Source organism: Flavobacterium selenitireducens (assembly GCF_014748335.1).
GTDB classification, from domain to species: domain Bacteria; phylum Bacteroidota; class Bacteroidia; order Flavobacteriales; family Flavobacteriaceae; genus Flavobacterium; species Flavobacterium selenitireducens.
In genome coordinates this window covers 1-115343 of sequence record NZ_JAAVIY010000003.1, presented here as the reverse complement: position 1 = coordinate 115343, position 115343 = coordinate 1, and the positions used below count along the sequence as shown (strand labels likewise).

The following is a 115343-nucleotide window of genomic DNA, read 5'->3' as shown; positions in this document are numbered from 1 at the left end:
GCAAAGTTTGCAGGACAATAACGAAGGAAATCCGTATTCGCAGTTCCGATACGTATTTTCGACGGGAGATTATATCGATTCACTTCAGGTTGGCGGTCGCATACGCGATGCCATTGCCAAAAAGCCGGACAATTTCGTCTCGGTCATGCTTTATCCGATAGACAGTACTTTCACGGATTCCATCATCTACAAGCAGCCGCCGCGCTATATCACCAATACGCTCGACAGCCTGACACTCTGGAAAATCGAAAACATCAAGGCTGGCAAATACCTGTTGATTGCATTAAAAGACAACAACAATAATAAATACGATCCAAAGTCCGACAAAATAGCGTTTCACAAGGAATTCATTACCGTTCCGACGAACACGCTTTTCGAACTTGAGCTTTTTAAAGAAGCGGTTCCGTTTAAGGCGTTGCGCCCCAGTCTGGATGCCGGTCACAAATTTCTTGTCGGTTACGAAGGCGATCCGAAAGACCTGAAAGCGACGGTAAAAAATGGGAGCGAAATCCTTAAAACGGCCATAACCAGCGTTCCCGACAAAGATTCCGTCAACATTTGGTTCCCGCGTATCAAAGCCGATTCCCTACAGGTAATGCTTGAAAAAGACAATTTTAGATCAGAAAACTGGATCAAGATAAAGGCGCAGAAAAAAGACACGCTGAGCTTTTCGCCAAAACAGACCGGAACATTGCCATTGAGGGGAAGTTTCGGGCTCGAGCCTAGCATTCCCTTGTCTAAAATAGACGAATCAAAAATCTCGGTGACCACAAAGGATTCCGCGGTAAGATTTACGACGAGATACGACGAATTCAAACGGTTGCTCGAGGTCGACTTCCAAAAAAATCCCGTCGAAAAATACACAATACAAATGCTTCCCGGGGCGCTAACGGACTTTTACGACTCCGAAAATGACACGCTGACCTACAAGTTGTCAACCAAGAACGTTTCCGATTACGGCAACCTGAGGATCACGCTCGAGAATGCCAAAAAATTTCCTGTCATCGTAGAACTCGCCGATGCAAAAGGCGCCGTCAAATACACGGAATACACAGAATCGGCAACGACGATAGACTTCAATGCGATCGATCCCGCCAAGTACACGTTGCGCATCATTTACGACGACAACAGAAACAAACAGTGGGACGCCGGAAACTATCTCGAAAAGCGACAAGCTGAAGAGGTGATTTATTTTGCAAAAGAGATAGAGGTACGCGCCAATTGGGATGTCGACCAGCCGTTCAGCTTACCGTAACGACATCGCGATCGCGCAAAAAACCTAATTTATCGCGCGTTTCGGTCAAGCTTTCCTTATCGATAGTAAGTACGAATATGCCTTCATTTTCCCAAGAGGAAACGAGCATTTCGCCAAGAAAATCCAATCCTTGGGAATGTCCGGGATAGAAATGACCGTTTTGATCTTCGCCTATTCTATTGACAGCCGCGACGTAACACATATTTTCAATCGCCCTCGCCTTCAACAACGCGTCCCAGGCTACAATACGGGTTTTCGGCCAGTTTGCAACGTAAATCATGAGATCGAAGTCTTCGTTGTTTCGCGAAAATGCCGGAAAGCGCAGGTCGTAGCAGATCAGCGGGCAAATCCGGAATCCCCTGAACGTCAATATTAATTTAGCATTTCCAGCGGTATAAATCTCGTCTTCGCCGGCGAGTGAAAATAAATGGCGCTTGTCGTAAATCGAAATTTCCCCGTCGGGCTGCACGAAAAGCAAGCGATTGAAATAAAGTCCCTCGTCCTCAATGGCGAGACTGCCTACTACCGCACTGTTTTTCTTCGCTGCCAAATCCTTCATCCACGTTATCGTAGGCCCGTTCATGGTTTCGGCACATTCCGACGGCGACATCGTGAATCCGGTCGCAAACATCTCGGGAAGTACGATGATGTCCAGGTCATCTGCAATTGGATCGATTTTATCGTATAGCAACGCCCGGTTCGAGTCGGGATCCTGCCAGACAATCTCGGTCTGGACAAGTGCAATTTTTAACGTGTTCTGCATTATTCGATTGTGATTTCGTCCGTAAAAATATATGCATCTCCGCCGACGCCTTGATGCCATTCGGGCAATTTACCGAAATTGTATGCTTTGACTTTTACATATTTCGCGGATATCGGGGCGAACTCCGAAGCGAAATTCCCAATTTTTACGTCCGTATTTTTCGCATCCATTTCGTTCGTTACCGTTTTGACCAATTTAAAATTGACGTTGTCGTCCGAAACGAAATATTCCACTTTTGTCGGCATTACGATCCAGGCACGCGAATCCTGAAGAAAACGCGCACTGATCCTCGATATTTTCTTTGGCTTTTTCATATCGATCGTGGCTTCGAAATCCTGACCTTGATAACCTTGCCAATCGCCTTTGCGCCAGTTTTCGGAACCAAAAATGCCGTCTATCAGCCCTTCATTCCCGCCGGCGTGGTATTGCGGATTGTATTTTGATTTCGTATCAATTGTAAAATCGTTTGGCTTTTTAAAAAATGAAGCGGAAACCGTGTCGCTTGACTTCCCGTTTGCAATCGCAAAAAACTCGACAAAGGACGACTGTTTTATTGCGAAATCGGACTTGAATGCCTTGAAATCCGGCTTTTTCCCGTTTCGGTTTTGCGCCCAGACGCGATAGAATATTTGCGAACCGTTTTCCGAAAAGGAAATCGTCATCGCTGTTTTGAACGATTTTCCACTGGCCTCGACGCTTGGAACGACGGTTATTAAATTCTCCTTTGGCACGCCGAACGTATATTCCAAACCTTGAGCGGCGATTTTCGGTGTGACTCCCAAAGCCGTCCGGTTTATATTAGGATCTTTCCTGTCGATCACGATTTCGCTCTCACCTTCCTGGGCCACGACGGCACGCTCGAAAAACGGAGTCGCCGTCGACCACAAATAGCCGGAGCCGGGCGTTACCGAATATATTCCGAGCGAACTCAACACATACCAAGCGCTCATTTGGCCGCAGTCTTCGTTTCCGATAAGTCCGTCCGGAGCATTTTTATAGAAATTTTCGAGTATGAAATGAACCTTTTCATTTGTCTTTTCCGGCTTCCCGACGTAATTGTACAGATAAACCATGTGATGGCTCGGCTCGTTTCCTTGTGCATATTGCCCGATCAATCCAGTAATATCAGCCTGGTCACGCCCGGTGGTTTCAGCCGGGGCAGCGAACATTTCGTCCAGTTTTGCCGCGAACGATTCCTTTCCGCCGAAAGCGTTGATCATACCCGGAATATCCTGTGGAGCGAAGAATGTATAATGCCACGAATTGCCTTCGGTGAAATTGTTGTTGACTTCGCGCGCGTCAAACGGCTTGTCCCATCCGCCGTTCTTCTTGGGACGCATGTGTTTCGTTTCCGGATCGAACACGTTTTTCCAATTTTGGGAACGCTTCATGAAATACGCGTAATCTTCTTGTTTTCCAAGCATTTTCGCCATTTGCGCGATGCACCAGTCGTCGTACGAATATTCTACGGTTTTGGAAACACTTTCATGTTCGTCATCCATCGAGATAAACCCGTTCTTTTTATAAGCCGACAAGCCCAAATGATCGAGCATAGCGCTGTGTTTTGCCGCCTCGAACGCTTTTTCGTAGTCGAAGCCTTTTATGCGTTTGGACATGGCGTCGGCCATAACCGAAACCGAATGGTAACCGATCATGCAATCGGTCTCGTTCGATGCGAATTCCCAAACCGGCAAACGGCCGCCTTGCTCGTATTGCTTGAGGAACGTGTTGATAAAATCAGCGGTGCGCTTCTTGTCGATAAGCGTGTACAACGGATGAGCGGCGCGAAAAGTATCCCAAAGTGAAAAAACCGTGTAATAGTCGAAGCCGTCGGCGGTATGGATCTGATCGTCCCGGCCACGGTATTTGCGATCGACATCCTGGGCAATGTTAGGTTGGATCATCGTGTGATACAAAGCCGTGTAGAAAACCGCCAATTTATCGTTATCCTTCTGGGAAATCACGATTTTGGAAAGTTCCTTGTCCCAAAGAAGCTCGACATCAGATTTTGCTTTATCGAAGTCCCAACCCGGAATTTCGGACATATTTTTCTGGGCGCCATCATAACCGGTGGGCGAAAGCGCGACTTTGACTTTGATGGTTTCCCCTGTTTTTACATTTGCCGAGAACGCAAGCTTGAGCAAGCTTCCCGCGAACGTCTTGTCGCTGGGTTTGGCCGGCGCAAACGCATTGTTTTCGATTTTCGTGATGTTCATCGCGCGATCGAAAGAGATGCGTGCCCAAATTTTCTGGTCTGTTGCCCAAGCGGAACTATTGCGAAAAACCTCAATTGTCTTTTCATTGATGATACGGACTTCGCCCGTGAGCAGCAAGTCGCGATGGTTAAGGTCGAGGATGATGTTCGCCTGACCCGCTTTCGGGAATTTGTATTGATGGAAACCGACGCGTGTGGACGTTGTCAGTTTTGCCTCAATCCCGAATTTGTCCAGTTTTACGGCATAATAGCCTGCAGAAACCGACTCGTTTTGGTGGGAAAACGCCGAAGAATACGATTCGTGTCGCAACGACGGTTCGCCCATAGTTGGCATTAGCATGATGTCGCCATAGTCTGAAACGCCGGTGCCGCTTAAATGTGTGTGCGAAAACCCGTAAATGACGGAGTCTGAATAATGATAACCGCCGCAACCGTCCCAACTGCCGTCAATTCGCGTATCGGGCGACAATTGCACCATGCCGAACGGAGCCGTAGCACCGGGAAAAGTGTGGCCATGGCCGCCGGTTCCTATTAGTGGATTGACGTGTTTGTGGAGATTCTGGGAAAGGGAAGCGGTTGATACGGACAGTAAAAGAAGGGAAATCCAAAAGTTCATGATGGCGTTGTTTGGTCAAAGATAGAAATTCGAAAACGATTGCGTTAGGGATAGCAGCGGAAATCCTTTTGATAAACCTCAAAGGTTTGACGAACCTTTGAGGTTCCAAAAGATTGCAGCGGATAGCCCGGCGCCGGCGCAAAACGAGATCGAAAACGAATGTCGACTCCGGCGCAACGCCCAAAAGACCCAAACGAAAAACGCACCCGTAAAGAGTGCGTTTCATATTAAAATAAATGATGTTAGCTCATTGAAGCCGTCAGATATTCGCGGTTCATCCTGGCGATATTTTCAAGCGAAATTCCCTTTGGACATTCGATTTCGCAAGCGCCCGTATTCGTACAGTTTCCGAACCCTTCCTCATCCATTTGGCGCACCATGTTCAAAACACGGTCGTGCGCTTCGATCTTGCCTTGGGGAAGCAACGCATACTGGGAAACTTTCGCACCGACGAACAACATGGCCGAACCGTTCTTACAACTCGCCACGCAGGCGCCGCAACCGATACAGGCCGCTGCCTCGAACGAACGATCTGCGTCTGCCTTGTTGATTGGCGTAGCGTTGGCATCGATCGTGTTTCCGGATGTGTTTACCGAAACAAAACCACCGGCTTGCTGAATCCTGTCGAACGACGATCTGTCGACGACCAAATCCTTGATTACCGGGAACGCCTTGGAACGCCATGGTTCAATAAAAATCGTTTCTCCGTCCTTGAACGAGCGCATGTGCAGCTGACAGGTCGTGATGAAACGATCTGGCCCGTGAGCGCGTCCGTTGATGTAAAGCGAGCATGCTCCGCAAATTCCTTCGCGACAATCGTGATCGAAAGCGATGGGCTCTTTGCGCTCGTTGATCAACTGTTCGTTCAATTGGTCGAGCATTTCCAGGAAAGAGCTGTCGGTCGACACTTTGTCGAGCTTGTAGGTTTCCATTTGTCCTTTCGCCTTGGCATCTTTCTGACGCCAAACCTTTAGGTTTATATTGATGAATTTAGTTGCCATTTCGCAGATTTTATTTGTAGTTACGTGCGGCTATCTTGATGAATTCGTAATTCAGGTCTTCTTTGTTGAGAATTTCCTGATTGATGTCTGGGCCATTGTATTCCCAGGCTCCGACGAACTTGAAGTTTTCGTCATCGCGCAGGGTTTCCCCTTCTGAATCCTGGTATTCTTCGCGGAAATGCCCGCCACAGGATTCATTGCGTTGTAGCGCGTCCATTGCCATGAGCTGGCCAAGTTCCATGAAGTCAGCTACGCGAAGCGCCTTCTCCAATTCGGTGTTCATTTCGTTCGCGCTTCCCGGAACATAGACGTCGCGGTGGAATTCCGCTCTCAAGGCGTCAATTTCCTTTACCGCTTCGGATAGGCCTTGGGCGTTGCGTCCCATTCCGACCTTGTTCCACATGATATTCCCAAGTTGCTTGTGGAAATAATCTACTGATTTTGTCCCGTTATTGTTGAGGAACTTGTCGATTTGAGCACGTACTTCCCGTTCGGCTTCGTCAAATTCCGCAGATTGAGTCGAAATTTTCCCGGTTCGGATCTCGTTCGCCAGATAATCAGACACCGTGTAAGGCAATACGAAATATCCGTCAGCCAGACCTTGCATCAAAGCCGATGCTCCGAGTCGGTTCGCTCCGTGATCGGAGAAATTCGCTTCTCCGGCAACGAAACATCCCGGAATCGTTGATTGCAGATTATAATCAACCCAAACGCCACCCATCGTATAGTGAACGGCCGGATAGATTTTCATTGGCGTTTCGTATGGGTTTTCGTCGGTGATTTTTTGGTACATCTGGAAAAGGTTGCCGTATTTTTCCTCTATCCATTTCTTGCCAAGTTCCTGGATTTTAGCCTCGGATGGATTGTGGTCTCCGGCGACCAATGCCGCTTGTCTACCTTTGCTCGTGATTTCGGACGCGAAGTCGAGGTAAACGCCTTCGTTGGTGTCGTTGGCTTCGATTCCGTAACCTTCATCGCAACGCTCTTTGGCAGCGCGGGACGCTACGTCGCGAGGAACGAGGTTTCCAAACGCAGGATAGCGTCTTTCGAGGTAGTAATCTCTATCTTCTTCCGCGATTTGTGTCGGCTTCAGTTTCCCGGCGCGAATCGCTTCGGCATCTTCTTTTTTCTTCGGAACCCAGATTCGGCCTGAGTTACGCAATGATTCCGACATCAACGTCAGTTTCGATTGGTTCGTCCCGTGGACCGGAATACACGTCGGGTGGATCTGGACATAGCAAGGATTTGCGAACGCAGCGCCTTTCTTGTGGATTTTCCAACCCGCGGAAACATTCGATCCCATCGCATTCGTCGAAAGGAAATAGACATTTCCGTATCCGCCGGAAGCGATAATGACAGCGTGGGCAGAATGTCTCTCGATTTCGCCGGTAACAAGGTTGCGAGCGATGATACCGCGCGCTTTACCATCGACCTTTACGATGTCGAGCATTTCGTGTCGGTTGAACTGCTGCACGTTTCCTTGACCGATTTGGCGCGAAAGTGCAGAATATGCGCCAAGCAACAATTGTTGCCCGGTTTGACCTGCGGCATAAAATGTTCTTTGGACCTGCGTTCCTCCAAAAGAACGGTTGTCGAGCATCCCGCCGTAATCGCGTGCAAACGGAACACCTTGAGCGACGCATTGGTCGATGATGTTTCCGGAAACTTCCGCCAGGCGGTGAACGTTCGCTTCACGCGCACGGTAGTCGCCTCCTTTGATGGTATCGTAAAACAAGCGGTAAATACTGTCGCCGTCGTTTTGGTAGTTCTTCGCGGCGTTGATTCCGCCTTGTGCTGCAATCGAGTGAGCGCGACGAGGTGAATCCTGGAAACAGAACGATTTTACGTTGTAACCCATTTCGCCAAGCGATGCGGCTGCCGAAGCGCCTGCCAATCCCGTTCCTACGACGATGACGTCGATCTTCGGGCGGTTGTTCGGCGCGACGAGCTTAAGGTGATTTTTGTGGTTGGTCCACTTTTCAGAAATGTGGCCTTCCGGTATTTTGGAATCTAACTTCATAATGATTATGAGTATTGATTATTAAAGGACGAAATAAACGTAAACTGGGATGATCGCAAACAACAGGCACGTCACGATCGAGAAAACAAGTCCGAACTTATCGATGAAAGGACTGTATTTCGGATGGCTCCATCCCATACTCTGGAACGAGCTTGCAAAGCCGTGGCTTAGGTGGAAAGCCAAAACTGCCATCGAAATCACATACAGGATAACGTACAACAGGCCATAAGTCGGCTGCTTGAAAAAATCGACTGTGATCTTATAGAGATCTTTGTAAAGCTCAGCGATCTTGATCTGGGCGTTCGCGTCGTAAAGCTCCGTGCGGTTTTTGATGTATTTGCCTTTACCTGTCTTATGGGCTTCTTCCAAACTAGGTGCGACCTGGTCGACCGGAATGAATTGCTGGGTCGTCGTTCTGTAAAACGATTGCTTTTGTCCCATCGCACTGAGTTCAACCTTGTAAAGCGGCATGTTGGCGTCGTAATGCATACGGCCCCAAAACGTAGCCATGTGGCTGACGATGAAAATCAAAACCAATGATCCGAGCAGTGCCATGTTGCGCGATGCCCAGGTTGTGTTCGCCGATCGATTGTTCTTCACATATCCGATAGGGCGCGCCTTGCGGTTCTGAACGGTAAGCCAGATTCCGTCGATGGCGTGAAAAAGGATGGAAAGATAAGTCACGTACGACAGCGCCTTTACCGCCGGATTAGAGGTCATGAACAACGCATATTGGTTGAACCTCATAGCCGCCTCGTATTTTTCGGTACTTAAAAGCTGGAGGTTTCCAATCAAGTGCCCGATGAGAAACAGACATAAAAATAAACCCGTAAGCGCCATCCAATACTTTTTCGCAAGGGACGACTTCAGGATTGCAGAATTAGCCATAGATTTTGAGTAATTTATTAAAAAATCACACAAAAATACGGCTAAATGCGTTATAGCACAATGTTTTCCGGTTTATTTATAATCGTTTTTAATTGAGTTGAAACACTTTGAAAACGTGAAAGTTGTATGTCTAATTTCCAACGGAAAACGAAGGAATAAGCCCTCTCAATCCCATATCTACCACGTTTTCGCCAGCAGAAGGTTCGAATTTGCCGTCCTGATTGACCTCCTGCCACTCAAAACTTTTGTTTATCGATAGCGAAAGGGTTACCACGACGTCCTTGGTTTCGTTGCCGCTAATTTGAAGTTCGTTGCCGAATTTCCCTGTCACCACACAGGATCCTGAAGGAACCGGCGAGGTTGACGCCAACGGGTTCGGAACCGTCGTGGCGCCTGCAGGAGCCTGGCCTTCGGAACTATACGGATAGCCGTCGAGAGCAAATGCCCAATAGCCCTGGCTTTTGTTGGCATTTACATCAAAAAAGTTGTTGCCTATCGAATGCGATCCGATAAAAGTGTCGAAACCGAGAAAACTCGCCAAAGTGCCATCGTATTCAACGCCCGATTGCAAAAACCGAATGCCGTAATTCTGGTACGAAAGCGAAACCCTTACCCAATTGTAATTGCCCGAGGCGACCTGCCGCAACGGAATTTTCAGGAAAACATCTCCTTCGGCAACGATTTTGGCCTTGCTGAAATCAATCGCATTTGTTCCGCCCTGAGTAGTTTCGGGAGCATGATATAACACCGCCCCGTCCCCAAGTTGCGTGTACATATCAGGCGCCAACTCGAAATAGTGAGCCGATATGGAATGGAAAACAGGTGTCTGTGTAGCGTGTCCGGATGGAATCCCGGCGGGTTGCCCAAAATTGTTAAGCCGCTGTTGTTCAGGGTCGAATTTGAATTTAACGATCAACATCGGTTCGTCGCGCTCGCTTTCATCGTTGGAACACGAAGCGAAAAATGTCGTAAGCGAAAAAATAAGCAGGACGGGAATAAAATACGCATAATTCGCCTTCATGACATTGGCTTTTGTTTAACAGTAACGTGCTCCCCTTTCTTTTATTGCTGATTTGGGAATTATCACGCGCAAAAATTTTCAGATTTTAGACTTTTTCGAAATGCGCGGAATTAACCGCAAAAATGCAGGCAAATGCTCAAATCAATAGGCCGGACGTTAACCGAATCGTACTTTTACAAATCCAAATTCCCGCAAAATGAAAATCGGAATTGACGCGATCGCCTTTGATGTCGCCAACTTGCACCTTCCCATAAAAACGCTTGCCGAAGCGCGCCATATCGAGCCCGAAAAACTTGAAAAAGGTTTGGGTCTTCTCAAAATGACCTTGCCGGATGCGCATCAGGACACTGTGGTTTTTGGTGCGAATGCGCTCACGAAGCTGATCGCGGATAATGCCATCGACCTTTCCGGAATCGCCCGGCTCTATGTGGGAACTGAAAGTGGTATCGACAACTCAAAACCAGTCGCCTCTTACCTTTCCCAATTAATGGAACAGAAATTTGGCGAAAATACACTATTGGAATGCGACGCGGTAGATTTCACGTTCGCGTGTATCGGAGCGGTTGACGCTTTGCACAACTGTTTCGACTTCATTCGCCTCAATCCTACAAAAAAAGCCATTGTCGTGGCTACCGATATCGCCAAGTACGATTTGGGCTCGTCCGGAGAATATACTCAAGGCGCCGGTGCCGTTGCGTTGTTGGTATGCGCCGATCCCAGAATCATCGCCCTCGACAAGGAATGGACAGTAAGCAATAAGGGCGTTTTCGATTTTTTTAAGCCTTATCGGAAGCTTTCTAAATTCCGTATAATGGGTAGTGATGACAACCCGGAATGGTTCGGGAATCTCGAATCTGAAGTGGAAATACACAAGGATCAACCGGTTTTCGACGGCCAATATTCCAACCAATGCTACACCGACCGCACACGGGAAGCTTATTTTTCATTGAAGAAAGTCACGAATTTCAGTGGAACGCTTTACGATTCGTGGTCGGATATCATCATGCATTTGCCCTACGCGTTTCAGGGAAGACGCATGCTCACGGAGATTTTCGCAATGGATGACGAGAACAATACGATCGATCCCGACAATCCGGACTATTCCGCAAAATTGAAAGATCTCGCCAAATCAGATGCTTATCGCGACTTTGTAACCCGGAAATTGCAGCCTGCCGAACTGGCTTCCTCGTTAATTGGCAACCTTTACACCGGTTCGATTTTCATGGGATTGTTATCGGCTTTGTGCGATGCTTACCGCAACGAACGCAACATTTCGGGAACCAAATTCGGGTTTTTGGCTTACGGAAGCGGTTCCAAATCGAAAGTGTTCCAAGGCGAAATCCAACCCAATTGGGTCGCCGCCATCGCTGATGTAAAACTGTTCGAGCGATTGGCCGATTCTGAAGAAATCGATTTTCAAACCTATGAGCAATTGCATAAAAAGGAGCTACGTTCCAGTGTCCGAAGCCCGAAAAACGAGTGGGTGCTGGATCGTATCGAACAGGATCATCCGAATCTCATTGGCGCGCGATATTACAAATGGATCGACTAGATCGAAACAGTTGCCGAAAACGATCACTTATATGTAAATTTGGCAATGGAATTTTTCGATACCCTTTACGGATTTTCACCTGGCGAAAGCCGAAAACTACAGGATCTGATCGAGTTGCCCAACTCCGGTTTCCGGGACTTGAGGCTGAAGAAGAATGAATTCCTGGTTCCGGAAGGTGAAATCTGCCGTTATTTTTGCCTGATAAAAACCGGCATCCTCCAACATGCGATAACAGTTTCGGGAGAGGAAAAAACTACATATATCGGGATGGCGAACTCCATTACGTCTTCCCTGGGAAGTTTCCTGTTCCAAAAGCCGTCGAGAAAAAGCGTCAAAGCGTTGTCAGACACACATTTGCTGGTAATCGACCGCGAAAATTTCGGAAAATTGCTAGCGGAAAATCCTGAATTCCATAAATGTTACTATGAGTTGCTCGAACGCCAACTTTGCCTGATTGACGACTACCGCATCGATCTGCTGACGCTTTCTCCGGAAGACCGTTACGCGAAATTGCTCGAAACCGAGCCCGATCTCATAAAAGAAGTGCCACTACATCACCTCGCATCTTTCCTGGGTATTTCGACGCGCCATATGAGCCGCATCAGGAAAAGTGTTTTGAAATGAAGGTTTGGTACGCTTAAATTCCAAACCTAAAACGATTTGGAAACCTTTGAGCTTTATAAACTGAAGCTTTTTACGCCATTTGGCCACTTATCAAATGGTCTCGAATCCCTAATTTTGAACAAATCAAATTTCCGATCATGAAATACGAACAAATCGACAGCAACCTGTTTGTCAAGAACCGCAAGAAGTTTATGGCCGAAATGAAGCCCAATTCAATCGCGGTTTTCAACTCGAACGATATTTATCCGATTTCCGCAGACAGCACCATGCCTTTCCAACAACACCGCGACATATTGTATCTCAGCGGCGTCGACCAAGAGGAAAGTATTTTGGTATTGTTTCCGGACGCGCCTTACGAACACCAACGCGAAATCTTGTTTTTGACCGAAACCAGCGAACACATTGCTGTTTGGCACGGCGCAAAACTCGACAAAAATCAGGCGTTCGAGGTTTCAGGGATCAAATCGGTATATTGGCTGCAGGACTTCCACAAGATCTTCTACGAATTGATGACGTATGCCGATACGATGTACATCAACACAAACGAGCATTATCGCGCTTCGGTTGAAACCGAAACCCGCGAAGATCGCTTCATCAAATGGTGGAAGGAGAAATATCCGGCTCATGCGGTCGCGAAGTCGAACCCGATTTTGCAACGCCTGCGTTCGGTGAAAGAAAAGGAAGAAATCGCATTGATCCAAAAGGCGTGCGACATTACCGAAAAAGGTTTCCGACGCCTGCTCGGATTTGTGAAACCTGGCGTGTTTGAATACGAAGTCGAAGCCGAACTCGTACATGAATTTGTCCGAAACCGCTCCAAAGGGTTCGCTTACGGCCCGATCATCGCCAGTGGAAACAGCGCAAATGTTCTTCACTATGTCGAAAACAATAAAGAATGTAAGCCCGGAGATTTGCTTCTGCTCGACGTCGCGGCCGAATATGCCAATTACTCTTCGGATTTGACGCGAACGATTCCCGTCTCCGGAAAATATACCAAACGCCAGGCAGATGTCTACAATGCCGTGTTGCGCGTGAAGAACGAAGCCACGAAAATGCTCACTCCGGGGACATTATGGAAGCAATATCACCTGGAAGTCGGAAAAATTATGACTTCGGAATTGCTGGGGCTCGGCCTGCTCGACAAAGCCGACGTCCAGAATGAAGATGCGGCCTGGCCTGCGTACAAAAAGTATTTCATGCACGGAACGTCCCATCATTTGGGTCTCGACACACACGATTACGGATTGTTGCACGAGCCGATGCAGGCCAATATGGTATTTACCGTCGAGCCTGGCATCTACATTCCAGAAGAAGGCTTCGGAATTCGAATCGAGGACGATGTCGTGATCCAGGAATCCGGTGAGCCGTTCAACCTGATGCGCAATATCCCAATCGAAATCGACGAGATTGAAACGCTGATGAATGCCAAATAAGAGAAAAAAGATTGTCGCACTGTTGCTGCTGCTTTCCGGAATTGCGAGTTCCCAAAAGCAGGGATTTGCCCGAAGCGGCGACGGTACGCCGATTTTCTATCGCACTTTCGGAAGCGGGAAACCGTTGCTTATCATAAATGGCGGACCGGGAATGAACTCCAACGGATTCGAGGAGCTAGCCCAAAATCTCGGGAAGAACAATCTGGTGATTCTTTACGACCAACGCGGAACCGGAAAATCAACACTCAAAAATCCGACGGCAAAAAACATGACGATGGATTTGCTCGTGGACGACATCGATCGGTTGCGCAAAAAACTTGGTTTTGACAGTTGGATCGTGCTCGGACATTCATTTGGCGGAATGTTAGGATCGTATTACACAAGTTTGCATCCGACCCGTGTTGACAAGCTTATTCTCTCTTCATCTGGCGGAATCGACCTTGAACTGCTCAACCATCGCGACCTCATCCGAAGCAAACTCGATAAGACGCAACGCGATTCACTTGCGTATTGGGAATCAAAGATTGACAATGGCGATACTACTTATACGACGAGTCTCGGTCGCGGACGCGCTTTGGCTCCGGCATATGTGGTCCAGCCGAAATTCCACGCAGTTTTGGCCAAGCGACTCACACAGGGAAATCGCCGAATCAATACGCTTATTTGGCAGGACCTGAACCGTATGCATTTCGACTGCGCGCCAAAGCTCAGGAATTTCGAGAAACCGGTTTTGATCATTCAGGGAAAACAGGACATCGTTCCGCACGAAATTGCAGAAAAAGCACATCGAGTCCTAAAAAATTCCAGGGTCGTGCTGCTCGAAAACTGTTCGCACTACGGTTGGCTTGACGCTGAAAATGCGTATTTTTCCGAAGTCGGAAATTTCCTGAAATCATGATGCCCTCCAAAAAAATAACCTTCAAGAATACTTCGGTCAACTATTCGGACCACGGGAAAGGAACTGCGGTTGTCTTTCTTCACGGATTCCTCGAAAACAGCTCGATGTGGGATGCTTTTATTCCAGATTTGTCCCGGAAAAACCGCGTGATTACGATCGATTTGCTCGGACACGGCAAAACCGACCCTGTCGGCTACGTCCAAACCATGGAAGACAACGCCGATTTGGTACATGCGGTACTTTCTGAACTCCATATCCGCAAAGTCGTGCTCGCCGGTCATTCGATGGGCGGTTATGTCGCGCTGGCTTTCGCCGAATTGTATCCCGACATGGTAAAAGGCATCGCGTTGATCAACTCGACTTCGCGAGCCGATAGCGAAGAGCGCAAAACGAACCGGGACCGTGCGATAAAAGCCGTTAAGAACGATTATACCTCGTTCGTTCGTTTGTCGGTTGGGAACTTGTTCAGTGAAAACAACCGCGACCGTTTGTCATCTGAAATCGAAAACGTCAAACAGGAGGCGCTCAAAACGCCTTTACAGGGAATCGTCGCTTCGTTGGAAGGAATGAAAATACGAAAAGACCGCGAGGTGTTGCTTCATTTTGCGCCCTATCCGATATTACTCGTGCTAGGAAAGGCCGATCCCGTCCTGAATTACGCCGAAAGCATCGAGCAAGTCGAGAATACGTCCGTGAAACTCATAACCTTCGACGACGGACACATGTCGACAATCGAAAATCGCGAAGAACTTCTTAGCGAATTATTGTCGTTTCTCAAGGAAATTTAAAGCATCCCTTCGTTGAGATAGCCTTTTTCGACCAACCCGGATTTGTTCGAGAGATGATGCGTTGTTCCTTCCTTCATCAAAACCAAACGAGTGCTGACGTCGATAATGTTGCGGTAATTGTGGTCGGTCACGATAATGGCTTTCGACTTGGATCGCGACCGAATAAGCGCATTTACTTCTTCGATCAATGTCGGCGAAAGGCCGTTGTAAGGTTCGTCCAACAATACGAAATCTGCAGGATGGAAGAGCAACAACCGAATCTCGAAATAACGCCTCTGCCCGGTCGACAATTCGCTAATTTTACGATCGAGGATCGAACGCGTCATCTCGTCATCGCAAAACGCTTCGACCTGATCATCTCCCAGCGAAAGTAACATTGCCTTTTTTACTGAAAATTGCTTCGGCACGAAATTGTCCTGGTTCAGGTATGCGATTCGATTTTTAGCATCGGAAGTCAGTTTACCATCGATCCTGAGATGCTGTTGCTCGCCCCGAAGATTACCGGAAATGATCTTGAGCAACGTCGATTTTCCGGATCCGTTGCGCCCCAGAAGCCCGACGATTTCGCCGGTTTCGATTTTGAGCCAAACGTCGGAAACGACAAGCTTTCCGCTGAACGACTTCCTGACGCTGTCGATTTCTAGGACATGCGTCTGCATCCGATGAAAATTGCGGTTAGTACCAAAAATGTGGCGTCGTTAAGGACATAGCTAAAAATCCAAAGTTGGGTGCGGCTCAGGCCGTTGTTGCGGTAAAAGATGTATTCCGGCTTGGCGTTGGCTTCTTTGATGACGATCGCCAAGACGAATCCGAACGCCAAAAAACTCATCGCGAAACTTCCCAACCCGCCCAAAACGCCCGCCCCGGTTGAAATCGCAAGGTTGACCGGAAGCGTGCTTTGGAAAAACGCCCAAATGTTTCGGAATTTTTGCATCAGCTTACTTTTTCGACGAAATCAATTTCCGGATCGAGTATTTCAGCCAGCAAACCCGCGAGTTGATTCGTGTATTCCGAAAAAATCTGCTCGGTTATTACTGAAATCCTCTCTTTGTCTTCACCTTCGAACTCAAACCGCAAAAAGCCTGATTTGAGATTCTTGAACGAAACGATTCCAACCTCGATTTCACGCCCTTGTGATCTCTCGGCAAACATGAACGCATAGGCCAAAACCTGTATGATTTTGTCGGTTTTAATTTCAGTGGTCAACCCATTCCAATCCTTGAGTTTTACGTCTCTTGCCTCGACCTTCCCGGTTTTGTAATCGACGATCCTGACCTTCCCGTTGCGTATTTCGACGCGGTCGACATTTCCTTTGATCAATACCGGTTGGGGCAGTTTAGGATGCTCGAGCCAGCGCTGATACGTTTCTTCGAGCGCGATGATCGAAATTTCGTCCCCGTCGCGGATACTTTCACGTTCCATTTTCAGGAAGTTCGCCACATTTCGCTTGGCGACTTCGAACGCAAGTAAGTTGCGTCCCTTTTTGATTTCGCCTTCCTTGTACACTTCCTTGAATTGCTTCATGACCTCGGCGTCAAGCAATTTGAAACAATTGTCTATGTCGCGTTCGATGATGATTTTTCCGATCAGCGGTCGATATAGATTCTCCAGCGTCGCGTGAATGATGGTTCCGAGGGTATTCAACGCTATCGTCTCTTCGACCTCGTCAATCTCGCTGATGCGAAGGATGCGTTTGAAATAAAAATCGGCTGGATTGCGGATGTAGCTCGTTAGGGAAGAAGGCGAAAATCCGTTGTTGGCGATTTCGCTGAGCCTCGCCATGACAAGTTCGGACTTCGGAATCTTGATGGGCTCGTACGCGATCAACGGAACAAATGCGTTCCTTGTTTCAAAACGGATGTCGTGATTGGGTTGCTTCTCTACTTCCAATTGTGTGATGAAGCGGCTTCTTTCTCCGGCGTCCAGACCTTCGCTTTCTGTATTGTAAAGCAGGTAAACATTCTTGGCGCGTTGCAACAGATGGTAAAAGTGATAAGTATAAATGGCGTCTTTTTCCTTGAATGTCGGAAGTCCGAATTCGCGCTTTACATCATACGGAATAAACGAGTTTGAGGACTTTCCGGCAGGGAAATTACCTTCGTTCATGCTCGTCACGATCACGGTGTCGAAATCGAGCACACGACTTTCGAGGACGCCCATGATCTGGAGCCCTTCGAGCGGTTCGCCTTCGAACGATACTTCGGCAAGTTCGATGACCTGTTTGTAGATCGCATGAAGCGTTTCAAGTGAATCCGTGACGGAATTCTTTGTGTAATACGATATCAGCTGGTTAACGACTTTAAAAACCGAATACAAAAACGCTTTTGCCACTTTCTCCTCCTGGTTGTCGCGCCCGAGACGGGATTTGATCGATAGCAAAATCTCCGAGATGTTCGATAGCGCTGCAAGTGGCCCACCGTCCCATTTCTCGAACAACAACTCAAAAAGTTTGGAAGTTTCTCCGGCTCTATCGGACAAACGCGCGTGGGTGATAAACGAATAATTATTGCGGTTGATGAAAGCAACTGTCGCCTGTCCATTCGCGTATGGCTCGACGAGCGGGTGCATGAGCACATCGAGTACATCTTTGTAATAAAAAACGTAATTGGCGGCGTTTCGCGACATGGCGTTGACGTGCATCCGGAACAATTTGGCGACCAAGATTTGCGCCGGATTGTTCTTAGCCGAATATCCCATCGTAATATTCAGCGCGCCAACCGTAGCGGGCAATGCGTATAGCAAAGGCACAAGCAGATTTTCTTCCCCGAGCACAACGGCAGTGCGGTCAAGTCTTCCATTCGGGTCGTTCGCTATGCGTTCTTCGAGAATCTTACCGGCGATTTTGGCCTGTCCGATAGATTTCGGCGTGCCGATCACCTGGATGTTCTTGTGTTGGGCAAAGTCCTGGGCTATCCATTCGAACGGGTGGCTGTTGTAATATTTCCAATCGCTTTTGAACCTCCTGATGAACAACCCGGCATCTTGCTGTTCATCTTTGAGGAAAACCGTGTCGATATCCCAATAGACTTTTGCCATCCCAAGCGACAACAGGTGTTGGATGATCACTTCCTCTGCCGCATTGAGGGCGTTGAATCCCGCAAAGATATAGAACGCATCGGGCGAGGACGAGGTAAAATGCTCAAGATTCTTTACGGCTTCCCGGTAAATAAATCCTTGGTAGCCAACGCCTTTCGTGCTGAGATATTCGGTTAGGGCCGCGTAATATTCCGGAAGCTTATTCCAGAACTTAAGATAGTTCTCGATCAGGACGGTTCGCTTTTCAAGGTCGAGTGACCAGTGCTTTATATCTTCAATTGCCTTGAGGTAATTGAGCACTTTGTAGGGATCGAGCAAATAGCGGTCGATCTCGTTGAAATCCTGCAGCAATACTTTGGCCCAATTAGCGAATAGTTCGAAGTTCTGCTGCTCGTCTTTATCGGTAACGGAAAGGTAAATCTCGTAGAACGCAAACAGCAGTTCGACATTGTCGATTGAGCGTACCGATGCGACATCCTGTATGAAATCCTCGATACTGATTATCGAAGGCGCAAATGCGGTCGCCCCTATTTGTTTGCGGAGCGCCTCAATTAGAAACACCTTGGCGCGCCTGTTTGGAAGTATTACTGTTGCGTTGGTAAGGTTGCCCTGTGTGACTTCCAGTATTTTTTGTGCGAGTTTGTCGAGAAAATCTAAATTACCCATGGTATAAAAATAGAAAAACGCCCCGATTTCTCGAGGCGTTCTTTGTATTAGTGTTGGTGCAAATTATTCTTTGATCAATTTCACCTCAACACGTCTGTTTTGAGCTTTACCTTTTGCAGTCTTGTTAGATGCGATAGGCTTAGTTTCACCGAAACCTACAGAGTTCAATCTGCTTGCTTCGATTCCGTTCTCTTGCAAATAAGTTCTTACTGCAGCAGCGCGGTTTTCAGACAATGTTTGGTTCAAAGCGTTGCTACCATCGCTATCAGTGTGACCTTCGATCATAAATTTAGATCCTGGGTACTCTTTCAAGATAGTTACCATGTTGTTCAAAACTGGGAACGTTTGTTCTTTGAAAGTAGCTTTTCCACTGTTGAACAAGATAGTTCTAGCGTAGTCGTTCAATTTTTTGATTTGCTCTTCAGAAATTTCTGGACATCCGAAGTTAGCAGCAGTTCCTTTAACGGTAGGACATTTGTCATCTTTGTCAAGAACTCCGTCTCCGTCAGTGTCTGGCCAAGGGCATCCGTTGTTTTCTTTCGGACCTTTAACATCCGGACATTTGTCTTGTTTGTCAGTAACTCCGTCACCGTCAGTATCAGGACATCCTTGGAACTCTTTCAAGCCAGGAACATCTGGACAAGCATCGTCTTTGTCAGCAATTCCGTCTCCGTCAGTATCAGGACATCCGTTGAATTCTTTCGGACCTGCTTGATCTGGACATGCGTCGTCTTTGTCAGGAATTCCGTCTCCGTCAGTATCAGGACAACCTTGGAATTCTTTCAAACCTGGTACGTCCGGACAAGCGTCGTCTTTGTCGTAGATTCCGTCTCCGTCTGTATCTTTACCTCCGAATTTGAAAGTAAGACCTGCGAAGTGTTGCATGTGTGAAGGGAAAACGTTTCTGTCGTCTTCGAAAGAATGCTTGTAAGTAGACTGGAATGTCAAACCAACTTGCTCAACGATCCAGAAAGTAACACCCAAACCTCCGTTTACGGTTCCTTTGTTTTCGTCACCCAACCAAGTGTAACCTCCACCAACGTGAGCAAATGGATCGAACCATTTAGTTCCGATCAATTGACCCAAACGGTAAGACAACTGACCGTCAACAGCGTAATATTTAAGATCTCCAGGGTTGCTTACTTCATAGTCATCCATCATTGACGGACCTTGACCACGCTTGCTGACGAACTTGTCGATTTTGTTGATCGATCCTGTTACACCGAACGTGAAGCCGGCACCTACGTGTCTTGTGACGTTAAGGTAAGATACGGATGGAAGGATGTTCCAGTTGTCTTTGGCATTGAAGTACTCTGAAAACTGATCCTCCAATTTAGAGGCAGCACTAAAACGCGTATCCACCGCGTTGGCTCCGAACGATATCGCCCACGGATTGTCACTGTCCTGAGCCGAAGCGCTCAATCCCAGCAACATAGCTACCGCAGCGAAAGCTTTGTTAAGATGTTTCATACTAGATTTCATTTTTAGTTACAAAAGTTATTAGAACAAATGTAATCCGTCTTTTTTTAACAGCAAAGACAAATGTTAAAAAAATAACATAACGTTAAGATTCATCAAGCGATCACATTTAACATTTTACCGACCTCCGTAAAGGCAGCAATGGCGCGGTCTAAGTGCTCTTTTTCATGCGCTGCCGAAAGCTGGACACGTATCCTCGCTTTGTCTTTCGGAACCACCGGAAAAAAGAATCCGATCACGTAAATTCCCTTCTTCAAAAGTTCCTCTGCCATGTTTTGGGAAAGCTTGGCATCGTATAGCATGACTGGCACGATAGCCGAATCCCCTTCGACGATATCAAAGCCCGCAGCTTTCATTCCCGCTTTGAAGTAATTGGTGTTCCATTCGAGTTTGTCGCGCAGTTTCGTATCCTTTTTAAGCAGTTCGAACACCTTTATCGACGCACCGACGATTGACGGCGCTAACGAGTTGGAAAACAGGTAAGGACGGGAGCGTTGTCTTAACAGTTCGATGATTTCTTTTTTGCCCGTAGTGTAACCGCCCATCGCTCCGCCGAGTGCTTTTCCAAGTGTTCCGGTGATGATGTCGACACGGCCCATGACACCTTTCGCCTCAGGTGTTCCTTTGCCCGTTTCACCAATAAATCCAGCCGCATGGCATTCGTCTATCATGACCATTGCGTCGTATTTATCTGCGAGGTCACAGATTTTATCGAGTGGCGCCACGACTCCATCCATAGAAAAAACTCCGTCGGTGACGATGAGTTTGAAACGCGCACCAGCCTCGGTGGCTTTGATGAGTTGTTGTTCAAGATCAGCCATGTCGCTGTTTTCGTAACGGTAGCGCATCGCTTTACAAAGGCGCACTCCATCTATGATCGAAGCATGGTTCAGGCTATCGGAAATGATTGCGTCCTGCTCGTTCAGAAGCGGTTCGAAAACACCGCCGTTAGCATCGAAAGCCGCGGCGTATAAAATCGTGTCCTCGGTTCCGTAGAAATCGGCGATGGCCGCTTCCAACGTCTTGTGGATGTCCTGGGTTCCGCAGATGAAGCGCACCGACGACATTCCGAAACCATGGCTGTCCAAGGCGTCTTTTGCAGCCTGTATGACCTCCGGATGGGACGAAAGCCCCAAGTAATTGTTCGCGCAGAAATTCAATACCGATTCCCCTGTTGAAATCGTGATCTCGGCGCCTTGAGGAGACGTGATGACGCGTTCTTTTTTGAACAGGCCGTTTTCCTCTATCGTTCTTAGTTCGTTTTGAAGGTGTTCCTTGATTTTTCCGTACATGATTGCGTTGTATTTTACTTACAAATGTATCACATTTAGCTGCTCGCCGGTGTACACGAGCGCCTTTTTGCTCACGCGAAAACCCATGCTTTCGATCGCCTCGGAATAGGTCTCGATTTGACGGACATATTTCGGATCGTGGCTTCCCGTCTTGTAGTCAAGCAGATACACTTCGTTGTTCGGAGCCAGCACCATACGGTCGGGCTTTACAAGTCCTGCGCTTTTGCGGATGATCGTCTGTTCGTTCAGCACCACATTTCCCGATTCGAAAAAAGCCGTGAGTTCCGGATGGGACACGATCGCGTTTAACGTTCGTTCAACCTCGGCGCGCTGCAATTGGGTGATCAGGCCGTTTTCGATCGCTTTCGTAAGCGCCAGGTCGGTATCTGAAGCGTGTTTGACCATCGACATGATTTCGTGGACCGTATTGCCGTATTCAATCGCCTCCAATTGCTTCGATCCCCACATTACGGATTCCCGTTGCGCAATCTTGATATTCGATTTGTCCAATGGATTTTGAACCGGCTCAATAGACTCAGGTTCGGGCGCAAGCGGCTTTTCTTTGGACGTCTTTTGCGGATTTCCGAATCCGTACTCAAAAATTTGAGGGTCAAACCTGTTTTGCGACCTGAGGAACTTCACGAAAAATGCCGACATGCTATTTGATTTCGGCTCCTGTGTCTTGGCGTTCAATCCCATAGACGAAATCACGTAAAGCTGCTCTTCGGCCCTCGTCAGGGCGACGTAAAGCACATTGATGTTGTCCAGCAACTCCTCTTGTTTTTTGTGGCGGAAAACCGTTGCGGCCGCCTCGCCGAACGTCTCCACCGAAGCATTGGCGTCCACGAGCACTTTTGGCAGTTCGAATGCCTCGTCTTCGCCCGGAATCCACATTTTCTCTCGTGGCTTTCGGTTGTAATCTTCCTCGGCGAACGGCATGATCACAACCGGAAACTCCAATCCTTTCGACTTGTGGATCGTCATGATTTTGACCGCGTCTTTTCCGTCAGGTGCAGGAATGCTGAACTTAGCCGAATTCGCGTCCCAAAACACTAGAAAATCGGCAATTCCCGCCTGGCTGCGTACGTCCTTTTCCAATACGATATCGAGAAAATACTGGACGTAGGCATTGTGAGCCGGGATAAATGTCGAGGCAATGATTTCGACGGCTTCGTATAGCGATTTCTTCCTGATGTCCGAAAAGGAAATCCTGAAATCGAAAGCTTCGAGCCAGCTGGAAAACGAACTTTCGTCGCGCAGGATCATCCCGGATGCAATAAAATCGTGAAGCGGCAAATTGCTTTGGAGATGGCTCCCGATATATTGCAGGAACAACGCTTTGGCCTCGTCGTCGTTGCCGTTCTTGAGATAGCGCAGTAAATAGATGATGAAGCGCACTTCTGTCGCCGTTGCGATTTGAAGCGTTTCTGAAGAAAGCAACGGAATTTCATTTTCGGTGAGATAATTCGCTACCAAAATTCCTTTGTCGCGTTTGCGTGTCAGGATTGCAATTTCGCTGTAGCGGAAGCCGAGTGCCTTCACTTTTTGAATCGTCGCGAGTGTCGCCCGAAGGTGAAGGTCGTCCTTTTCTGCAGCCTCGTCTTCTTCGTCCGAACCGATTTCGGGCACGAACGAAATATTGACATAGCCGCCTTGTTTATGGGTGGTTTCCTGTTTGCTTTGGTTTTCGTAAAGCTCGCGGTAATCTTCATGCGCAAATTCAGATGATACGAACCGGAAAAAATCGTTGTTGAAATGGATCACTTCCGAATAGCTGCGCCAGTTCGTACCCAACTTGAACATTTTTTTGCCGACGTTCGGGAAAGGCTCGCGATTGTCCTCTTTTCCCAGCGTGATGAACTGTTCGGCCTTTCCGCCTCTCCATCGGTAAATGGATTGCTTAGGATCACCGACGATCATCAGCGTCCCGATCTGTCCCAATTCGTCTTGTCCCGAAATCGCGTTCCCGATAAGCGGCACCAGGTTTTGCCACTGCATTTCGCTCGTGTCCTGGAACTCATCTATGAAATAATTGCGGTAGCGCTCGCCCAGCCGTTCGTAAATAAACGGAGCCGGCTGGTTTTGGATTTCCTTGTGGATGATCGCGTTGAATTCCGAAATAGATAGGACGTTCTGCTCTTTTTGGATGCGTTCGAGCTCGTTGTTGACCGTGTTGAGCAGCGATAAGGGCGTGATGTTTTTCAAGAACGCCAGATACATATTGCGCTTGCCGAAGTTTCCGTAAATCCTGCCCAACGTGCGCAAAACATCGGGAATCAGATTTTCGATGATCGCCCGGTCTTTCGCCGACTTGTTGATCGCCACATCGTCGAATTCGAAAAAGTGCTTGTTTTTAGGATTGTAAGCGCCTTGGTGAATGCTTTTGACGTGGTTCGGAAACGTGCCCCGCGAAAAGGATGCGAGATCGACGCCATGGTTTTCAAATAATTCGAGGACGGTTTGCGCGAGCAATTTATTTTCTGACTCGATCTCGTCGCTAAGCTTGCCCAGTTTTTCCTTGAGCATCATAAATTCCGGAATCGACTTTTGGCTAAGGTTCGAAATCTCCGCCCGATGATTTTCGTTGAGCGCCAAGCGTCCGGTGTCCATGATTTCGCGCGAAATATCCCACGATTTGTCGTCATCGGTTTTTTCCATGGCGAAATCGACGAGCAGCTTGGTAAGCGTTTCGTCTTCGCCGGCTTGGGCGATCAGTGCGTCGACGGCTTCCTGCAACAGGCTTTCGGTATCGAGGGAAACCTCGAATGTCATCGGCAGGTTCAGGTCTCTTGCAAAGGCCCGGATGACGCGATGTGTAAATTTGTCGATCGTCGAAATATCAAAAGCCGCATAATTGTGTATGATGTGCTTGATGATTTGTTTGGCCTTTTGCCTGATTTCGGGCAATGACATTGCGATTTCTGCGGAAAGATCGCGCATGAGGCTTTCAGCTTTTTCAGATGGTTGATCTGATGCGAAATCCGAAAGGCTCGACACGATGCGGCTCTTCATTTCGTGCACGGCCTTATTGGTAAAGGTGATCGCGAGGATGTTTCGGTAGGCGTCAGGCTTTGGCGAACGCAACACGATTTTGAGATATTCTTTTACGAGTGTGTAGGTTTTGCCCGAACCGGCGGAGGCGTCGTATATGGAAAAGGATATGGATTCGGACATGGTTTTTGGGTTTGAGGTTTAAAGTTTGAAGTTTAAGGTTTAAAGTTTAAGGTTTGAAGTTTGAGGTTAGTGGCACGAACGCCAGCTTTAAACTTTAAACCTCCCAGCCCGGATGCGAGCGGTTAGCCTTTCGAAAAAAAAAGTGCGTTTTGGCCCGCGGTGAGGGCGACCAAAGGAAGCCCGAAAGCGCGGAATGCCAAAACCACATTTTTTGCGAAAGCTAAAAGCGGGCAGCCGGAATTGCTGCAAAAAACCTTACTCATCTGATAATCAAGCATCGGTTTTTACAAAAATTATAACGGGTTCAAGGTTTCATTTCACAAGTTAAATCTATAAATTTGAATTGAATTTTTTACAAACCACTTAACAACTCAGAAATTATGGCATTCGAATTACCAAAATTACCTTATGCCTATGATGCGCTTGAGCCTCATATCGACGCGCGCACCATGGAAATTCACCATACCAAACACCACCAAGCTTATACGACAAACCTCAACGCGGCCATCCAGGGAACCGATATGGAAGGCAAGACGATCGAGAACATTTTGATCAACCTCGACAAGAAAAATGCGGCTGTTCGCAACAACGGAGGCGGGTTTTACAACCATAACCTGTTTTGGGCGGTAATGGCTCCAAACGGCGGCGGAAAACCGACGGGTGATCTTGCAGCGGCCATCGATCGCGATTTTGGCTCGTTTGACGAATTCAAGGCGAAGTTCGCAAAGGCCGGGGCTACACAATTCGGGTCAGGATGGGCATGGCTTTGCGTACAATCGGGAGGGAAACTCGACGTTTGTGGCACGCCTAACCAGGACAACCCGTTGATGCCGGATGTCGGTTGTGGCGGAACGCCAATCCTGGGAATGGATGTTTGGGAACACGCATATTACCTGAATTATCAAAACCGTCGCCCGGATTACATAGAGGCGTTCTTCAACGTGATCAACTGGACGGAAGTCGCAAGGCGATTCGCAACCGAGAAATAAGCAAAAACTTATAAAACGAAAAAACGGCTGAATTACTCTTCAGCCGTTTTTTTATATTGTGATGTGACGTTTACAAAATAAAAAAGGTGAAATTTCTTTCACCCTTTTTGCCCCAAATCTACCATAAACTTAACCTACTAATGCTATGGTGATTCAAATGTATAGGGTGATGAAACTGTCAACAAAAAAATTAGTTGAACTACCATAAAAATCGATGAAGTGCATGTTTTACATCGATTTAGTACGCCCTGGCATCCTTTCCTTCGTAAAAATTCATGAAGGCCTTGTTAACCACGCGGTTACCTCCCGGCGTCGGATAGTCGCCCGTAAAATACCAATCGCCCAGATTTTTCGGACAGGCTTTGTGAAGGTTTTCCACGGTTTGGAAAATAATCTTTACTTCGGCCTGAATGCCGTCAGAATGAAGCATTTCCGCAATTTTGTCTGATATCTCCTGATCTTTGAACGGCTTGTAAATATCGACGACGTGGTTTACTATTTCGGTATCGTCCAAATGTTCCTGCGCTTTACATTTTTGATAGACTTCTTCGACGATATGGTAAAGATTTCGCTCCTTTAGCAGTTCGAGCGCGGCTTTGAACGCCACGAGACCTTCCAGTTTCGCCATATCGATACCGTAACAATCAGGGTAACGGATTTGAGGGGCCGACGACACGATCACGATGCGTTTCGGCTTAAGCCTATCCATCATCTTTATGATACTCATTTTGAGCGTTGTGCCTCTTACGATGGAATCATCGATGATCACGAGGTTATCGGTTGGCTTCACCACGCCGTACGTGACATCGTAAACGTGGGCGACAAGATCATCCCGGCTGCTGTCTTCTGTGATGAACGTGCGCAGCTTGGCATCTTTGATCGCAATTTTCTCCATTCGGATCTTTACCGAAAGCAATTTCGCAAGAGTTTCCTCTGTAAGTGTATGGCGGTGATCGAGAATGTGCTGGTTTTTGCGTTTGTTCAAAAAGTCCCGTGCCGCTTCGGTCAAGCCGAAAAACGACGTCTCGGCCGTGTTCGGGATATAACTGAAAACGGTGTTGTCGGTGTCTTTGTCGATCGCTTCCAGAACTTGTGGCAAAACGAGGCGCCCCAATTCCTTGCGCTCCTTGTAAATTTCAAAATCCGAGCCGCGGGAAAAATAAATGCGCTCGAACGAACATGCTTTATAAGGAAGACGCGGCAGAATTTCCTGTTCGGAAACCGTTCCGTTCTTTTTGACGATAAGCGCGTGGCCAGGCGTCAACTCCTTGACTTGTTCGTGATCGAGGTTGAAAACGGTTTGGATGACCGGCCTTTCGGACGCGACGACCACGACCTCATCGTCTTCATAAAAAAACGCCGGACGGATTCCTGCGGGATCGCGAAAAACGAACGCATCGCCGTGCCCAAACAAACCGGCCATCGCGTAACCACCGTCCCAACCTTTGGAGGCGCGTTTTAGGATTCGCGCCACGTTGAGTCGCTCGGCGATCACTGCTGAGGCTTCTCTTTTGGAAAACCCTTCTTCTTTGCATTCCTGGTACAAGTCGGTAACCTCATCGTCAAGGAAGTGCCCGATTTTTTCCATCACGGTAACGGTATCGGCCATTTCTTTCGGATGTTGCCCGAGCTCGATCAAACTGTTGAACAATTGGGTGACGTTGGTAAGGTTGAAATTTCCGGCCACGATCAGGTTGCGGTGCATCCAGTTGTTTTGACGCAAAAATGGATGTACGCTTTCGATGCTGTTTTTACCGAAAGTCCCGTATCGTACATGCCCTAGGAAAACTTCACCAACATAAGGCACGTTGCGTTTCAGCGCCTCGACGTCATCGTTCCATTCCGGATGCAGTTTCATCTCATCACTGATCCTGCCGTTGATTTGGGCGAAAATATCCGCTATAGGCTGCTGGTCGTTCGAACGCAGCCTGCTGATGTAGCGTTCACCGGGTTGCATATCGAGTTTGATGCTGGCGAAACCGGCTCCGTCCTGGCCGCGGTTGTGCTGCTTTTCCATGAGCAGGTACATTTTCTGTATCCCGTAAAATGCAGATCCGTATTTTTCCTTATAAAATTCAAGCGGCTTCTTCAATCGGAGAAAAGCAATGCCGCATTCGTGGTTGAGTTTATCGCTCATGTTGTGTGTTTGAAAAGTTTAAGGCTTAAAGTTTAAAGTTGTCGGTAGTAACGTTAAACTTCAAACAGATAAATTAAAAACGCCCCGTTTCCGAGGCGTAATTATTCTTTATTGCAAAGCGATGTCGAACTGCGTAAGCGCCCTGAATTGCTTGAGGCGCGTTATGACCTCGTCTCTTTCAAGCGTTTGCATGCGCTCGGTTCCGAATTTCTCCACGCAGAACGAAGCGAGGTTGGAACCGTAAATGATCGCATTTTTCATGTTGTCGAACGAAATGTTCTCGCTTTGGGTGAGATATCCTGAGAAACCTCCGGCAAACGTGTCGCCGGCCCCGGTCGGATCGAAAACTTCTTCAAGTGGCAAAGCCGGAGCGAAGAAAACTTCTTTCCCGTGGAAGATCAAAGCGCCGTGTTCCCCTTTTTTGATGACGACGTATTTTGGCCCCATCTGATGGATTTTGGCGGCGGCCTTGACAAGAGAATATTCTCCGGACAATTGCCGTGCTTCCTCATCGTTAATCGTGATGACGTCTACGCGTTTGATCACATCGAGCAATTCCGGCAAGGCACAGTCCATCCAAAAATTCATGGTATCGAGAACGACGAGTTTCGGATTGGCCTCCATTTGATCCAAAACGCTGGTTTGGACAAGCGGATGCAGGTTGCCGAGCATGACAACTTCGGCATTTTTGAATTCCTCCGGAACTTTAGGCTGGAAATCGGCAAGTACATTGAGTTCCGTGACCAATGTGTCGCGAGAATTCAGGTCGTTGTGGTATTTTCCTGCCCAAAAGAACGTCTTGCCTCCTTTTACAATTTCAATCGCGGAAATGTCGATGTTACGCTCAGTAAGCAAATCGAGGTAATCCTGTGGAAAATCTTCCCCTACGACTGATACGATAGCAGATTTTACATTGAAATGCGATGCGGACAGGCCGATGAAAGTGGCGGCTCCACCGAGAATTTTATCGGTTTTCCCGAACGGCGTCTCGATAGCGTCGAAGGCTACGGTACCGACAATGAGTAGTTTGTTCATCCAGTGGTTATTGAAAGGCGCAAAGATACTTTATAATGTAGAAAGTTGCAATGTGGATTGCTGGTAAAGTTTTGTGAAAAGAATCGGTTGATTATTAGGGGATTGGGACACTTGGCTGAACGGATGAGAGTTCGTTTGGGCGATTTCGCCAGACCTAACAAATCTCTAAGATTTGTTAGGTCTCCAAAAATAACGGTTTCCAAAACCCAACCGATACAGTTTTTCTATCGAAATTGTTAAAGCAACTTCCCTTCTTCCCTCTCGTAAAATGCATCGACCGACAACTTCGGCATTTGGCTCGCCATTACGGCCAATTGATCGCACCGTTCGTTCTGCGGATGGTTGTTGTGCCCCTTCACCCATTGGAACGCCACCTGGTGTTGTCTGTAAATCTTGAGGAAACGCATCCAGAGATCGGGATTTTTCTTTCCTGCGAAACCTTTTTTCTCCCATCCGAAAACCCAGCCTTTGACAACCGAGTCGATCACATATTTGGAATCGGACACAACAAGAACCTTCGTCATCGGTTTTTTGAGCTTTTCCAATCCGACGATCACCGCCAACAGTTCCATCCTATTATTGGTGGTAAGGCGAAATCCTTCGTAGAATTCTTTGCGATACGGTTGGCCGACGAGCTCCAGCACGACTCCGTATCCGCCCGGGCCCGGATTGCCTTTGGCGGCACCGTCTGTATAAAGATGGACGTCCGCAGCCATTATTTCAGGAGTTGCGCTATGATCAACGGAAAATGTTCGTGCTCGAGTTTCTGGACGCGGGCGGCTATCTGTTCGGGAGAATCGCAATCGGAAACTCCTACTCTCTCCTGGAAGATGATTCCTCCTTCGTCATAATGTTCGTTGACGTAATGTATCGAGATTCCCGTTTCGATATCCCTATTTTCAAGGATGGCACGGTGCACGTTTATTCCATACATGCCTTTGCCTCCATATTTAGGAAGAAGCGCCGGGTGAATGTTGATTACTTTATTCGGATAAGCATTGATGATATCGGTAGGGAATTTCAGGAGAAATCCGGCCAGGACAATGAGATCGGGCTTGAATTGGTTCACATGGGCAAGGACGTTCCCGTTTTCGAGATCGGATTTTGTAGCGATCACGACCGGAATTCCGTATCCCCGGGCCTTTTGGACGACGCCGGCTTCGGGTTTGTTGGTGAAAACGGCGGCCACTTCCGCGAAAGCGTTTTCCTTGAAATAACGGATGATCGCATCGGCATTCGAACCCGCTCCAGAAGCAAAAAGGACGAGCTTTTTCATGTGTTTTGTTTTGGGCTTGCAAAAAAAAGCATAATTGCCGAGATACTACAAAATTACGGTTTCTTTATGAAATTAATTTTTTAAATTAGTCTTCACATTTCCGAACCAAAAGGTTGTTTTAAAATAAAAGTTTTTATTTTTGCCAACAAATTAAAATTTAAAAAGAAAGATTATGTCAGACATTGCATCAAGAGTTAAAGCGATTATCGTAGACAAACTAGGCGTTGACGAAAACGAAGTCGTAGCGGAAGCAAGCTTCACCAACGATTTGGGAGCAGACTCCTTAGATACAGTTGAGCTTATCATGGAATTCGAAAAAGAATTTGATATCCAGATTCCGGACGACCAGGCTGAAAACATTGCTACTGTAGGTCAGGCGATTTCTTACATCGAAGAAGCAAAAAAATAATTTTCCCCAGCACCCGTATTCCGTTAAGTATGCGGGTGTTATTATTTTTTAAAAATTGAATTTTAGATTGTTCGTTCAATCATTTGAATACTAGATAATACCTGTGACTTTAATGATCCTCAAGGCATAAAGCATAGGTATTATTTGTTTAAACAATAAAACCAATGTCTGATTTCGACGGGAACCGTCCGTTTTGACGTTCGCCTTTCGATTTTCGACTAAAAAGAATTATCAAATATGGCATTACGTCGCGTAGTTGTTACAGGTTTAGGTGCGTTAACTCCTATTGGAAACAATATTCAGGAGTATTGGGATGCATTGATCGCCGGTAAGTCCGGAGCGGCTCCGATTACCTATTTCGACACGACGCACTTCAAGACGAAATTTGCTTGTGAGGTCAAGAACTTCAACGTAGAGCATTTCATCGAACGCAAGGAAGCGCGAAAAATGGACCGTTATGCGCAATACGCTATCGTGTCTTCGGAAGAAGCGGTCAAAGATGCCAAATTCGACTTTGAAACTCTTGATAAAGACCGTGTCGGCGTTATTTGGGGATCCGGAATCGGAGGTTTGGAAACGTTCCAGCAGGAAGTCATGGAATTTTCCGCAGGAAACGGCGTCCCAAAATTCAATCCGTTCTTTATCCCGAAAATGATCGCCGATATCGCCGGCGGCCACATTTCGATCAAATATGGCTTCCGCGGCCCTAATTTTACGACCGTCTCGGCTTGTGCTTCCTCTACGAATGCGCTCATCGATGCTTTCAACTACATTCGGTTAGGTCATGCTGACGTCATGGTTACCGGAGGTTCCGAAGCGGCCGTTACGATTGCCGGAATGGGTGGATTCAACGCCATGCATGCACTTTCAACGCGAAACGACGATCCTGCGACCGCGTCCCGTCCGATGGATAAAGAGCGCGACGGATTCGTTCTAGGCGAAGGTGCCGGCTCCTTGATTTTAGAAGAATACGAACATGCGAAGGCGCGTGGGGCAAGGATATACTGTGAAGTCGGAGGCGGCGGAATGTCTGCCGATGCGCACCACATCACGGCTCCGCATCCTGAAGGGTTTGGGGCGAGAAACGTCATGATTGCCTGTTTGCGCGACGCCGGTCTGAAACCGGAAGATGTAGATGGCGTCAACATGCACGGCACTTCGACACCGCTTGGCGACATTGCCGAATCCAAAGCGATCGAAGCCGTTTTTGGCGAACATGCCTACAAGATGAACCTCAATTCCACCAAATCGATGACAGGCCACTTGCTTGGAGCGGCCGGGGCAATTGAGACGATCGCGTCGATCCTGTCGATCGTGCACGGCATTGTTCCTCCTACGATCAACCATTTTACAGATGATGAAAACATCAACCCAAAACTGAATTTTACCTTCAACAAGGCGCAAAAACGCGATATGAACGTCGTGATGAGCAATACTTTCGGATTCGGAGGTCACAATGCTTGCGTGCTTGTAAAAAGGCTAGAGGAATAATTTTTGAAAAAGATTTTTAAAAATATTTTTGCCAAAAAAGATTCCCGTTCTCCACAAGACGGGATTTTTTTTGATACGCTCAAGGCGATCCTGGGTTTTGACCCGATTTCGCTTGAGCCATACCGACGCGCTTTTACGCACCGCTCTTCGAACAAGATGGACGAAAAGGGAAATCCTGTCAATTACGAGCGGCTGGAATTCCTAGGTGACGCGATGTTGAGTTCGGTTATTGCGGCTCATTTGTTCAACGAAGTTCCATCTGGTGACGAAGGCTATCTTACGAAAATGCGATCCAAAATCGTCAGCCGGGAGCATTTGAACGAACTCGGACGCGACCTCGACCTGGTGAGCTTCATCGACAGCAAAATTGCGCCTGTACACTTCGGGGAGAATGTACACGGCAACATCTTTGAGGCTTTGGTTGGCGCGATCTATCTCGACCGAGGCTATCCGTATTGCGAAATTTTCATCCAAAAATGCGTCATTGAGCCGTATGTCGATATTCCGCGACTCGAGGGTAAAGTCATCAGCTACAAAAGTCTGCTTATCGAATGGTGCCAAAAGGAAAAACTGCCGTTTCACTACGACGTATTTGAAGACAACGGGATCGACGGCCAACGCTTGTACGGCGTGCGTCTGAGCATTGGCGGCAAGGTCATTTCAAAGGCAAGGGCGACATCGAAGAAGAAGGCGGAAGAAAAAGCGTCCCAACGGGCGTATTTTGCATTTCAGGAAAAAATTAACAAAAAATAAATCACATTCTCTAAAACTACATCGATTTCGTTGACAATTTAACGTTAACTTGAATCAATAGCTTTTTGATACTGCTTTATAAATGTTATCTTTACGGCTTATTTGAAGCACAATGGCCGTTTACAAACTGAATATCGATGAGTTTGACGAAATCGATTATCAACTGATCGCGATCCACACTTCTCTAGAGGATTATCGACTGGCCTACTTCATCAATCAGAATTTTCCAGTGTTGCTCAGCAAATGCAAAAAAGACATCCCGATCACCTCTAAATCAGGCAATGCCGGCATGTCCCGTTTTTCGTTTGAGGATGAATACAATGGCTCGACCTGGAACCTGATCCAGAATCGCAACGAATTCTTGACGGTACAACCTAACGCCTCCGATGACCTGTTCTCCGGAACGACCGTAAAAGTGGCGTCAAAAGCCTATTTGCTACCGGAATTCAAAAAAGTGGATTACTTGCTGAAGGTGCATAACCTCGACGAATCCGCAGCGCGCATATCCGAAAAGATGCAGAAGATCGAACAGGTCAACACGTCTTATATTTTGGATACGAGCCGTATAAAATCGATAAACAATTTAATCTTTTAATACCAATGCCAACGAACAAGAAAACGAAAATTGTCGCCACCCTTGGGCCTGCGTGTAGTACGCGTGAAGTCCTCAAAGAAATGATCGACGCCGGGGTGAACGTATTTCGCGTCAATTTTTCGCATGCAGATTATGATGATGTAAAGTTTAAGATTGATACGATCCGTTCCCTCAATGAGGAATTCGGATACACAACCGCAATCCTCGCCGACCTTCAGGGTCCGAAGTTGCGCGTCGGGGTCATGAAGGACGATGTCGTTGTCAACCCTGGCGACATGATTACCTTCCAGACCGCCGAAGACGTGCCGGGAACAGCCGAGCGCGTCTATATGAATTACAAGGCGTTCCCTGCGGATGTCAATCCCGGCGAACGCATTCTTTTGGACGATGGGAAGTTGATGTTCGAAGCCGTCTCTACCAATGGAACTTCGGAAGTTTTGTGCCGCGTCATCCAAGGCGGACCACTCAAATCCAAAAAAGGTGTCAACCTTCCGAATACGAAAGTGTCGCTTCCGGCTCTGACCCAAAAAGATATCAAAGATGCCATTTTCGCCATAAAATGCGAAGTGGACTGGATTGCGCTTTCGTTCGTGCGTACGCCTAAAGATCTTGAAGAATTGCAGGACCTGATCGCCGAACATTCGTCCTATAAAATTCCGATCATCGCCAAAATCGAGAAACCGGAAGCCGTCGAAAACATCGACAAGATCGTGGCGTTCTGCGACGGATTAATGGTGGCCCGAGGCGATTTGGGTGTCGAGGTTCCGGCGCACGAAGTTCCGCTTATCCAGAAAAAATTGGTCAACAGAGCCAAAACAGCCCGGATTCCTGTAATCATCGCCACCCAAATGATGGAAACGATGATCACAAGCCTCACGCCGACGCGCGCCGAGGTAAATGACGTTGCGAATTCTGTTATGGACGGTGCCGATGCGGTAATGCTTTCAGGGGAAACGTCCGTAGGAAATTATCCTGTGCAGGTAATTGAGAAGATGAGCCAGATCATTGACGCCGTTGAAGATTCTCCGCTGATCCAGGTCCCACAAAACACGCCTCAGGTGCGCACAAAACGCTTCATTACAAAAACGATTTGTTACCACGCGGCTTCGATGGCCAACGTGATTCGTGCAAAGGCGATTTGTACGTTGACCAACAGCGGCTATACGGCTTTCCAGATTTCGGCATGGAGACCATCGTCCCACATTTTGGTGTTTACGTCCAACCATCGCATACTGACGCAATTGAACCTGCTTTGGGGCGTCAAGTCGTACTTTTACGACAAGTCCGTCAGCACAGACGAAACCGTAACCGACATTAACGAAATCGCACGCGTTAAAGGATATGTCGAAAAAGGTGATTTCCTGATCAACCTTGCGGCGATGCCCGTGACGGACAAAGGAATGGTCAACACCTTGCGCGTTTCCGAGATCGAGTAACTTGCATATCTCCCCGGAAATCCTATTTTTGGGGAACTAAAACACGATAACATGTTCAACAGTTCAAACAATCCGTTTTTCAAGAACAAGTCGTTCAAAGGTGAAAACACAGCCGAAGAAGGCCTGATTCACGAATCGACGTTTATTGACTACAATGAAACGATGACCATTTCTGGCACGATCAACAAAAGTGTCTTCATGCTTTTGGGCCTTGTCGCCACGGCCATGGTTACGTTCTTTTTGGTTGCGACGGGCGTCCTTAACCCTTATCTGCCGTTGATTGGCGGCGGGATCATCGGATTCATCCTTGTACTCGTCGTGTCGTTCAAACCGCAATATTCGGCTTGGATTGCTCCGGGTTACGCCATTTTTGAAGGACTTTTCCTGGGTGCCGTTACGATCATTTTCGAGCTGATGTATCCCGGAATCGCACTTCAGGCGGTTGGCGCGACCATGGTAACGTTCCTGGTTTGTTTCGGATTGTACCGGTTCAAGGTCATAAAAGTCACTGAAAAATTCAAATCGGTTGTCATTGCGGCAACGTTCGGCATCTTTATTTACTATATGCTGAGTTGGGTCCTCACGTTTTTTATCGATTTCCAACCTGTTCACCGAGGCAATTCGTTGATGAGCATCGGAATCAGCGTATTCGTGATCGTCATCGCTGCATTGAATTTGTTCCTTGACTTCGACATGATCGAAAAGGGCGCTGAGCAAAGACATCCGAAATATATGGAATGGTTTGGTGCGATGGGCTTGATGATCACACTCGTTTGGCTGTACGTCGAATTTTTGAGACTGTTCTCAAAACTCGCGAGTCGGGATTAATCCCAACATATAAAATAAACAAAAGCCGTCTTGATCCGACGGCTTTTTTTATTCCAGATACGCAGTGCCTCCACCTATTGTATAACGCAACTTTGGGTAATAATCCCTTTTGTCAATCGGAACTTCGCTACTGATTACGCCGAAGAATTCCAATCGCTGTGCGTTTTCGACAACCATTTCTTTCGTGGTCGTATCGAATGTAATTTTGTCGGCTTGGCAGATCGTTATTTTTTCGTCGGAATAATCTGCCTTGAGCATAACCATGACCTTAGTGTCTTCGTTATACGTCATACCGTCCCGGCTCTCAAAAGTGCCGGGCTGTCCGCACACGAGGCGTTTCGGACACTCTTGCGCAATTGACGCGAACCCGACGCACAACACGGCTAATGTGAAGATTTTTTTCATGAGAACAATTGTTTAGATGCTGAAAAATACGGAATTCACTTCACGCAAGCGCCACGTTAACAACAATTTAGAACTCAAACTTCAACTGGACGGCGACAGTTTTCTTTTCTTCTGTATTCAAATTGCTCAACGAAATCCCGAGCAGCCTTACCGATTCCTTCATTTTTTCCTGGTATAAAAGTTCACGCGCCGTGTCGAATAACAGCGATTTATCCGAGATAAAATACGGAAGGGTCTTGCTTCTCGTCTGCAACGTAAAATCGCTATACTTGATCTTGAGCGTCACCGTCTTGCCCGCCGTATCATAGCGCTTGAGCCGACGTTCGAGTTCACCGGCTATCATCTCGAGCTTTTCGGACATGAAAATTTCGCTCGTCAGATTCTCGCTGAACGTATGCTCCGTCGCCACCGATTTCGCCACGCGCTCGCTTTTGACCTCACTGTTGTGAATGCCTCTCACGATATGATAGTAGTAGCCTCCGGATTTCCCGAAGTGATTCACCAAAAAATCAAGTTCTTTCTCTTTGAGTTCCTTTCCCGTAAAAATCCCGAGTTGGTACATTTTTTCGGCCGTTACTTTTCCGATTCCGTGAAATTTCTTGATCGGAAGGTTTTCGAGAAAATCGAGGATTTCGTCAGGATTGACCGTTTTCTGTCCGTTAGGCTTGTTGTAATCCGACGCTACTTTCGCAATGAATTTATTGACCGATATCCCGGCCGAAGCCGTGAGACCGGTTTCTTCAAATATCCGCCGACGGATTTCCTGAGCCAGAAGCGTGGCACTCGGATTTCCCTTTTTGTTGACCGTAACGTCCAAATACGCCTCGTCCAGCGAAAGCGGCTCGACGAGATCGGTAAACTCGTGGAATATCTTACGGATGCGCTGCGAAATCTCTTTGTAACGGTCAAACCTCGGACGCACGAAAATAATGTCTGGACAATACCGCTTAGCCAAAACGCCGCTCAGCGCACTCCGGACACCAAATTTGCGCGCTTCGTAACTCGCCGCCGAAACCACGCCGCGTCTCTCGCTCCCACCAACTGCGATCGGTTTCCCGCGAAGTTCGGAATTGTCGAGTTGCTCCACCGACGCATAGAAAGCGTCCATGTCGACGTGAATAATCTTGCGCTGTAAATTCGGTTCCATGCTAATGCGAAACGGCCTGAGTGTCGTCAATTCGCTTTTCTGTAGGAAAAAAGAAACTCAGTGGCTTTTTGAGGAAATGTCGGAAAACCGCCGTTGCCACGAACCTCAGTTCAAAAAACGAAATGTTGCGCGACCGCAGCGCCAAAGTTACCGAAAGTGTGAAACTTACCAAAAAGTTCACCAAGCCGATGACGACAATTCCGATGAGGCACCACGTCAACAGCGAAGAACGGATGTCGAATCCCGAACCGAAAAGCCCAAGGGCGAGATTTCCGCTGACAAACGTGATGTGGCGCACGTCGAGATCGAGCCCCAAAAAGAAACCGATCGGGGCCGTGCTTCCCATAAAAACGCCAAACCAAAAATTCGACACGATGCCCGCCCATCGCTTCTCGTACCATTTGGCGAGGTTGTGTGTCCGCTCCCGCCCGAGTACATCCTTTAACACGGGATGGTGCTGGATGCGGTAATAAATATGATTGTGTTTGTCGCGATTGGCAACAGTTCCTGAAATGATCCCGGAAAGGAACAGGAAAACACCCGCAATGGCCGCATGAAAAATGGCCGGCGAATGAACCGGGCTGATATCGTGCAACAACGTCGGATACTTGAACTGGGCGATATTGTAATCAAACGAATAATCGATAAGCCAAATCAGCAAAAGCGAAACAGGGAATGCCATGGCAACATTCCCTACGAATGCGATGAATTGCGATCGGAAAACCCTTGCGAACAACGACGCGAAAGCGGCATAACGGTCTGACCGTTTTCCTTTCCCGCGACCCTCTTCAAGCGCCCGGGCAAGAGCCGAAGCCGTCATCGCGGGTTGTTTCGTCGCCAAAGTCGCACCGGTGAGATAAATCAGGATAAACCCGAACGCGTAGTTCATGCTGTACAAAAAGGCGTGACCGAACGTGCTCGTTTCTACTTTCGACAGCAGCACCTTGGAAACACAGAGAAATCCTACGATGAGTCCGCCGCCTAACGCAGATCGCAGCATTTTGAAGTAGCCACCGGAGGTCTCCGTAATGTAATGTTCGCCGGTTTTTGCGGTGTGCTGCGTAATTTCGTAGGAAATGAGTTGGGTGCTCTCCGACACGAATTTCCTTACATTGTTTTTAAAACCATTGTATCGGATAAGCTGCAAACCTAACGCAATGCTGTTTTGTTTGCGATTGCGCTGATCGTCTACCGCGAGCAAAGGCATCATCACTTTCAGGCGTTCCAGTTGCTGCCTGATTTTAAGCAAATTCTGGTTCACCTTGATCGAAATTCCGTACTTGGAACTGTTGGCGAACGCCCTGTCTACAAATTCGACGCACTGTTGGTGCAAAACCCGGAGTTGGCGATAGGTCAAATCCTGTGTCCGGATGTAATGGATATCGGTCTTCCGGATACGGTCGTCGATTTGCAGCAACTCTTTTTCAAATGCTATAAACGGGCTTTCGAGATCGTCGAATTCGGGAACCATCTTGATCACGTCCGACTCCATCGCCCGTCCGCTGATGCGCTGCGCAATGAGATGCATCGCCAGCAATACTTCAGAGAGCGGAGAATCAGGTTCCACGTCGTTGTAAATCGGCTTAAATCCAAGTAAGTCGAACAATTGTTCAAGCTGCTCGATCGGGATCTTCTCTATCCAAATCCTGTCGCTGGACAAGTAAAAAACCTGGATCAGTATGTACTCCAGCTGATTTTGCTGCGGTTGCCTGGGCAAGAACTTGGCTACGATGCGTCGTTTGATCTCGTAGAAAAAATCGGCATCGCTGAGAATCCCGGCGTCCGAAAGAAACCGGTTGAACTTTTTGTGCCAAAGCAAACTGCGAACATAATTCCCCAATTTTTCCCTGCAAAGCGGGTTCGCATCGAGAAACGCAATAAATTCCGACAGATCGACCATTGCGACTTTCTTCGGATGCTTCGGACGGATGAGTTGGATCAAACGCACCAAAACATCGAGATCGTCCGGCGTTTGCTGCCACGGCAAACCCGATTTGCATTGTTGCGCGATAAACTCCTTAGGTGTAATTTTTTTCTTCCGATTTCCGAATTTCATAGGTTGGCTTTGAGTAAAAATACCAATAAAACCGCGGAATTTACTTAACTTGCTGCTAAAATCCACAACTTCCCAATGATCGAAATCGAAAGGAAATTCCTCGTCTTATCGGATGCCTTCAAGGCGGAAGCACAACACAAGTTCCACATTGCGCAAGGTTATCTCAATTCCAATCCCGAGCGAACCGTCCGAGTGCGCATCAAAGGAGAAAGTGGGTTTATTACCGTGAAGGGAAAGGGCAATGACTCGGGTACGACGCGTTTTGAATGGGAAACCGAAATTCCGCTGATCGAAGCCAAACCGCTGTTGAAACTTTGCGAAGCGGGAACGATAGACAAGATCCGCTATGAAGTTGCGTTCGGCAACCATATCTTTGAAGTCGACGAATTTTTTGGTGACAACCAAGGGCTTGTTTTAGCAGAACTGGAACTCTCGGACGAGAACGAATCGTACGAAAAACCAAGCTGGCTCGGCCCCGAAGTCACAAATGATGCGCGGTATTACAATTCATACCTGAGCAAAAACCCGTTCTCAAAATGGCCGAGGTGACGCACGATTTATTGATCGTCGGCGGAGGCCCGATCGGAATGGCCTGTGCGATCTCCGCCCAAAAAGCCGGCCTCAACGCGATTGTTCTCGAAAAAGGAGCGCTTGTAAACAGTTTGTTCAATTATCCGCTATACATGACGTTTTTTTCGACGGCCGAACGCCTCGAAATCGGCGGGATTCCGTTCAATTGCCTCGCTCCGAAACCGGGTCGTCAGGAAGCATTGGACTATTATCGCAACATTCAGCGCTATTTTAAATTGGACATTAGGTTGTTCGAAAAAGTAGCATCGATTTCAAAGTCCGAAATGGGCTTTGACGTTAAATCCGAAAAGGCAAACTACACGGCCAAAAACGTCGTGATCGCCACTGGCTTTTACGACATTCCGCTCTACATGGGCATTCCCGGGGAAAGTCTGCCGCACGTAAGCCATTATTTCCGGGAAGCGCACGAGTTTGCGTTTCGAAAGGTCGTGGTCGTGGGCGCAAATAATTCGTCGGTTGACGCCGCTCTCGAATGTTGGCGAAAAGGCGCCGATGTCACGATGGTCATCCGCAAAGGCGAAATTAACGACCGCGTGAAATATTGGGTCAAGCCCGATATGGAAAACCGAATTTCGGAAGGCAGCATAAAAGCCTATTTCAATTCGTGCGTGACCGAAATTAGAGAAGGAGAGGTGGACATCGAAAACGCCGACGGAACAACGACAATACAAACAGATTTCGTGCTCGCACTGACAGGCTATCAACCCGATTTCAAATTTCTGGACGACGCTGGAGTAACGCTATCGGCGGATGTATCGCGTGCGCCGACCCACGATCCCGAAACCATGGAAACCAACATTCCCGGACTCTATTTGGCCGGAGTGGTTTGCGGCGGCATGGAAACCCATAAATGGTTCATAGAAAATTCGCGTATCCACGCCGACCTTATCGTTCAAGACATCCTAAAAAAATCCTGATATGAAACGACTTGCCTTAGCATTACTCGCCATTTTAGCCACCTCGTGCACGAGCGAGGCCGTATTTTCAAAAACCGACACCGCATTTGCCGCGAACCGTTGGCAAAAATCCGACATCAAAACCTATGAATTTGAAATCGACCAAGCTGCCACGCCTTACGAGATGCAGGTTTTCTTTAGTCACGTTTACGGTTACCAGTTTGAGAAAGTGCCGTTGATTGCAGAAGTTACCTATCCTGACGGACAATTGTCGAGCCTGAAATTCGACTTGATAGTCAAAGATGCTTCAGGCGAACTCGGCGACTGCGTTGGCGACTATTGCGATATGACGCAAAAAATCGAGCTTGCGAGGCCTCTCGACAAAGGAAAACATAAAGTGCGGCTAATGCATGACTTCAATGGGGAATACTTGCCGAACGTATTGGCACTGGGTTTACGGGTTGAAAAACTGATGGACTGATATGAAAAAAATACTCCTGCTCCTTTTGTTTTCGAGTGTGTTGAGTGCACAGAAAATGCAGACGCTCACGTATTTCAGGAACGACACGCTTCAGCTCGATCTTGATTTGTATCTGCCGAATAAAAAAACGTTTGAAAAATTACCGCTGATGATTTTCGTCCACGGAGGCGGATTTTCAGGAGGCGAGCGACAAAACAACGCCGCTTTCTGCAAATTCCTCTCGGAACGAGGGTTCGCGGCGGCGACGATTACCTACACGCTTTATATGAAAGGCAAAAATTTCAGCTGCGACGGCGTGTTATCCGAAAAAATAAAAGCGATCCGTTTCGGTGTCAACGATTTGTGGCTCGCGACCTCATATTTCCTGAAAAACAAGGAAAAGTTCAACATCGATTCAAACCATATTTTCATTTCCGGATCAAGCGCCGGTGGAGAAGCTGTTTTGCACGCCGCTTATTGGGATCGCGTCGTCATGAAAATGTACGAGCACGACCTCCCGCCCGATTTCAAGTATGCGGGTCTGGTTTCCGGAGCCGGCGCCATCATGGATCTCAACCTGATTACGGAAAAAAACAGCATTCCGATGTTCCTTTTTCACGGGAACGGAGATCGCACCGTGCCTTATGGAACCGCGGCTCACCATTATTGCAAAACCGACGCTTCCGGTTGGCTTATGCTGTTCGGGTCACATTCGATTTACGACCATGCTATTGCCAAAAATGCGAGCGCGGAATTGCACACCTATTGCGGAGGCGGTCACGAATACAGCGGCTGGCTTTTCGAGAAAGAGCAGCAAACGATAGTCGATTTTATCCGCAAGGTCATGGCCGGGCAAAAAATCCAGTCGCATTCCATTGTAAAGACGGGGAAAAAGAACGAACTTTCCTCTTCATACGGATTTTGCGACTAAATGAAACAACTTCAGCTACTTATCGCCTGCTTATTGCTTGTATTTTCGGTCGAAGCCAAGGCAGATTCGTGGATCGACCCGACGTGGCGCGCCATGCTCGACAAATCCGAACTGATAGCCCTTATCGAATACACGACATCAGGGGAATTTCAAGCCGAGGCAAAGATCGTCAAGATATACAAAGGCAAGCTGAAGGAGAACGACCTGATCTGGATTTCGGGTTTCAGCAATCGTTACGGCCCGATCGACAAGGTTGAAAAAGGACAGCGTTTCGTAGTTTTTCTGCACGCCATCCCGATTGATGAAAACCGCACTCGGTCGTATGAGGAAAATCTTGTGGAAAACCCATCATCGAATGTACTTTTCGAGGCTTATAAAAACCAACGCGCATTCTGGATGCAATCGCCAACTTCGGGCGATCTCAAGGTCAAGGGCAAAACGGTTCAATACGATTTGACGCAAACGACGTTTCACCAAAACCAGCGCTTTTACAGCCTCAAACAGTTTGAGCAATTCCTTCAGGCGTATTTTGACCGAAAAAAAGCACCCAAAGTAATCGCCGAGTTAAAGAATCGTTTGATTGCCGACGCAAAACCGGATCAACTAAGCCAACACCTGATGCAATTGTTTTTCTTGGATCACGACGATTACGAAGAGGTTTACGACGAGTTTGCCGACTACGCCCCGTCGCAAACCAAATATGCGCTTGCACAAATTTTGGGAAATGTCCGTACGCAACAGTCGCGCAACGTGCTCATAAAATTACTCAACGACGACGACAGCCTCGTGCAGAGCGAAGCTGTCCGACAGTTGAAAAATGAGTCGATCGACATCATTGCGCCGCTGTTCCTCGATCATCTCAAAATCGCCGATGCGGGCCGTCGCGGGCCATCGAATCTTATGGACCCGGTACAAAATGTAATTGATGGGCCCAAAATGGAAATCATACGCGCGTTCAGCCAACTCAAATACGAGCCCGCAGTTCCACATCTGCTCGCGTTGCTGAGCGCGTCGACAAGCGACGAATTCCGACTGATCATGGAGGCCCTGAAAAAGATAGGCACGACCGACTACATCGCGCATTTCAATGCCATACTGTTACAGAAAAATGAGAAACTGGCCTATTCGATCTCGTCTGAGATCGCCGAAAACCAACTCAGGGATTGTTTGCCGAGCCTCAAGTATTTTATCGCCAACAGCAATCGGAACAGCCAAAAGAACAGCACGTACACACTGAAAAACCTCGCACAGTTCAAGGATAAGGAAACCACGAATTTTATCTTATTCGATTACGAGCGGTTCCACACCTACGCCGATACGCTGGAGAGCGACCGGCAACTGGACTGGACCAATGCCTATATCGACGTCCTGGCCGATGCAAAGTCCCGCGAGGCAAGAAGGTTGATTTACGAATCGCTTTACGATTGGATGGGAATCGGAACAGGGTTTGACGAAGATCCGTCGCTGTTCGAGAAAAAGAAATTGGCCGAAGCGACGTTTGCCGATGCGTTTGCCAAGAATCCGATGTCGGAACACTACAAACTCTCGCACATCATTGCCTTTGTCGCGAAGGAGCCTCAGACGGTTATGGTCGAGATCGTAATCCCTTCCGAAGAAAATCCCAAGACCGTCCGTCACAACATTGCCCAGGCATTTGGTCTTGAAACAGAAAACGTGTTCATCCGATTGGATTCCGGAATCTATTACCAGGAAATCCAGCAGCGTTTCGATGCGCTAAAAACACCGCTCGACGCCTTCCTGGGCTATGCCGAAGCGGTACCAAACCCAAAGGACGTCGCCTTCCTGCAAGCGCTGCTCGATCACGGCATTTTTAAAAGGGAATACCAAATCGAAAACATCAGCAACGCCATCGCGTCGATCCGATCCTCGCTACAATAAAAAAGCCACCGGCCCGAGAAGGACCGATGGCTCAAACAAATTAAAATTATCTTATTGCCATCCGCCGCCGAGCGCCCTGTAAAGCGTAATGACGGCATTGTATTTTTGGTATTGGTTGTCGATGTAGTTGAGCTCTGTGTTCAACGCCTGGTCTTTTGCTGTCAAGACCTCGAGGTAATTTACCATTCCGTATTGCAACAATTCGTCCGAGTAGTTCGCCGCGTTGCGCAACGATTCGAGCTGCTTGAAGCGAATGTCGAGTTTCGTCGACTCGTTCTGGTATTCCTGCAACGCATCGGAAACTTCGCGCCCGGCAGTCAGCAACGTCTGCTGAAACTGCAAAAAAGCCGTCTCCTGATTGGCTTTCGCTATCTCGTGTTGCGTACGAATCCTGCGCTGGTTGAATATCGGCTGGGTCAAACCCGTCACCACATTCGCAAAAATCGCATTCGCACTGAACCAATCCTTTAGATCGATACTTTGAAAACCTCCAGAAGCTGTAACGCGAAAGGTTGGATAAAAATTGCTTCTTGCCACATTCACGAGCTCAAAATTGTTGACCAACTCGTACTCCGCGGCAATCACATCCGGTCGTTTGCTGAGCAATTGGGCCGGAACGCCAAGTTTGATGTCGGCTTCGACTTTCTGATCTTCAAAGCGCGCGCGTTCGATCTTGCGAGGCGATTCCCCAAGCAAAATACTGATGCTGTTCTCGAGAAGCACAATGCTGTTTTTGAGGTCCTCGGCGATGATTTGGGTTTGATACAATTGCGCTTCGGTCTGCTTTACGCCGACTTCGTTGGTTTCTCCTGCATCTTTGAGCGATCGGATCACGTCGACGCTTTTGTTGCGGTTTCCAAGTGTGGAATCTACGACGCGAAGTTGCGCATCCAAAGCCATCAGCTGGAAATACATCGAGGCGATATCGGAAACCAAACGTGTCTGTATCGCTTGACGTGCCGCAATAGATTGCAGATATTGTGCTCCGGCCGCGCGTTTCGTACTCCTGATCTTGCCCCAAATGTCGGCTTCCCAGGAAAGATTGCCCGTAAATTGATATTGGTCAACCTGACGATCTGGCAAAAACGCGCCCAATTGGGAATTTTTCGAGAGCATTTGATGCGTCCAATCGGCACCGAGGCTAAATGTAGGAAAATAGCCAGCCTTGCCTTGTTTTAAGTTTGCTTCGGATGCGGCGATCGTTTGCAGCGCGATACGCATGTCGAGATTGTTCTGGATGCCTTTGTTGATGTGTCCTTGCAGGATCGGATCGGTAAAAAGCTGGTTCCACGTCAAGTTGGCAATGGTCGTGCTGTCCTTTGCGACGACTTCCGTGCGGTATAAATCCTCGGTCCTGACATCGGGCCGTTTGTAATCCTTGGCGACGAAACACCCTTGCATGACAACGGAAATCCCGGTTATTGTGATTATTCTGATGATGGTCGATTTCATTCTGCTGCGGTTTTTGGTTGAGGGTTTTGGGCGTCTTCGTCAAAATCGGCACCGTGAGGCTGACCCGAAATTTTCTCTTGGAGCGTTTCGAAAATCACGTACAATACCGGGATCGCGAACACGCCGAATATGGTTCCGATGAGCATTCCGCCAACGGCTCCCATACCGATCGAGCGGTTTCCGACGGCTCCTACACCGCTGGCCAACGCCAATGGCAAGAGCCCGAATATGAACGCGAACGACGTCATCAGGATCGGACGCAAACGCGCCTTCGCTCCGTCAATGGCCGCTTTCCAGATTTCCATGCCCTGTTTTCGCCTCTGCATCGCAAATTCGACGATGAGGATGGCATTTTTAGCCAACAATCCGATGAGCATGATAAGCGCAACCTGGAAATAGATGTTATTTTCCAGTCCGGCGAGTTTGACAAATCCGATGGCGCCCGCGATACCAACCGGAAGCGAGAGGATAACGGCAAGCGGGATCAGGTAACTTTCATACTGCGCACTCAACAGGAAATAAACGAAGATCAAGCTGAGAAGGAATACACCTGCGGCCTGGTTTCCGGCGATGATTTCCTCACGCGTCATTCCTGAGAATTCATAACCGTAGGATTTCGGCAAGTGTTGCGCAGCTACTTCCTGCACGGCTTTGATCGCATCCCCGGAACTGAATCCAGGCTTGGCTTTTCCGTTGATGTTGACCGCCTTTAGCATGTTAAAGCGTGCAACGGCTTCCGGGCCGTAAATCCTGGTAAGGGAAATAAACTGGCTGATCGCAATTTGCTCACCCGAGGCGTTCTTGACGTAAATGCGATTGATGGAATTTTCATCGGCTCTTTCCTCGGGCTTGGCTTGGATCATTACGCGGAACTGCTTCCCGAAACGGTTGAAATCGGTAGTATACAAACCGCCGTAATAGCCTTGCATCGTGTTGAAGATATCCGATATCGAAACGCCTGCGTCTTTCGCTTTTTCGACGTTGATGTCCATGCGATATTGCGGGAAGTTAGGATTGAAGTTCGTCATGGCGTACGCGATTTCAGGACGTTGGTTCAACGCGCCGAGAAATTCCCCGGTAACCTGGCTTACCTTCTGCCAGTCGTCGTCACCTTTGTCCTGGAGTTTCAGTTCGAAACCGTCGGCCGTTCCGAAACCTTGAACGCTCGGCGGTGTAAAGAACAGCATTTTGGCATCGTTGAAACCCGCCGTTCGTCCGAAGAGCTCGCCCACGACGGCATCGACGCTTTGATTGTCTTCTTTTCGCTCTTTCCAGTCTTTTAGCTTGATGACGGTAAATCCGTAAGAACCTCCGTTTACGCCGTTCAAAAGCGAGAACCCGACAACGCTCATGCGCGCGTCGACGATAGGCATCGACGTCAAAACCGAATCGAGCTTGGCCATCGTTTTCTCTGTTTGCTCCAGCGTCGTTCCCGGTGGCAAGGTCACGTCGGCCATAATGATACCGCGGTCCTCGTTAGGGATGAATCCTGAAGGCGTCGTCTGGAATAGAAGCACTATAATCCCGATAAATACGGCAAGACCCAAAACAGTGATCCATTTTTTGCGGAACAGGAAACCGAGTGATCTCACGTAACGATCGTTCATGCGGTCAAAACCGGTGTTGAACGCGGTAAAAAAACGCTGTTTGAAATTCTTTTTCTTGTGTTCTCCTTCGTGTCCGTCATGCGATTTGAGGAACAACGCACAAAGTGCAGGCGAAAGCGTCAGGGCGTTCACGGCAGAGATTAAGATCGCAACGGCAAGCGTGATCGCGAACTGCGTGTAAAAAACACCCGACGGCCCTTTCAGGAACGACACCGGAATGAACACCGCAGCCATGACAAGCGTAATGGAAATGATCGCGCCCGTAATTTCGCTCATCGCGGAAATCGTCGCTTTTTTGGCATCCTTCTCCCCTTCATCCATCTTGGCGTGGACGGCCTCGACGACGACAATGGCATCATCGACGACAATTCCGATCGCCAACACCAATGCGAACAACGTCAACAAGTTGATCGAAAATCCGAAAATGTTGAGGAAGAAAAACGTACCGACGATCGCAACGGGAACCGCGATGGCCGGGATAAGCGTGGACCTGAAATCCTGTAGGAAAATAAACACCACGATAAACACCAGGATAAAGGCTTCGATCAAGGTCGAGATTACTTTTTCGATCGAAGCATCGAGGAACGTTTTGGTGTTGAATGGGATCACGTAGTCGATTCCGTCAGGGAAGTTCGACTTGGCTTCGGTCATGATCGTTTCCACCTCTTCGATGATGTCGTTGGCGTTCGATCCCGAGGTTTGAAAAACGCCGATCGCGACACCATTTTTCCCCATGCCGTAGTTCTTCGCCCCGTAATTGAATGCGCCGAGTTCGATCGTGGCCACATCTTTGAGGCGAACGAAATTCCCGTTGCCCGTCGATTTGATCACGATATTTTCATATTCTTCGGTTTTGGAAAGCCGGCCTTTGTATTTGATCACGTATTCGTAAACGCCTTGAGCATTTTCACCGAATTTCCCGGGAGCCGCCTCGACGTTTTGCTCGTTCAACGCTGCCTGGACGTCTTTTGGCGAAATCTTGTAAGCCGCCATTTTCTCGGGATCGATCCAGATACGCATCGAATAATCCTTGCTTCCAAAAACGTTGACTTGTCCGACGCCTTTGACGCGTTGCAACTGGGGCACGAGATTGATCTTGGCGTAATTCTGTACGTAGGTGCCGTCAAATTCAGGATTCTTGGAAAAAAGTGCAAGGAACATCAACGCGCTCGTCTGGCTTTTGAACGTCGTTACGCCGGTTTGCACGACGGCCTGAGGCAATTTGCTCGTAGCACGCGATACACGGTTTTGCACGTTTACCGCGGCAATGTCCGGGTTGATTCCGAGCTCGAAAAAAACGGTGATTTTAGCCGAACCGTCGTTCGCTGCAGACGAGGTCATGTACGTCATGCCTTCCACACCGTTGATTTCTTCCTCAAGCGGAATGACAACGGAATTCAGGACGGTTTCAGCATTCGCACCCGTATAAGTGGCCGAGACCTGAACCGTTGGAGGTGCGATCTCGGGATATTGCTCGATTGGGAGCGACAGCAATCCGAGAACGCCGAGAATGGTAATGATTATCGAAATAACGGTCGAGAGAACGGGCCGTTGTATAAATGTCTTTAGCATGGAATCGGATTATTTAACGGTTGCTTTGGCAGAGTCGGATTTGGCGGAAGCCTGGGCTGTCGCAGGTTTTTGAGTTCCTCTTGGCTGAGGCGTGATCGGCATGTCGTCTTTCATTTTCGACGCGCCTTCCACTACGATGGTTTCGCCTTCGTTCAATCCGTCGGACACGATGAAGTTAAGTCCGGACGTCCCGCTGGTCGTGATGATGCGCGACTTTACCTTGTTGTCTTGTCCTACCACGTAGACGATTTGCTTGCCCTGCATGTCGATGACCGCGTTTTGCGGAACCAGTATGGCGTTTTTATTTTCTATCGGAATGCGGACGATTCCTGTTCCGCCGCTTCTCAAAATGGCTTCAGGGTTGTTGAATTCCGCACGAAATTGCGTTGTTCCGGTTTCAGGATCGGCTTGGCCGTTTATGGTTTCGATTTTTCCTTTTACCTCGTATTCCGAGTTATCGGCTAGCAAAAGCGAAACTGGCGGAATGTTTTTGATCTTGGCAGCAAGCGATTCTCCTTTGAACGTCTTGGCAAAATCGATCATTTGCTTTTCATTCAACGAGAAATAGGCACGCATCACGCGCGTATCGGAAACCGTCGTAAGCGGCTGCTCGCTCGTCATGCTAACCAAAGCGCCCTCTTTGAACGGCAAGCTTCCGACGAAACCGTCAACGGGTGAAACGATCGTTCCGTATCCGATGCTGGCGGCCACGCTCCCGTATGCGCTTTTTGCCTGAGCAAGTTTCGCCTTCGCCGTCTCCAATTGTACCGGGCTGATAATGTTTCGCTCCACGAGTGGCTTTAAGCGATCCACTTCGACCTGGGCGGCATTCACGGCGGCTTTGGCTGCGGCGGCGTCCTGATTCAATGTGTTGGTTTCCAGTTTGAACAGCAACTGGCCTTTTCTCACTTGTTGGCCCTCATCTACATAAATCTTCTGGATGAATCCGTTGACTTTCGGACGGATTTCCACGTTTTGCCGGCCTTCAAGGTTTGCCGTATATTCCTGGAAGACCACAGCGTCCTGACGCGTGACCTTTTCAACCGGAAACGGCATAGGGCCTTGTGGCTGCTGGGCTTGCTCCTCTTTCTTTCCGCAAGAAGCGACAAAAATCGAAGCTATGATAAAACTAAATAGCGAAGTGGTTTTCATATGTGTGTGAGGTTATTTTTTCTTGTTGTTCTGTTCGATTTGCTTAAAGCGGTCCACGGTTTTGTGAAGCAATTCCTCCACTTTTAATACGTGGCTTTGGTACGCTTTTATGTTTTCGATATCATTCCATTCGTCCTGGCAACGCGTCTTCTCGCAATATTGCAACATGCGTTCGATGAGTTTTTTCTCAAATTCGAGAAGGCGCTTGTAGTTGTCGAGGCGTTCGCTGAACGGGGCGGGTCGGTAATATTTCTTGCGATCGCCCGCCAAGGTGATGTAATTGACCTTACCCAGTTTTAGCAAGAGGTTAATCGCTGTAGAAACGGAACTTTTGCTGGCGTTTGTCAGTTCGACGAGGTTTTCGAACGTAAATCCGGGATTCTGGCTGTCTACGATCAGCATACCGAGTATTCGCGAAGCCAACGGAGGCAAGTGATACAACGTTTCAAAGTGAACGCCGAACATTTCAATCAGTTCTTCCTTTTCCCGTTGTAAATCCATTTTTATAAAATTGGACACAAAGGTACATTCGGTTCGCTTCTGACCGAACCAACCGAACTTAAATTTGTGTTAAGATTGCGAAATCGTTTTCTGAAAGTAAGAAAGGAAAACAGAGCGAAGGGAATCGAAGCGATGTCTAGTCCACGCTAAATCAGGAAGCGCAAGTTCGTGTCAATTTTTCGCAAGAAATTCTTTTGTCACAGATCTTGTGACAATTTGTTTTGACGCGCGATTTTGTCACAACTTTTCACGAAATGACATTCGATAAAACGCCGTATCAGTTCAAAACCTCGATGTTGACCCGAATCACGCCGTGGTTTTTGTTATCGGAAATCGACATGAACGCCCGCTTGGAAAGATCGAGTTCGCGTCCTCGCTTATGCGGACCTCTGTCATTGACTTTTACCACCACAGATTCGCCGTTGGCAACATTCGTCACGCGCAGCCGTGTGCCGAACGCTAATTTCCTGTGAGCAGCCGTGAGGTCGCTGTTGCGGAACTTTTCTCCACTGGCTGTGCGGCGCCCGTTGAACTTATCGTGGTAATAGGACGCTTCGACGTTTCGTTTATAGGTCGAGCCGCTTCCTCCTCCTTTAGAAGAGGAGCAGGAAACAACGGCAATGGAAAGTGTGAGGAAGGCGATCAGGGCAAGAATCCGCTTCATAAATTATGCTATTCAATTATTTCGATGGTGACTTTAAGGGCGCCTCCCCATCCGGAACCGGCGATATCCATAAAGGCGCGTTTGGTAAGGTCGATATCGCGTCCTCGCGTGAACGGCCCGCGGTCTGTGACTTCCACGATGATCGACTTCCCGTTTCTTTCGTTGGTTACCTTGACTTTGGTTCCAAACGGCAATTTGCGATGTGCCGCAGTCAGGCCGTTATTGCTGAATTTTTTCCCGCTCGCCGTGCGTCTTCCGTTGAATTTGTCGTGGTAGTAGGAAGCGTGAGCATTCTTTTTTAGAAGTTTTAGTTTGAGGTTGGAAACCAATTTGAGGCTGTCGGCAACCGAAGCGTTTTTTGCGATGGTGTCCTGCGGCGTTTTGCCTTGTTGAGGCGCTTGCCCGGACTGAAATCCGAAGCCGCTTATTACGATCGCAAGGAAGCCCAAGGCGATCAAAAGTATTTTTTTGTTCTTCATATCTGAAATTTTATCGCGGGAGACGGCCTTACAAATACCGTTCCTTTAGACGAAAAAAGCGCCTTTTGAGCGCTATCGGTTGTTTAAAACCACAAATTCCAAGGGATTCGACTCAGTATCAAAACCAATCCAAGCGTATAAAAAATGCCAAAACACCTGAATTTGTCTTTACTGAGCTCCTTTTTCTTGTGTTTCGACCATCCGACTGTAATCAGAATCACCGCGATCAAGTTCACTAACGGATGTTCAAGAGAAGTCAGGCGCAATGCGCTGTTGCTCATTTGACCGAACGATGACAGCCCTAACGGAGAAGTGAAATACGTGATGAGTCCGATCACCAATTGCACATGAGTGGCAATCAGGGCAAATAGTCCCAATCGTTTGTCGGATGCTTTGAACTCTCGGTTCGAAAACATTCCCGAAAGACCGTTGACCACGGCAATAATTAGCACTAAAAGGACAAGGTATGCCCAGCCGGAATGCGCTTGTTGAATGATTTTTTCCATCGGAGTCTGGTTGTTTGGAAAATCAAATATAGGAAATTTAAGCCAAAAAGCCCCGCGGGGAGGCGAGGCTTCGTTATATGGAATCTTTTGAAATTACTTTTTGGACAGGAACTGCTTGAGCAAAAAGCTCGTAGAACTGTCGTGGTTCCCCACATTGCCAGACTGAATTTCGTCGAGGATCGAGTTGGCCAACTGTTTTCCGAGCTCAACGCCCCATTGGTCGAAGCTGTAAATGTTCCAGATTACGCCCTGCACAAAAATCTTGTGTTCGTAAAGTGCGATAAGCGATCCGAGCGTCTTGGGCGACAGCTTGTCGATCAAAATGGAATTGGTCGGTTTGTTGCCTTCGAAAATCTTAAACGGTTTGAGTTGTTTGCCTTCTTCATCCGAAATGCCCATTTTGTCGAACTCCGCTTGAACCTGAGCCGCGGTTTTTCCGTTGAGGAGCGCTTCGGTTTGGGCGAAAAAATTCGACATCAATTTGTCGTGGTGATCCCAGTCGCCGTGAAGCGGTCTTACGAACCCGATAAAATCGGTGGGAATCAATTTGGTTCCCTGGTGAATCAATTGGAAAAAAGCGTGTTGGGAATTCGTGCCCGGCTCGCCCCAAATGATCGTTCCCGTTTGGTAATCGACACTGTTTCCGTTGCGGTCGACAGACTTCCCGTTGCTTTCCATCGTTCCTTGCTGCAGATAAGGCGCGAGTCGGTTCAGGTATTGAGAATACGGGATAAGCGCCTCGGTTTCGGCTCCGAAAAAATTATTGTACCAAACGCTCAACAGTGCGAGCACCACGGGGATGTTTTGCGAAAATTCCGCTGTCTTGAAATGTTCGTCCATCTCGTTTGCGCCTTTGAGCATGTCGTCGAAATTCTCGAATCCGACAGCCAACGCGATGGACAATCCGACGGCGCTCCAAAGCGAAAAACGCCCGCCGACCCAATCCCACATCGGGAAAATGTTGTCGGCGTCTATACCGAATTCCGTGACGCGCTTGACATTGGTAGAAACCGCCACGAAATGCTTGGCGACGTTCTCCTGTTTGCCCGATTGCAAAAACCACTTGCGGATCGTCTCGGCATTGCTCAGGGTTTCCTGGGTTGTGAACGTTTTGGAAACTATGACGAACAACGTCGTTTCCGGATCAAGGTTCTTGATGACTTCGTTCACATGGTCGCCGTCTACGTTGGAAACAAAGTGGACATTGAGTTGATTTTTATAGAATTTCAGCGCCTCGACGACCATTGCCGGGCCTAAATCCGAACCGCCGATACCGATATTGACCACATCGGTAAACGCCTTGCCCGTAAAGCCGTTGCGGCTCCCGGAAATCACCTCTTGCGTAAAAGCTTTTATTTTGTTCTTGACGGAATAAACCTCTGGCATTACATTTTCGCCATCGACCAAGATGACAGACGATTCAGGCGCGCGCAAAGCGGTATGCAACACGGCTCGCTTTTCTGTGGCGTTGATCGCATCTCCTGCAAAATATTTCGAAACCGCCTGTTTCAATTGTACTTCATCGGCCAATTTCAGAAGCAACTCCAACGTCTCGCCGGTAATGATGTTTTTCGAATAATCGACCAGGAAATCGTTCCAGGAAATATGCATGTTTTCCGCACGCTGCGCATCCTCTTCGAAAAATTTCCTCATCGGGATATGGCAAAGGTGGGCGTGATGCTGTTGCAGCTCCTGCCATGCGGCTGTCGTTGCCGGATTTATTTTAGGTAGTGGCATAATCAGTTTTTTTGATTGCGCAAAAATAACACAATCGAAATTAACAAAAACCGATCTGACTTTAGATTTGGATCAACCTTTAGGAAAATCAGGGAATTTTCTCGCAGCCACGCTATCGAGTTCGCGTTTAAGCGGTGTCATCTCAGAGAGGAAACGCGGTTTGTATTTTTTGTCCATAGGTTCCGCGTTCGGAAGCCGTAATCGCAGCGGATCTACCTGTACGCCTCCTTTCCAGAAACGGTAGCAAACATGAGGCCCGGTTGCAAGGCCAGTACTTCCGACGCGCCCGATGACATCGCCCTGCGTAACCCGTTGACCGCGCCTGACCAGGACTTTTGACATATGCAGATATTGCGTGGAATAGGTCCCGTTGTGTTTGACTTTGACGTAGTTTCCGTTTCCGGTGGTATAGCCGGTTTGCTCAACGACTCCGGAGGCCGTGGTCATGATCGGAGTTCCCGTAGGCGCGGCGTAATCAGTTCCCTTATGCGCTTTCCAGACTTGCTGGACGGGATGGAATCTGTTGCGCGAAAAACGCGAAGAAATCCGGCTGAATTTAAGCGGGGCCTTGAGGAAGAAATTCTTAAGCACTTTTCCTTCTTCGTCATAGTAGGCAACCCGTCCGCGCGTCGTATCCTGGATAAAAGGAAAAGCGTAGATGAGTTTGCCTTTGTATTCGAAAAACGCTGCTTCCATATCTTCAACTCCATCGTAAATCGTATCGTTGATAAAGCGCTCCGTGAAGGTAATCGCAAATTTGTCGCCCTTTTGCAGCTTGAAAAAGTCGATACTCCAGGCGTAAACGGTTGAAATTTGGTTGGCGAGCGCAGGGTCGACTTTTTGGCGTTCGAGCTCTTCGGTAAGCGAACCGTCGAGGGCTGCGGCAATCGTGCGTCGTTTGATTTTTATCGGACGCACTTTTTTGTAAGCCTTTGCAATGGAATCGCGCAAATCGACCACGAAATAACTCAGCCGATCGGGTTGATACACCAAAACCTGGAGCTTTTTGGCGGCATCTTTCGAGCGCAACATCGAATACGGTTTTCCGACGCGTATTTTGCGCACATCGAACGTATCGCGAATTTGTTCATTGATTTTGTGGATTTCGCTTGGCGTGAAATTTTGTTCTTCAAGGATGCTTCCGAAGGTATCGCCTGAAACCACCGTATCGTTGAGTACGTCAAAATCGCTGAGCTTGAAACCGAATTCCACGACTTCGATCTTCTTGGCCACGACGGGTTTCTTTTGAGGCGCCTTCTCGGACTTGTCACATGCAAAAAGCAATAGGAATACCGGTAAAATCAGTACGGATAATCTTTTCAAATCTCGTCGTTTACGCAGTTACACTTTTTTCCTCTCCCCAATTCCTGAGTTCCTCCTCGCTCCACAGTTCGGGGAAGAAAATACGACGTTGGTATTTCGGGTGCATGTACTTTTTCCAGTCGCTGCCTCCGGTGGCTTCACCGTCGCCATGTCCGCTGTCGATGTATTTTCGCGCGGCATTTAAATGTCCCATCACCCATTTTACATTTACGGTGTGATCGTAGTGGCGCATGGCAGCTCGCAAATCAGGGTCGAGGCGATCTTCTTCAGGAAGTTCCGAAAATTTGCGCCAGAGATTGATCGTGTTATATTCCTCCATGAATCGAAGGAAATGGTCTTTGTATTTCTTCTCGAATTCGTTGATCAGATACGATTTTTTTCCGGTGTGATAATCTTTTCCGGCCGCTTGCCAATACAAATGTTCGAAAGCGTGGGAATAAGGCGTGTCGCGGTCGATCGTAGCGCGGAAGCGGTAGTCGATGAGATTGATCAGGTCAGTAGACGCAAATTCGATCAGGCGATACTGCGCACTCTGGAATCCGCTGGCCGGCGTAAGCGTATTGCGGAATTTCATATATTGTTCCACCTCCATGCCGTCGCCCATTATTGTAAATGAATTCGTGAGCAGATCGAAATAGCGTGAAATACGCATCAGTCGTTCGGTAAAGAATTTGGTGGAAAGCTTGTCCGAATGGCAAACCTGCTCGATCTCCCATAAAATCATTTTGAACAAAAGCTCGTTTACCTGATGGTACATGATAAAAACCATTTCATCGGGTAACGTAGTGCGTTGCGTTTGGAGATTGAGAAGTGCGTCGGTCTGGATGTAGTCCCAGTATGTTATCGGTTTTGACCATAACAAACCTTCGAGATGCGTTTCGGTTTTTTGGTCTATCGAACGGAATTTTTCCTCTAAATTTTCAAGAATTTCATCTGATATATTGTGCTTGGACATCAGGGTTTAGCTTTTACTTTAAATGAATGTTTGAGTCCCTTGAAGCTTTCGAGATCAGCTTTGATGGAACCGACGGCTAAACTGGCTTTGATGCGGACCGGTATTTTGTTGTCATCGTCTGATATCCAGACCGTGAGGCTCTCTTCCTCTTTGAAAACGCGGCCCGACTGCACAAGCGGCCGGAAGATCATTGTTGGGATGACCCCAAATTTAGTCGATATATCTTCCTGACCAATGTATTTTAACTTAAACTTGATCACCTCGTCGTCAAAAAATATGTCGACCGTAATGGCTTGGCCCACGGTCATCTTATCGATGCTCGGATGATTCCTCAAATAATAGAACATAGATACGACATCAAGCGTGTTGTCTGGGATGACGTATGTTTTTTCCTTGTTGCGTTTGTAGTCTTTGACCAGGACGCGATTTGCTCCCTGGTTAAAAAACGCTTCCTGGTTGCGCATATATCCGCCTTCGTCGATTTTCCGGACGTGCTGTATCGGAATGCAGCTTGTTTTGTCGAAATAACTTTCGTAAGTGTCATCTACCTTGAAGAAAAAGCGCGACATCCCGACCGTCCAGCCTTTTCCGATCGCATGATGGACTTTTTTTCCGCCACGCGTAGCATCCTTGAGCTCAAGCGTGGCATAACCTGCATTCACAATTCCGTAGTGAATCCTGAATTTGAAGTACTCACCAAGTCCGAAAGCATCTTCCCTTTGCGTAGAAAAACCTGCCGTTAGAATGAATAATAAGAATACTATTACCTTTTTCATACTTTAAAAATAGCTTTTTTTTCGCGCGGCCGGACAAATTCCATTCCAAAAAAAATGATAAAACAAAAAACCCGTCCGGGAATCCGAACGGGCCTAATGCTATTAACCAACCAAAAAACTATAATTATGAAAAACTTTTGCACCTCCGGGAAACCACCCCCTGAAATGCACTGCAAAGATACGCTCGTTTTGAATATTTACAATCGAAAGATCGTTTTTAACACAAATTTTACAATGAAAACGTTTGCGTAATGGCTCTTTTTGCGAATACTTCGGCTTTTTGAATAATTTGCTATTTCCAATATAAGCTAGAATGAAAAATGCCCACCGAGAGGTAGGCATTCCATCTAATATTCTAGCTGTTAAAGTGTTCCGCGCTTGGCTTGTTCTCTTTCGATCGATTCAAACAACGCTTTAAAATTCCCTGCGCCAAAACCTTTCGCACCCATTCTTTGGATGATTTCGAAAAACAATGTCGGACGATCCTGAAGCGGTTTGGTAAAGATCTGGAGGAGATAGCCCTCTTCATCTGCGTCGACGAGGATGGCGAGTTTCTGGATGACATTGAGATCTTCTTTCATCATTTTCATGTGATCGCCGAGACGATTCGGAACATCTGCATAATATTCACTCGGCGGAGCAGACAAAAATTCCACGCCGCGCTCGCGCAGTTGCGTTACGGTAGTGATGATATCGTCGGTTGCGATGGCCATGTGTTGTATGCCAGGCCCGCCGTAGAAGTCCAGGTACTCCTCAATTTGCGAACGTTTCTTCCCTTCGGCAGGTTCGTTGATCGGAAATTTGATGCGTCCGTTGCCGTTTGACATCACTTTGGACATCAAAGCCGAATATTCCGTGTTGATCTGTTTGTCGTCGAATGAAAGGAAATTCACGAATCCCATGACTTCCTCGTACCACTTTACCCAAGTGTTCATTTCGCCCCAGCCGACATTGCCTACCATGTGGTCGATATATTTCAGTCCCGTCGGGCTCGGGTTGTAATCCGACTCCCATTTTTGATAACCAGGAAGGAATGTCCCGTTGTAGTTTTTGCGCTCCACGAACATGTGGACGGTTTCTCCGTAAGTATAAATTCCCGAGCGGACCACTTCACCGAACTCATCTTTTTCGACTGTCGGTTCCATAAACGGCTTGGCTCCGCGCTTTACGGTTTCCTCGAACGCGCTTCTGGCGTCTTCTACCCAAAGAGCGGCGACTTTAACACCGTCTCCGTGTTTTTTGATGTGGTCATTCAGAGGCGAATCCTGATTCAAAGGTGTCGTCAGTACCAATCGGATTTTATCCTGGACCAACACATAAGACGAGCGATCTTTCAGCCCGGTCTCCAATCCGGCGTAAGCCAACGACTGGAATCCAAACGCGGTCTTGTAGAAATGTGCGGCTTGCTTGGCGTTTCCGACGTACAATTCCACATAGTCTGTCCCTAATAGCGGCAAAAAGTCCTGCGCGCCTTCAAATATTTTTTCGAGTCCGTATTCCACGGATTTAACTTCTTTCATGTCAATTAGATGATTAGATAATGAGATGATTAGATAATTGCCTTAGTCGCAACCTTGCGTTTTGAAGTGGAAATTATCTTATTCAATAACTTTATGATTCCTGATAGATCGTTTAAATAATTTTTGCAATCCGGATAATTTGGATGTGCATCACATAAGAATAACCAGTATTCCGTTTCGTCAGCTTCCTTCATTGCTATCTTTAACTTGTGGATGAAGTCTGCCTTGCTTTCCGCATTCTGAGCCTCTTTACAATTTGCGCCGATAGAGGTTGCGCTGCGCAATAGTTGATTGGAAAGAACATACTTCTTTTGACTTGTCAGTTTTTCAGAATAGGATATAATCCGAAGAGAAAACTCAAATGTGTGAAGTAAAAGAGCGTTGTTTTTGTATTTCTCATTAAAGGTCATGTGGCGTATAATTAATTGATTACGACAATTTAGCCAATTATCTAATTGACCGAATTATCTCATCATCTAATTATTATTCCACCCAAGACCTATAATACTTCCCATCATCCAATCCCATCGCGGTTTCAGTGACTTTCAACGGCTTGAACGTGTCCACCATTACAGCCAGTTCCTCTGTGACGGTTTTCCCGATCGAACGCTCCATCGCTCCCGGCGCGGGCCCGTGAGGGATGCCTTTCGGATGCAACGTGATATGGCCTTGTTCGATGTTGTTGCGGCTCATGAAATCACCGTCTACGTAATACAAAACCTCATCGCTGTCGATGTTCGAGTGGTTATACGGAGCCGGAATCGATTTCGGGTGGTAGTCGTACAAACGAGGGCAGAACGAACACACTACAAAAGTCGACGTTTCAAACGTTTGGTGAACAGGAGGCGGTTGATGCACGCGACCGGTAATCGGCTCGAAGTTATGGATCGAGAATCCGTAAGGGAAATTGTATCCGTCCCAGCCGACAACGTCAAAAGGATGCGTCGCATAAACCATTTCGTGCAACATGCCTTCCTTTTTGATCTTGATCATGAAATCTCCTTTTTCGTCATGCGTCTCCAACTCGTTCGGCATTTTGAAGTCGCGCTCGCAAAAAGGCGAATGCTCCAACAGTTGACCCGATGCGTTCTTGTAGCGCTTCGGTGTGTAAAACGGCGCGTGTGATTCTACATAGAACAGGCGGTTGTCTTCGGTATCGAAATCGATCTGGTAAATCATGCCGCGCGGAATGATCAGGTAGTCGCCGTACTCGAAGTTGATGTTACCCATCATGGTGCGCAGTTTCCCGCTTCCTTTGTGGATAAAAAGCATCTCGTCCGAATCCGCATTTTTGTAAAAATACTCCCGAAGCGACTTTCGCGGCGCGGCCAATCCGATAATGCAATCGGAATTGACAAGCATGGCTTTGCGACTGTCGAGGAAATCGTCTTCCGCTTTAAGTTCAAAACCTTTGAACAACAGCGATTTTATGTTCTTGTCGATCGCGATTTTAGGTTCTACGGAATAGGAGTTTCGAATCTCCTTGACCTGCGTCGGACGATGGACGTGGTAGAGCAACGAAGCGTGGCCGTGAAAGCCTTCCGTCCCGAATAATTGCTCGTAATAAAGACCGCCATCAGGCTTCTCGAACTGCGTATGCCGTTTCTGTGGAAAATCGCCGAGTTTGTGATAAATGGGCATAATAGAAAGATTAGATTACTGCCACTCATACTGTTCCGGAACGCATCAGTGGCCGATGCGGCCAGTAGAAAACGCATGCCTCATTCCGGGTTGCGCTTGATCATGAACTTTAGGTGCGACAGTAGATCTTTCCAAGGTGTCATAGCGTCAAATATCGGAAAAATTAAAATTTTGAGGTGATTTTTTACGGATAATTTATAAAAACAAAACTCCGGCCATATGACCGGAGCTGTAACTTTCAGACTCTAAAAACTGTCGTATCTCGGCCAATTCCCGCTTCCGAACGTCAACGATATTTGGAATTCGGCATTCGCCATTTCATTCGTTATCTCGCCTTTTTGTAACTATACGCGTAAATCATGGCGTGCAATGCCGCGAAGACCAACGAGAAATAGTAGAGCGACGTGTCGTCGACTTCAGGATCGGAGTGATGGATGACCGCCACGACAATCAATCCCAGTACCATTCCCAAACCGGCACCGGCAACCGTTTTATAGTTGCTCAGCGGAAACTGCCCTCCGTTGAGGATACTGTTTCGCATTCCGTAGAAAAGGTACAAATCGAATCCGATCATCATCCAGACGATCAAACGGATCCAGGTGTCGAGCGGAAGGAAAACCATCATGAACAGACAGACGGCGATTCCCAAAATCGGGACCAAAGGCACAAGCGGTGTGCGGAATGCCCGCGGTGCTTCCGGCATTTTTTTACGCATGATCATAACACCGATGCAGACCAAAATAAAGGCAAACAACGTTCCGATACTCGTCATTTCGCCAACGACGCGCGCCGGCACAAATGCAGCGAAAACACTTACCAAAACCATGAAAAGCGTGTTGTTTTTGGCTGGCGTCCTGTATTTCGGATGCACTTCAGAGAACACTTTCGGCATCAACCCATCTTTACTCATAGAGAAGAACACGCGGCTTTGTCCCATCAACATCACGAGGATAACCGATGCGTATCCGCCCAAAATCGCAAGCAGGATTGCATTGTTCAACCACGGATACGCCGGCGTTATCATGCCCGCAGCATCGGCGTGGCCCATATTTTCTACCGCAACGGCAACAGGGGCGATCCCGTCTTTTCCGGCGAAAGCAGAATAATTGACCACGCCTGTCATAACGTGAGCGAAAAGGATATACAATAAGGTACAGATTCCAAGCGACAACAGGATTCCGATCGGCATGTCGCGTTTCGGGTTCTTGGCTTCCTGGGCGGCTGTCGAGACGGCGTCGAATCCGATATAGGCGAAGAAAACGATAGCTGCCGCGCGTATGATTCCGGAGAATCCAAAATGCCCGAATTCACCCGTGTTGTCGGGAATGTACGGCGTATAATTCTCAGGTCGGATGTATTGCCAGCCCACGGCGATGAAAATCAGGACGACGCTTACTTTGAGCAAGACGATGATTCCGTTTACGAAAGCTGATTCCTTGGTTCCGCGCATCAGCACGAGCGACATCACGATGACGATTAAAACCGCCGGAACGTTGATGATCCCGCCTTCAAAAGGGGAAAGCATGTAATTATCGGGTATATGTATTCCATAGCCGCCCAGGAATTTCCCGAGATAGCGCGACCAACTTATGGAAACCGTAGCCGCACCAACGGCGTACTCAAGGACCAAATCCCAACCGATGATCCAGGCGATGAATTCTCCCATCGTCGCAAACGAATACGTGTAAGCGCTTCCCGCAACAGGTATCATCGATGAAAATTCCGCATAACAGAGACCGGCGAAAATACACCCGAACGCGGCTACAAGGAATGAAATCGTGATAGCAGGGCCCGCATTCGTAGCGGCTGCCAAACCTGTGATCGAGAACAATCCGGCGCCGATGATCGCTCCCACACCAAGTGCCACAAGGCCGGAGGCGGACAGGGTCTTCTTTAGTCCTTTTTCAGATTCGGTCGCTTCGTCGAGCAACTGATTCAAAGGCTTTCTTTTCCAAATAGACATATAAAACGGTTATAATTTAAATGATTGGTTTGTTTGAAGCCCAAATATATCGCTTTTTGAAAAAAACTGGCAGAAGTACGGCATATTTTGCAAAATGAATTGCGGATACAGATTCCGAAGTGTGCGTAATGATTTTTTCGCGTGTTTAGAAAGTTGAAGGTTGCCGAAAGTTCGAAACGGCGCTTTGGATGTTCCGGGAGTTGCGGTTGGATTGGGAAATTTAAGATTTTGTACAGTTTTTCTGTATTTGGGGAATGGGGAAAACGGCGAAATTTATGGGTGGGTGGTGGCGGCTTTTTTTCCAACGCCCACTAACACAGACAACCTTAACCTCAAACTTTAAACCTTGAACTTTAAACCTTGAACTTTAAACTTTAAACTTCAAACCTCAAAACCAAAACCCAACGCTGAACCACGTAAAGCCTTTCGGAAGCTCCGGTGACCACGAATATTTGATCTCAATCGGACCGATGATCGTCTCCATCCCATATCCGACGGCGTATCCCGTATAATGCGGCCAAGAAATCCAGGCGCCGTCCGCGAAGATGCCGGCGCCGAGATTGGCAAAATTTGCAGACGCATTTACGTGATGCTTCCTGAAAATCTCATAGTCGAACGTGACACCCGTCTTGATGTAACTGTCGCCGGACACACTCAAAAAGTCATACCCGAAAAAAGGCCTGAAATTGTTTACGCTACTGAAACCGTAACCTCCAAGTACAAAATCGAAGAACGGTACGCTGTGATCGCCGATGGCAGAACCCGCTTCCGCATCGAATTTTGTCGTGAACCGCCCAAAAAAGGTGCGCGCAAATCCAACTTCCGCCTTTAGGATGGAGAACCGCCTGAAATCGTTGCCGTAATCCGAGGAGTACAAATACGACTGGAAATCCCCGGAAAAGTAAGATCCCTTCTTAGGAAAGTAGCGGTTGTCGTACGAATCATAGCGCAGATACGCAATCGCGCTCAAATAATCACTTTTTTCAAATGTCGGGGAAACCGTCTGATTTTGTATCGTTTCAGACTTTATCTTGAGATGTTTCCACTCGACTCCGGCCCCGATCATAAATTTCTGCATGAACAACGTCTGGACGTAAACCTGATGGGAAAGATCCGAAAAATTGATGTTCAACGTGTTGAGCCCGAGCGAATCGAGAAGCGCCCCGTTGCTGAAATCGGTTCCTACGTTGCGGCTGAAACTATTGTAGCGCGAGCGGAACCCGAAACTAAAATAAAAGCCGTTGTCTACATAATAATCGAGATTGTACCGAAAGTTGTCGCCCAAAATAACATCCGCAGATACGACATCGTTCTTGAACAAAACCCTTTTGGTAGTCACGTTCATCAGAATTCCGCTCTTGTACAGGCCATCGTAGTGCAATCCGAATTTGAGATACGTCCTTATCGGATTCTCGACAAGGTTCAACTTAAGTTCTTCGCCTTCCTTAGAACTGTCGAGTGAATAGCTGATCGAACTGAAATTCTGTGTTCCGGTAAGATTGTCGATGCCGGAACGCAAATCATCGTAGCAGATTTTGCTGCCGTTCTTGAATTGGAGTTTGCCCAAAATATAAGCGCGCGTAAAATTGTCGAGCTTGTTTACCGAAATGTTCTTGATCTCAAGACTGTCGCTGCGCACGGGCAAATCCTGTCGTTTGTAGGCACCGCGCTTCACGGTAATCGCGGTCAGTTTTTCGGCCTGTTCCCATGCGGCGCGCTCGCCTTCGTCTATGATCGATGCGCCATTGCTGAATGAAATCACGCTATAGTCGGACATGTCGGGACGTATGTAAATATCGGTCTTTTGCCGCTTCGGCTTCATTTTCTCGATCATTTCGAGATTGGAAATCTGGGATAATATCCGAGTGGCGTCGCTGAGGAATTCGCGGTCTTTGAGGTCGTCCTGAACGTCCACGCCTATTATGATATCGGCACCTAACGCCCGAACTTCATCTATCGGATAATTATTGGCGACGCCGCCATCAACGAGCAACCGCCCGTCGAGCTCGACCGGGCTGAAAACCGTCGGAAGCGCGGCACTGGCACGAATCGCCTGTGGTAGGTAGCCGCTGTTGAGCAAAACCTGCTGACCGGTTTCGATATCGGTGGCGATGCACAAAAACGGTATCGGAAGCTTGTTGAAATCACGAACGTTGCGTACGTTATGCGTCAATTTCGACATCATATTGAACGTGTACATTCCCTTTGAATACGAACGCGGAATCCCGATTCTCATACCTTTGAACGGAAGCGAAAGTGCGTACAACTCGTCATTTCGCTTGCCGTAGAAATTCTTAGAAGACCGCGGAATGTAATCCCCAAGCAGCTCGTCAAAATTCGTGCGCCGAAAAATCGAGTCGATCTGGTTGGCATTGTAACCCGACGCATAAAGTCCGCCAATGATCGCGCCCATACTCGTCCCGCCGATGTAATCGATCTTGACGCCTGTTTTTTCTAGCACTTTGAGCACGCCGATGTGAGCGAAACCTTTTGCCCCTCCTCCGCTGAGCACCAATCCTACTTTAGGCCGCGGTTTTACGATCGAATCGACCTGTGCGAAACCGATCGTCGGAAACAACAACGCAAAACAGCAAAGCCACAAAAAGTTGCCTTTGAAAATATTTTGCGGGGATCGGATCATTATGCTTGATTTTGCGGATGGTAAAAATCGACAATTTTTTTGGCTTTGGCCGGGCCAATCACTTCTGCTATAGCAGATTCTTCCGCTTCTTTAAGCCGTTTTACCGATTTGAAGTGTTTGATCAATGTCTGCATCGTCTTTTCGCCAATTCCAGGAATGGTTTCCATAGAGGTTTGAAGCGCGCCTTTACTGCGTCGGTCGCGATGGTGGGTGATTCCGAAACGGTGAGCCTCGTTGCGCAGTTGTTGGATGATTTTTAGCGTTTCCGATTTTTTGTCGAGATACAACGGGATCGGATCGTCCGGATAAAACAGTTCTTCGAGTCGCTTGGCAATTCCGATGATCGAAATTTTTCCCCTCAAGCCCAACAGGTCGAGGCTTTTCAAAGCGGCGGACAACTGTCCTTTTCCTCCGTCTATGATGATCAGTTGCGGAAGCGGTTCGTTTTCATCGAGCAATCTGCGGTAGCGACGGTGCACGACTTCTTCCATAGAAGCGAAATCATCGGGCCCGACTACCGTCTTGATGTTAAAATGACGGTAATCTTTCTTGCTCGGTTTTCCGTCTTTAAAAACGACGCAGGCCGAAACAGGATTGGTTCCCTGTATGTTCGAGTTGTCGAAACATTCGATGTGGCGCGGTTCGACGGGCAAGCGCAAATCTTTTTTCATCTGTGCCATGATACGTGTCGTATGACGGTCGGGATCGACGATCTGCATTTGCTTCATCTGTTCCATGCGATGGTATTTCGCATTGCGGATCGAGAGTTCCAGAATTTGCTTTTTGTCGCCAAGCTGCGGAACCGTAATATTGACCTTCTCGCCAAGGTCGACCTGGAACGGCACGATGACTTCCTTGAGTTTCAACTCGAAGCGCTCCATGATCTCGACAATTCCGATCTCGAGCAGTTCCGCATCCGATTCATCGAGCTTTTTCTTGAGTTCCAACGTATGGGACCGGATTACCGAACCGTGTGAAATCTGCAAATAATTGATGTAAGCCGAAGCTTCGTCCGAAACAATCGAAAAAACATCCACATTCGTAATCTTCGGGTTTGCCACCATCGATCGCGACTGGTAATTCTCGAGCACATTGATCTTGTTTTTCATGATCTGGGCCTTCTCAAATTCCATTTCGGAAGCATAAAACTGCATCGCCTTCCTGAATTCGCGCAGACTGTCCTTGAAATTGCCTTTCAATATCTCGCGGATCTGGTCGACGTGATCCTGGTAAACCGATAACGACTCGTGCCCTTCGCATGGTCCTTTGCAGTTTCCGATGTGGTATTCGAGGCACACTTTGAATTTTCCGCTTCGGATGTTGCTTTCGGTCAAATCGTAATTGCACGTACGGAGCGGATACAATTCCTTGATCATGTCCAAAATCGTGTAGATCGTCTTGAAACTCGTGTACGGCCCAAAATATTCCGAACCGTCCTTGATCATTCTGCGCGTGGAAAATATCCGTGAAAACGGTTCGCGCTTGATGCATATCCACGGATACGTTTTGTCGTCTTTGAGCATGACGTTAAACCGCGGCTGCAACTTCTTGATCATGTTGTTTTCGAGCAGCAACGCATCGCTTTCATTCTGGACAACTACGTGTTTTATCGTGACGATCTTGCGCACCATAACGTTTGTGCGCCTGTTGTCATGCAGCTTGTTGAAATAGGAAGAAACGCGTTTTTTGAGGTTTTTCGCCTTTCCCACATAAAGCAATCGCTCGTCTTTGTCGTAATACTGGTAAACGCCCGGTGAGTCCGGTAACGTCTGTATTTGCAAGGCGAGAGAAGGAGATTCCATAGTGTACAAATGTAACGAATCGCGTTAAAGGTTAGTATTGCAGATGTAGCCGAAATCTGAATTTTAAGTACTTTTAACAGCCAAAACCTATACAATGTTGACCAAAAACGATTTGAGGATCGCCTATAAAACGCTGCGGCTGCAATTGACTGAAGATCAAATTGCAGAAAAAAGTCTCGCAATCGCGAACCGTTTATTGCAAATTGATATTTGGGAGAGGGATTTTTACCACATTTTTCTTCCGATCGCGCGCCAAAATGAAGTCGACACCGAACTGATTCTTCACTTATTATCCGGAAAGGACAAACACATCGTCATTTCCCGGTCGGATTTCCAAACCCGCGAGATGACGCACTTCCTGCTGACCGACAACACGAAAATCATCCCAACTTCGTATGGCATTCCCGAACCGGAAAGCGGCATCGGGATTCCCGCGGACAAAATCGATGTGGTTTTCGTGCCGCTTTTGTGTTTTGACGAAGCCGGAAACCGCGTCGGATACGGAAAGGGATTTTACGACAAATTCCTAGCGAACTGTCGTCCGGAAACGATAAAAATAGGATTGTCGTTCTTCGAAGCCGTCGAGCCTTGGGAAGATGTTTTTGAAAGCGATGTCAAACTCGACTTTTGCGTGACGCCTGACCAAGTGTACGAATTCTAGATTTCGTCGGAAATGGGCATCGTAGGGTCTTCCTTTTTATGGAACGCTCGTTTGTTGAATACGATCAGTATTCCGACTCCGATTGAAATAGCGGTATCGGCAATGTTGAAGATCGCGTTAAAAAACGTGATGTGCTTGCCGCCCCAGATCGGGAACCACGACGGAAGTGCATAATCTTCTATTATCGGGAAGTACAACATGTCGACGACCTTGCCGTGGAACCAGGTACCGTAAGGTTGAGGCGACATCAGTTCGGCCAACTGACCGTGACTGCTGCTAAAAAGGACACCGTAAAAAACCGAATCGATGATGTTGCCGAGCGCACCGGCGAAAATAAGGGCGATGGCCACGATAAGATAACGCGAACTGTTCTCTTTAACCGATTTCCACAACCACCATCCTATTCCGATTACGGCGAACAACCTGAAGATGGTCAAAATCAATTTGCCGTAAGTCCCGGGAATTTTGGTTCCCCACGCCATTCCTTCGTTCTCGATGAAGAGAATCCGGAACCAATCGAAAACGCGAACCTCATCTCCGTGGACGAAATTCGTCTTGATGTAGATCTTGCTGAACTGATCAACAATCAACACTAAGAAAATGAGCAGGTACGCGTTACGTAATGACATGCGGTAGTTGTTAAAGCGGCAAAAATAGATTTAAAAATTCCAAGCACCAAATTACACATTCCAATTATCACCGAAACATGTCTGTCAGCCAACTTTAAACCTTAAACTTTGAACCTTAAACTAAAAACGCCCCAATCGGAGCGTTTTTACGTTTTTGTGGTTTATCGCTGCAAATTCTTGGCCTCGATGCTCATCGTCGCGTGAGGAACGATCTTAAGGCGTTCCTTGCTGATAAGTTTCCCGGTGACTTTGCAGATTCCGTACGTTTTGTTCTCTACGCGAAAGAGTGCGTTCTTCAAATCGCGGATAAACTTCTCCTGACGGATCGCCAATTGGGAGTTCGCTTCCTTCGACATGGTTTCGCTTCCTTCCTCAAACGCTTTGAACGTTGGCGACGTATCGTCGGTACCATTGTTCAAATCGTTCATATAGGCGCTTTTTATGAGGTCAAGATCGGCTTTGGCCTTCTCGATTTTCTTCAAAATTATTTCCTTGAACTCCGCCAGGTCGGCGTCGGAGTATCTAATCTTTTCATCTACCATTTCGTTTAGTTATTTTGAGATTAATACTGATGTTTTGATATTGTCAAATTCAACTTCGGTTCCATCGACGCTTTCGCTGATGATCAAATCCTCCGTTAGTGTTTCTTCTTTAATGTATTGGCCAAAAGCAGCGATGGCTTTCCCGAGCATTTCTTCGCTTTGGATTTCCACCCTGATCTTGTCGGTAACCTCGAACCCGGAGTCTTTTCGCATGTTTTGGATGCGGTTCACGAGTTCTCTCGCTATGCCCTCGTTTCTCAGTTCTTCGGTAATCGTAATGTCCAGGGCCACAGTAATCGTACCTGAATTCGCAACTAGCCAACCCTCTATATCCTGAGAGGAGATTTCTACGTCAGCGGATGTTAAAGTAGTATCTTTTCCTGATATGGCAAGCGTCAGTTCGCCATTGCGCTCCAATTCCGTAATCTGCTCCTGAGTAAAATTTTGTATTTCTTTGGAAATCAATCCCATATCTTTTCCGAAACGCGGACCAAGCGCCTTGAAATTTGGCTTGATTTGCTTGACCAAAACGCCCGACGCATCGTCGAGAAGTTCCACTTCCTTGACGTTAACTTCGGCTTTCACAAGATCCGAAATGGCCTCGATTTCCGCTTTCTGATTGGCGTCAAGCACAGGAATCATAACCTTTTGCAGCGGTTGCCTCACCTTGATCATTTCCTTCTTTCGCAGCGACAAAACCAGGGACGAAATCGTCTGGGCCTTACCCATTTTGCTCTCAAGTGTTTTATTAACAAAGTTTTCGACAAATTCCGGGAATCTGGCGAGGTGAACGCTGTCGAATTTTTCCTTTTGCGTTAAATTGTTGAGATCGCGATAAAGCTGATCCATATAGAACGGCGCGATTGGCGCACCTAATTTGGCAACCGTCACCAAACAGGTATACAACGTCTGGTAAGCCGCGATTTTGTCGGACGCGTATTCCCCTTTCCAAAAACGGCGTCGGCACAAACGAACGTACCAGTTCGAGAGGTTTTCCTGAACGAAATCAGAGATGGCGCGGGCGGCTCTCGTCGGCTCGTAATCGGCATAGAAACCGTCGACGTCTTTTACCAGCGTGTTCAATTCCGAAATGATCCATTGATCGATCTCGGGGCGTTCGTCCATCGGGATTTCCGCTTCGGAATATTTGAAACCGTCGATATTCGCATACAAGGCAAAGAAACTGTACGTGTTGTAAAGTGTCCCGAAGAACTTGCGGCGAACTTCGGCCACACCTTCGATGTCAAATTTCAAATTGTCCCAAGGATTCGCATTCGCGATCATGTACCAACGCGTCGCATCTGCACCGTATTCGCCCAACGTTTCAAACGGATCGACCGCATTCCCAAGGCGCTTGGACATTTTCTGCCCGGCTTTATCCAACACAAGACCATTCGAAACCACGTTTTTGTATGCTACGGAATCGAAAACCAACGTCCCGATGGCGTGCAACGTGTAGAACCAACCGCGCGTCTGGTCGACACCTTCGGCGATAAAATCGGCAGGAAAATCTTTTTTCCCATCGATTTTATCCTTGTTTTCAAACGGATAATGCCATTGCGCATACGGCATCGCGCCAGAATCGAACCAAACGTCTATCAAATCGGATTCGCGTTTCATCGGTTTTCCAGAAGGCGAAACCAATGTGATTTTGTCGACGACATTTTTGTGCAAATCGACAAGTTTATAATTTTCGTCGGACATGTTTCCAGCTTCAAAACCCTTAAACGGATTCTCCGATTGGAAACCAGCCGCGATCGACTTCTCAATTTCATTGAACAATTCCTCGACAGACCCGATGAGCATTTCTTCTGATTTGTCTTCGGTACGCCAAATCGGCAGCGGAATTCCCCAATAACGCGAACGCGATAAATTCCAGTCGTTGGCGCTCTTGAGCCAGTTCCCGAAACGACCTTCGCCCGTAGCTTTGGGTTTCCAGTTGATTTCCTCGTTGAGATCGAACATGCGCTCTTTGACGTCGGTCATTTTGATGAACCACGAATCGAGCGGGTAATACAAAAGCGGCTCGTCTGTTCGCCACGAATGCGGATAGCTGTGGACGTATTTTTCGACCTTGAACGCTTTGTTCTCTTCTTTTAATTTGATCGCAATCTCGACATCTACCGATTTTTCGGGCGCCGTTCCCGCGTCATAATATTCGTTCTTCACGTATTTTCCGGCCAAATCGCCAACGTGGGACGTAAATTTCCCTTGCATATCGACAAGCGGAACCGGGTTTCCGATTTCGTCCAAGACAAGCATAGGCGGAACTTCCGGAGACGCTTCCTTGGCGACTTTAGCATCGTCGGCACCAAACGTAGGCGCCGTGTGCACGATTCCGGTTCCGTCTTCCGTAGTAACGAAATCTCCCGAAATCACGCGGAACGCATTTTCCGGATTTTGGTACGGAAGAACGTACGGAAGCAATTGCTCGTATTTGATTCCGACGGCGTCGGCACCTTTGAATTCGGTCAATATCTGATATGGAATCTGCTTGTCTCCGGCTTTGTACGAATCGAAATCCGAAGATTCAACATAGTTTTTACCGAACTGCTTCCCAACTAGGTTCTTCGCCAAAACGACATTGATCGGGTCAAACGTATATTGATTGAAAGTCCTGACCAACACGTAATCGATTTTCGGCCCGACGGTCAAAGCGGTATTCGATGGCAACGTCCAAGGTGTCGTCGTCCAAGCCATAAAATGGACGTCTCCAAAACCTTGCAAAAAGCCAGGAAGCGTTTCACCCAAAGCCTTGAATTGCGCCACGATCGTCGTATCGGTGACATCGCGATACGCCCCGGGCTGATTTACTTCGTGCGAACTCAAACCCGTTCCTGCTTTTGGCGAATACGGTTGGATCGTATAACCTTTGTAAAGCAAGCCTTTGTCGTAAATCTGCTTCAAAAGCCACCAAACCGTTTCCATGTATTTGGGTTCGTAAGTCACATAAGGATCGTTCATATCGACCCAATAGCCCATCTTTTCAGTGAGGTCGTTCCAGACGTCGGTATAACGCATAACCGTGCGTTTGCAGGCTTCGTTGTATTCCTCGACAGTAATTTTCTTGCCGATGTCTTCTTTTGTAATCCCAAGTTCTTTTTCGGTTCCAAGTTCGACCGGCAAACCGTGCGTGTCCCAACCCGCTTTTCGTTTTACCTGAAAGCCTTTCTGGGTTTTATAGCGACAAAAAATATCCTTGATCGCACGCGCCATTACGTGATGAATCCCGGGCAAACCGTTAGCTGACGGCGGACCTTCGAAAAAAACGTAAGGTTCGTTGCCTTCGCGGCTGGTTACACTTTGCTCGAAAATGTGGTTCTTCTTCCAGAAATCGAGGACTTCAGATGCGACCGTTGGTAGGTCAAGCCCTTTGTATTCCGTAAACTTGGCGCTCATTGAGTGGTTTTATAAATGACGCGCGAATGTAGACAAAAATTTGCTTAAAACGATGTTAAAGCCTGTGTTTCTGAGGTTTTGCGATTTTTATCCGATGAATTACAGCTTCTTATGAAAAGTTCCCCGCAAAATTTACGAAACCATCACATTTCACTAACAATCAAATGCTTGTGATAGAGTCCGGATTGTTTGATTTGGGCGTTTCGGCCCTCCGCAAGCTACGAGCCGTCGGGCTTTCGCACTCGCTTTTTCAAACCTCAAAGGTTTTTCATTCCCAGGATAGAACTTGACCGACATGCGATAAACCTTTGAGGTGTAGAAAAGAGCTCAGACAATGCATCAATCCCTAACGCGGTCCTGATCTCCTAAAAACCGTTCCGTTAAAAGAACGAATACGATGCCCAAAACATACATGAGCAGATCATGCCATGAAAACGAAGTCCCGATCACGATCCGAGCGACTTTGTTATCGCGTAATCCCAACCAATCTACGATCTGCAAAAACTGGAGAAACTCCACCAAAAACGAAAACGCAAGTGTTCCAAGTGCGGCAACTTTGACGGAAACGTTCAGAAAAGCACGAACAAACGCATATATCAGAATTACCACGAGTAAATCGCCCAAATACGGCCTCACAAAATCGTCATGGACGAACCTCGCTATCAAGACCTCAACAACAAAAACCGCGAAAAAAACCCGGAAATAATGGAGCCGGAACGTCATGAGAAAACTTCTTTTAGCACTTCGAGCGATTTCGGGCGCTTGAATCCGTCGAGGTGAAAGGCGTAATAGTCGAGTAAGATTTTGAGTAGTTGCGACCGTTCGTTGCCTGAAAAAATCTTCTGGTCGGAATCGAACTTGAGTGCCAGCAATCGTTTGAACATGTGTGTCTCTTCCTCGTCTAACGTCGAAACCGCCAACGAATCTGAAAAAACACCTTCGATCATCTCGAAATAGCGCTCGTCATTCTTGCAGTTCGCCGGATAAAACCCTAAGAATTTTGTCGCCTGGAGCAACGCTATCAAATGGAAATTGGCCACTTCGTCATGTGTGTCGAACCACAACAGGGCGGTTTCCAAAAACTCAAACAATGCTTCGTTCTTTTCTTCTTCGCGAATGCTGTGATGAAGTACTTCGCTGAGAAAGATGGCGATCGTGCTTTTGACCACGTCCGAGGCAACGGTAGCAAACGGAATCGCCAAACGGATTTCCTTGAATGTTTCAAGCGTGCCTTTATTCTTGTGAACGGCTTCTATCTCGAGGATGGAAAGCGGTTGGAAGTAGGCGGTCTTGCGGGTAGCGCTTTTAGAGGAAAATGCGTTGTGGACGAAATACGATTTGAGGCCGTCCGATTGCGTAAAACATTTTACGATCAGGCTTTTGTCCTGATACTTCAACGACGAAATAACGATCGCTTTCGTATTTACCCTCATCAACTCAACAAATCAACAACTAGACGATTCCACACTTTATCTAACGATCATGACTTTCTTGACTTTCGTTTCCGAACCGTCGTCGGCCGCGATAAAAATCATGTAAACACCCGACGCGACGCGGTATTTGCCAAAAGCGGTCGTGTCCCATTCGACGGTTCCTCCTTCCGAAATCGTTTCGTAAACGAGATTTCCGGCGATATCGGCGATTTTCACGTTGGCTTTATCGATCAGGTTGGCAATCTTCACCGTTCCTGAAAATCCGGGGCGCACCGGGTTAGGATAAACGTAAACGTTGCTCAGGTTATCTTTCGGATCCGTATTTACGCCTTTGAACGACACAAGCCCTTTGTCTGTTGCGATGAACACCTCTCCTGTTTTCCCGTCGATCTCGATGTCGTTGATGGCATTGCTTGGCAGGGGGGAATTCGCAATGGTAAAATGATGCAACTCTTCCTGCCCATCGGGCGAAACCATAAAAACTCCCGAATCTACGGTTCCTATCCATTTATTATTGGCTCCGTCCACGCATATGTCGTTCACGGCCTGTTCGTAAAGCAATTCCGCAAAATCATCACCGTCCGGAATGATGATCGGGTTGGCCGTCATCTGATTCTCATTGTTGAAGCGATCGATGCTCGGCAACACACGCAAGCCTTTCCGGGTTCCTATCCACAATTGATTGCGTTTGTCTATGGCGATTGCGCGCGCATCAGATATCGGCAAATTGCCAGCCTCAGAACCTGACGTTATCTTTTTGTACGGCTCGGGCGCGTTTTCATTATACGCAACGACTCCATTGGCATAGGTCACCATCCATTTCGTATTGTTCTTATCGATGACCATTCTCCCGAAACTGTCTTCGAAAAAACCCGTTATGATGGGCGTCATGTCTATCGATTCCCAATTGCCGTTGGCTCTTAGTACTTTCAACCCATCCGGGACTTTGGCGACGGTCGTCCATAAGTTGCCCTGGCTGTCGAACACCGATTGTTCGACGCGAATACTCGTATAACTCGGACTGCCGGGTAGCGTCAGCGATTGGAGTTCACTGTTCGTATTATCGTAAAGCGTCACGAGTTCCTCATTTTCGAATTTCAGCAATCCGGAGTGGTACGAACTGACAAAAAACTGGGACGTGTTGTTAGGATTGAAGGTGATGCGTACCAGATCATTAGCATCTTTCCCTGCCGGATGCACTTCAGAATACGGCTTGTTGGTCCAGCCGTCCGCATTAAACTTGCTTATTCCCAGATAAAGCAATGGATTCGGATCATAGAAATAGGTATAATCGCCATAGGTAACCCACAAATCCGGAGTTTGGGTGTTAAGCGAAAAAACGTTGTTCTTTGTAGGACCGTCAGGCGTTATATTCTCAAATGTCGTTGGATTGGCCAAAGGTGCGACTAAAACGCCGTGCGCCAAAGTTCCGATGTAGACGTTCTGCCCAATAACCGTGGCACAGGTAAACGCAGCGAAAATGTCCGGAATGTTGTAATTGAAAATTTGAGTGGTCACGCCCAATGAAGGATTGTAGATGGCAACGCGCGCATCGGTAACCGCAATCAGGTATTCGGCCGTCGCGCGGATGTCTTTCGGTTGCGCTGGCAAGCTTCCGAAGCCGACGAACCCGCCTCCGTTAAAACGATTCATCTGGCCGGCCGTCGTCACAGCGACCAATTCATCGCCAAAAGTCTCGACAGCTGCCCACGAACCTGAGGCCACAGTCGTCCATTGACTGGCATCGATAAGGTTAGGGTTCGCAATGTCGGCACGCTTGATCCCGAAATCCGCAGTAGCGGCATAAATAAAACCGTTGAATACGGCAGATTGCTTAACGACGATCTCAGACGGATCGGTTCCTATATAATAGGTATCTCCAAATTGCAGGTTGGCAGGATTGTACTGGCAGATTCCAAAGTCACAGGAAATGTAAATGATTCCGTCATACTCCGTAAAGTGGTTGACGCGTTTAATGTTTGGCGGTAGTTGCTTGTTGACGATGTCGACCACCTTGACGATCGAGCCATCAGGATTGACGATGTTGATCAGGCCATTTTCATATCCGACGAGAATCCTGTTCGATGCGGGGCTGTGAAAAACCGCCGAAATTACCTGGGCGGAAAGCCCGTCGATAGTATTGATGGTTTTGACGACATTCGAGGAAAGGTCTTTCGAAAAAAGCGCATTTTCGGACGCCGCATAAAATTTGTTTGTCGATTGGGCGAGATCCTTGATTTCGGTATACGAAAAATAGCCTTTCCAACCCGCTCCGGCCTGTTGGGAAAAGGCAAACAGCGAACAAAGTAACGCCGCGAAGGCCAATACGTATTTCTTTATCATAACCAGCGAATGGGTAACAAATATAGTGTAAACGGAAATATCGTCGTTTTCATATTTGCTGGGTCGTCGAATTTACTCCTTAAACTTCAAACCTTGAACTTTAAACCTTGAACTTTAAACCTTGAACTTCAAACTTTGAACTTCAAACTTTGAACTTCAAACTTTGAACTTTAAACAAAAAAAAAGCCTCCGAATCTCGAAGGCATCTTTTCTGATAAGTCTTATTTTTAAACGACTCCCTGGGCGAGCATCGCATCGGCAACTTTCACGAAACCGGCGATGTTGGCGCCTTTTACGTAGTCGATGAAATCACCGTCTTTTCCGTATTGGACGCAAGCCGAGTGGATGTTGAGCATAATCCCTTTCAAACGCTCGTCGACTTCTTCGCGCGACCAGCTCAATCGAAGCGAGTTTTGCGACATTTCAAGACCTGAAGTGGCAACACCTCCGGCATTCGACGCCTTTCCGGGCGCGAACAGAATTTTCGCGTTCAGGAATTCGGTCACTGCTTCTGGCGTAGAGGGCATGTTGGCGCCTTCCGCGACAGCAATGCAACCGTTGGCAACAAGCATTTTCGCCTCGTCCCCGTTCAATTCATTTTGGGTCGCGCACGGTAGCGCAACGTCGCATTTTACTTCCCAAGGACGTTTGCCTTCGACGAATTTCGCGTTCGGATATTTCTTGGTGTATTCGCTGATGCGCTCGCGGCGTTCGTTCTTGATTTCCATCACGTGCGCCAGTTTCTCGGCATCGATTCCGTCGACATCGTAAATATATCCTGAAGAGTCAGAAAGCGTCACCACTTTTCCTCCAAGTTCCGTTGCTTTTTCGGCAGCGTATTGTGCCACGTTTCCAGATCCCGAGATCGCAACCGCCTTTCCTTTAAAAGAATCGCTTTTGGTTCCGAGCATGGATTCCGCGAAATACACACATCCGTAACCCGTTGCCTCAGGGCGAATTAGCGATCCGCCAAACGGAATTCCTTTGCCGGTAAGGACGCCGGTGAACTCGTTTCTCAATCGTTTGTATTGTCCGAACATATAACCGACTTCGCGACCTCCGACTCCGATGTCTCCCGCAGGAACATCCGTATCGGCTCCGATATGCTTGGCCAGTTCCGTCATGAACGCCTGGCAAAAACGCATTACTTCGTTGTCTGATTTTCCTTTCGGATCGAAATCGGAACCACCTTTTCCTCCGCCCATCGGCAAAGTCGTCAAGCTATTCTTGAACGTCTGCTCGAAAGCGAGGAATTTAAGGATGGAAAGGTTAACCGATGGGTGAAAACGCAAACCGCCTTTGTATGGCCCGATCGCAGAATTCATCTGGATGCGGTAACCGCGGTTTACCTGTGTCTTGCCGGCATCATCTGTCCAGCAAACGCGGAACGTGATGATACGCTCGGCCTCGACCATGCGCTCGAGCAACATTTGGCCTTGATATTTCTTGTTTTTTTCAATAAACGGTATTACGGTTTCGGCAACCTCATGAACGGCTTGGATGAACTCCGGCTCGTTCGGGTTCCTTTTGGCCACCGACTCGACAAAAGCATCAATAGATTGTGACATACTTGATTTTTGATTTTAACGTTTTGTTATGAAAACGTTTTCGTTAACGACGCAAAGATATAAGGATAGACAAAATCTGTAGATTATATTTTTGAATTCCGCAACAGATTTATTTCTTTTATAAGAATTTGAACAGTTAAATACCATTACTTCAGATATTTAATTCATTAGGTGCCATTTTTAAGGGAAATCAAGTATTTTTCACTTTAATTTACAAACTGCAACCTATTTTTATATATTTGCCTCGAATTGTAACATCCAGAAGACAATGCCCAAGTATTTAATCATGAGCTTTTTGCTGATGCTCGGCTTCTCGCAAAAGGCTGTGTCCCAGTTTGGCTTTTCTCACGAAATCGGCGCCATTGTTGGCCCCGTGGCGATGATGTCCGACTATGGGGAACGTTACGATTTGAAGACCAACGCCGGCAATTCAGGCTTTGGAGTCGGTATCATCCACTACCTCAATTTTGCTTACAGCGCCGAGTGTAACTGTTACGCTCCGGAAACCTACTTCAACGACCATTTCAAGCTTCGCAGCGAACTTTCGTTCAACAAATCGAAATTACAGCACGAAGGGGAATGGATCGAAGGCGACGGCGTTTTTGCCCAGCAGCTAAAGGCGATGCGTGGTGAGACATCGGTTACGAATATCGGAATGCAATTAGAGTACTTTCCGTTCAGCATCCGCGAATTTTCGGCTTCTCCCGGCAAACTGGCGCCTTTCGTAAGTTTGGGCGGACAATTCTCGTTCTTCAAACCAAAAGCGTATTCGACATTAGGCCCTGGCGAATTGGGCGAAGACCCGATAATTACACCGGTAAAATACTTCGACGCATTCGACCAGAGTGGAGGCACGACATGGTCTGTCGTTGGAAGTATCGGGACGCGTTACAAACTTAGCGTACTTTCGGATTTGATGATCGACCTGCGCTGGCAGTATTATTTCTCGAACTGGGTCGACGGTTTGAACCCGAACCCGGACGTCTACAAAGAGAACAAGGCAAACGAATGGCTGGTCTGGCTCAACGTAGGTTACATTTATTACCTGAATTAGGATTTTTACAGATATAAAAAAGCCCGGACGATGAATCCGGGCTTTTTATTTTACTGAAGTGCCTGTTCGATATCAGCAAGCAAATCATCGATATCTTCGACGCCGACGCTCAAACGCACGAGGTCATCGGAAATACCGATCTCGCGACGCTTGTCTTCCGGAATCGAGGCATGTGTCATCAACGCCGGATGGTTCGCCAGCGACTCTACGCCTCCAAGCGATTCCGCCAACGTGAAGACTTTTAGCTTCTCAAGGAAAGAAATGGCGTCGGCTTTCGCCCCTGATTTGAACTTAAACGACACCATGCCGCCAAATCCAGACATTTGCTTCTTCGCAATTTCGTGAAACGGATGTGATTCCAACCCTGGAAAATAGACAACGGCGACTTTCGGGTGATCGGCTAAAAATGCCGCGATCTTTTCCCCATTTTGGCAATGGCGCTCCATTCTCAGGTGAAGCGTCTTGATGCCGCGAAGCACTAAAAATGAATCCATCGGACCCAAAGTCGCGCCCGTAGCGAATTGCTGGAAGTGCAGCTGCTCGGCCAACTTTTCGTCTTTGATGACAAGCGCACCGGCGATCACGTCGGAATGTCCGCCAAGGTATTTCGTAGCGGAATGCATGACGACATCGGCACCAAGGTCGAGTGGCTTCTGCAGATAAGGCGTCGCAAACGTATTGTCGACTCCAAAAAGCACGTTGTTCGCTTTGGTTATCTTGGCAATCTCGGCTATGTCGGCGAGTTTCATCAACGGATTCGTCGGTGTCTCAGCCCAAACCATCTTCGTATTTTCATTGATCAGGCTCCTGAGTTTTTCAAGATCCGTCAAATCGATAAAATGGAATTTGATACCCGAATCCTTGTAAATGCGCGTGAACATCCGATAGGTTCCGCCGTAAAGATCGTCCATCGCGATGACTTCGTCTCCGGCCTTGAACGAGCGCAGCAAACAATCGGTAGCGGCGAGCCCGGACGAAAAAGCAAGCCCTTTCGCACCATTTTCGATGCTGGCCAAGGCGTTTTCCAAAGCGGTTCGTGTCGGGTTGGCCGCGCGGCTGTATTCGTAATCGCCCAAAGGTTTCCCCGGACTTTCCTGAACGTAAGTCGAGGTTTGGTAGACCGGCGGCATTACGGCTCCTGTAACGGGATCGTGATGCTGTCCTCCGTGTATTGTCTTTGTGTTAAACTTCATGTAATTTATTTTTGTAGGTATTGAATTATTCGCAAATTTAATCTTATTCCCCAACTAATGTCCAACAACCTGATGAAACCGTACTATTACAGTTTTCTTTTGCTTTTCCTATTTGCCTCATGTTCAGGTGAACTCGAGTTTGAAACCAAGACATTCGAAAAGAAGACAAGCCTGAAATGCCAAGGTGTTTGCCCGAAAATCACCATTAAAGTCCCGGTCGCAAAAGACGGCGTTCTTGCCGATACGATCAACGATAAAATATTCGCCACGCTCAAACAAATCGTCTACTTTGGCGAGCAGCCTTACGAGTCGAAGGATTATCAAGGGCTTGCGGACGACTTTATCGCATCCTACGAAAAAATGCAACAAGAAAATCCCGATGAACTTTTCGGATGGGAAGGCGATGTTGCCGGACGCCTCGTGTACAAGTCCGACAAAGTCATAGGCATCGAGTTGCAACATTACACGTTTACCGGAGGCGCCCACGGTTACAGCGGGAAAACATCGTTGCTTTTTAACCGTGAAACGATGCGGTCCATTCCCAACGACAGTCTGTTCAACGACGTGAAAGCAGTCACGGCACTTGCTGAAAAACGCTTTCGCGAAAAGTTTAAGATCCCGGCTAATGCACCTATCAATTCCGGCGGACTGATGTTCGAAGAGGAGAAATTTGCGCTGCCGGCCACTATTTTTCTTTCGGACAAAGGCGTGCTGCTTTATTACAACACTTATGAAATCGCTTCTTATGCCGAAGGGCCGCGCGATCTGATGTTGCCGTATTCCGAAGTGGATAAATTCCTCAAAATAAAGTAACGCGTTTCGTTTTTTCAGCTTTCCTTTGCACGCAAAATATCCACAATGGACATTGTCTATCACTTGTCGACGTGCGACACTTGCCGCAAAATATTGGCTTCTTTGCCAAAGAACGACCTCATGCTACACGACATAAAGAAACAACCGCTTACCGAATCGGATGTCGATCGCATGAAGGAACTGGCCGGGAGTTACGAGGCGCTTTTCAGCAGAAAAGCCCAATTATACAAATCACGCGGGCTCAAAGACCAAAAACTTTCGGAAGCCGATTATCGAAAACTCATCCTCGAACATTACACGTTCCTCAGCCGTCCGGTGTTTATCATCGACAATAAAATATACGTTGGAAACAGTGCACACAACGTCGAAAAGGTAATCGGCGCCCTGAAGTAATGTCCAAACGGAATCTCGCCCTTATCGCGGCCACATTGGTTTCGATCATTTACGGCGTCACCTTCACGATCGCCAAGGATGTCATGCCGGCATTCATCGGCGCTTACGGCTTTATCGTTATGCGCGTCGGCGGATCTGTAGTGCTTTTCTGGACCGCGTGGCTATTTTCCGTCAAGGAAAAAATCGCCAAAAATGATTTCCCGAGAATCATCGCCGCTGCATTTTTCGGAGTCGCGTTCAACATGCTTACGTTCTTCAAAGGATTGAGCCTGACTTCGCCGATATCAGCTGCGGTTTTAATGTGCACGACGCCGATAATCGTATTGGTTTTGTCTGCCGTCATCATGAAAGAACGAATGCAGGCGTCAAAGGTATTCGGGATCGTTTTGGGATTGGTTGGAACGGCGGTTTTGATCGGATACGGAAAATCGGTCGGAAGCGCTACGAATGCCCAACTGGGAAACTTCCTGGTTTTCGTGAACGCCGTTTCCTACGGATTGTACCTCATCATGGTGCGCAAACTCATGGACAAATACAACGCCTTTACGTTCGTGAAGTGGATCTACCTGTTCGGATTCCTCATGGTTTTGCCTTTCGGATGGAGTGAATTTCAGAACGTTTCGTGGCTTCAAATGCCGAATTCGATCGCGCTTAAGATGGCGTTCGTCGTTGTGGTTTCGACATTTCTGACCTACCTGCTCAATTTACTTTCGATGAAAGAATTGAAGCCCACCACCGTTGCGGTATTTATCTATTTGCAGCCGCTGTTCGCCACGGTTTTTGCGATCGGCCTCGGCAAAGACAGCTTGAGTTGGGTCAAGATCTCGGCGGCGCTGCTCATTTTCATCGGAGTATATCTCGTCACGCGAAAGAAGAATCCCGCATCTTGACCCGCCTGTGGGTAACATTTGCTATCTTTGTCCCACTTTTTTGAAGCACATGATACAATCCATGACCGGATTTGGAAAGGCAACTCTTCAGTTGGCTGCCAAAAAGATAACCGTCGAAATCAAATCCCTAAACAGCAAAGGTTTGGACCTTAGCGTACGTATGCCGTCGGCTTATCGCGAAATGGAGCTCGGCCTTCGTTCGAAATTGTCGAACCAGCTTGAACGCGGCAAAATTGATTTCGCGATCTACGTCGAAAACACGACCGAGCAAACCTCGACGCGCGTCAACGTTCCTATCGTAAGGGCTTATATCGCGCAATTGCTCGACATCTATCCCGCCGCGGACGAGACGGAACTCATGAAAATGGCCGTCAGGATGCCGGATGCGCTAAAAACCGAGCGCGAAGAAATGGATGAGAATGAATGGAAGCAAATCGAAGGCGTGATTGCCGATGCTGTAAATAACATCCAATCGTTCCGCATCGCGGAGGGCTCCTCTCTTGAAAAAGAATTTTTACAGCGCATCGCCAACATCATGACGATGATGAACGCCACGGTCGCCATGGACGCGGAACGCATCGACAACGTCAAAAAACGACTATTGGCCGCGATCGACGATTTAAAAGTGACGCTCGACGAGAACCGTTTTGAACAAGAACTTATCTTCTATCTCGAGAAATACGACATTACCGAGGAAAAAGTCCGGTTGGAAAACCACCTCAACTACTTTATACAAACTTTGGCAGACAAAGAAGCCAACGGCCGCAAACTCGGCTTCATCACGCAGGAAATGGGTCGCGAAATCAATACCATGGGTTCGAAATCGAATCACGCCGCCATGCAGAAACTCGTCGTCCAGATGAAAGACGAGCTCGAAAAAATCAAGGAACAGGTACTCAACGTTTTGTAATGGAGAAAGGGAAACTCATCGTATTCTCGGCTCCATCGGGTTCGGGGAAAACCACTATAGTAAGGCATTTGCTGCAACATCCGGAATTGAAACTGGAGTTTTCGATTTCTGCTACCTCACGCGAACCACGCGGACAGGAAGCCCACGGAAACGATTACCATTTCATGTCGGTACACGAATTCAAGCAACACATCAAGAACGAGGATTTCGTAGAATGGGAAGAAGTGTATCCCGATATGTTCTACGGAACGTTGAAATCTGAGGTGGATAAAATCCGTGATCAAGGACGCAACGTCATTTTCGACATCGATGTCTCCGGTGGACTGCGCATCAAACGCAAATTTCCCGAGGAAACCATCGCTATTTTCGTAAAGCCGCCAAGCATAGACGAACTCAAGCGCCGACTCAAGCAGCGCTCCACAGAAAGCGAGGAAAAGATTGCGATGCGCATCGCGAAATCGTCGGCTGAACTGGCGACCTCTCCGCTTTTTGACGTTATTGTCGAGAATGCCGATCTTGACCAGGCAAAGCAAAAAGCTTACGATTTGGTAAGTGATTTTATCAGAAACGGCGAAATTCCTACAAAAGAATAGATCGTGAAAGTCGGCTTATACTTTGGGACGTTCAATCCGATACACGTCGGACATCTGATCATTGCCAACCACATGGCCGAATTCACCGATCTCGATCAGGTTTGGATGGTAGTTACGCCTCACAATCCGCTCAAGAAAAAATCGACGTTGCTCGACGACTACACGCGTCTCGAATTGGTTCGTTTGGCTACCGAGGATTATCCGAATCTGAAACCGACCGATATCGAATTCAAGCTGCCGCAACCCAACTACACGATCAATACACTCGCTCATTTGGAAGAAAAGTTTCCAAACCACGAATTTTCGCTGATCATGGGCCAGGACAATATCGAATCGATACACAAATGGAAAAACTACCAGGTAATCCTCGAGCGGTATCCGATTTTGGTCTACCCGAGGATTCCGTCCGGCAACGAGCCAATGGATAATCACACAATCGAGGGTCGGAAAATTGATTGGGTAGATGCACCTGTCGTTGAAATTTCGTCGACCTTTATTCGAAATTCGATCAAGGAAAAGAAATTCGTCAAAGCCCTTTTACCTGAAAAAGTGTGGGAATATATCGACCACAATAACCTTTACCGGAAGTGACCATAAATCAAAAGGCGCTTCTGAAACTGGTTCAAAAGCGCCTTTCTCAAAACACCAAAAACAAAATTTAACTAACTTTTTTGTAATCGTAAAGATTATATCTAAAGCTATTAAACGCAAATCCGAAAGGTGCATTGTGCTTAAAATCATAATAATAAGTTAAAATTAACCTGTAGTATTTCACTGAAGATATTTTAACGGGAATAATCATCATAACTCAAAATAGCTTTCCTTTTTTTGGACTATTTTTGACCTAAACAATTACGACAATAATGAGCCAAAAACCCAAATTTGCCGTTATCGGAGGCGGAAGCTGGGCAACCGCCATCGCCAAGATGCTTTGCGTGAATTGCGATGAGATCGCGTGGTATATGCGGAATGAAGATGCGATCGATCACTTGAGAGTACATCATCACAACCCGAACTACTTGAGCTCTGTGGAATTTAACCCGAATCGACTCAAACTGACAAGCGACCTTAACGGGGCCGTCGACTATGCCGATTACATCATATTTGCCATCCCGTCTGCGTTTTTAAACGATGAAATGGCCAAGCTCAGTTCGAGCCTCGAAGGGAAAGTGATTTTTTCCGCGATAAAAGGCATCGTTCCCGAGACAAGCCTCATCGTAGGGGAACATTTTAACAAGCAATATGACATTCCGTTCGAGAACATCGGCGTCATTACCGGGCCCTGCCATGCCGAAGAAGTCGCGCTCGAACGCCTCTCCTATCTCACGATCGCGTGCGGAGACAATAAAAAAGCGAAAGTAATGGCGGCTCATCTGTCGAGCGATTATATCAAGACGAAAATTTCCGACGATATCATCGGTACCGAATATGCCGCGATGCTGAAGAATATTTACGCCATCGCTGCCGGAATCGCACATGGCCTCGGATACGGCGACAACTTTCAGTCGGTGTTGATGAGCAACAGCATACGCGAAATGAAGAAATTCATCCGGAAAGTGCACAAAATGAAGCGCAACATCAACAATTCCGCTTATTTGGGCGATTTACTCGTCACCGGATATTCGGTATTTTCGAGAAACCGCATGTTCGGGAACATGATCGGGAAAGGTTACACGGTCAAAAGCGCGCAGATGGAGATGAATATGGTAGCCGAAGGTTATTATGCGGCTAAAAGCGCCCATAAACTGAACGAAAAGCTCGAAGCCAACACGCCAATCATCGACGCGGTTTTCGAGGTCTTATACGAAGGGCAAGAGGCTAGAAAAGTATTCAAGAAACTGACGGAAAAATTGGACTAGGCCGATAATTCTAAGTTCCGGTATGAGAGAACGCAGAAAAAATCCTGTGACATTTTTTTCAGGAATTTTTTTTGTCACAAAATGTGTGACATTTTTTTTCTTCTTCGTTTTTTGTCACAATTCCTAAAAATTTCTGATTAAACAAACAAAAAAAAGACGCGCCCGAATGGAAACGCGTCTTTTTTTATTGGTAATCTTTATCGAACTATCACGCCGGGTTGCCAGATGTGCGGCACTTCTTCCGTCGCGCGCTCATTGATGGTGTTCGTTCGGAAAATGAACTTTTTATCGTAAAGCGTGTTCCCGATGAAATACGTGACCATGAATTCATTGTTTAACGCCAAAACGCTTTTCTCGACCATTTCGACCTTCACTACAGATTGTGTGGGCACTTTTACAAAAGCGTGGCGCAGCATCGAAGTGCGTTTCATTTCACCATCTATGGTTCCGAAGGCCTTCGATACGACCATGACGCTGTCGAGATCGAAATCAGAATCGTTCACGAGATGTACGTACCAAACCTTTTCCATAAAATCGTCGTTCCATTCCTGGATGGCGGCAAGGTAAACGTTCTCTACTTTTGGGATGATGATGTCTTTTTTCATAGTCGTGAAGTCCTAAGGATGTAAGGTATTGGAGACGCAAAGTTCGGCCACGCGGGATTTTCTGTCAGAAAACTCGTTGCTACTGCAATTCCCTTTCGAGGTTCGACTTAAATACTTGACTTGAATTGCTCCAAGAATCGCACATCGTTCTCGTAGAACATCCTGATATCGCCGATCTGGTACAGCAACATCGCGATGCGTTCGATCCCCATTCCGAATGCGAATCCGGTGTTTTCGTCCGGGTTGATGCCGCAGTTGCGCAAAACGTTCGGGTCTACCATTCCGCAGCCCATGATTTCAAGCCAACCGGTTCCTTTGGTTATACGGTAGTCGGTTTCGGTCTTCAATCCCCAATAAATATCGACTTCGGCGCTTGGCTCCGTAAATGGAAAGTAAGACGGGCGAAGGCGAATCTTCGACTTGCCGAACATTTCCTTCGTGAAATATTGCAGCGTCTGTTTTAAATCTGCAAACGAGACATCTTTATCGATATACAAACCTTCCACCTGATGGAAAATGCAATGCGAACGGCTCGAAACGGCTTCGTTGCGGAACACGCGTCCTGGCGAAATCGTCCGGATTGGCGGCTTGTTGTTTTCCATGTAACGAACCTGAACGGACGAGGTGTGCGTGCGTAGCAAAACATCGGGATTCGTCTGGATAAAAAACGTGTCCTGCATGTCGCGCGCCGGATGGTACTCCGGAAGGTTCAAAGCCGTGAAATTGTGCCAGTCGTCTTCGATTTCGGGGCCTTCGGACACGTTGAATCCTATGGTGGAAAATATATCGATGATTTGATTTTTCACAAGCGAGATCGGATGGCGCGAACCGATGACCATCGGCTCCCCGGGACGGCTCAGATCGCCATACCCGCCTTTCGACTCTTCCTTGCTCTCGAGCATTTCATGGATCGACTTGACCTTTTCCTCAGCGGTGTTTTTGAGTTCGTTGATGACCTGCCCGAACTCTTTTTTCATCTCATTCGGAACATTCTTGAACTCCGCGAAAAATTCCTTGAGCAAGCCCTTGCTACCCAAAAATTTGATTCGGAATGCTTCGAGCTGCTCTTTGCTGTCGGTATGGAATTCCCGGGCTTCGACAATAAACTCTTTGATTTTATCGGTCATCTTCATGTCTTTGAGGATGCAAATTTAAAAAAGATTGCACGATTAAAGGATTGAATGGATAAAAGATTGCTTCCAAATATCGGCCCGTTTACTTTTTGCTGAAGATTTTGCCAATTGACATAAAAAAAGGCCGAAAACTGAATTCCGGCCTTTGTGATTATTTCTTTTTCGACTTCTTTTTCGCTGGTTTCTTTTTTTCAGCAACTTTCTTTTTCGTCTTTTTCGCCTTTAGTTTTTTAGCCTCTTTGGCTTTTTTCTCTGCTTTTTCAGCCTTGTCTCTTTCTTTGGCTTTCTTCTCGCGTTTCTTTAGGTCGTCGGCAAGTTTCTTAAGCTTTTTGAGATCTTTGTCCTTGAACTTCTTTGGTTTGTCTGACGTTTCCAAAACGACTCGCTTGTCAGACTTCTCACTGTCTGTCTCGATTGGCGTAGTTTCCGAATTCACGGGTTTGCCGACTGATTTTTTCGAAACCGGCTTCGTCCCAGCTTTTTGGGCAACCGTTTTTTTGGTTCCCGCCGGTCTGCCTGGTGTTCTTTTCGCGACTGTTTTTGGTGCCGCATCGTCTGCAACTTCAGAAGATTTGACCTCTTCCGCTTTTTGGCTGACCGCCTTCGAAGCAGTTTTCCTGATCACAGGTTTGCGTACCGCTGGCGTTTTTGCCTGGGCATTTGACGGCGCACTTTCCGCTGTCTTGACAGTTTTTGCAGCTGGCGTCTTCGCGGATGCCCTTCTGACAATCGGCTTTTTCGCTACTGCAGCGGGATCAGACTCCTGAGCTGCCTGGGCAGTTTTCGGCGACGCCGTCTTAACAGGTGTTTTTCTGGTCGCTGGCTTTTTCGCAGCAGGTTTTTTAGCGGCCGGCTTTCGCGTTGTCGCAGCTTTAGCAGCCGGAGCGATTGCAGGATTTGTGTCGTTTGTAGTTTCGGGTTGATTGTGCTGTTCTGGCAGGTTGTCTTGTTCCACGTAAGATTGATTTGGTTACTAAATGTCGATTCGTAAAATCGCGATCTGCAAGCGATTAGCGCCTTTACATTTCAGAATCGTATTAAAGATACATTTTTTTTTCGCTGATAACTTCAAGCCGGCAAAAATATCGGTTTATTGTATTAGTCCTTTTTCGACGAAATAGCTTACGATCGCCTCTTTCATCAATACCGACTGTTCCCCGGCCCTTAAAGGCGGAAGCTCCTCTTTCACCTTGTAGTGCGGCCAACCGTCGCGGTCGACGAACTCGAATTCGTAAAATCCGTACGGTTCGAGCAAGCGGCAAATGGCGATGTGCATCAGGTTGAGTTTTTCGTCTTTTTTGAATTTATTGTGGACTTTGCCCAATTCCTGGACGCCGATCAGGTAAATAATGCCATCCAGATCGAGGTCTTCGCCTTGGGAAAATTTATCGGACAGGAATTTGACGAGCGTTTCCCATCGCTCTTTGAGTTGTATATCGCGTGACATATTTGTTGGTTTCAAACAAAACCGTTTGCGGGCTTTGCAGTATTTTAGCGTCCAAAATTACGCATTAAACCATAATCAGTGGCTTTTATCGACATCCTACTTATCATCTTCCTTTTCATCGGAACATTTAAAGGCCTTAGAAACGGGCTATTTGTGGAACTCGCTTCCCTGATCGGGATTTTTCTCGGACTATGGGTCGCGTTGAAATTTTCAAACGTGACGCGTGATTTCTTCGGACAGCACTTAGGCTCGAACCCAAAAACGGCCTACGTCATCGCCTTCATCATCACTATGGTGGCCGTTGTCGTCGCCATTTCATTGATGGCCAAGGTGCTTACTAAGGTCGCCGATTTTTCCGGCATTGGGATTTTCAACAGCATCGGCGGAGCACTTTTCGGCTTTATCCGTATGGCGCTTGTACTGAGCGTCCTGCTCAACATCTTTGACAAGGTTAACATCATGGAAACTTTTGCCAGTAGGGAAACACTCGACAAATCCAAAGTCTACGGCCCGCTTAAGGCATCCGCGGAAATCGTCTACCCGTTCCTCAAAGAAGAACTGCACGAGATTCGTATCGACCTCAGCAAATAATGGTCACTTGAGCTCGCGAATCGCAGACTGCTCGATCCAGCCTTGGGTGCCATCTGAAAGTTCCACTTTTTTCCAGTTGTCCAGCTTCTCAAGCACGTACACTTTCGTTCCTTCATGCAAAATAAAGGCGTCCTGAGCATTGTTTTGAGGCTCGCTTTTTACCGAGGCGACTGACGCAAAAACAATTGCCGGCCGTTCCAAACTGTCGGTACTTTTCTCGAAAATTGCAGCAAAAACTGTCAATCCGATGAAAGCCGCTCCGACGAACATCATTGTGAAAAAGATACGTTTGACCAACGTGTTTCCCGAAAAATAATAGCCGATGAAAAACAACAAAACCGCAAAGGCGCCCGCGACTGCAAACATCGCCCACGTATTGTAATTCACTTGTGAAGTAAAATCCTCGATCATCTTCCGGAAGCCCACTTTCGGCGTTTCCTTAACCTCATCGATTTGTAGTTTTTGCGCAAATTTGAGGTTGTTCGAGATTTCGGCATCGTCAGGATTCAGCAGCAGTGCTTTTTCGTAATTGTAAATCGCCGGAGCCACGCGGTTGAGCTTGTAGTAAGCGTTACCGAGGTTAAAATAAAGCTCCGCGGATTCCTTTTTCGACTTCAGAATAGACTCATACACGTCGGCCGCAGCCTGAAAATCGCCTTTGCGATACAATTCGTTCCCTTTGTCAAAAACGCTTTGCGCCCAAAAAACCTGGGAAAGCAACAGGAATATGAAAACCGCTTTTCTCATGTTATTGGATTTGTTTTTCAAGTTCGGAAATGATTGTCGCTGCCTTCTCGTAATCGTGTTGAATCGCCGTACTCGAAGCCGGGGCGTAACGCGCAAATTCGCAATCTTCGGTCAATTTGATGAAATTGTCGACGGTTTGCGGCTGGGCATTGCGGCTCAAAAGCAACTCACGTATGCGGTCTTTGCTCATTTCGGACGTCTCGATTCCCAGTTTTGCTTTTAGGAAATTGTGCAGCGCCCGTTCAAGCGCAATGTAGAATTTTTCCTTGTCGGATATGTTCCTGCGGGCTTCCGACAAATATTTTTTGACCAACCGGCTCGAAGTACGCAATCTGTTTCCTGTGACGTCGCGATCGATCGCCTCTTTTTTCCTTCGCGCCAGGATAATGATCGGAATGATCACGAAAGGCGCGACCAACAATCCGTAAAACAATCCTGAGCCAAAAAAATCTTTTTTCTTCGTCGGAACCAATTGCGTTTTCAGCTTGATGAACTTGAACTGGTCGCCTGCCGAAATTTGCTGTTTTCCGGCTCCCGATGCGGCAACGGCATCTCCCGATTGTGGCGCGCCCGGCCCGTCGAGCACCTTGATCATGATCTCGGGAGAAGTGATCGTCTTGTATCGGCCGGACTTGATGTCGAAATAGCTGAACGACATCGGCTTGATCGGATAATTACCCTTATACGTCGGGACGATCGTGTAGGTATCGGAAACGCGTCCGGTCATGCCCGAAAGTGGCGTTTGCACATTTTCTTTGTGGACAGGATCGTACATTTCGAGAGCCGATGGCACGACAGGCTTCGGCAAATCGAACAATTTGAGATTTCCTTTTCCGGAAACGCTGACCGTCAAATCAAGGCTTTCACCATTCTTGAGCATCGTTTTGGACGGTTTGACGTTAAAGTCGAAGCTTCCGACGGCTCCTGAAAAATCTTCGGGTTTTCCGGCTTCAGGCAACGCGCGGACGTTGATCGTCTTGACGCCGGCAGAAACCCGCTTGTTGTCCTGGACGATTTGAGGTCGGCCGAACCAGTCGCGTCTTCCCGTCGGAACCTGGATATCGAGATCGAGTGAGAGCGGTTCGATGATGAGCTTCCCTGATTTCTGCGGATACAGCACGGTTTTCCGAAGCACGACGTAGCGCACAGGTTCTCCGTTGAACGTGCCTTGTTCGGCTACCAATTGCTTGATGTCGATGTTTTGGCTCCAGAAGTCGTTGTATTTTGGCTTTTCAAGTTCGCGCCAATTCGATATCCCGACGTTGTAGCTCAAATAAAGCTTGTAGACGACGGTTATCGGTTCGTTGATGTATGGGTTCGTTTTTGAGATTTCAGCCACGAGATGGATCGCATCGTCAACATTCACAGGTTCGGGTTCTCCCGGCTGTCGCGGACGTTGCACCGCATTGGTCACATTGATTTTGACGGGATTCGTCTTGTAGACTTGTCCTCTGATATCGATCGAAGCCGACCTGATCGTGAGCGTCCCTTTTTGTGTCGGCATCAGGAAATAGATATAGCTTTTTTGGAACGAACTGCGCCCGTTTACCCACGATTGGCTCACGGATTGGCTTGGCCCGCCCACGATGCGGAATCCGTCGAAATTAGGAGGAGTGAAATTGTCCCCATCGTCGTTCATGACGAAATCGACGCGCAGCGTTTCATTGACTCCAAGCGTTTGCTTCGTGACCTTGGCCTCGAATTGGACTTGGGCGAAAACTGCCTGTGTGAATAAAAATAATATGAAAATGCTCTTCTTCATGTGGCTGTAAAAACTACCAATCCTTTTCATTGCGCACCGGTTTTCCTTTGACTTGCTGCGCTTTAACTTTATCCTGGACTTTTTTCTCTTCGTGGTTCACGGCGTCGAGCAGGTTTTCGATGCGTTGGCCGGAAATTCCGTTGCCTTGCCCTTGTTGTGGCTTCGGCCTTTGCTGTGGCTTGTTTCCACCTTGTTGGTCCTGGTTCTGCTGATTGTCTTTTTTATCCTTGTTCCCGTCTTTATTGTCCTGTTTGTTCTTGTCTTTGTTGTCGTTTCCGTCCTTGTCCTTTTTATCCTTGTCTTTTTCTTTGTCCTTATCCTTCTTTTTGTCGTTTGGCTTTGGCGGATTGTCCTTGAGCATCTTGCGCGCCAATGCGTAATTGTAGCGCGTTTCGTCGTCTTTAGGATTGTTGACCAGAGCATTTTTGTAGGCGTTGACGGCGCCCTGATAGTCTTTCATGTTCATGAGCACGTTGCCCATGTTGTGCCAGGCTTTGTGCTTTTCTTCGCGCGTAATGGCGTTCTTGATCGCGCTTCCGTAAGCAAAACCGGCTTCCACCTGATGTTTTTGGGTGTAAATGCTGTTTCCGAGGTTGTATGATGCAGCCGCCTTTTTAGGGAATTTCGATTGGGAAACTCTAAAATCAGCTTCCGCTTCAGCGTAGTTTTTCTCGGAATACGCTTCGTTTCCTTTCGGAAGAAATTTATCTTTTTCCTCTTTGACCTCTTCCTGCGCGAACGACACGGCACAACCGAAGATCAAAAGCCCGTAAGTCACTAACTTCTTCATGATTCCTTTTCATTAAACAGATTCATCTTCCGGATCCATTTTGTTTTCTTTTCCAACAACAAGATATCGATCGCAAGCAAAACGAACGCAATCCCGATGAACCACTGGAATTGAGAGTTGAAATCGGTGAACTGTTCGCTCTCAAATTCGTTCCTTTCGATGTTTTCAAGTGATTTTTTCACATACTCGACGACGTCCTTAGTTGTATTTCCATCCACGTACCCTTTGCTGTTTTTGGAAATGTTCCTGAGACTTTCGACGTTGCGTTTGGTAATTACGATTTCGCCGTTTCCGTCTCGCTTGAATCCTTCGACGCGATTGCCGTCCTTGAGCGGAATCGGCCCGCCTTTTTCAGATCCGACGCCTATCGTGATGATTTTGATACCGTCTTTTTTTGCATCTTCGGCCACATCTTCGGAGCCATCTCCGTGGTCTTCGCCGTCTGAAATCAGCACGATCATTTTGCTGGTTCCCTTGTCTTCCTTGTCGAAATACGAAGCCGAAAGCTTGATCGCATCGTCCAAAGCCGTTCCCTGGGAAGAAACCATGTCCGTATCCATACCTTGCAGGAACATCTTGGCCGAGGCGTAATCTGTCGTGATCGGCAAAACTGGGAATGCGCTTCCGGCGTAAGCCACGATGCCGATGCGGTCGCCTGCCAGCTGGTTGATGATTTGGGATACGACCTGTTTGCTTTTCTCCAATCGGTTTGGCGCAACGTCTTCCGCCAGCATACTTTTGGACACGTCGACGGCAAACACGATGTCGATTCCTTCGCGTCTCACCGTTTCGGTCTTCGTCCCGATTTTCGGATTCACCAATCCCAAAATCAGGCACGCGAGCGCTAATATGAAAATCGAAAATTTGAGCGTTTGCTTAAACGTCGATTTTTCCGGCGAAAGTCGTTTCACCATTTCGAGATCGCCAAACTCTTTTTGCCTGCGTCGCTTCCAGTACAAATTGAACAGGAAGATCGCCGCCAGGACGGGGATGGCGATGAGTAAATACAGATATTTTTTTTCGTCTAATTCGTACATATCTAGATAAAACTGCGGAAAACCGTGTGGCGTAATGCAATTTCAAGCAGCAGCAAAAGGGCCGCTAAAATCGCGAACGGGCGGAATTCCTCGTCGTAATCGTAAAATTTCAATTCTTCGATTTCGGTGGTTTCAAGCTTGTTTATTTCCTCGTAAATCTTCTCGAGGCTGTTTTTGCTCGTCGCCCTGAAATACTTGCCTCCGGTTTTGTCGGCTATGCTTTTCATCAGTTGTTCGTCGATTTCGACGGGCATCATTTTGAACAGGAAACCTCCGTTTGGCGCATAGTCGTAAGGGAATTCGGCCATTCCTTTTGTTCCGAGTCCGATCGTATAGACTTTGATCCCGAATTCTTTTGCAATATCGGAAGCGGTTTCCGGCTCGATGAATCCCGTGTTGTTGACGCCGTCTGTCATCAAAATGACGATTTTGCTTTTGGCTTTGCTGTCTTTAATGCGGTTTATCGCCGTGGCCAATCCCATTCCTATCGCGGTTCCGTCCTTCAGCACCTGATCGTATCTGATCGACTTGATCGCGCCTTCCACAATCGCTTTGTCGCTCGTCACGGGCGTTTTCGTGTAGGCTTCGGCTGCGTAGATTACGATTCCGATGCGGTCGTTAGGTCGCCCCTCGACGAATTTCTCGGCGACATCCTTTAGCGCTTCCATCCTGTTCGGACGCAAATCTTTAGCGAGCATCGAAGCCGAAACGTCTATCGACATCACGATATCCACTCCTTTAGTGGTTTTGGTCTTGCTGCTCACATCGACCGTCCGCGGACGCGCCAAGGCCACGATCATCAGGCTCAACGCCAAAATCCGCAACACGAACAAAACCGGCTTGATCTTGGCCAAAAACGATGTCGAGTTGCCGAAGCCTTTGAGCGAGCTGATTTTCAACGTCGCCGTCTGCTCTTTGCGTTTCCAGATGTGATAGCCCACGAGAGCCGGAATCAGCAAAAACAACCAGAAAAATCCTGGGTTCATAAAAGTCACGCCGTCCATCATTGCATCACTTGTTTAAGTTCGACGGAATTGAGGATGCGTTCGGCCATGTCTTTCGCGTATTGGTCATCTTCGCGGTGAATGATGGCGATTTGCTGCACGCCGTTCTGCTGGCCGAAAACCATGGTTTGATAAACCAGTTTTACGTCCTCGCCAGTAATCTTGTCTTTGCGGACGTAAGTTCCGTAGGCCTTTCTACCCGCAAGCCCTTTGTCTGTATTGTATTCTTCCTGTTTGACCAGCATGTTCCTGGCGCCCATCTTTTCGATAAGCCCGACCGATCCTTCGATTGCTTTCTCCAAATCGACCTGGATTTCGCTTTTATAGCTCATCGTCGAGACTCCCACGTAAAAATCGTCGGTCATTGAACCATATCCGAACATCTGGAAATCCTTGAGCATCGCAAAAGCGTCTTTGGGCAGGAATTTTTCGGCATCCATGCGCGTGAGTACTTTTGGCGTTTCGATTGCGATCGCCGGGTTTCCGTAGTCGCTCCTCACCCATTCTCCTTCGGAAAGTTCTTTTGTTGGATGTCCCAGGATGTTGTCCTTGACATAATCGAATCCTTTTGTTATCGAAAAATAAACGGTTAGACCGACAACAAAAAACACCACGACAGAAGCGGCCAGCATTACGCGTTTGCGTTTTTGGCGCTGCAATTCCTTTTTGAATTGAAGTTCGCGGAACGCTTCGGTTTCTTCGTCTTCTTCTTCCTTCGGAACCGATTTGTCGATCACGACGATCACTTTTTCGATTTTTTCCTTGTCGCCGATGATTTCAAAATCCATTGGGCGCGACTTGGCGAACTTGACCAAATCTGCGGTTTTCAACACGCGTTCCAAATTTTCGAACGTGTCCTGGTTGATGGGCATTTTCTTGTTGGAAGCCGCGTCCCTTAACGCCACGATAAGTTCGGATGTCGTCGATTCCATTGCCGGAATGTGGATGACCTCCTCGATGTAGGTTCGGGCGATATCGGTCAATTCCGAATAATAATCCTTGACTTCCCCGCGCTGCACCAGCTGTTTTTTCTCGAGGTTCGACAGCAACGCATTCGCCTTTTCGATAGGGGATTTATAAACGATTTCCTCCGATTTTTTCGTTTTGAATTTTTTTATCAGAAAATACGCGAGGTATCCCAAACCTCCGATGACCACAGCGATAAGCAAATACAGCCAAATGCCCCAACCTTCGGAAGGAGCGGCGATTATCGGGCGGATGTCATACATTTTCTGTTTGAGCGTGTCCACCTCAACACTTGCGACCTCTATCGTCAAACTGTCCGAATAGAACGGTTTTTTATCGATCAAAATCGGAAGTCGCGGCACGGAATAGCGTCCGGAATCGAATTGCGTCAACCCGTACATCTTTATGAGTTCGAATTTTCCGTCTTTTTCGACGGTATCGACGGCATAGTTGCGAATGACCTCGAGCATACCGAACCGTTCGCCTCTTGGAAACACGACGTTTTCGGTGGTGTCCGTCTGGACACGCAACGTCAGGTTGAACTGAGCGCCAATTTTATTTTTTGTCGTATCGACGCTGGTCTCGACGCGCTTTTGGGCAAACCCGAAAGCCGAAAGCAACAACAATGCGATATACAGAATTTTCCTCATGCTAAGACCTGGATTTGAAATAGCCCAGTAATTTGGTCACATAACTTTCGTCGACGCGCGTATTGACGACGCCAGCGCCGCATTTACTGAACGTTTCCTTGAAATATTTGACCTTTTCGTGATAATATTTTTCATAGTCCGTGCGCACCGATTTTGAGCCGGTATTCACAAGACGTTGTTCCCCAGTTTCCGCGTCAAGCATTGGAACCATTCCAAGATTCGGAAGTTTTTCCTCTCTCGGGTCATAGACGCGGATGCCGGTAATGTCGTGTTTTTTGGATGCGATTTTGAGCACGAATTCGTAATCGGGCGCCATAAAGTCGGAAATCAAAAACACGATGGCCTTTTTCTTTTGTACCGACGATAAGAACTTCAATGCTTGAGCGACATCGGTTTTGCGGCTCTTCGGCTTGAATTCGATGAGTTCGCGTATGATGCGCAACACATGTGATTTTCCTTTCTTGGGCGGAATGTACAATTCGATTTCGTCGGAAAACAAGACCAATCCGATCTTATCGTTGTTCTGCGTGGCCGAAAATGCCATGGTTGCCGCGATTTCGGTCACGATCTCTTCCTTGAACTGGTTTTTAGACCCGAAGCTCTCCGATCCTGAAACGTCCACCATAAGCATCATCGTCAACTCCCGTTCTTCTTCGAATACCTTCACAAACGGCTCATTGTAACGCGCCGTCACATTCCAGTCTATGGCGCGCACGTCATCCCCAAATTGATATTGGCGCACTTCGCTGAACGTCATACCACGGCCTTTGAACGACGTATGGTATTCGCCCGAGAAGATGTGATCGCTCAACCTTCGGGTCTTGATTTCGATTTTGCGGACTTTTTTTAGAAGTTCCTTTGTATCCATTGAAATAAGTTTAAGGTTTAAGGCTTAAGGTTTTTGGGATGTAACGCGAAAACGTCCAACTTTGAACTTTAAACTTTAAACAACTATCACGGCACTTCGACTTCGTTGACGATCTTGTTGATGATGTCTACCGAGGTGACGTTTTCTGCTTCGGCTTCATACGTAACTCCGATCCTGTGGCGCAACACATCGTGGACGACGGCGCGCACATCTTCTGGAATCACGTAACCGCGGCGCTTGATGAACGCGTAACACTTGGCCGCTGTGGCCAAATTGATACTTCCGCGCGGAGACGATCCGAAACTGATCAATGGTTTAAGATTTTCGAGTCTGTATTTTTCAGGGAAACGGGTAGCAAAAATGATGTCGAGGATGTATTTCTCGATTTTCTCGTCCATATAAACCTCGCGAACGGCCGCTTGGGCGCGCAAAATCTGGTCAATGGAGACGACTTGGTTGACTTTTTCGTACGATCCTTTAAGATTTTGGCGAATCACATGTCGCTCTTCCTCCATCTTCGGATAATCGATTACGGTCTTGAGCATGAAACGGTCGACCTGAGCCTCGGGAAGCGGATACGTTCCTTCTTGCTCAATCGGGTTCTGTGTCGCCAAAACCAAAAATGGTTTGTCGAGTTTGAATGTAGTATCGCCAATCGTAACCTGTTTTTCCTGCATGGCTTCAAGCAAAGCAGATTGTACTTTCGCAGGAGCGCGGTTGATCTCATCGGCAAGCACGAAATTCGCGAATATCGGGCCTTTCTTTATCGAAAAATCGTTGGCTTTTATGTTGTAAATCATGGTTCCGACAACATCGGCCGGAAGCAAATCGGGCGTAAACTGGATGCGGCTGAAAGAACCGTGGACGGCCTGTGAAAGCGTGTTGATCGCAAGTGTCTTGGCCAATCCCGGAACGCCTTCGAGCAAAATGTGACCTTGTCCCAACAATCCGATGAGCAAACGCTCCGTCATGTGCTTTTGTCCAACGATCACTTTGCCCATTTCCATCATGAGCAGGTCGATAAAAGCGCTTTCCCTCTCTATTTTTTCATTGATCGCCCTGATGTCCAAAGCGGCGCTGGTGTCTTCCATTTTGAGAATTAATTTAGTTAAATGCTTGTGTCTGGTTAATTGACGTCGCAAGGTGGAAATTTCTTCTATTTGGAATTGTTAATGCCTCGTTAAAAAATCGTTGAAAGCCCTGTGATTAAGGCTTATTTGTGATTTTGTTTTTATAATTTTAAGACCGTAAACAAACATCTCTTGAAAACATCTTTATCGCCCATTATTTCGGGCACCATGAACTGGGGCGCCTGGGACAAGAAACTGTCTGCGGACGAAATGGCCCACACCATCCACATGTGTCTTGAAAACGGCATCACGACCTTCGACCACGCTGATATTTATGGCGGTTATACCACTGAAGCGGAGTTTGGTGAAGGTTTCAAAAAAAGCCGGCTCTCGCGCGAAAAAATCCAGTTGATCTCCAAATGCGGTATTGAGCACGTAACCGGAAATCGCAACAATAAGATCAAGCATTACAACTACTCGAAAGAGTACATTATCTGGTCGGTTGAGAATTCGCTTAAAAACCTTCAAACCGAATATCTCGATGTTCTTTTGTTGCACCGTCCGAGTCCGTTAATGGTGGCGGACGAGATTGCGGAAGCGATTACCAAATTGCAGTCTGAAGGCAAAATTGTCGACTTTGGGCTTTCGAACTTCACGGCGTCCCAAACGGATTTGATCCGACAGAAGATCGATGTTTCGTATAATCAGATACAATTCTCGGCAACGCATTTTACGCCTATGCTCGACGGATCGCTTGACCACATGCAGGTAAACGGGATCCGGCCGATGGCATGGAATCCGCTCGGGACGGTTTTCCGGGAAGATTCCGAAAAAACCCGGTGGATGAAGCAGCTTCTGGCTTCTTTGGTTCAAAAATATGAGGTCGGCGCCGATGTTTTGTTGTTGGCCTGGATTCTCAAACATCCGGCTAAAATCCTTCCGATAGCAGGAACGGTAAACGTAGGACGCATCCAGCAACTTATGAAAGCGACACAACTCGAAATGGAATTGGAAGATTGGTTCGCGATCTGGACGGAAAGCATGGGCGATAAAGTGCCTTGAAAATGGTTTAAAGTTTAAGGTTTAGAGTTTCTCAACCACTAACTTCACTTTGAACCTTAAATAAAATTACAACACAATGAAAACAGTCCTGATCACCGGAGCAACCAGCGGCATCGGTCGCGCCTGCGCCAGAATATTCGCCAAAAACAGCTTCAAGGTCATCATTTGCGGACGCCGTGAAGACCGGCTTTCGGAATTGCAGGATGAACTTTCCCAACGAACGGAAGTTCACAGTTTGCTTTTTGACGTCAGCGATAAACAATCGGTAACGGCCGCAATTGCTTCGCTTCCGCCAATCTTCTCCAACATCGATGTACTGGTCAACAATGCCGGGAACGCCCATGGACTCGATCCTATACAAAATGGCTCTCTCGACGATTGGGACGCAATGATCGACATCAACGTAAAAGGTCTGCTGTATGTTTCAAAGGCGGTGATCCCTGGAATGGTTGACAGGAAAAAGGGGCATATTATCAACATAGGCTCGATTGCCGGAAAGGAAGTGTACGCCAACGGAAACGTATATTGCGCGACAAAACACGCCGTCGACGCGTTGACAAAATCCATGCTTATCGACCTGAATCCGTTTGGGATAAAGGTTGGTGCGATACATCCGGGAATGGTGGAAACGGAATTTTCCGAAGTTCGCTTTAAAGGCGATACAGATCGCGCAGCCAACGTTTATAAAGGTCTGACGCCACTTTCCCCGGAAGACGTCGCCGATACGATCCATTTTGTGGTGTCGCGACCGTATCACATCAACATCTCGGATTTGGTAATTTTGCCGACCGATCAGGCTAGCGCCACGGTCGTGAATCGGAAGTGATCAACTTCGATATCTTACGGATTTTGAGGTCCGAGCTTAACATTTTTTACAGATTTTCTGTAAGGGGATGTGGGTTGGAATGTCTAACTTTGGGGAGATATAACATATTTTGGAAATATGTTATATCTGGGGGAAAAAGAAAATTTCTAAGAATCGAAAACCAAATTCCATTGCATCCCAACTTACGCTAAACCCGCTTTCGAAATCGCCAATTTTTTAAGTCATCTACTTCGCCCTCGACATCCATCGCGCCATTTCAAATCGCCCCCTAAAAACAATTAAAATCGGATACGCATATAGATTTAACGCAAACAAAACGTAAGATTCGTTAAGTTGCGGAATGATTAACAAACGCCTCCTAATCAAGAATTTGCTCGCACACAACGACGAAAGCAGTTTCTATGACAAGAAACGGCAGTTGAATTTGCATACAAAGGAGGGCAAGGCGAAGTTTCTCAAACATATTTGCGCGCTTTCGAACTCGAACCCGAACAACAATTCCTATATCGTAGTTGGCGTTGAAGATCAGGACAACCAGATCGTGGGAGACGATTTTTTTGACGACAGCCGCATCCAAAATCTCGTGAATGCGTTTTTGGAAAATCCGCCGAAGATTCAGTATGAGAACGTGCCTTTTCCGAATTTGCCCAAAGATCGCGTCGTCGGGCTGGTCACGATCCGGCCGAAGACCAAAACTTCTCATTTCAAAAAAAACATACACGTCATCCCGATGAACGCCATGTTCGTGCGCGTCGGCAGCAACTCTATGCCTGTTGAAGGTGAAATTGAAAAAAGTTTCGCCAATACGCAAACCGTGATCGACATCGAGAACAGCTCCCGAAATTCCATTGGTTATACGCTTGACGGCGTGATGGATTTCATGCAGAACCGACATCGCGATATCTCTCCAAAATACAAGGTGTTTAAAGAATTGTTCGTGATCTGTTGGGCGGGAACAAAGCGCAAGATACGGGACCGGACTTTTTTTTCGCGAGTGGACATCGAACTCATCAACGAGCAGGTCAAGTTATTCTATTCCGCGTTGGACGACGTGACGATTGAATATGACGACGACTCGTTCACCATTACCGAATATGTGCCCTTGGGATTGAACGACCGCACGAGTTATTATGCGTTGGAAACCCAAACGATTCGGTTTTACGACAACGGCTACTACAATATCGACCGGCGGTTTTTGTTCGAGCCGCCTCAGTTCAACCGCAAAATGTTGCACCACATTTACAATTCCAACCTGGCTCTGATCGACAAGCTGCAAAAAGCAATCGCGCTGTCCGGGCGTGAACAGCGCGATTTGGAAAATCTGTCTTCGACGTTGATGATTTGTTACCTAAACGGTTTCGAGGATGCGAAACAGAAGCTCATCGACGCGAAATTGTTGCTCAAAGCCCATCCGAACGCCGCCGTATACTTGTCGTTTAAGGAGGCGATGCGGGTTTTGAGGAAGATGAAATACGATCGTATTTGAACTAGTTTTTGATTCCCCATTTTTTCCTGAGCGATTCCGGAATATTCCAATTCCTCATAAAATCACCACTAACCAGATAATAGTTTACCGAAACACCATTTTGTTTTGCTGTCTCCAGCAATGCGATCCATTCGAAAGCCTTTTCGTGGTTGAGCTTTCCGGCATATGTGGTAAACGTGATGAACACGGAAATATTGGCAGCCTGTTTTGGTTGGAAATCCGGAGCCAGAAATGCGGTAAAGTCTTTCATCAATCGGTTTTTGTCAGAGGGCCAGCTTGAGAAATTCCTGAGATCGGCGATAAAACTGTTTACCTGGGCGTTGCAATGCTCGGTTGTCCTGGGATAATCGACCGCGAAACCATCTGCATTGAAAAAATAGGCATTTGGGAAGCTTAGGTATTTTGCCTGGGAAGCGGTAGCGAATGCCATCAGATCCTTAAACACATAAACTTCAGTCGTGTCGATTGCGTTTCGTTGCAAATACGCATTTACAGAATGCGCAGACTCTAATCGAGGACTTTTGACGCCTTTGATCTTCTTAGCCATCGTCGCGCAAGACGAAAAGATAAACAATATCGAAACGATCCAGTATTTCATTTCCCCTGACTTTTAGCGGTTAATTAAAGGTGCAATTATAGGTGTTCGTGCCTGAATCGAATACCACCGGGTATTTTCCTTTCTTGATCGTGTACGAACTCAATCCCAACGCACGGGCAGTTGCTGCAGGAACGGTAAAATCTTCCTCGATGAGCAACACGTTATTAGCGAAATTTTTCCTGTTTCGCTCCATGTTTTGGGCCGAAATGTTGAGCGTAACACGGCCTTTGTGGTTAAAGGCGTTGAAAACATCGATGAGTTCACCGACCGTAATATCGATTTCGAATCTACAGATACCGAATCCGCCGCAGTTTTTGGAAACACGGCCGAACTTCAAAACGATGCGTTGCGTTTCCGATGCGCCCGTTTTGGTTTGGGCTTCGAGAGACGGACAAAGAAATAACGAGGCAATTAATGCGAAAAATAAAGTTTTCATGGCTTAAAAATTAAAGTTTAAAATAATTTGATCGTTTCCGCGGAATGGTAAAATTGAGCAAAACCATCAACATGCAATTACAGTTTTTCTGTAAAAAATGTTAAAATCCTATGTTGCGCCGTCTTCATCGGATAATTTTAAAATACTTCATATTACCAGAATCCTGTATTTTTACAACAACATGAACAGAACCCTTGCAATCGGAGACATACACGGCGGGCTTCGCGCCTTAAAGCAAGTTTTCGAGCGCGCAGAAGTCACGCCTGATGACAAGCTCATCTTTCTTGGCGACTATGTTGACGGTTGGAGTGAGTCGCCTCAAGTGCTCGACTATCTGATGGCGCTGTCGCAAACCAACGAATGCGTTTTCCTGCGAGGCAACCACGATGATTTGCTCATGGAATGGCTCAAAGGAAAAGAAAATGAATTGTGGCACCAACACGGAGGGGAAGCGACAATATTAGCTTATTCGGTACTTCCCGAATCGACAAAAGAAATCCACGTTGCCTTCCTAAATCAGCTTCAGAATTACTATATCGACGGCCAAAACCGCCTTTTCGTACATGCGGGTTTTACTAACCTCCACGGCGTTGACCACGAATATTTCCCAAGGTTGCTGTTTTGGGAACGCACGCTTTGGGAAACGGCCCTGGCATTAGACCCTAATATGGACATCGAGAATCCCGCCTATCCGAAACGGTTCAAGGTTTATAACGAGATCTACATCGGGCATACGCCGGTAACGCGAATTGCCGTCGACACGCCCCAAAACCGCGCCAACGTTTGGAACATTGACACCGGAGCGGCGTTCAAAGGGAAACTTTCGGTTGTTGACATAGATAGCAAACAGGTTTGGCAAAGCGACAATTTGCCCGATTTATATCCGAACGAAATCGGAAGAAACAGATGATTATGAGAAAAATGATTATTGCATGCCTTGCCGTCATCGGCTCGTCCGCATTGGCCCAGAAACACGAAATAAAATGGAATATCGGAAACACGATTTTACATGCTTCGGCAGAAATCGGATATGAATACCTGATCGACAATCACCAATCGATCGGGTCGGAATTCCTTATCAACGACGTCTACAACCTTCGCATCGGGCGACAAGCGACTGACTTCGATACCCACAGTTTCAAAATTGCCTACAGTTATTACACGGGCGACCGCAACGACGCTTTCCAGATTTCGCCATTTATTCAGGTACGCACAGGCGATTACCAAAAATACGAAGACAGCCCGAAGGTAGATATGGACAGTTTCATCGTTGGGATCGGAGGCGGTTACAAATGGAACATCAACGACAAATTCGTGTTTGGGCCATATTTTACCGTCGGACGCAATTTCAGCGAAGAAGTCAACGACGAATTCAACACGCCTGTCGAAATTGGCGTCGGGTTCGGCATCGGATACCGGTTCTGAAACCAGAACGAATCGGTCTTCGGACGCGCCGCATCGGACGTTAGTCAAAGTCATCTAAGCCACAGACCGCCTAATTTTTAACACAAAAAATCCCAAACTCCCATCGGCGATAAAACGAATGGAATTTGGGATTTTAATTTTGGGATTTTATGCGCTTATAATGGCGTTAACTCGAACGTGAAGTCTCGCGGATTTACGTGACACGGATTCTGCGTTACCGGAAATGCGTTCGACTGGAACGTACCGTAACCGGATTTTTGCACGATGATCGTGTAGGTTCCCGGCCTTTCCCACGCGCCCGAAAATGTCGGAGGCTCGCTGCTCGGTATCAAATCAAGCACTTCGGAATAATCTCCATCCTGAGCCGTTACCGAAACTCCGTCCGAAAGATAGGCTCCGGTCGAAAAATCCTTGACCTTGACATTGAGTCCCGCGACCACCTCGTCCGTGCAATTATCGTCGAGGAAGCGTGTGTCGTCCTCATCTTCGCAGGTAGCGGCCATGAGCAACGGGAAACAAAACAGGATCAAGATCAGCTTTTTCATATCGTTCGGATTTGTTCAAATATACGATTATAGGTCGAATTTGATTCCTTGCGCCAATGGCAATTTATCGGTGTAATTGATCGTGTTCGTCTGGCGTCTCATGTAAACCTTCCACGCATCGGAACCTGATTCGCGCCCGCCTCCGGTTTCTTTTTCGCCTCCGAAAGCGCCTCCGATTTCAGCTCCTGAAGTTCCGATGTTCACATTCGCGATGCCACAATCTGAGCCCGCGACCGACAAGAATCGTTCGGCTTCACGCAGGTTTGTCGTCATGATGGCAGAAGACAAGCCCTGGGCAACACCGTTTTGCAGATCGATCGCATTTTCGACTTCGCCCGAATATTTAAGCAAGTACAAAATTGGGGCGAACGTTTCGTGCTGGACGATTTCGTAAGCGTTGTCGGCTTCAGCGATCGCGGGTTTTACGTAACATCCGCTTTCGTAACCTGCTCCCGAAAGAACGCCTCCTTCGATGAGTAACTTTCCGCCTTGTTGCTTGACTTTCTCCAAAGCCTCGCTATACATTTTCACGGCGTCCGTGTCGATAAGCGGCCCAACGTGGTTGTTCTGGTCGAGCGGATTCCCGATGCGCAGTTGGCCGTAAGCTTTCACGATGGCATCTTTGACTTGGTCGTAGACGCTTTCGTGGATGATCAGTCGTCGGGTTGACGTACAGCGCTGACCGGCTGTTCCGACGGCTCCGAAAACAGCTCCGATGACCGTCATTTTGATATCGGCGTCAGGTGTGACGATGATGGCGTTGTTTCCGCCGAGTTCCAAAAGCGATTTCCCCAGTCGTTCGGCAACCGTCTTGGCGACGATTTTACCCATGCGCGTCGATCCCGTAGCCGAAACCAACGGAACGCGCGTGTCTTTGGACATCAATTCGCCAATCGTATAATCGCCGTTGACCAAACATGAAATTCCCTCTGGGAGATTATTTTCTTTCAACACCTCGGCAATGATGTTCTGGCAGGCGATTCCGCAGATCGGTGTCTTTTCGGACGGTTTCCAAACGCAGACATCACCGCAAATCCAGGCCAATGCCGTGTTCCATGACCAAACCGCCACGGGAAAGTTGAATGCCGAGATGATCCCGACGATTCCCAACGAGTGGTATTGTTCGTACATTCTGTGGCCGGGACGCTCGGAGTGCATCGTGAGACCGTGCAGTTGTCGCGACAATCCGACGGCAAAGTCGCAAATGTCGATCATTTCCTGTACTTCCCCATAACCTTCCTGAAGCGATTTCCCCATTTCGTAAGAGACGAGTTTGCCCAAAGCTTCTTTATTCTCACGCAACTTTTGCCCGAACTGGCGCACGATTTCACCGCGTTGTGGCGCCGGCATCATTCTAAAGGTTTTGAACGCCGCCTGAGCTGATTGTATTGCGTTTTCGTAATCTTCTTTTGTGGATTGACGCACCTTGGCGATGAGCTGCCCGTCAACCGGAGAATAGCTTTCGAGGATTTCTCCCGAAGCGAAGTTGCGGCTTCCGGTAGAAGTTCCGTCGTTTATGTCTTTGATTCCGAGTTGTTCCAAGGCTTGCTTGATTCCGAAATTATCGATGGCTGTTTCCATTTTGAATAAATTTTTGCAAATATATCGTTTTCGGGATTGTTGATTTGCTGATTTGTTCATTTGTTGATTTTATTCCGCTGCATTCCATAGTGTTCGTCTGCGTCCCGACCGTTCGTAGTTCATTTGAGTTCCCGTCGCTCGAAAATCTTATATTTTACCTCAATCATCATCAATCAATAGACAAACACGAAATCAATCACATTATTTTTATTGGTACTGCTGCCGATTTTAGGCGCGGCTCAAAACAGTTCCAAATTCGTTTCCGTCAACAAATCCAAAATCGCTTACAAATTCATCGAAAACCCGAAGCGTGAACCTAACGATGCGATCATCGTCTTTGAGAGCGGCTTGGGCATGGGAGGCGGAAATTTCGAGCCGGTTTTTCAATATTTGCCAAAAAACGCTAGTTATTTCGTTTATGATCGGAACGGCTTGGGCCAATCCGACACAGATCAATCCTTAAAATCGGATTCGGATATCGTTGCGCGTTTGCACGAGATTTTAACTGGGTTGGAAATCAAGCCACCGTACCTGTTGGTCGGGCATTCGCTGGGTGGCGCTTTTATCCGGCTTTACGAATCAAAATTTCAGGATGAAGTTTCAGGAATGGTTTTCATCGACCCAACCGATTTCATGTTGTCCGAAACAGAAAATAAAACCGCTCGGATCGAATCGAAAAGTGCGATCGGATACCGTGAATTGTGGCCCAAAATGTTGTCGGACATGGTTTCAGATCCCAATATGCCCAAAGGCGTTCGGGCGGAAATGCAACAGCAACTGGAAACGGGAAAGCAGTTTTTCAGAGAGTACCGGGATTTGCCGCCTGTCGGAAAAAAACCTATCGCTGTTTTGATCGCCTACAACAGACACGTCGAAAAGCACGAGGAAGAACTGGCCGTAAAACTCGGAATTAAGTCCCGACCGTGGTTTGATGCATTCGACGAATTGCGTATCAGGCATTATTCGAACATGATAGAAGATAACCAGAAGGGTTTTCTTATGTTGTTGCCGCGCTACAGCCATGGCGTCCACAACCAGGATCCCGAACTTGTCGGAAATGTCATTTCAACGATCTGGAATGCCGGCAACCAGCCTTAGCCCCGATAGCAGCGGCAGCCTTTCGACAAAAAATAAAAGAGTTTGCCTTAAAGCCGCGGCGAACAACGGAAGCCGGCGGTTTTTAGTGCAAACTTTTATTTTTTAAGAAAGCTAAAGCGGATAGCGGGAATTGCTCCTACTCTTTAGAAACGAACCTGGGATCTGCCTCGAGGACGGTTCTGCATTTTTCGCAAGTGCGCAAGTCATGGGAATTGTAAAAGTGTTGGAAGTGCGGCAAAAAGTCGTTTTCGATATCGTTGAGTTCGAAATAGACATCGTATAATTTGTGGTTGCAGTTTTCGCAGAACCAAAGCAAACCGTCCGTAAAGCCTTTGCCTGCGCGGACTCTTTCGATGACCAAACCAATCGAACCCTCTGATCGAACCGGGGAATGAGGCGTTTTTGGAGGATGCAGATACATGTCTCCGGCGTGCAATTCCATTTCCCTGCGCTCTCCATTGTCCTGAACGATGACTTTAATTGAACCTTCAAGTTGGTAGAAAAGCTCTTCGGTTTCGTTGTAGTGATAATCTTTGCGCGCGTTCGGCCCAGCCACGACCATGACGATGTAATCTTGTGAAAGCGGATAGATATTCTTATTCCCGACCGGCGGCTTGAGCAAATGACGGTTTTCGTCTATCCATTTATTGAGGTTAAACGGAGGGGTTATCATGGAATTAGATGATTAGATGATTAGAAAATTAGTTGGTGGAAACTGAAAATCCTGAATAAAGTTAGGGAATTTATCCTTTCGCCTTGTACCGCCAATGAAAACGGACCAATGTTTCCACCGGTCCGTTCATTATCTAATTATCTCATTTCCGAATTATCTCATTTACTTGACCTCTTTAATCAAATAGACATAAACCGGAAAGTGATCACTGTAACCCGGTTCCGATGGAGAGTTGCGCAACGGATATCCCTTGTATTGACCGGACGTCTGGATCAGGAACGATTTGTTGTAGATTCCGGCTTTCCAGTATTTCCATCCCGTGGCTTTTTCGCCGGCGAGTCCTTCCGAGACGATAATCTGATCGAAGATGTCTCCGGCGTCGCGATAAAACAACGTGGCTTCTCCGTTTTTCTGCATCTGCTCGAACGGATTGTACATGTCGCCTTGTTTGAGTTCGGTCTTTTTCAGTTTTGCGCCGATTCCTTGCTTGACGCTCTTATTATAAGGACCGTCATTCAAATCGCCCATCGTGATGATCTTGGCGTTCGGATTGATTTTCACAAGTGAGTCGATGATTCTCCTGTTGAGTCGACCGGCAGCTTCACGGCCTGGGCTTGATTTTTTTTCACCTCCTGAACGCGATGGCCAGTGGTTGACGATTACGTGGATTTCTTCTCCTTCGAGCAAACCGGTGACCAACAATTGGTCGCGCGTGTAAAGGCGATTGTCCGGCCCGGCGGCTTCGGCGTCATCGTCTTCTTTGTCGGCTTTGTCATTTTTGGCTAACGCGCTTCCGTCTCTCATGATAAGCAACGGAATATTCTTGTAGCTCGTCGGTTTGAAGTATTTCTTCTGATAAAGGAATCCGACATCGATTCCCCTCTTATCTGGCGAGTCGAAATGAACCACGCCGTAATCCTTTCCGACCATTTGGTAATTCTTGACGAGATCTTCGAGAACGCGTCGGTTTTCGATTTCCGAAACACCAATTATTGCCGGTGATTCCTTCTGCTGCTCATTGGTTCCGATATTCGGTATCACGCGCCCGAGATTATCAAGCTTCTTTTTATACTTTTTGGATGTCCAACCTCTTGAGGGTAAGTACTCTTCGTCATTGTTCGTGCCTTTGATGGTGTCGAACAGATTTTCCACGTTATAAAACGCAACTGTATGCATTTTATACTGTTTCGCCTGCGCTTTAGCGGTAGTTATTGCGAAAAACACAAAAAAAACAGCAATCAATCTTTTAATCGTCATAAATCGAATATTAATTTAAGGTCAAGTTTTATACAAAACTTGCGCCAAAAGTAAATAATATTATTAAAAGCAGTACATTTGCCCGCTTTAAGTTTTTATTAAGGCGCTGACACTGAATTAATTTTAATTTTTTATATGAGAAAACTTGTCCTTAGCGTCCTTCTCTCAATGCAGGCGCTTATCGCATTTTCACAGGCTAGTACTGGGCTCACCGGGAAAGTAGTGGATGCAAAATCGCAACGCCCGATGCAAAACGTCGAGGTAAGTGTGGCAAACACCAATCTCACCGAACTTACCAATATTAACGGTTTGTTCACATTTAAGGAAGTAGCGGTCGGAGAACAGATCATCCGGGTAAGAAGCACCGGCTTTAAAGACCAGATCATTCCAGTTAGCATTAAACAAGGCCAGGTGCTTGACATCGGGATGGTCGTTCTTGAAGAAGACATCACTTCCGAGCAGCAACTCGCCCTTATCACGATTACCGAAAACGATCTTGGAGACGACAATTCGGGTTCTGAAAACACGGCCGGATTGCTTCAGGCGACACGCGACCAATTCCAACAGTCTGCGGCGTTCAATTGGGGACAGGCACGTTTCCGTATCCGCGGTTTTGACAACGAATATGGTGTGACCATGATCAATGGTATCACGATGAATAAGATATATGACGGCCGTCCGCAGTGGAGCAACTGGGGAGGTTTGAACGATGCTACGCGCAACCAGGAGTTCACGATGGGTTCCGCTCCATCCGATTACACTTTCGGAAGCATCCTGGGAACGCAGGAAATCAACACTCGCGCGTCAATCTACCGTCCGGGCACCCGTGTTTCCTTCTCCGGAACCAACACGAACTATAGCTGGAGAACGATGGCAACTCATGCATCTGGCATGGACAAGAACGGATGGGCTTATGTCGTTTCCGCTTCGCGCCGCTGGGCAAAAGAGGGCTACTTTGAAGGAACGGATTACGACGCTTACTCGGTTTTTGCCAGTGTCGAAAAACGTTTCAACGAACATCATTCCTTGAACTTCACGTCGATCTATGCCCGCAACAGCCGCGGTAAGAACTCTCCGAACACTGCCGAGGTTAACGCTATCGCAGGTGAAGAATACAACTCATATTGGGGATGGCAAAACGGCAAAAAGCGTAACTCGCGCGATAAAGATGTCGAAGAGCCGATCAATATGTTGACGCACTACTGGAAATTCAACGACAAGACGTCGTTGCAAACCAACGTGGCCTACCAAACCGGTAGCGTCGGAAACAGCCGTCTTGATTATCAGGATGCACGTAACCCGGATCCTACTTATTACCGAAACCTTCCTAGTTATTACGGATACGCAGTTGGTTCTGATCAGGCTCAAAATACTCCGTTTGCACAAAACCCGCAAATCAACTGGGATTTCCTTTACTTCGCCAACCAGAATACCGAAGAAGGAAACAGCGTCTACGTATTATACGAAGATCGTACAGACGATACGCAATGGAGTGCCAACTCTATCCTGAACTCTCAACTTTCAGACAACATCGCATTGAACGCAGGTGTCAACTTCCGAAAGTTGAAATCGCACAATTTCCAGTATCTCCTTGACTTTTTGGGCGGAGATTTCTACAAGGACATCGATCCGTTTGGAACAGGCGATCAGCAACAATCAGATTTGAATAATCCGAATAGAATTATTAAACCAGACGGGGACAGAACTTTCGGATATAACTACAATCTTGAAGCTACGGTTGCCGATGCGTTCACACAGTTCAAGTTCGCTTACCGTGATTTCGATTTCTACCTTGCACAGAATTTCACGCGCACCGAATACCAAAGGGAAGGTTTGTACCGCAATGGTTACTACGCCAACAACTCTTTCGGAAAGAGCAAATCTGTGGTTTTCGAGAACTTCGGATTCAAAGGTGGTTTGACTTACAAACTCAACGGACAGAACTATTTCGTATTCAACGGATTGTACATGACCAAAGCCCCGACTATGCGCAACGTTTTCCCTAACGCGCGTTTGAGCAACAACATCATGGAAGAAGCCGTTAGCGAAAACATCGTGAGTACAGATGGTAGCTACGTGATCCGCACGCCAAAATTGAAGGCACGCCTTACGGGTTACTACGCCAAAGTGAAAAACGCTACTGAAACGTCTTTCTTCTTTGCCGAAGGTATTTTCGAAGGTGAAGGATCGGATGAAACCGATGCTTTCGTTGCCGAGACCGTTACCAACCTCGACAAGAAATATATGGGTGGTGAATTGGGTATCGAATACCAGTTGACGCCAACTATCAAGATCATGGGTAGCGCCGCATACGGACAGTATATTTACGACAACAACCCTAACGTATACCTGAACCAGGATGCTGCCGCGACTCCGGACAACCCGAACCCGCTTGTCAATTACGGTGTTTCAAAAATGAAAAACTACAGATTGCCAGGTTCTCCTCAACAAGCATATTCTGTTGGTGTGGAATACCGCGATCCTCACTTCTGGTGGGTTGGCGTAAACGGCAACTACCTTGCAGACAACTATCTTGACGTTTCCCCAATCTTGCGCACGGACAATTTCTTCCGCGATCCTGCAACCGGAGATTCGTTCCTTGACATCGACCCGGCGCGTGCACGTCAATTGTTGAAACAAGAGCAGTTCGACAACTTCTACCTGGTTAACCTGACGGGCGGAAAGTCCTGGAAAATCGACGGGACCACATTCGGATTCTTCGCCAGCATCAACAACCTGCTGGACGAAAAATACCGCACAGGTGGCTTCGAGCAAGCGCGTAATGCCAACTACCGCGGTTTGGATGCCGACGTAGCCAGCGGAACGCCAGTATTCGGACCTCGATATTTTCAAGGTTACGGAAGGACTTATTTCGTTAACTTGTATGTCCAATTCTAAAAAAAGCTATGATAATGAAAACGTTTAAAATTTTTGGATTTTTACTCGCGGCCTCAGCTGTCTTGACAAGCTGCGTCGGAGAGGACGACATTTCACTGCCTAATTACGCGCCAACCCTTTTGGGTGAGGATTTCGAAAGCGGAGCGGCAGATAACACGGTACTTGATCTCGCAGGATGGGAAAACTTCAACGAGGTAGGTACCAAAGTGTGGAGAAACCAAATTTACAGCGGTAATACGTATGCCGAATTTTCTTCTTTTACAAACGATCCGCTAGACAAGGATCCCGTAAACATCGGTTGGCTCATCAGCCCATCTTTGAATATGGATGCCCAGCAAGCGGAAGTTTTGAGTTTCGAAGTCTCCCAAAGTTACGTATCGAGCGCAGCCAATAAGCTCGAGGTTTTTATCTCTACCGATTATGACGGCAACGTAGCCAATATCGGCAGCGCGACCTGGCAACCGCTTACCGCGAACATTCCGGGAACCGATGCGACCTTTTTCGAATTCCAGGATTCCGGCGACATCGATTTGTCCGGTTTTACCGGAACCGCCTACCTTGCCTTTAAAGTTGTAGGATCAGGCCAGGACCCGAACCTTGACGGAAGTTACCAGATCGACAACGTCAAAATCACTTACCAAAACTAAAAAAGCATTATGAAATCGATTATAAGAAAATCAGCTGTTCTTTTTCTCGCTCTTGGCGTTTTGGCCGGATGCGTGAACGAGGATGACTACTCGGCCCCGCGCCTCGACTGCACTAACGTCGAACTTACGGCGAACAAGTCGGTGGCAGACCTTAAAGCCGCAGCCACGACAACACCGGTACTTTACGAATCCGAAACCCAGGACATCATCGAAGGTTACGTGACCTCGAACGACGAAAAAGGAAATTTCTTCAAGACGGTTTACCTTCAAACCAAACCGACCGACGGAAGCGCCCCTATCGGATTCAGCGTGCCTTTGGACATCACGACGATGTTTGGCGAAGGTTTCCTTCCCGGAACCAAAGTTTACGTAAAATTGAACGGATTGTACACAGCGGTTGTCGACGGCATCCTTTCGATTGGTCAATTGTACCAACCGGCTCCGACCGATGCTCCTGAAATAGGCCGCATCGCCGAGTCAGACTGGAAGCGCTTCGTGTTCCCAAGCTGTGGCGAAAGAATCGACGAGGATGGACTCGTACGCCAGGTTTCTTTGGCAGAGGCCTTCAACAACTCCCGATTGGGAACACTTATCGAAATCCAGAACGTACAGTTTTCTGACGGTTCGATCGGACGCAAATTCTACGACGTAGATTCAGGAGGTGGCGCAACGAACCATTCCATCATCAGCGCGTCGATTCCGCCGGTTGGAAACGAAGGCATCGTGCGTTTCAGCTCGTTCGCTTCGTTTGCAGATGAGATCATCCCTTCAGGAAGCGGAACGATCCGTGGCGTCCTGACCAAATTCGGTTCGACGTTCCAGTTCATGATCCGCTCGACGTCCGACATCAACATGGAAGGCCCTCGCGTCGATGCTTACCCGCCGCTTGTAGGTGGTAACCTTCAGTTCCTGCCGGTCTTTAACGAAACGTTCGAAAGCTATCCGACAACCAGTAACTACAACGGCCAGACGTTTGCCGGTCTTATCAACGACGCGGCCGTCGGTTCCAAATATTGGAGCGTACGCACGTTCAGCAGCAACAAATACGTCCAGTTTTCGTCATTCAACGGCAACCAGTCGAATAAGGTTTACCTGATGTTCCCTGTCCAGATGACGCCAGGAAACAAATTCTCGTTCCAGACCAAAGACGGGTTCAACGACGGAGCCGTACTGCGCGTTTACTATTCTACGAATTATACCGCAGGCAGCGACATCACCACCGCCACGTTGGTCGATATCACGTCAAGCTTCCAGATTGCGACAGGATCGGCTTCCGGATACGCGACGAACTTTACCAACAGTGGTAATTTCACGATCCCGTCAAACCTTTCAGGAAACGGGTTTTTCATCTTCGAATACACGGGTCAGGATGACACCGGCGTTACCACGACGATGCAAATCGACAACGTAAAAGTCACTCCATAAGCACTTTTCAAAACAAAAAGAACCGGCCTTAGTGCCGGTTTTTTTATGGGCAGCTGTTCCGGCTGTCCGCTGCTAGTCCTCGCGCGCAAATCGGTTTTTTTAATTCAATTCGCGTCGGCTTCCGTTGGTCGCCGCGCCAATTGCCTAAAAACGCGATTTCCGGCGCTGTGGGCTATTCGCTTCCATCCGGGCTGGCATTTGCCCGCCTGCCGAAAATCGTCGTGTAACAAGCCCTAAAATCGTCCCAATCTGGGATGCGCCCTCCGAACCATCGGTAATCGGCATATCGACCACTCACATCATTTACTGATCGTTTGACAGCGCGTCGAATTTCGCCTTCATGGTAGGATTGTTATGTGTCAATTTTTTTATGGTCAGGTCGTCCGCCTTGTTGTTCGCCAAACGCAGGTTGTTCTCTGACGACAATAGCGCATCTTTCGTCTTTTGCAGATGGATGATCGTTTTGTCGATTTCTTCTATCGCCGTTTTGAACTTGCGGCTGGCGAGGTCGTAATTTCTTGCGAAACCTTCCTTAAACGCATTGATGTTTTCCTCAAAATTCGTGATGTCGATATTCTGGTTCCTGATCTGCGCCAGCTCAGACTTGTATTTCATCGAGTTCATGGCGGCATTCCTGAGCAATGTAATGATCGGAATGAAAAATTGCGGTCGAACCACGTACATTTTGGAAAAACGGTGGGAGACATCGACAATCCCGGTGTTGTAAAATTCATTTTCGGCTTCGAGCAACGAGACCATAACCGCATACTCGCATTTTTTCTCGGTGCGATCCTTGTCCAATTCCCGGAAAAAGTCCTCGTTGCGCTTTTTCGTTGCCGTTTCATCGCCCTCGTTCTTCATCTCGAACATAATCGAAATGATCTCGTTGCCTTCCGCGTCATTTTCCCTGTAGATAAAATCGCCTTTACTTCCCGACCTCGAATCGTTGTCCTTTTCGAAATACGCCCGCTGGAAAGCCGTAGCCCGAAGCTTGTTGAACTCGGCCTCGCAGTGTTGTTCCAGTGTTTCCCCTATCATCTTGGTCGACAGGCGCAACTTCATATCCTTCCGCAAAGCGATTTCGTCGTCCTTCATCCGGATGATATCGTCTTTCGTTTTGAGTTCCGCCCAAAACTTCTCTTTCAGCGATTTCTCCAGCAACTGGGATTCGGTTTCTTTGATTTTAAGTGTATTGGCAAGATTGTCGCGATCCTTTTCTATTTGTTTGACCGCTTCGGTTACCGTAAGTTGCTTGTCGATAGTGGCGTGTTCCAGTTTTGCTTTGAGGTCTGCTATCTGCTTTTCCTTTTCAGACGATAGCCTGGCGATCTCACGTTCGCTTTTGGCCTTCACATCGGCAATCTCCATTTTCCTACCAGCTTCGCGTTGGACGAGTTCCGTCTCGGTCCTAATTTTCAATTCCGCGATCTGTCGTTCTTTTTCCGCAAGATTCTCCTGTAGCGAATTCCTTAGATTGGCCTCGGCAAGCAATACTGCGCTCTCTTTTTCTTTCTCGGCGAGCAGCAACCGCTTCAGTAATTCCTCTTCGAACTGATGATCCCTTACTTGTTTCAAAATATCGGCAAATCCCGCTTCATCTACTTTAAATACTTTGGTGCAATTCGGGCAATTGATCTCGTTCATAAAATTCGATTTAATACGTTCTGCTATGCGTATCCCAACAGGGTTTTGCACAATGCGAATATAGAAAGTAACCGACTAACTTAAATCATAAAAAAACCCGGACCATTTCGATCCGGGTTCTCAAGAGCTCAATTTGATTGCTTATTGCTTTACGATAAGGAATTCGCTACGCCTGTTTTGAGCGTGCTGTTCCTCGGTGCAGGCCTCGCCACAGTCCACTTTGGGCTCGCTCTCGCCATAGCCTTTTCCGGATATGCGCTCGCGTTTGATGCCCTTGGACAGGACGTATTGCACGGTCGATCGGGCACGTCGCTCGGAGAGTGCCATGTTGTAGGCATCCGAGCCGCGGTTGTCGGTGTGGGCCTTGACCATGATCACCATTTCCGGATACTTGCCAAGTACCTGTACCAGCTTGTCGAGCTCGAAGGCCCCCTCGCGGGTGATGT

Annotated in this window: 101 protein-coding genes (1 of these 101 running past the window's edge); 38 read left to right on the top strand and 63 right to left on the bottom strand. The window is 47.5% G+C overall.

Annotated features, from left to right (window positions below):
• Positions 1-1255, top strand: partial view of an Ig-like domain-containing protein gene (locus HC229_RS06400; protein WP_223845544.1) — the 3' portion only. The gene continues 332 nt to the left of window position 1, outside the view; the window shows 1255 of its 1587 coding nt (coding positions 333-1587); its start codon lies off the left edge, out of view; it ends in the stop codon at positions 1253-1255.
• Here the strand turns inward: HC229_RS06400 and HC229_RS06395 are convergent.
• From HC229_RS06395 to HC229_RS06370, 6 genes are all read right to left on the bottom strand, one after another.
• Entirely contained in the window at positions 1242-2018 is a 777-nt protein-coding gene (locus HC229_RS06395) for an amidohydrolase (protein WP_191019639.1), read from the bottom strand. The two genes, HC229_RS06400 and HC229_RS06395, sit on opposite strands and share 14 nt — an antisense overlap.
• A complete protein-coding gene (locus HC229_RS06390) occupies positions 2018-4849 on the bottom strand; it encodes a GH92 family glycosyl hydrolase (RefSeq protein ID WP_223845543.1) in 2832 nt (943 codons plus the stop codon). The genes HC229_RS06395 and HC229_RS06390 overlap by 1 nt, the downstream gene beginning before the upstream one ends.
• A gap of 242 nt (positions 4850-5091) precedes the next feature.
• Positions 5092-5850 carry a succinate dehydrogenase/fumarate reductase iron-sulfur subunit gene (locus tag HC229_RS06385; protein ID WP_191019638.1) on the bottom strand — a complete coding sequence of 253 codons (759 nt, stop codon included), beginning with the start codon at positions 5848-5850 and terminating at the stop codon, positions 5092-5094.
• 10 nt (positions 5851-5860) lie between these two features.
• Positions 5861-7870, bottom strand: coding sequence for a fumarate reductase/succinate dehydrogenase flavoprotein subunit (locus tag HC229_RS06380; protein WP_191019637.1), 2010 nt, complete (start codon positions 7868-7870; stop codon positions 5861-5863).
• Between the two features lie 21 nt (positions 7871-7891).
• A complete protein-coding gene (locus HC229_RS06375) occupies positions 7892-8758 on the bottom strand; it encodes a succinate dehydrogenase cytochrome b subunit (protein WP_191019636.1) in 867 nt (288 codons plus the stop codon).
• Between the two features lie 130 nt (positions 8759-8888).
• Positions 8889-9779, bottom strand: a complete 891-nt coding sequence (locus tag HC229_RS06370; protein WP_191019635.1) for a hypothetical protein — start codon at positions 9777-9779, stop codon at positions 8889-8891.
• Between the two features lie 196 nt (positions 9780-9975).
• On the opposite strand from HC229_RS06370, the gene HC229_RS06365 reads away from it, so the two are divergent.
• From HC229_RS06365 to HC229_RS06345, 5 genes are all read left to right on the top strand, one after another.
• Positions 9976-11331, top strand: a complete 1356-nt coding sequence (locus HC229_RS06365) for a hydroxymethylglutaryl-CoA synthase family protein (protein ID WP_191019634.1) — start codon at positions 9976-9978, stop codon at positions 11329-11331.
• A 45-nt stretch (positions 11332-11376) separates the two neighbouring features.
• The gene (locus tag HC229_RS06360; RefSeq protein ID WP_191019633.1) at positions 11377-11955 is read left to right on the top strand and encodes a Crp/Fnr family transcriptional regulator; all 579 of its coding nucleotides are present in this window, start codon (positions 11377-11379) and stop codon (positions 11953-11955) included.
• A gap of 137 nt (positions 11956-12092) precedes the next feature.
• Complete coding sequence (locus tag HC229_RS06355) at positions 12093-13388, top strand: aminopeptidase P family protein (RefSeq protein WP_191019632.1); 1296 nt, start codon at positions 12093-12095, stop codon at positions 13386-13388.
• Positions 13378-14286: an alpha/beta fold hydrolase gene (locus tag HC229_RS06350; protein ID WP_191019631.1), complete on the top strand. Its 909-nt coding sequence runs from the start codon at positions 13378-13380 to the stop codon at positions 14284-14286. Before HC229_RS06355 ends, HC229_RS06350 begins: the two co-directional genes overlap by 11 nt.
• Positions 14283-15074, top strand: a complete 792-nt coding sequence (locus HC229_RS06345; RefSeq protein WP_191019630.1) for an alpha/beta fold hydrolase — start codon at positions 14283-14285, stop codon at positions 15072-15074. Before HC229_RS06350 ends, HC229_RS06345 begins: the two co-directional genes overlap by 4 nt.
• On the opposite strand, the gene HC229_RS06340 is transcribed toward HC229_RS06345, so the two are convergent.
• From HC229_RS06340 to HC229_RS06315, 6 genes are all read right to left on the bottom strand, one after another.
• Positions 15071-15733, bottom strand: a complete 663-nt coding sequence (locus HC229_RS06340) for an ATP-binding cassette domain-containing protein (protein WP_191019629.1) — start codon at positions 15731-15733, stop codon at positions 15071-15073. The genes HC229_RS06345 and HC229_RS06340 overlap by 4 nt on opposite strands.
• Positions 15715-16008: a hypothetical protein gene (locus tag HC229_RS06335; protein ID WP_191019628.1), complete on the bottom strand. Its 294-nt coding sequence runs from the start codon at positions 16006-16008 to the stop codon at positions 15715-15717. The genes HC229_RS06340 and HC229_RS06335 overlap by 19 nt, the downstream gene beginning before the upstream one ends.
• The gene (locus tag HC229_RS06330) at positions 16008-18776 is read right to left on the bottom strand and encodes a PD-(D/E)XK nuclease family protein (protein WP_191019627.1); all 2769 of its coding nucleotides are present in this window, start codon (positions 18774-18776) and stop codon (positions 16008-16010) included. The genes HC229_RS06335 and HC229_RS06330 overlap by 1 nt, the downstream gene beginning before the upstream one ends.
• Before the next feature lie 63 nt (positions 18777-18839).
• Positions 18840-20246: an OmpA family protein gene (locus tag HC229_RS06325; protein ID WP_191019626.1), complete on the bottom strand. Its 1407-nt coding sequence runs from the start codon at positions 20244-20246 to the stop codon at positions 18840-18842.
• A 104-nt stretch (positions 20247-20350) separates the two neighbouring features.
• Positions 20351-21547 (bottom strand): glycine C-acetyltransferase, encoded by a 1197-nt coding sequence (gene kbl / locus HC229_RS06320; RefSeq protein ID WP_191019625.1) that lies wholly within the window; start codon positions 21545-21547, stop codon positions 20351-20353.
• Positions 21548-21565: 18 nt separating this feature from the next.
• Positions 21566-24721, bottom strand: a complete 3156-nt coding sequence (locus HC229_RS06315) for a UvrD-helicase domain-containing protein (RefSeq protein WP_191019624.1) — start codon at positions 24719-24721, stop codon at positions 21566-21568.
• Between the two features lie 380 nt (positions 24722-25101).
• Here HC229_RS06315 and HC229_RS06310 point away from each other — a divergent pair, with 380 nt between their 5' ends.
• Entirely contained in the window at positions 25102-25710 is a 609-nt protein-coding gene (locus HC229_RS06310; protein ID WP_191019623.1) for a superoxide dismutase, read from the top strand.
• A 238-nt stretch (positions 25711-25948) separates the two neighbouring features.
• Here the strand turns inward: HC229_RS06310 and HC229_RS06305 are convergent, their stop codons facing one another.
• The 4 genes from HC229_RS06305 to purN all read right to left on the bottom strand — a co-directional run bounded on the left by HC229_RS06305 (position 25949) and on the right by purN (position 30158).
• On the bottom strand, positions 25949-27847 hold the full coding sequence (locus HC229_RS06305) for an amidophosphoribosyltransferase (protein WP_191019622.1): 1899 nt from the start codon (positions 27845-27847) through the stop codon (positions 25949-25951).
• Between the two features lie 108 nt (positions 27848-27955).
• Complete coding sequence (locus HC229_RS06300; RefSeq protein ID WP_191019621.1) at positions 27956-28882, bottom strand: PfkB family carbohydrate kinase; 927 nt, start codon at positions 28880-28882, stop codon at positions 27956-27958.
• A gap of 236 nt (positions 28883-29118) precedes the next feature.
• Positions 29119-29598 carry a ribonuclease HI gene (gene rnhA / locus HC229_RS06295; protein WP_191019620.1) on the bottom strand — a complete coding sequence of 160 codons (480 nt, stop codon included), beginning with the start codon at positions 29596-29598 and terminating at the stop codon, positions 29119-29121.
• On the bottom strand, positions 29598-30158 hold the full coding sequence (purN, locus tag HC229_RS06290) for a phosphoribosylglycinamide formyltransferase (protein ID WP_191019619.1): 561 nt from the start codon (positions 30156-30158) through the stop codon (positions 29598-29600). Before purN ends, rnhA begins: the two co-directional genes overlap by 1 nt.
• Before the next feature lie 172 nt (positions 30159-30330).
• On the opposite strand from purN, the gene HC229_RS06285 reads away from it, so the two are divergent.
• The 6 genes from HC229_RS06285 to HC229_RS06260 all read left to right on the top strand — a co-directional run bounded on the left by HC229_RS06285 (position 30331) and on the right by HC229_RS06260 (position 35670).
• Positions 30331-30567 carry an acyl carrier protein gene (locus HC229_RS06285; protein WP_002988156.1) on the top strand — a complete coding sequence of 79 codons (237 nt, stop codon included), beginning with the start codon at positions 30331-30333 and terminating at the stop codon, positions 30565-30567.
• 237 nt (positions 30568-30804) lie between these two features.
• A complete protein-coding gene (gene fabF / locus HC229_RS06280) occupies positions 30805-32058 on the top strand; it encodes a beta-ketoacyl-ACP synthase II (protein WP_191019618.1) in 1254 nt (417 codons plus the stop codon).
• A 3-nt stretch (positions 32059-32061) separates the two neighbouring features.
• Positions 32062-32811, top strand: coding sequence for a ribonuclease III family protein (locus tag HC229_RS06275; protein WP_191019617.1), 750 nt, complete (start codon positions 32062-32064; stop codon positions 32809-32811).
• A gap of 112 nt (positions 32812-32923) precedes the next feature.
• The gene (locus tag HC229_RS06270) at positions 32924-33406 is read left to right on the top strand and encodes an IPExxxVDY family protein (protein ID WP_191019616.1); all 483 of its coding nucleotides are present in this window, start codon (positions 32924-32926) and stop codon (positions 33404-33406) included.
• Between the two features lie 5 nt (positions 33407-33411).
• Positions 33412-34842, top strand: a complete 1431-nt coding sequence (gene pyk / locus HC229_RS06265) for a pyruvate kinase (RefSeq protein WP_191019615.1) — start codon at positions 33412-33414, stop codon at positions 34840-34842.
• 51 nt (positions 34843-34893) lie between these two features.
• Entirely contained in the window at positions 34894-35670 is a 777-nt protein-coding gene (locus HC229_RS06260; protein WP_191019614.1) for a Bax inhibitor-1/YccA family protein, read from the top strand.
• A gap of 48 nt (positions 35671-35718) precedes the next feature.
• On the opposite strand, the gene HC229_RS06255 is transcribed toward HC229_RS06260, so the two are convergent.
• The 3 genes from HC229_RS06255 to HC229_RS06245 all read right to left on the bottom strand — a co-directional run bounded on the left by HC229_RS06255 (position 35719) and on the right by HC229_RS06245 (position 39278).
• Positions 35719-36075: a hypothetical protein gene (locus HC229_RS06255; protein ID WP_191019613.1), complete on the bottom strand. Its 357-nt coding sequence runs from the start codon at positions 36073-36075 to the stop codon at positions 35719-35721.
• Between the two features lie 67 nt (positions 36076-36142).
• Positions 36143-37222, bottom strand: a complete 1080-nt coding sequence (dinB, locus tag HC229_RS06250) for a DNA polymerase IV (protein WP_191019612.1) — start codon at positions 37220-37222, stop codon at positions 36143-36145.
• Between the two features lies 1 nt (position 37223).
• Positions 37224-39278 carry a site-specific recombinase gene (locus HC229_RS06245; protein WP_191019611.1) on the bottom strand — a complete coding sequence of 685 codons (2055 nt, stop codon included), beginning with the start codon at positions 39276-39278 and terminating at the stop codon, positions 37224-37226.
• Positions 39279-39353: 75 nt separating this feature from the next.
• Here HC229_RS06245 and HC229_RS06240 point away from each other — a divergent pair, with 75 nt between their 5' ends.
• The 5 genes from HC229_RS06240 to HC229_RS06220 are packed head-to-tail and all read left to right on the top strand — an operon-like array spanning position 39354 to position 44055.
• Positions 39354-39827 (top strand): CYTH domain-containing protein, encoded by a 474-nt coding sequence (locus HC229_RS06240; RefSeq protein ID WP_191019610.1) that lies wholly within the window; start codon positions 39354-39356, stop codon positions 39825-39827.
• Positions 39815-40786, top strand: a complete 972-nt coding sequence (locus HC229_RS06235; RefSeq protein ID WP_191019609.1) for a YpdA family putative bacillithiol disulfide reductase — start codon at positions 39815-39817, stop codon at positions 40784-40786. Before HC229_RS06240 ends, HC229_RS06235 begins: the two co-directional genes overlap by 13 nt.
• A 1-nt stretch (position 40787) precedes the next feature.
• Positions 40788-41246 carry a gliding motility lipoprotein GldH family protein gene (locus tag HC229_RS06230; RefSeq protein ID WP_191019608.1) on the top strand — a complete coding sequence of 153 codons (459 nt, stop codon included), beginning with the start codon at positions 40788-40790 and terminating at the stop codon, positions 41244-41246.
• A 1-nt stretch (position 41247) separates the two neighbouring features.
• The gene (locus HC229_RS06225) at positions 41248-42156 is read left to right on the top strand and encodes an alpha/beta hydrolase (RefSeq protein ID WP_191019607.1); all 909 of its coding nucleotides are present in this window, start codon (positions 41248-41250) and stop codon (positions 42154-42156) included.
• A complete protein-coding gene (locus HC229_RS06220) occupies positions 42157-44055 on the top strand; it encodes a HEAT repeat domain-containing protein (RefSeq protein WP_191019606.1) in 1899 nt (632 codons plus the stop codon).
• Between the two features lie 51 nt (positions 44056-44106).
• Here HC229_RS06220 and HC229_RS06215 read toward each other — a convergent pair whose 3' ends face one another.
• The 17 genes from HC229_RS06215 to uvrC all read right to left on the bottom strand — a co-directional run bounded on the left by HC229_RS06215 (position 44107) and on the right by uvrC (position 66346).
• Positions 44107-45507, bottom strand: coding sequence for an efflux transporter outer membrane subunit (locus HC229_RS06215; protein WP_191019605.1), 1401 nt, complete (start codon positions 45505-45507; stop codon positions 44107-44109).
• Positions 45504-48686, bottom strand: a complete 3183-nt coding sequence (locus HC229_RS06210) for an efflux RND transporter permease subunit (RefSeq protein WP_191019604.1) — start codon at positions 48684-48686, stop codon at positions 45504-45506. Before HC229_RS06210 ends, HC229_RS06215 begins: the two co-directional genes overlap by 4 nt.
• 9 nt (positions 48687-48695) lie before the next feature.
• Positions 48696-49838, bottom strand: coding sequence for an efflux RND transporter periplasmic adaptor subunit (locus tag HC229_RS06205; RefSeq protein ID WP_191019603.1), 1143 nt, complete (start codon positions 49836-49838; stop codon positions 48696-48698).
• Positions 49839-49850: 12 nt separating this feature from the next.
• Positions 49851-50339, bottom strand: a complete 489-nt coding sequence (locus HC229_RS06200; RefSeq protein WP_191019602.1) for a GbsR/MarR family transcriptional regulator — start codon at positions 50337-50339, stop codon at positions 49851-49853.
• A gap of 277 nt (positions 50340-50616) precedes the next feature.
• Entirely contained in the window at positions 50617-51003 is a 387-nt protein-coding gene (locus HC229_RS06195; protein ID WP_191019601.1) for a septal ring lytic transglycosylase RlpA family protein, read from the bottom strand.
• Between the two features lie 8 nt (positions 51004-51011).
• A complete protein-coding gene (locus HC229_RS06190; protein WP_191019600.1) occupies positions 51012-51482 on the bottom strand; it encodes a septal ring lytic transglycosylase RlpA family protein in 471 nt (156 codons plus the stop codon).
• A gap of 83 nt (positions 51483-51565) precedes the next feature.
• Positions 51566-51988, bottom strand: a complete 423-nt coding sequence (locus tag HC229_RS06185) for a hypothetical protein (RefSeq protein WP_191019599.1) — start codon at positions 51986-51988, stop codon at positions 51566-51568.
• A 93-nt stretch (positions 51989-52081) separates the two neighbouring features.
• On the bottom strand, positions 52082-53725 hold the full coding sequence (gene pgi / locus HC229_RS06180; RefSeq protein WP_191019598.1) for a glucose-6-phosphate isomerase: 1644 nt from the start codon (positions 53723-53725) through the stop codon (positions 52082-52084).
• Between the two features lie 72 nt (positions 53726-53797).
• A complete protein-coding gene (locus HC229_RS06175; protein WP_191019597.1) occupies positions 53798-55048 on the bottom strand; it encodes a M23 family metallopeptidase in 1251 nt (416 codons plus the stop codon).
• A gap of 10 nt (positions 55049-55058) precedes the next feature.
• Positions 55059-56003: a tryptophan 2,3-dioxygenase family protein gene (locus HC229_RS06170; protein WP_191019596.1), complete on the bottom strand. Its 945-nt coding sequence runs from the start codon at positions 56001-56003 to the stop codon at positions 55059-55061.
• Positions 56003-56779 carry a DUF3108 domain-containing protein gene (locus tag HC229_RS06165; protein WP_191019595.1) on the bottom strand — a complete coding sequence of 259 codons (777 nt, stop codon included), beginning with the start codon at positions 56777-56779 and terminating at the stop codon, positions 56003-56005. The genes HC229_RS06170 and HC229_RS06165 overlap by 1 nt, the downstream gene beginning before the upstream one ends.
• 362 nt (positions 56780-57141) lie before the next feature.
• A complete protein-coding gene (gene hppD, locus HC229_RS06160) occupies positions 57142-58299 on the bottom strand; it encodes a 4-hydroxyphenylpyruvate dioxygenase (RefSeq protein ID WP_191019594.1) in 1158 nt (385 codons plus the stop codon).
• A 29-nt stretch (positions 58300-58328) separates the two neighbouring features.
• A complete protein-coding gene (locus tag HC229_RS06155; protein ID WP_191019593.1) occupies positions 58329-58709 on the bottom strand; it encodes a four helix bundle protein in 381 nt (126 codons plus the stop codon).
• Between the two features lie 73 nt (positions 58710-58782).
• Positions 58783-59940 carry a homogentisate 1,2-dioxygenase gene (locus HC229_RS06150; protein ID WP_191019592.1) on the bottom strand — a complete coding sequence of 386 codons (1158 nt, stop codon included), beginning with the start codon at positions 59938-59940 and terminating at the stop codon, positions 58783-58785.
• Positions 59941-60265: 325 nt separating this feature from the next.
• Complete coding sequence (locus tag HC229_RS06145) at positions 60266-61903, bottom strand: amino acid permease (protein ID WP_191019591.1); 1638 nt, start codon at positions 61901-61903, stop codon at positions 60266-60268.
• Between the two features lie 388 nt (positions 61904-62291).
• Positions 62292-64544 carry a patatin-like phospholipase family protein gene (locus HC229_RS06140; protein ID WP_191019590.1) on the bottom strand — a complete coding sequence of 751 codons (2253 nt, stop codon included), beginning with the start codon at positions 64542-64544 and terminating at the stop codon, positions 62292-62294.
• Positions 64544-66346: an excinuclease ABC subunit UvrC gene (uvrC, locus tag HC229_RS06135; RefSeq protein WP_191019589.1), complete on the bottom strand. Its 1803-nt coding sequence runs from the start codon at positions 66344-66346 to the stop codon at positions 64544-64546. The genes HC229_RS06140 and uvrC overlap by 1 nt, the downstream gene beginning before the upstream one ends.
• A 94-nt stretch (positions 66347-66440) precedes the next feature.
• On the opposite strand from uvrC, the gene HC229_RS06130 reads away from it, so the two are divergent.
• Positions 66441-67007: a 5-formyltetrahydrofolate cyclo-ligase gene (locus HC229_RS06130; RefSeq protein ID WP_191019588.1), complete on the top strand. Its 567-nt coding sequence runs from the start codon at positions 66441-66443 to the stop codon at positions 67005-67007.
• Here HC229_RS06130 and HC229_RS06125 read toward each other — a convergent pair.
• The 7 genes from HC229_RS06125 to gdhA all read right to left on the bottom strand — a co-directional run bounded on the left by HC229_RS06125 (position 67004) and on the right by gdhA (position 76921).
• Complete coding sequence (locus HC229_RS06125; protein WP_191019587.1) at positions 67004-67636, bottom strand: lipoprotein signal peptidase; 633 nt, start codon at positions 67634-67636, stop codon at positions 67004-67006. The two genes, HC229_RS06130 and HC229_RS06125, sit on opposite strands and share 4 nt — an antisense overlap.
• Before the next feature lie 161 nt (positions 67637-67797).
• Entirely contained in the window at positions 67798-68178 is a 381-nt protein-coding gene (locus HC229_RS06120; protein ID WP_176006129.1) for a TraR/DksA family transcriptional regulator, read from the bottom strand.
• Between the two features lie 9 nt (positions 68179-68187).
• Positions 68188-71577 carry an isoleucine--tRNA ligase gene (gene ileS / locus HC229_RS06115; protein ID WP_191019586.1) on the bottom strand — a complete coding sequence of 1130 codons (3390 nt, stop codon included), beginning with the start codon at positions 71575-71577 and terminating at the stop codon, positions 68188-68190.
• A gap of 339 nt (positions 71578-71916) precedes the next feature.
• On the bottom strand, positions 71917-72300 hold the full coding sequence (locus tag HC229_RS06110) for a ribosomal maturation YjgA family protein (RefSeq protein ID WP_191019585.1): 384 nt from the start codon (positions 72298-72300) through the stop codon (positions 71917-71919).
• Positions 72297-73010: a DNA repair protein RecO gene (gene recO / locus HC229_RS06105; protein ID WP_191019584.1), complete on the bottom strand. Its 714-nt coding sequence runs from the start codon at positions 73008-73010 to the stop codon at positions 72297-72299. The genes HC229_RS06110 and recO overlap by 4 nt, the downstream gene beginning before the upstream one ends.
• Positions 73011-73046: 36 nt before the next feature.
• On the bottom strand, positions 73047-75353 hold the full coding sequence (gene porZ / locus HC229_RS06100; protein ID WP_191019583.1) for a type IX secretion system anionic LPS delivery protein PorZ: 2307 nt from the start codon (positions 75351-75353) through the stop codon (positions 73047-73049).
• A gap of 227 nt (positions 75354-75580) precedes the next feature.
• Positions 75581-76921 carry an NADP-specific glutamate dehydrogenase gene (gene gdhA, locus HC229_RS06095; RefSeq protein WP_191019582.1) on the bottom strand — a complete coding sequence of 447 codons (1341 nt, stop codon included), beginning with the start codon at positions 76919-76921 and terminating at the stop codon, positions 75581-75583.
• Positions 76922-77189: 268 nt separating this feature from the next.
• Between gdhA and HC229_RS06090 the strand changes: the two genes are divergently transcribed.
• On the top strand, positions 77190-77975 hold the full coding sequence (locus HC229_RS06090; protein WP_191019581.1) for a THC0290_0291 family protein: 786 nt from the start codon (positions 77190-77192) through the stop codon (positions 77973-77975).
• Positions 77976-78025: 50 nt separating this feature from the next.
• Here HC229_RS06090 and HC229_RS06085 read toward each other — a convergent pair whose 3' ends face one another.
• On the bottom strand, positions 78026-79189 hold the full coding sequence (locus HC229_RS06085; protein ID WP_332871637.1) for a cystathionine gamma-synthase: 1164 nt from the start codon (positions 79187-79189) through the stop codon (positions 78026-78028).
• Between the two features lie 36 nt (positions 79190-79225).
• Here HC229_RS06085 and HC229_RS06080 point away from each other — a divergent pair, with 36 nt between their 5' ends.
• The 7 genes from HC229_RS06080 (at position 79226) to HC229_RS06050 (ending at position 84626) form a co-directional block, all read left to right on the top strand.
• Positions 79226-79981: a DUF3298 and DUF4163 domain-containing protein gene (locus HC229_RS06080; protein ID WP_223845542.1), complete on the top strand. Its 756-nt coding sequence runs from the start codon at positions 79226-79228 to the stop codon at positions 79979-79981.
• A 45-nt stretch (positions 79982-80026) separates the two neighbouring features.
• Positions 80027-80374: an arsenate reductase family protein gene (locus HC229_RS06075; protein WP_191019579.1), complete on the top strand. Its 348-nt coding sequence runs from the start codon at positions 80027-80029 to the stop codon at positions 80372-80374.
• On the top strand, positions 80374-81264 hold the full coding sequence (locus tag HC229_RS06070) for a DMT family transporter (RefSeq protein WP_191019578.1): 891 nt from the start codon (positions 80374-80376) through the stop codon (positions 81262-81264). Before HC229_RS06075 ends, HC229_RS06070 begins: the two co-directional genes overlap by 1 nt.
• Before the next feature lie 49 nt (positions 81265-81313).
• The gene (locus tag HC229_RS06065) at positions 81314-82174 is read left to right on the top strand and encodes a YicC/YloC family endoribonuclease (RefSeq protein WP_191019577.1); all 861 of its coding nucleotides are present in this window, start codon (positions 81314-81316) and stop codon (positions 82172-82174) included.
• Positions 82174-82767, top strand: a complete 594-nt coding sequence (gene gmk, locus HC229_RS06060; protein ID WP_191019576.1) for a guanylate kinase — start codon at positions 82174-82176, stop codon at positions 82765-82767. Before HC229_RS06065 ends, gmk begins: the two co-directional genes overlap by 1 nt.
• Before the next feature lie 3 nt (positions 82768-82770).
• Positions 82771-83358, top strand: a complete 588-nt coding sequence (nadD, locus tag HC229_RS06055) for a nicotinate (nicotinamide) nucleotide adenylyltransferase (protein WP_191019575.1) — start codon at positions 82771-82773, stop codon at positions 83356-83358.
• A 272-nt stretch (positions 83359-83630) separates the two neighbouring features.
• Entirely contained in the window at positions 83631-84626 is a 996-nt protein-coding gene (locus HC229_RS06050) for an NAD(P)H-dependent glycerol-3-phosphate dehydrogenase (RefSeq protein WP_191019574.1), read from the top strand.
• A 197-nt stretch (positions 84627-84823) separates the two neighbouring features.
• Here HC229_RS06050 and HC229_RS06045 read toward each other — a convergent pair whose 3' ends face one another.
• Both HC229_RS06045 and pheS read right to left on the bottom strand, forming a co-directional pair.
• Positions 84824-85231 (bottom strand): hypothetical protein, encoded by a 408-nt coding sequence (locus HC229_RS06045; RefSeq protein WP_191019573.1) that lies wholly within the window; start codon positions 85229-85231, stop codon positions 84824-84826.
• A gap of 107 nt (positions 85232-85338) precedes the next feature.
• Positions 85339-86358: a phenylalanine--tRNA ligase subunit alpha gene (pheS, locus tag HC229_RS06040; protein WP_191019902.1), complete on the bottom strand. Its 1020-nt coding sequence runs from the start codon at positions 86356-86358 to the stop codon at positions 85339-85341.
• Between the two features lie 95 nt (positions 86359-86453).
• Between pheS and HC229_RS06035 the strand changes: the two genes are divergently transcribed.
• Positions 86454-87131 (top strand): hypothetical protein, encoded by a 678-nt coding sequence (locus HC229_RS06035; RefSeq protein WP_191019572.1) that lies wholly within the window; start codon positions 86454-86456, stop codon positions 87129-87131.
• A 323-nt stretch (positions 87132-87454) separates the two neighbouring features.
• Here HC229_RS06035 and HC229_RS06030 read toward each other — a convergent pair whose 3' ends face one another.
• Entirely contained in the window at positions 87455-87811 is a 357-nt protein-coding gene (locus tag HC229_RS06030) for a hypothetical protein (RefSeq protein ID WP_191019571.1), read from the bottom strand.
• Positions 87812-87889: 78 nt separating this feature from the next.
• On the opposite strand from HC229_RS06030, the gene HC229_RS06025 reads away from it, so the two are divergent.
• Positions 87890-88402, top strand: coding sequence for a CvpA family protein (locus HC229_RS06025; RefSeq protein WP_191019570.1), 513 nt, complete (start codon positions 87890-87892; stop codon positions 88400-88402).
• Positions 88403-88405: 3 nt separating this feature from the next.
• Here HC229_RS06025 and HC229_RS06020 read toward each other — a convergent pair whose 3' ends face one another.
• The 8 genes from HC229_RS06020 to HC229_RS05985 form a co-directional block, all read right to left on the bottom strand.
• Positions 88406-89149, bottom strand: coding sequence for a tetratricopeptide repeat protein (locus tag HC229_RS06020; RefSeq protein ID WP_191019569.1), 744 nt, complete (start codon positions 89147-89149; stop codon positions 88406-88408).
• Position 89150: 1 nt separating this feature from the next.
• Positions 89151-90911 carry a BatD family protein gene (locus tag HC229_RS06015; RefSeq protein ID WP_191019901.1) on the bottom strand — a complete coding sequence of 587 codons (1761 nt, stop codon included), beginning with the start codon at positions 90909-90911 and terminating at the stop codon, positions 89151-89153.
• A 13-nt stretch (positions 90912-90924) separates the two neighbouring features.
• Positions 90925-91701 (bottom strand): tetratricopeptide repeat protein, encoded by a 777-nt coding sequence (locus tag HC229_RS06010; RefSeq protein ID WP_191019568.1) that lies wholly within the window; start codon positions 91699-91701, stop codon positions 90925-90927.
• Positions 91698-92738 carry a vWA domain-containing protein gene (locus HC229_RS06005; RefSeq protein ID WP_191019567.1) on the bottom strand — a complete coding sequence of 347 codons (1041 nt, stop codon included), beginning with the start codon at positions 92736-92738 and terminating at the stop codon, positions 91698-91700. Before HC229_RS06005 ends, HC229_RS06010 begins: the two co-directional genes overlap by 4 nt.
• Positions 92739-92740: 2 nt before the next feature.
• A complete protein-coding gene (locus tag HC229_RS06000) occupies positions 92741-93742 on the bottom strand; it encodes a vWA domain-containing protein (RefSeq protein ID WP_191019900.1) in 1002 nt (333 codons plus the stop codon).
• Positions 93742-95358, bottom strand: coding sequence for a hypothetical protein (locus HC229_RS05995; RefSeq protein ID WP_191019566.1), 1617 nt, complete (start codon positions 95356-95358; stop codon positions 93742-93744). The genes HC229_RS06000 and HC229_RS05995 overlap by 1 nt, the downstream gene beginning before the upstream one ends.
• Position 95359: 1 nt before the next feature.
• A complete protein-coding gene (locus HC229_RS05990; protein WP_191019565.1) occupies positions 95360-96226 on the bottom strand; it encodes a DUF58 domain-containing protein in 867 nt (288 codons plus the stop codon).
• Positions 96227-96312: 86 nt separating this feature from the next.
• Complete coding sequence (locus HC229_RS05985) at positions 96313-97317, bottom strand: AAA family ATPase (RefSeq protein ID WP_191019564.1); 1005 nt, start codon at positions 97315-97317, stop codon at positions 96313-96315.
• Positions 97318-97488: 171 nt separating this feature from the next.
• On the opposite strand from HC229_RS05985, the gene HC229_RS05980 reads away from it, so the two are divergent.
• The 3 genes from HC229_RS05980 (at position 97489) to HC229_RS05970 (ending at position 100670) form a co-directional block, all read left to right on the top strand.
• Complete coding sequence (locus tag HC229_RS05980; protein WP_223845541.1) at positions 97489-98358, top strand: aldo/keto reductase; 870 nt, start codon at positions 97489-97491, stop codon at positions 98356-98358.
• Positions 98359-98434: 76 nt separating this feature from the next.
• Positions 98435-99184 carry an SDR family NAD(P)-dependent oxidoreductase gene (locus HC229_RS05975; RefSeq protein WP_191019563.1) on the top strand — a complete coding sequence of 250 codons (750 nt, stop codon included), beginning with the start codon at positions 98435-98437 and terminating at the stop codon, positions 99182-99184.
• Between the two features lie 340 nt (positions 99185-99524).
• Entirely contained in the window at positions 99525-100670 is a 1146-nt protein-coding gene (locus tag HC229_RS05970) for an ATP-binding protein (RefSeq protein ID WP_191019562.1), read from the top strand.
• Position 100671: 1 nt separating this feature from the next.
• On the opposite strand, the gene HC229_RS05965 is transcribed toward HC229_RS05970, so the two are convergent.
• Positions 100672-101268 carry a hypothetical protein gene (locus tag HC229_RS05965; protein WP_191019561.1) on the bottom strand — a complete coding sequence of 199 codons (597 nt, stop codon included), beginning with the start codon at positions 101266-101268 and terminating at the stop codon, positions 100672-100674.
• Between the two features lie 19 nt (positions 101269-101287).
• Positions 101288-101704 carry a hypothetical protein gene (locus tag HC229_RS05960; RefSeq protein WP_191019560.1) on the bottom strand — a complete coding sequence of 139 codons (417 nt, stop codon included), beginning with the start codon at positions 101702-101704 and terminating at the stop codon, positions 101288-101290.
• Positions 101705-101885: 181 nt separating this feature from the next.
• Between HC229_RS05960 and HC229_RS05955 the strand changes: the two genes are divergently transcribed.
• Both HC229_RS05955 and HC229_RS05950 read left to right on the top strand, forming a co-directional pair.
• Positions 101886-102614, top strand: a complete 729-nt coding sequence (locus HC229_RS05955) for a metallophosphoesterase family protein (protein WP_191019559.1) — start codon at positions 101886-101888, stop codon at positions 102612-102614.
• Positions 102615-102616: 2 nt separating this feature from the next.
• Complete coding sequence (locus tag HC229_RS05950; RefSeq protein ID WP_191019558.1) at positions 102617-103129, top strand: DUF3575 domain-containing protein; 513 nt, start codon at positions 102617-102619, stop codon at positions 103127-103129.
• 155 nt (positions 103130-103284) lie between these two features.
• On the opposite strand, the gene HC229_RS05945 is transcribed toward HC229_RS05950, so the two are convergent.
• Positions 103285-103674: a carboxypeptidase-like regulatory domain-containing protein gene (locus HC229_RS05945; protein WP_191019557.1), complete on the bottom strand. Its 390-nt coding sequence runs from the start codon at positions 103672-103674 to the stop codon at positions 103285-103287.
• A gap of 27 nt (positions 103675-103701) precedes the next feature.
• Positions 103702-105255, bottom strand: coding sequence for an L-piperidine-6-carboxylate dehydrogenase (amaB, locus tag HC229_RS05940; RefSeq protein ID WP_191019556.1), 1554 nt, complete (start codon positions 105253-105255; stop codon positions 103702-103704).
• 210 nt (positions 105256-105465) lie between these two features.
• On the opposite strand from amaB, the gene HC229_RS05935 reads away from it, so the two are divergent.
• Complete coding sequence (locus tag HC229_RS05935) at positions 105466-106353, top strand: alpha/beta fold hydrolase (RefSeq protein WP_191019555.1); 888 nt, start codon at positions 105466-105468, stop codon at positions 106351-106353.
• Between the two features lie 136 nt (positions 106354-106489).
• Here HC229_RS05935 and HC229_RS05930 read toward each other — a convergent pair whose 3' ends face one another.
• Both HC229_RS05930 and HC229_RS05925 read right to left on the bottom strand, forming a co-directional pair.
• Positions 106490-107026: a 3-hydroxyanthranilate 3,4-dioxygenase gene (locus HC229_RS05930; RefSeq protein WP_191019554.1), complete on the bottom strand. Its 537-nt coding sequence runs from the start codon at positions 107024-107026 to the stop codon at positions 106490-106492.
• 162 nt (positions 107027-107188) lie between these two features.
• Positions 107189-108283: an endonuclease/exonuclease/phosphatase family protein gene (locus tag HC229_RS05925; protein ID WP_191019553.1), complete on the bottom strand. Its 1095-nt coding sequence runs from the start codon at positions 108281-108283 to the stop codon at positions 107189-107191.
• A 135-nt stretch (positions 108284-108418) separates the two neighbouring features.
• Between HC229_RS05925 and HC229_RS05920 the strand changes: the two genes are divergently transcribed.
• Genes HC229_RS05920 through HC229_RS05910 form a run of 3 tightly spaced genes read left to right on the top strand, consistent with a single transcriptional unit; the run spans position 108419 to position 113253 of the window.
• Complete coding sequence (locus HC229_RS05920) at positions 108419-111181, top strand: TonB-dependent receptor (RefSeq protein ID WP_191019552.1); 2763 nt, start codon at positions 108419-108421, stop codon at positions 111179-111181.
• A 14-nt stretch (positions 111182-111195) separates the two neighbouring features.
• Complete coding sequence (locus HC229_RS05915) at positions 111196-111828, top strand: choice-of-anchor J domain-containing protein (RefSeq protein WP_191019551.1); 633 nt, start codon at positions 111196-111198, stop codon at positions 111826-111828.
• A 9-nt stretch (positions 111829-111837) separates the two neighbouring features.
• Positions 111838-113253 carry a DUF5689 domain-containing protein gene (locus HC229_RS05910; RefSeq protein WP_191019550.1) on the top strand — a complete coding sequence of 472 codons (1416 nt, stop codon included), beginning with the start codon at positions 111838-111840 and terminating at the stop codon, positions 113251-113253.
• 303 nt (positions 113254-113556) lie between these two features.
• On the opposite strand, the gene HC229_RS05905 is transcribed toward HC229_RS05910, so the two are convergent.
• Both HC229_RS05905 and HC229_RS05900 read right to left on the bottom strand, forming a co-directional pair.
• Positions 113557-114897, bottom strand: coding sequence for a DUF2130 domain-containing protein (locus HC229_RS05905; protein ID WP_191019549.1), 1341 nt, complete (start codon positions 114895-114897; stop codon positions 113557-113559).
• 141 nt (positions 114898-115038) lie between these two features.
• A partial coding sequence (locus HC229_RS05900; protein ID WP_191019548.1) for an OmpA family protein occupies positions 115039-115343 on the bottom strand: 305 nt, incomplete at its 5' end.

What these genes read in the sequence shown, in the direction of transcription:
- HC229_RS06330 (WP_191019627.1), bottom strand. Translation starts at nt 18,776, where the DNA reads ATGGGTAATTTAGATTTTCTCGACAAACTCGCACAAAAAATACTGGAA.
- pheS (WP_191019902.1), bottom strand. Translation starts at nt 86,358, where the DNA reads ATGACCGATAAAATCAAAGAGTTTATTGTCGAAGCCCGGGAATTCCAT.
- HC229_RS06015 (WP_191019901.1), bottom strand. Translation starts at nt 90,911, where the DNA reads ATGAAGAAGAGCATTTTCATATTATTTTTATTCACACAGGCAGTTTTC.
- HC229_RS05945 (WP_191019557.1), bottom strand. Translation starts at nt 103,674, where the DNA reads ATGAAAAAGCTGATCTTGATCCTGTTTTGTTTCCCGTTGCTCATGGCC.
- HC229_RS06385 (WP_191019638.1), bottom strand. Translation starts at nt 5,850, where the DNA reads ATGGCAACTAAATTCATCAATATAAACCTAAAGGTTTGGCGTCAGAAA.
- HC229_RS06355 (WP_191019632.1), top strand. Translation starts at nt 12,093, where the DNA reads ATGAAATACGAACAAATCGACAGCAACCTGTTTGTCAAGAACCGCAAG.
- HC229_RS05995 (WP_191019566.1), bottom strand. Translation starts at nt 95,358, where the DNA reads ATGAGGAAAATTCTGTATATCGCATTGTTGTTGCTTTCGGCTTTCGGG.
- HC229_RS06005 (WP_191019567.1), bottom strand. Translation starts at nt 92,738, where the DNA reads ATGTACGAATTAGACGAAAAAAAATATCTGTATTTACTCATCGCCATC.
- HC229_RS06210 (WP_191019604.1), bottom strand. Translation starts at nt 48,686, where the DNA reads ATGCTAAAGACATTTATACAACGGCCCGTTCTCTCGACCGTTATTTCG.
- HC229_RS06000 (WP_191019900.1), bottom strand. Translation starts at nt 93,742, where the DNA reads ATGGACGGCGTGACTTTTATGAACCCAGGATTTTTCTGGTTGTTTTTG.
- HC229_RS06150 (WP_191019592.1), bottom strand. Translation starts at nt 59,940, where the DNA reads ATGCCCATTTATCACAAACTCGGCGATTTTCCACAGAAACGGCATACG.
- HC229_RS06395 (WP_191019639.1), bottom strand. Translation starts at nt 2,018, where the DNA reads ATGCAGAACACGTTAAAAATTGCACTTGTCCAGACCGAGATTGTCTGG.
- HC229_RS06315 (WP_191019624.1), bottom strand. Translation starts at nt 24,721, where the DNA reads ATGTCCGAATCCATATCCTTTTCCATATACGACGCCTCCGCCGGTTCG.
- HC229_RS06225 (WP_191019607.1), top strand. Translation starts at nt 41,248, where the DNA reads ATGAAAAAAATACTCCTGCTCCTTTTGTTTTCGAGTGTGTTGAGTGCA.
- HC229_RS06010 (WP_191019568.1), bottom strand. Translation starts at nt 91,701, where the DNA reads ATGAAGAAGTTAGTGACTTACGGGCTTTTGATCTTCGGTTGTGCCGTG.
- HC229_RS06165 (WP_191019595.1), bottom strand. Translation starts at nt 56,779, where the DNA reads ATGAAAAAGGTAATAGTATTCTTATTATTCATTCTAACGGCAGGTTTT.
- HC229_RS05970 (WP_191019562.1), top strand. Translation starts at nt 99,525, where the DNA reads ATGATTAACAAACGCCTCCTAATCAAGAATTTGCTCGCACACAACGAC.
- uvrC (WP_191019589.1), bottom strand. Translation starts at nt 66,346, where the DNA reads ATGGAATCTCCTTCTCTCGCCTTGCAAATACAGACGTTACCGGACTCA.
- HC229_RS06300 (WP_191019621.1), bottom strand. Translation starts at nt 28,882, where the DNA reads ATGAACAAACTACTCATTGTCGGTACCGTAGCCTTCGACGCTATCGAG.
- HC229_RS05930 (WP_191019554.1), bottom strand. Translation starts at nt 107,026, where the DNA reads ATGATAACCCCTCCGTTTAACCTCAATAAATGGATAGACGAAAACCGT.
- HC229_RS06065 (WP_191019577.1), top strand. Translation starts at nt 81,314, where the DNA reads ATGATACAATCCATGACCGGATTTGGAAAGGCAACTCTTCAGTTGGCT.
- HC229_RS05910 (WP_191019550.1), top strand. Translation starts at nt 111,838, where the DNA reads ATGAAATCGATTATAAGAAAATCAGCTGTTCTTTTTCTCGCTCTTGGC.
- HC229_RS06270 (WP_191019616.1), top strand. Translation starts at nt 32,924, where the DNA reads ATGGCCGTTTACAAACTGAATATCGATGAGTTTGACGAAATCGATTAT.
- HC229_RS06215 (WP_191019605.1), bottom strand. Translation starts at nt 45,507, where the DNA reads ATGAAATCGACCATCATCAGAATAATCACAATAACCGGGATTTCCGTT.
- HC229_RS06195 (WP_191019601.1), bottom strand. Translation starts at nt 51,003, where the DNA reads ATGAAGCGGATTCTTGCCCTGATCGCCTTCCTCACACTTTCCATTGCC.
- dinB (WP_191019612.1), bottom strand. Translation starts at nt 37,222, where the DNA reads ATGGAACCGAATTTACAGCGCAAGATTATTCACGTCGACATGGACGCT.
- kbl (WP_191019625.1), bottom strand. Translation starts at nt 21,547, where the DNA reads ATGTACGGAAAAATCAAGGAACACCTTCAAAACGAACTAAGAACGATA.
- HC229_RS05915 (WP_191019551.1), top strand. Translation starts at nt 111,196, where the DNA reads ATGAAAACGTTTAAAATTTTTGGATTTTTACTCGCGGCCTCAGCTGTC.
- pgi (WP_191019598.1), bottom strand. Translation starts at nt 53,725, where the DNA reads ATGCCACTACCTAAAATAAATCCGGCAACGACAGCCGCATGGCAGGAG.
- fabF (WP_191019618.1), top strand. Translation starts at nt 30,805, where the DNA reads ATGGCATTACGTCGCGTAGTTGTTACAGGTTTAGGTGCGTTAACTCCT.
- HC229_RS06030 (WP_191019571.1), bottom strand. Translation starts at nt 87,811, where the DNA reads ATGTCACGCGATATACAACTCAAAGAGCGATGGGAAACGCTCGTCAAA.
- HC229_RS06070 (WP_191019578.1), top strand. Translation starts at nt 80,374, where the DNA reads ATGTCCAAACGGAATCTCGCCCTTATCGCGGCCACATTGGTTTCGATC.
- HC229_RS06080 (WP_223845542.1), top strand. Translation starts at nt 79,226, where the DNA reads ATGTCCAACAACCTGATGAAACCGTACTATTACAGTTTTCTTTTGCTT.
- HC229_RS06090 (WP_191019581.1), top strand. Translation starts at nt 77,190, where the DNA reads ATGCCCAAGTATTTAATCATGAGCTTTTTGCTGATGCTCGGCTTCTCG.
- gdhA (WP_191019582.1), bottom strand. Translation starts at nt 76,921, where the DNA reads ATGTCACAATCTATTGATGCTTTTGTCGAGTCGGTGGCCAAAAGGAAC.
- HC229_RS06370 (WP_191019635.1), bottom strand. Translation starts at nt 9,779, where the DNA reads ATGAAGGCGAATTATGCGTATTTTATTCCCGTCCTGCTTATTTTTTCG.
- HC229_RS06200 (WP_191019602.1), bottom strand. Translation starts at nt 50,339, where the DNA reads ATGGATTTACAACGGGAAAAGGAAGAACTGATTGAAATGTTCGGCGTT.
- amaB (WP_191019556.1), bottom strand. Translation starts at nt 105,255, where the DNA reads ATGGAAACAGCCATCGATAATTTCGGAATCAAGCAAGCCTTGGAACAA.
- HC229_RS06340 (WP_191019629.1), bottom strand. Translation starts at nt 15,733, where the DNA reads ATGCAGACGCATGTCCTAGAAATCGACAGCGTCAGGAAGTCGTTCAGC.
- HC229_RS05990 (WP_191019565.1), bottom strand. Translation starts at nt 96,226, where the DNA reads ATGGATACAAAGGAACTTCTAAAAAAAGTCCGCAAAATCGAAATCAAG.
- HC229_RS06365 (WP_191019634.1), top strand. Translation starts at nt 9,976, where the DNA reads ATGAAAATCGGAATTGACGCGATCGCCTTTGATGTCGCCAACTTGCAC.
- HC229_RS05950 (WP_191019558.1), top strand. Translation starts at nt 102,617, where the DNA reads ATGAGAAAAATGATTATTGCATGCCTTGCCGTCATCGGCTCGTCCGCA.
- HC229_RS06230 (WP_191019608.1), top strand. Translation starts at nt 40,788, where the DNA reads ATGAAACGACTTGCCTTAGCATTACTCGCCATTTTAGCCACCTCGTGC.
- ileS (WP_191019586.1), bottom strand. Translation starts at nt 71,577, where the DNA reads ATGAGCGCCAAGTTTACGGAATACAAAGGGCTTGACCTACCAACGGTC.
- HC229_RS05955 (WP_191019559.1), top strand. Translation starts at nt 101,886, where the DNA reads ATGAACAGAACCCTTGCAATCGGAGACATACACGGCGGGCTTCGCGCC.
- HC229_RS06345 (WP_191019630.1), top strand. Translation starts at nt 14,283, where the DNA reads ATGATGCCCTCCAAAAAAATAACCTTCAAGAATACTTCGGTCAACTAT.
- HC229_RS06240 (WP_191019610.1), top strand. Translation starts at nt 39,354, where the DNA reads ATGATCGAAATCGAAAGGAAATTCCTCGTCTTATCGGATGCCTTCAAG.
- HC229_RS06120 (WP_176006129.1), bottom strand. Translation starts at nt 68,178, where the DNA reads ATGGTAGATGAAAAGATTAGATACTCCGACGCCGACCTGGCGGAGTTC.
- HC229_RS06380 (WP_191019637.1), bottom strand. Translation starts at nt 7,870, where the DNA reads ATGAAGTTAGATTCCAAAATACCGGAAGGCCACATTTCTGAAAAGTGG.
- HC229_RS06245 (WP_191019611.1), bottom strand. Translation starts at nt 39,278, where the DNA reads ATGAAATTCGGAAATCGGAAGAAAAAAATTACACCTAAGGAGTTTATC.
- HC229_RS05985 (WP_191019564.1), bottom strand. Translation starts at nt 97,317, where the DNA reads ATGGAAGACACCAGCGCCGCTTTGGACATCAGGGCGATCAATGAAAAA.
- HC229_RS06170 (WP_191019596.1), bottom strand. Translation starts at nt 56,003, where the DNA reads ATGTCCAAGCACAATATATCAGATGAAATTCTTGAAAATTTAGAGGAA.
- HC229_RS06360 (WP_191019633.1), top strand. Translation starts at nt 11,377, where the DNA reads ATGGAATTTTTCGATACCCTTTACGGATTTTCACCTGGCGAAAGCCGA.
- HC229_RS06045 (WP_191019573.1), bottom strand. Translation starts at nt 85,231, where the DNA reads ATGAAAAAAGACATCATCATCCCAAAAGTAGAGAACGTTTACCTTGCC.
- HC229_RS05960 (WP_191019560.1), bottom strand. Translation starts at nt 101,704, where the DNA reads ATGAAAACTTTATTTTTCGCATTAATTGCCTCGTTATTTCTTTGTCCG.
- recO (WP_191019584.1), bottom strand. Translation starts at nt 73,010, where the DNA reads ATGAGGGTAAATACGAAAGCGATCGTTATTTCGTCGTTGAAGTATCAG.
- HC229_RS06050 (WP_191019574.1), top strand. Translation starts at nt 83,631, where the DNA reads ATGAGCCAAAAACCCAAATTTGCCGTTATCGGAGGCGGAAGCTGGGCA.
- HC229_RS06305 (WP_191019622.1), bottom strand. Translation starts at nt 27,847, where the DNA reads ATGAGCGATAAACTCAACCACGAATGCGGCATTGCTTTTCTCCGATTG.
- gmk (WP_191019576.1), top strand. Translation starts at nt 82,174, where the DNA reads ATGGAGAAAGGGAAACTCATCGTATTCTCGGCTCCATCGGGTTCGGGG.
- HC229_RS06390 (WP_223845543.1), bottom strand. Translation starts at nt 4,849, where the DNA reads ATGAACTTTTGGATTTCCCTTCTTTTACTGTCCGTATCAACCGCTTCC.
- HC229_RS05905 (WP_191019549.1), bottom strand. Translation starts at nt 114,897, where the DNA reads ATGAACGAGATCAATTGCCCGAATTGCACCAAAGTATTTAAAGTAGAT.
- rnhA (WP_191019620.1), bottom strand. Translation starts at nt 29,598, where the DNA reads ATGGCTGCGGACGTCCATCTTTATACAGACGGTGCCGCCAAAGGCAAT.
- HC229_RS06350 (WP_191019631.1), top strand. Translation starts at nt 13,378, where the DNA reads ATGCCAAATAAGAGAAAAAAGATTGTCGCACTGTTGCTGCTGCTTTCC.
- HC229_RS05925 (WP_191019553.1), bottom strand. Translation starts at nt 108,283, where the DNA reads ATGACGATTAAAAGATTGATTGCTGTTTTTTTTGTGTTTTTCGCAATA.
- HC229_RS06110 (WP_191019585.1), bottom strand. Translation starts at nt 72,300, where the DNA reads ATGACGTTCCGGCTCCATTATTTCCGGGTTTTTTTCGCGGTTTTTGTT.
- HC229_RS06185 (WP_191019599.1), bottom strand. Translation starts at nt 51,988, where the DNA reads ATGGAAAAAATCATTCAACAAGCGCATTCCGGCTGGGCATACCTTGTC.
- HC229_RS06310 (WP_191019623.1), top strand. Translation starts at nt 25,102, where the DNA reads ATGGCATTCGAATTACCAAAATTACCTTATGCCTATGATGCGCTTGAG.
- HC229_RS06125 (WP_191019587.1), bottom strand. Translation starts at nt 67,636, where the DNA reads ATGTCATTACGTAACGCGTACCTGCTCATTTTCTTAGTGTTGATTGTT.
- HC229_RS06260 (WP_191019614.1), top strand. Translation starts at nt 34,894, where the DNA reads ATGTTCAACAGTTCAAACAATCCGTTTTTCAAGAACAAGTCGTTCAAA.
- hppD (WP_191019594.1), bottom strand. Translation starts at nt 58,299, where the DNA reads ATGAAAGAAGTTAAATCCGTGGAATACGGACTCGAAAAAATATTTGAA.
- HC229_RS06020 (WP_191019569.1), bottom strand. Translation starts at nt 89,149, where the DNA reads ATGAGAAAAGCGGTTTTCATATTCCTGTTGCTTTCCCAGGTTTTTTGG.
- HC229_RS06130 (WP_191019588.1), top strand. Translation starts at nt 66,441, where the DNA reads ATGTTGACCAAAAACGATTTGAGGATCGCCTATAAAACGCTGCGGCTG.
- purN (WP_191019619.1), bottom strand. Translation starts at nt 30,158, where the DNA reads ATGAAAAAGCTCGTCCTTTTTGCTTCTGGAGCGGGTTCGAATGCCGAT.
- HC229_RS05965 (WP_191019561.1), bottom strand. Translation starts at nt 101,268, where the DNA reads ATGAAATACTGGATCGTTTCGATATTGTTTATCTTTTCGTCTTGCGCG.
- HC229_RS06205 (WP_191019603.1), bottom strand. Translation starts at nt 49,838, where the DNA reads ATGAAAACCACTTCGCTATTTAGTTTTATCATAGCTTCGATTTTTGTC.
- HC229_RS05975 (WP_191019563.1), top strand. Translation starts at nt 98,435, where the DNA reads ATGAAAACAGTCCTGATCACCGGAGCAACCAGCGGCATCGGTCGCGCC.
- HC229_RS06190 (WP_191019600.1), bottom strand. Translation starts at nt 51,482, where the DNA reads ATGAAGAACAAAAAAATACTTTTGATCGCCTTGGGCTTCCTTGCGATC.
- pyk (WP_191019615.1), top strand. Translation starts at nt 33,412, where the DNA reads ATGCCAACGAACAAGAAAACGAAAATTGTCGCCACCCTTGGGCCTGCG.
- porZ (WP_191019583.1), bottom strand. Translation starts at nt 75,353, where the DNA reads ATGATAAAGAAATACGTATTGGCCTTCGCGGCGTTACTTTGTTCGCTG.
- HC229_RS06335 (WP_191019628.1), bottom strand. Translation starts at nt 16,008, where the DNA reads ATGCAAAAATTCCGAAACATTTGGGCGTTTTTCCAAAGCACGCTTCCG.
- HC229_RS06255 (WP_191019613.1), bottom strand. Translation starts at nt 36,075, where the DNA reads ATGAAAAAAATCTTCACATTAGCCGTGTTGTGCGTCGGGTTCGCGTCA.
- HC229_RS06140 (WP_191019590.1), bottom strand. Translation starts at nt 64,544, where the DNA reads ATGATCCGATCCCCGCAAAATATTTTCAAAGGCAACTTTTTGTGGCTT.
- HC229_RS06375 (WP_191019636.1), bottom strand. Translation starts at nt 8,758, where the DNA reads ATGGCTAATTCTGCAATCCTGAAGTCGTCCCTTGCGAAAAAGTATTGG.
- HC229_RS06285 (WP_002988156.1), top strand. Translation starts at nt 30,331, where the DNA reads ATGTCAGACATTGCATCAAGAGTTAAAGCGATTATCGTAGACAAACTA.
- HC229_RS06235 (WP_191019609.1), top strand. Translation starts at nt 39,815, where the DNA reads ATGGCCGAGGTGACGCACGATTTATTGATCGTCGGCGGAGGCCCGATC.
- HC229_RS06155 (WP_191019593.1), bottom strand. Translation starts at nt 58,709, where the DNA reads ATGACCTTTAATGAGAAATACAAAAACAACGCTCTTTTACTTCACACA.
- HC229_RS05920 (WP_191019552.1), top strand. Translation starts at nt 108,419, where the DNA reads ATGAGAAAACTTGTCCTTAGCGTCCTTCTCTCAATGCAGGCGCTTATC.
- HC229_RS06075 (WP_191019579.1), top strand. Translation starts at nt 80,027, where the DNA reads ATGGACATTGTCTATCACTTGTCGACGTGCGACACTTGCCGCAAAATA.
- HC229_RS06145 (WP_191019591.1), bottom strand. Translation starts at nt 61,903, where the DNA reads ATGTCTATTTGGAAAAGAAAGCCTTTGAATCAGTTGCTCGACGAAGCG.
- HC229_RS06325 (WP_191019626.1), bottom strand. Translation starts at nt 20,246, where the DNA reads ATGAAACATCTTAACAAAGCTTTCGCTGCGGTAGCTATGTTGCTGGGA.
- HC229_RS06220 (WP_191019606.1), top strand. Translation starts at nt 42,157, where the DNA reads ATGAAACAACTTCAGCTACTTATCGCCTGCTTATTGCTTGTATTTTCG.